This window comes from Chitinophaga nivalis (assembly GCF_025989125.1).
Taxonomy (GTDB): domain Bacteria; phylum Bacteroidota; class Bacteroidia; order Chitinophagales; family Chitinophagaceae; genus Chitinophaga; species Chitinophaga nivalis.
This window is the reverse complement of the sequence record NZ_JAPDNR010000001.1, coordinates 8,448,735-8,564,077: the sequence shown is the minus strand read 5'-3', so window position 1 is coordinate 8,564,077 and position 115,343 is coordinate 8,448,735. Positions and strand designations below refer to the sequence as shown.

The window sequence follows — 115,343 nt, the reverse complement described above, 5'->3', positions numbered from 1 at the left end:
GTTTCTTCGGACCGAAAGGCTTGAAAAACCCAATAGCACCTTCTACTACGCCACCCCGGGTTTGGTTATCTACAAACAGGCCCTGTTCGTCTGACCGGTCGGAAAAATCGAAGCGGTATACATATTGTCCGTTGGCCATAATCGCCAGGTTATCTGTTAAGGCAAAAGCCGTTTGCAGATTAGTAGGAGAGATGCTGGCTTTGAATTCATGTTTCTCCTTTAATAGCGGAACATTAACGGTATTGGGCACATAAATATGTCTGTTACACGAGACAATACCGACCGCTATCAGCAACAGGATAAATTGGTAGCAGATTTTTTTCATAAAGTTGTAGGTTATGTATGATGATAATCGTGATGGTTGTATACTAAGAAGCAGTGGATTCACGACTGATCAGCTCAACGGGAAAAATATAGTTTTTGGTCACTTTCACGGTTTCATCATGATTGATAAGCTGTACCAGTGTTTCCACGGCTTTTTGTCCCATATTATATCCCGATTGTTCAATGGTGGTCAATGAAGGAGAGATAATACGGGAAGAAAGATCATTGGAATATCCCACTACTTTTATTTGTCCGGGGATATCAATGCCCCGTTTCCGGGCTTCCTGGATAAAGGCTACAGCAGAGCTGTCGTTGGCAGCAAACAGCCCATCCGGTTGTTTACGTTTATCCAGCATTTGCTGTGCAGCCTGAGTAGCGGCATCCATCGTCAGGTTATGTATATAAACCAGTTGTTCGTCGAAGGGAATTTTATGTTTGGCCAATGCTTCTTTATATCCTGCAAGTCTTTGCTGATAAAGGTTACAGGTAAGCGAGCCGGAAAAGTGAGCAATGCGTTTGCATCCTTGTTTGATGAGGTGTTCCGTTGCCAGAAATCCTCCTTTGAAATCATCCCCGGTGATGGTATAACCTGGGAAATCTGCAGGTACGCGATCATAAAAAACCAGTGGGATATTATTCTTTATAAACGGATTAAAATGGTCGAAGTTGGTGGTAAACATAGAAGCTACTGCCAGCAGACCATCCACGCGGAGTGAGTAAAAAGTATGTACCAGTTCCTTTTCCATCGCCACAGTTTCGTCCGACTGGCCAATGACAATACTGAACCCGTATTTATGGGCTTCGTGTTGTATGCCGCTGATCGCTGTACTTTGAAAGTACATAGAAGTACGCGGAACAATTAACCCCAGGATATTGGACCTCTTTTTACGCAGGCTGGAGGCCATCCAGTTGGCTACATAACCCATTTCGGCAGCTGTTTCCTGTACTTTCTCCCGTGTTTCCAGATTGATCAGCGGATTATTCTGTAATGCGCGGGAAACCGTGGAAGCAGACAAGTCCAGCTTTTGGGCAATATCATATATAGTTATTCTATTCGTGCGATCTTTCACTTTTTGAGGCTTCGTATGTAAATAATGCAGCTATATTAAGCATTTTCTGTAAGAAAAGAAACAGGAAGCCGGAAGGGGATAAAATGAAAAGATCCCTTTCCGCAACTGCGGGAAAGGGATCTTTATTTCGTTTATGCTTTTACGTTATTTAGGGTCCAGTGCCTTATTGATGCGGGCAATGAGATCCTGTAGATGATTGCGGGTCATGGCATCGGTGCTGATAGCTGCCCGTAACTCTGTTCTGAGCGCGGTCAGTTGCGCACGGCCGATGCTGGCGCCATCTGTTCTGGCAGCGAGGTTACCACCTCCACCTCCCATCGCCGGGTTGGCAGCAGGGGCAGGTGTTACCAGTTCAGACAGGTTGTCGACATAGGCACGTTGCAGATTCCTGCGATATACATCTATCGGCTGATGGGTAGTTAATTCCGTGAAGATGCCTTTTTTCAGATCCTGCAGCATTTCTGTAGCAGGATAAGCAGCGGTACCCAGGGCAGTTTCTCCATTAACCAGTTTATTCAGCGTCTGGGCGCTCATTAAACGGTCCAATATGGATTCCTGACGGGTGAGGATGATAGAAGGAGCATCTCCGCCAATACGGCTTAATATATCCTGGTTGATTAACCATTTAGGTGTAGTGAACAACTGCTGATTCAGGAACTGTATGGCTTCCTTCTGGGTAGCTTTTGGTACATATTCATATACACCGCCTTCCTGTTCAACTGTTTTAGGCGTTTCATAGATACCACCCACGTTTTTCACGACATGGCCCATGTAGCGGCTGAATTGGCCGGCTATTTCCTTATACAGTTCACCCAGGCTGGCATATCCTTCCTGTTCTACTTTGGTCCAGGTGAGGAGGTTAGGGAGAATGCGCTGCAGGTTTTTGATACCATAGCCACTGGCTTTCATGGCATTATCTCCCAGGTCTTCACTTTGTGACCGCGGATCATCCGGGTTGGATTCTGTTCCAAACCAATACTTTTTGTCTTTCAGTTTGTCTACCACCCATTTGTTGAGCGTACTTTTTTCAGCTTCAGCGCTTTTGGCTTCCGGTAATAATTTGTAACCCCATTCAATAGCCCATTTATCGTAGAAGTTGATACGTGGGTAGAGGTCTGCTCCGCTAATACCGTCGCCTGGCTGGGCTACATAGTTAAAGCGGGCATAGTCCATGATGGAGGCGGCGTGGCCATTGGCTTTCACCCATTCTTTATCCCGGAGTTTTTCTACCGGATAGGTGGAGCTGGAGCCGAAGTTATGGCGTAATCCCAGGGTATGACCTACCTCGTGGGAAGATACAAAACGGATCAGTTCTCCCATTAATTCGTCGCTGAACTGCATATTGCGTGCACGGGTATCGTTAGGTGCGGCCTGTACGAAATACCAGTTGCGTAATAACCGCATTACATTATGGTACCAGTTGATATGGCTTTCCAGGATTTCGCCGGAGCGGGGATCGTGTACGTGCGGGCCACTTGCATTAGGCACTTCTGAAGGTTTATACACGATAGCAGAAAATCTGGCATCGTCAATAGACCAGGTAGAGTCTTCAGCCGGAGTAGGCGCCATTTTGGCGACGATGGCATTTTTGAAACCAGCCTGTTCAAAGGCAGTTTGCCAGTCGTTAACACCCATAATCAGGTATTTACGCCATTTCGTAGGGGTAGCCGGATCAATATAGAATACGATCTGTTTTTTAGGTTCTACCAGTTCACCGCGTTTATATTTTTCCACGTCTTCCGCTTTGGGTTCCAGGCGCCAGCGGGTGATCATCTGGAGGCGCTTAACACCTTGTGGATCCGCATCGAAATCGGTCACACCAGCGGTAAAGAATCCTACACGGGGATCGAAGTAACGGGGTTGCATGGGTACAGCCGGCAGTAATACCATAGAACTGTTGAGTTCCACAGTAGCGTTTCCACCTGGTGCAGGCGGCATACCGGGCATGCCTGGTCCTCCGCTTCTGCTGTATGTTTTAACGGTTTTGATCTCCGTATTTACCGGATAAGACCTTACATCAGAGATGTAGGACTTGTCGGGTTGTAATCCGCCCAGTTTCAGCATGTTTTTAATCATACCGTCGAAGAACAGCACATCATTATCGCCACTGATGTATTCCGTCAGATCAATGATACTGCCTTTGTTTTCTTTCGAGAAGGCTTTGATATCAAAGGCAGCCGATATAGGTTGCAGGTTGGAATTCATGACAGCCGTAAACATGGGCTGGGTCGAATCTTTGGAGACATCTGAATAGGAGATGTTTTTCAGGAAGATGCGATTGTTCGGTCCTCTTTCGAAACGGATAACGTTTTCGCCGATAATGTCGCCGCTGAAGCCCATCATCTGTGCCCTTAAGCCGGCGGCAGATTTGGAGATGCGATTGACTACCAATACATCTCTTCCGAGGAGGCTGTCCGGGATTTCGAAGAAGAAGCGGTCATCCTGTTTGTAGATGTTGAACAGTCCGGAATCGGCTTTAGCCTTCTCGTTGATAACTTCGCCAAATGATTTTGGTCCGGCCTTAGGGCCAGGTTTGATCATCGGCGGTTTTCCTGTGGAATCCTTGGCGGCAGCGGTACTGGGAGCAGGCGTTCCGGCATTTTTTTTCCGTTGTGCGTTTGCCGGCATACCGATGGTAGTACCAAGGCACAGTGCGCCTGCCATGGCTATCATCAGCTTGTTGTGGAATGGTTTGCTCATTGCTTTTTAGTGGTTGGTTTTTAGAATATTACTATAGTTTTTTTCAAAACGCTTTGCAAGTAAGTATATAATGTATTAACTTATGAGGAAAATCCATAAGCGTGTTAATGGGAGTAGGAATGGAAAAAATGAAGGTTATGTTGTTCATGTAGGTTTAAACAGTAGTTGCGGTGGCAACTTTTTTTATGTAAGCATTTATTATTATAGCAGATAATAAGATGATATGGGGAAGGATAGGGTTGGCAGGATGGTATCCGCAACCGTATTGATTTTGATCTGTCAGGGCATGAAAATTATAGATGAAGCATTGCTAAAAGCAATTAGCTTAAGCGGAAACTCTTGACTGGCGCGGAAATAAATTAGTTCTCAGAATTGTAAGATTTCTGTTGGAACATTTGAAAATTTTCTTAAATTGTGCGTCCAACTTTGAAAAAAATCAAACCATTTCAAGAATTGGGACAGTAACAGTCAGTTATGAGAACTGCAATATTGGTTTATTTGCTAATGTAAGTGTTTGCTCAAGAAAAAACGCGAGGTGAAAAGCCCTGTGGTGGGGCTTTTACGTGTGAAGGTTAATTTTTGTGGGTTTTTTTGAGCTGCACTTGTTTTTTTAGACCAACCGTATAACTTTGCGAATCACTGGTTAAAACAGTAAATTGGGTGTCAAGAGAGGCATTCCAGGGGTAAAAAAGAGTAACTTCTAACAAACAATAGTTTAATTTTTAACACTAAAATTTCAATCAACATGGCTGAGACTAAAACAACTGTGACTGCAGCTACAGCTAAGGCTTCTTCTCATCAACCTAAAAAGTCATCCAACCTGTTTGCGGCTTTGGCGGTGCCTATCTGCTTAGTGATAGGATTTCTGTTTTTCTTTTTTGTATTAGGTAATCCAGCCAACTTCCAGGGTAACAATCCAGATGCTCATCCGATTGATACTGGTATTGGTAAATGGTTAGGTACCATTTACAAAGGTGGTTTGGTAGTACCTGTTCTGATTTCTGTTTTACTGATCTGTCTGACTTTCGTTATCGAGCGTTTCCTGTACCTGGCAAAAGCTAAAGGTAAATTCAGCGGTTCTGAGCTGGTACGTAAAGTACAGTACCACCTGGCTAACAAGAATGTAGATGCAGCTTTAGCTGAGTGCGACAAACAGAAAGGTTCTGTAGGTAACGTACTGAAAGCTGGTCTGAAAAAGTACAAAGAAATGGTTACTAACTCTGAACTGGATACAGAACAGAAGATCCTGACCATCAAAAATGAAATCGAAGAAACTACTGCATTGGAACTGCCAATGATGGAAAAGAACCTGGTATTCTTATCTACTATTGCTTCCGTAGCAACCCTGTTGGGTCTGTTCGGTACAGTATTGGGTATGATCAAGGCGTTCGCGGCGATGTCTTCCGGTGGTGCACCAGACTCTGCACAGCTGGCGTTAGGTATCTCTGAGGCTTTGATCAACACTGCACTGGGTATCGGTACTTCTGCTATCGCTATCATCATGTACAACTACTTTACTACTAATATCGATAGCATCACTTACGCTATTGACGAATCTGGCTTTACTTTAACACAGAGCTTCGCTGCTAACCACAAATAATCTTTGATTATTTTTTGTGGAAACACAGCAGTTTTGAATCTATTTAAAGTAAACCATAAAAAAGTGTAAAGATGCCTAAAGTTAAAATGCCAAGGAAAAGCACGCTTGTTGACATGACAGCAATGTGTGATGTGGCTTTTCTGCTATTAACTTTCTTTATGCTGGCAACTAAGTTTAAGCCGGATGAACCGGTAACGGTAGTTACCCCATCCTCTATAAACACTACCCTTTTACCTGATTCTGATGTGTTGTTATTCACAGTAGATAAGGACGGCAGAGTGTTTTTCAGCATGGATGGCCAGCCTAAAAGAAAAAAACTGATCGAAGATCTGAACACGCAGTTTAAACTGGGCCTGAGCGACAAGGAAATCAAAAACTTTGTAACCGGCGCCAGCGTGGGAACAGAAATCAAGGATCTGAAAACTTACCTCTCCATGAATGATGCAGAGCGTAAGAAATCAAATCTGGACAAAGGAATTCCTACTGATTCTGCGAATAACGAACTGGGTACCTGGATCGAGTATGGTAATGCTGCACAAGGTGGTAACTTCGCTAAACTGAAGTATTGCATCAAGGCGGACAACCAGACTCCTTATCCAAAAATCAAGGAAATTCTGGATACCTTCAAAAAGAAGAAGATCCAGAAGCTGAACCTGGTAACCAACCTGGAGGAAGCTCCAAAAGGTACAGCAGCCTATGATGAGGCATATGGTACTAAAAAGTAAACGGCGGTAATCACTTCCTGACCTGGAAGACTGCTATTCGAGAACTAAAAAAATTGGCTACTATGGCAGAAATGGATACCAGTAGTAGTGGTGGAAAAGGGAAGAAACACGGTGGGACGAAATCCAAGAAACAGTCAACCCGTGTAGATATGACGCCCATGGTGGATTTAGGTTTTCTGTTGATTACCTTCTTCATGCTTACCACTACCATGTCCAAGCCCAAAACAATGGACTTGATCATGCCAAAGGATACCGAGAACGAAAAGGATCAGAACAAAGTAAAAGAAAGTACTGCACTGACCATTTTACTCGGAAAAGATAATAGAGTTTATTATTACGAAGGTTTAGCACAGGACCCTAATGCTTCTGCTAATCCCGACTTCTTCAAAGCAACAACATTTGCCAACAAAGGAGGAATCCGGGAAGAAATTATCAGAAAGCGGGATGAAGTAGCTAGACTGAGAAATGCAAAAGGTGAACCAGAAGACGTGGTAGTGATTATAAAAGCGGACAACGACGCTAATTATAAGAACTTTGTGGATATCCTGGACGAAATGGCGATTAATCGCATTCAACGTTACGCAACAGTAGATATCAGCGACCAGGATAAAACATGGATTAAGCAAACAGAAGCTGCTAACTCCGGTAAATAGTCTTGTGGAATTAATCAAATTTTTGCATCCAGTATAAAACATTAACAATGGATTCTGCTAAAGTCTTAAAGTCCGATTTTCTTGATATCCTGTTTGATGGCAGGAATAAAGAATATGGGGCGTACGATCTGCGGAAGCAGTATGACAAACGTGTACGTAACGCCATCTTAGGCACCGTTTCCCTGTTTGTTGTATTCTTTGCATCGTACATGATATCAAAGTGGGTGAAGGCTTCAGAAGGAGAGAATCTCAAGAAGCCAGTAATCCAGGAAATTAAGATGGAGGATGTTAAGTTGCCGGATGATCCGAAAACACCACCTCCGCCACCTCCACCGCCTGCGCCACCGCCGCCGGTGAAACCATCAGTACAGTTCACGCCTCCGGTTATTAAAAAGGATAACGAAGTTCCACCGGATGAAGAACCACCGAAACATGAAGACATTAAAGATAAAGCCATCAGCACCAAAACGGTAGAAGGTGATCCAAACGGAGTTGATCCGGGATTACTGGAAGATAGTAAAGGTAGCGGTGTAGTTGGCCCGCCTCCTGCTCCTCCAAAAGAAGAGATCTTCACGTTCGTTGAGCAACCTCCAACCTTCCCAGGTGGTGAGGACGCACTGGCGAAATACCTGAGCAAAAACATTCGTTACCCACGTGTAGCTCAGGAAAATGGAATCTCCGGAACGGTATTCGTTCAGTTCGTGGTAGATTCTGAAGGTAACATCAAAGATGTAAAAACAGTAGGTGCCGCAAAAGGTGGTGGCCTGGAAGAAGAAGCTGTTCGCGTGGTGAGAACCATGCCAAGATGGAAAGCTGGTAAGCAAAATGGCCGCCAGGTTTCTGTACAGTTCAACCTCCCTATCCGCTTTACTTTGCAAGAGTAGTACTGTATTCAATACATTATTCCAAAAGCCCCGTTCCAGCTGTAGCCGGAACGGGGCTTTTGATTTACCGGATAATTGGTGATCGGCCCGATTGTGCGTAAATTTGTGCCCTTTAAAGAATATTGATCATAACCACTAATAAACAGGTATGCTGGGGAAATTAACAGGATTTGATGATACCATCGTTGCACTCGCCACCGCACCCGGTGTCGGAGCCATCGCAGTGATAAGATTGAGCGGCAGTGAAAGCTATGCCATCTGCAACAGCCTGTTCCCGGCAAAAGACCTCACCCGGCAAGCCAGTCATACCCTGCATTTTGGCAGTATCACAGCCAACAACCGGATCATCGACGAAGTAGTAGTGAGCCTCTATAAAGGTCCCCGGTCCTATACCGGTGAGGATGTGATAGAGATCTCCTGCCACGGCTCTCCCTATATCCAGCAACAAATTATTGACGCCACCGTACAGGCAGGCGCCCGCCTCGCCAAACCAGGCGAATTTACCCAACGCGCTTTCCTCAACGGAAAACTGGACCTCACCCAGGCCGAATCTGTTGCCGACCTGATTGCCAGCAACTCCGCCGCCTCTCACCAAACCGCTATGCAACAAATGCGGGGTGGATTCTCCCGGGAACTACATGTACTCCGTGAGCAATTAATCACCTTTTCTGCCCTTATTGAGCTGGAGCTGGACTTCAGCCAGGAAGATGTGGAATTCGCTGATAGAACCGGCTTATATAACCTGGTAACGAATGCGGCTACCACGTTGCAACACCTGATTGACTCCTTCCGCATGGGCAACGTGATCAAAAATGGCGTCAACACCGCTATTGTGGGTAAACCCAATGCTGGAAAATCTACCCTGCTTAATACCCTCCTCAACGAAAACAGGGCCATCGTCAGTGATATCGCCGGTACTACCCGCGATACCATCGAAGAAATCCTCAATATATCCGGTATTCTTTTCCGTCTCATCGACACTGCTGGTATCCGCGAAAGCAACGATACCATCGAAAGCATTGGCGTACAGAAAACCATGGAGAAAATAAAAGAAGCCGGCGTAGTGGTATATCTGTTTGACGTCAATGAACTAACTGCTACGGATATACGTAATCAGATAGCTGCATTTGAAGCAGATAATATCAACTACTTACTGGTAGGTAATAAAACAGATGTTACCGGTGAAGCGGCCATAAAAGCCAAATTTGCAGACATCCCGGGCATCCTCTTCATCTCCGCAAAAAATCATGCTCACATCCAGGACCTCAAAGATGCCCTGGTACAAAAAGTGATCGCCGGCGATATCAATACAGAAGATACCATCATCACCAATGCCCGCCACCATGCAGCCCTCCAGGAAATACTGAAATCTCTGCAGGATGTCAGACAAGGTATGGACAATGGCCTGCCAGGTGATTTACTCGCACTTGATATACGTCTTTGTCTGCATCACCTGGGAGAAATAACCGGTGAGGTAACGAATGAAGATAGACTGGATTATATTTTCAGTAAGTTTTGTATTGGGAAGTAAGATGCAATACGCAATACAAAGCATCATAACGTAATAAGATGAAAGCCCTGTCAACGGGGCTTTTTCTGTGTCTGGTATTTTATTTCCGGTAGCATTTCATTAACGTGTAATTCCCAGCTTTTGCAATAAGCGTTGTGGCAAACTGGATGCGAAAGGATATTGTGCAGGTGGTTGTCCTCCCTTAACAACTTTACATGATTAAACAATTACAACGCTGTTCCGATATAAAGCAGCGCTGTAATTATTTTCCTAAAATATCATTAGTTTAACTGGCCACATCTCCAGCATAATTCACCGCCACCGAAATCAGTCAGTATACAGATAAAGTTTACAGGACAATCTACATCGGTGATACATTGATTGTTACAAAAGAAGGAATTACTATTATCCCTGCCACCCGTTACTTTTTTCAATTGTTCTCTGGTGAGGGTTTTGTTGCCGCTAAGTTTGAGTTGTTTCATAACTATATATTTGATTTTTAAAAACAGGCCGAAACAGGATCGACATTAATATAACAATTGAGGCTGTTGCCGTGTCGCAGTGGGCTTTCTCGCTCACTTATGCCAACATACGCTGCTGGCTAATACCTTGACTACATTTTCCGTATCGCCGCTGAGCAGCATGATTGGCTTATATAGGGTTTTAACTGATCAGGTATTTTTGCCTGGTTCATCATCAAGGAAAACTTGTATACAGCTGTAAACAGCGCTTACAAACATGGCGATGTACCTGCATTGAGTCAAGGTATTAAAAACACCAGACGGCCCCCTTTCGGGTAGCCGCCTGGTTGTAGGGTTAACAGGAATGAGGCCATATTTATTTCTTGGTACGGGATTTTCCGTCGGTTTTCGGGCCGGGAACGGTTTGCAGCGCCGATAATGGGCCTGCATATATTTGTTCTCCAGCAATCGACAAAATGATATTACCTGAAAAAGCTCCTGAAATGCCTAGCTTATAATAACCATCTCCCGTGTCTTGCACGTAGGTTGCTCCGATGCCGGTGCTTTCGAGGGTAATGCTCTTGCCCCAACCCGGACCAATATATTTACCGTTAGTGGCAACTGGGCGGAAGATCAGCGCCCTATTGAAACCACCGGCCGGATTGTATTGATAGACTGGTCTGCTGGCAGCGACCGCAATACCTGGAAAGCGCACATAGAAGCTTTCACTGTGGTATCGTTGGAGCGTACCATAAGTGTTGTCCGTATTATCTGTGTTAGCTGTACCATTCACCAGAAAGACGCCCTGGTGTACGCCGGATACATTTAGCCCACTGATAGTGGCGGTGTAGCTTTTGGTAACGGTGTCGTACGGTAACGGATATACGGTGGACTGACTACGGATAGCATTCACGAAAGAGGTATCCCGCATCAGGTATTTCAGTTTGGAGATACCAGGAGAAACGGGGTCGGATGGCAATGTATCGTAGTAAGGTGCAGACCTTCGGGCAATCAGGTCATTGACGTCGGTACCCGGTTTGAATAGCACGAAGTTGACATTGGCATTCGTGATGGCATTGCCTTTATAGGTGAAGGTAGCAGATGGCTTGATAGACTGTCCTACCTTTAGCCCGGCGCCGGCAACAGTAAATCCAGACTTCAGTGCGTGATCGTCTACTACGACCATAAATGTGCAGGGTTGTACTACGCCGGGGTTTATATCAAGCTGGGTACGTATTTCCCAGCGTCCATCGCCAGTTACCCCTTGGAGGAAGTTGTTGGGAAATGAGATAGAGAAATTGAGATAGCTGGAATCAAAACGTTGTTTCACAAAGGGGAGCAGTTCGCGCCCGTCCTTTTTGATAGAAATGAACCTGGGTTTAAAAGCACCGGCTACCATCATCGTACCTATGACTGAACTGGCGCCTTTATTGACGATAAAGGAGTCAACTCTTGCTGGCGGCTGTCCATTGGGGAATGTGGCATTCCGTAATACGATGACCTGAGGTGAGCTACCCTTAAATATGTTCGGTAGCTGCCTGGTAAAGGATGTGAGGAATACAGAATCTAGTTTACCTGATCCGGGTTCTACAGTAATGTTGACAGGTGTGCCGCCATTAGCACGTGCGATACTTTGCATTGTATTTGGAGCAGAGCCACTAACACCGAGATTGATGGTGTAGATCTTGATCTGTGGGTCTGTGGGCGCGCCTCTGAGCCACTGGCCATTAGTCGTTTTTTTCCATGCATCAGTACCGGTTTGCAATACCTCATAGGGCATGTTTTGTTCTCCATCGGAAAATACGAGCATCGCCTTTTTATGTCTATTGAGTTTTACGGCCGGTGCAAGCAGGATGTCTCTTCCTTGAAGTATACCATTGCCAAGGGGGGTACTACCGGCTGGAACAATTGCAGACAAGGCACCGTTTTGGGAGGAGAGGGAAGACAGATTAGAGGCATTCATGTCGATCAACGATAAGGTATTGTAGGGCGCTGCCGCAGGAATACTCCCGCTGTAGTCGGCAAACATGTTCAGGGAAATGAGCTCGTATTTCTTCTTTGAAAGCCCATTAAGATGATCTGCCATCATCGCTACTGCTGATTTTAAATAATCCCAACGGCTTTGGCCGGGAGGTGCAACGTACGCGGTACCATCCAGGTTTGATCCCATGCTGCCGGAGCGGTCTAATACAACGGCCAGATCAAGCGGGCTGTGAATGATCATTTCTACTTTAGCAGATCCAAAGATGTCGCCGTTAGCCACGTTAATGGCAAATACAGTAAAAGAGACGATGATATCATCGACTACGGTTTCCGGTATGCCATATATTCTGAGCTTTGCCGTTTCAGCTGCACCACTGGTAGTGGTAGCATTGGGAGGTAATTCTACCGTAATACCTTTTATAATACACTTAGACAACTCGCCCGTTACAGGGTCATTAAATCCAGTGTAGGTACCATCCGGGCTGAGTGTCCATCGGATGCCGGTATAACCACCTGGTACAATACCTATGTCAGCGGTTCCGGCTCTGATACTGTCTTCATGTGTAAAGAAATATTCCAGCGTGGTAAATGGATGCGTCGGTGAAATAGGGAAAGAAAGGGATTGAGCGAAGCTGTGCGAGCCTGTTAGTACTAAGGCTGCCAGCATAACAAAAAGCAGTTTTTTCATAAAAAATAATTAAGGGGTTAAAGGATTCCTGACAGCAAAAAGCCAGGCCGGAGGAGAACCGGCAGCCGTGCGGCATAGCGCTGACAGGCATGGCATAGTCAAAAGCGTCTTATTGTGAAAAGACGCAACGGGTTACAACAGTTTACTGGTTAGGGGTTGTGCTCTTTCTTTAACGATGATAAAATTCAGGATTACATAGTGTTGGTGTTGAATACGGTTTATCAGGGAGTTTCAGGCTAAATACAGGGCTATAAGTTTTAGGTTCTTGTTAAGTCAAATGTAAGATGATTCCCTGCTGTTGAACCGGCAGTGTTGAAAGAGAGACCCAGGAATGCATACCAGCTGATGCAAAAATCACGCGTCATCTTTTATTCGTGCTTGAGCAATAAATACTTTTGCCATAAAAAAAGTAAGAAAGTACTTTCCTTTAAAAGCGCACTAAGAACATTCAAATACGTTGCCAACACGTAATTAATTGTACAGTTTATTATTGTTGAGTAAAAAATATAAAAGTTGATATACAAAATAGCCTTTCATATATCCCCATGATTTTTCTTGGACATGTGCTTATACGGTATGGTTCACTTGCATATCCATATATTTTAAAAAACGTCTTTCCTTTCCGGTACGAGGTATGATAACGATACTAGCTCCATTATCGGCCGCATTCCTTTACATAACTCTTCTTATTTTATAAGCTATCAAGCAATGCATTTCAGAAGCATTATAATCAACTAGTTTTAACCTCAATAGCCTGGTTCTCTCTACTGCTGTAATATATCCTCCGCCTGGTAAATCTTTCAAGATTCTTCTTCTTTAAAATTAATCCTCATGAAATCTTGTTTACCTTTCTTTAAGTTAATGCTATTACTATCGCTCACATTTTTCTTATATAAACCCTGTTATGGACAAACAGTATATGCCAATAGTCAAACCAATGCTATTACTGGTGTATGTCTGTTGTGTAGTATTAATAATCCTGATTACGCTGTTGATAGTAATTTTACCAACTATTCAGAATTTATTGTACCTGTACAATTATTAGGAACCCAATTGTCACAAACGCTTATTTTTCCGGCTTCCAATGCGGCTGGTTGTGATTCGCTGATTATAAAAGTGGGTAGCAGTTACACATTAAATGCCGCTTCATTTGCCAATATTACTGTGAGAACCTATAATGGTAATATCGCTAATAGCGATTCGCTGTCACCTACTGCAGCTCAGATACGCTTCTCTCAGAATAATACACAGGCTGAACTCTTACTGCGTCCTAATCAAACATTTGATCGTGTGAAAATCACTTATAGCCTTGGATTAGCTGGTTTGTTAGGCAATTTCAGAATATACTATGCACTTCGCAAACAAGGGCTTCCTGCTCCGCAAACAATACCCGCAAAAGATACAACTATTTGTCAGGGAAGTACCGTAACCCTCTCTCCGCTGCAGCAACCTAACACTATTTATCGGTGGTACAATGCTGCTGTTGGTGGCAGTCTATTACCTGCCAATGCGAATGCAATTACCGTAAATCCGGCTGTTACAACCACCTATTATGTAGAGGCCGTGAAAGGAGGTTGTACCAGTCAGCGGGTACCTGTAACAGTAATCGTTAATCCTAAGCCTGCAGACCCTGTCTATACACTTCCTTCGGGAAATGTATGTGGTAATATTGTTATTCCGGTTTTCAATTATCTACCGGGTATTGATTACAATGTACGGGTGCAATATACCGTGCTTGGTTCGCTGGTATTTGATACTGCTTATGCGGTCAAAGGAGATAACAATGTTTTAATAAAGGACTACAATTATAACTTCAGTAAGCAGGCGGATATTTATATTCAAGCGGTAGATTCTCTGACAGGATGTGTATCAGATACTGTGCATGACACCTTCGTATTTGGGGGAACCGGATTTTATCCCAGTGTTGATGCCGATAGTGTGACCATCTGCAAATATGATAGCGTTACTTTACATGCTTTTGTTCCCAACTCTACTATTCCTCCTATTCTCTGGTATAGTGCGCCAACTGGCGGAACCCTGTTATTTACCGGACCTTATTACAAAGTAAGTCCGGCTGTTACGACTACTTATTATGTAACGAGTAAAACGCTTTGCGACTTTCCTGTCAGACGTCCTGTTAAGGTCACCGTGAAGAAACTACCGGATCCTGTTTACAATGTACCGCGCGGTATTGTTTGCGGACCTCAACGGATTCCTGTACTTAATCATCAATCCGGATTTAATTATAACGTACGTCTCATTTATGTACAATTAATTCCTGTTGGGCCCGTATTTGATACTTCCTTTACCGTACTAAATAATGCTACTATTACCACGCCACTATACTTATCGTACCCTCCTTCTACGGTTGATGTTTATATACAGGCGGCAGATCCTGTTTCCGGATGTAAATCGGATACCGTTCATAAGCTGTTTAATGCAGGAGGATATGCCAAATTACCGAATACAGATGCAGATAGTGTAAGGATCTGCCGGGGAGACAGTGCTACTTTGTACGCCTATATTCCGGGAACCAGTCTTCCTCCTATCAGGTGGTACAATGCGCCTACAGGAGGTAGTTTGTTGTATACAGGGAATTATTTCAAAGTACGTCCGGCGGTAACGACCACTTACTACGTCACTTCAGGATATGAATGTGAATACCCGCTGCGTAAGCCGGTTAAAGTAATCGTAAATAATTGCAGGCCTCCGCTGACAGCTGCAACAAATCATCCTGTTGACATTACAGTAAAACGTTTGAACTGTTTCCCTAATCCAACAACAGGAGAAGTGATGTTTAACGGAAATGTTGATTTTACCGGAAGTCGGGTTGCAGTTAAAGATATAAACGGGCATATATTACAAGAGGAAGTTTTAACCAGGAATGGACTAAATTTGAAACAAAAACAGGGAGGTGTATACATCCTGCAAATCATTACTGGTAAAAAAGAAATGTATACGGGTAAAATAGTGCTGCAACGTTAATGATACATACTATAACTCAAGAGGGCCGGTAAGTGATTGTCGGCCCTCTTGAATGATGAAAATTGTCGCTGTAGATAAATAGCCTTTCCTCCTGGTTGTAAAGGATAAGGTAGAAAAAGTGCTTTATAATAGTACAGGCGGGTTTTGAAGCCGCTTTGAACAAATTTTCAATGAGTGGGTCTGTATCAATCATCTATCGGTTTTTTACACCTGAATGTATTATAATTACTTTCGCATTTTCTGAAAAATAGAATATTATGTATGAGCAGTTACTAAACCTTATTTCACAAAAGATAACACTTGGCGAACACGATAAAGTATTATGCAGACAGTATTTCGAGCCGGTGCTTCTCCCTAAAAACCGGGTGGTTGAAGAAGAAGGCAAAGTGCCGAAGTGCCTTTATTTTGTAGTTTCGGGATTTGTAAGGTTATTTCACTACAATGATAAAGGGGATGAAGTGACAACGCATATCAATTGTCCGCCTGGTTTTATTACTTCGTACGTTAATTTTATCAATCAGACGATATCCGATGAAAACCTGGAATGTATAACAGACTGTGCACTATTACGCATTACAAAAGCTGATCTGGAAACCCTTACGCAAGAGAGTGCCCCATTTAAAGATTTTAGTATTTGGGTTTTTCAACAGTCCTTAGCGTACAACGAGAATCGTTCAAAAGAACTGGCTACACTTACTGCAGAACAACGGTATAAAAAACTGATGGATGAACATCCTGAATTTTTGCATCATGTGCCGGTACAATACATTGCCTCTTTTCTGGGAATGAACCCTAAAAGTTTGAGCCGTATCCGTAAACAAATCATTAGGTAACATTTGTGAAGTGGTTTTGAATAGGCAAGACAGACCTTTGTCTGGTCATTTAAAACTATAGCAGATGGAACAAACAAATTTAGCACTCGTTTCAGGCGCAAACGGGCATCTTGGAAATAACCTGGTGAGATTACTGCTCAGTAAAGGTATTCCTGTAAGAGCTTCGGTACGTAACATAAAAAACAAACTACCTTTTGCCGGATTAAACTGCGAAGTGGTACAAGCCGATATTACAGACAAAGCATCGTTTGTAAAGGCATTGCAGGGTGTGGATACCTTTTATGCGGTAGGCGCGTCTTTCAAATTATGGGCGAAAGATCCCCGGAAAGAGATTTACGAGGTAAATATGGATGGTACCCGTAATACTATAGAAGCCGCCGTGGAAGCAGGCGTGAGAAAGATTGTTTATGTAAGTTCAATAGCCGCCTTAGACTATACGAAGCTTCCTGCAAAAGAGAGTAATGGTTATAATCCTGATCGTAGAGATATGTACTACAATTCAAAAAATGATGGAGAAAAACTGGCTTTTGAATTGGCTGAAAAATATGCTATTGAATTAGTGGCCGTATTACCCGCCGCAATGATAGGTAGTACTGCATTTGCACCACTGAATGTATCGTACAACATTATCCGTTTGATTTTACAAAAGCAGATTCCTGTGGAAACAAATATCACCTTAAATTGGATTGACGTAAAAGATGTAGCTGAAGGATGCTACCTGGCAGCTACCAAAGGGAAAAACGGTGAGCGATATATTCTGGCAAATGAAAAATGTACCTCCATCAAAGAAACAACGAGGATAGCACAGGAACTATTTCCGGCATTGAAATTAAAACTACCGGTAGCAGTTTCCAAACCAATATTATATGCCGTGGCATGGCTGATGGAAACGGGAAGCAAAATAAGTGAGAAAGCTCCTGTACTCACTACCAAAGATATCGCCCTGTTTTCGGGATTGCAACAAAACTTCGATATCTCAAAAGCAAGGACAGAACTGGGGTTTCATCCGAAAAATACTGTGGAAGCAGTTAAAGAAGCGATGCACTATTTACAGGAGAATGAATATCTCCTAAATTAAAGGAAAGTCATTGGCTGTTACAGAAAAGGATAAAACATTTTCAAAAAATGTTTTATCCTTTTCTGTGAAAATATGATTGGGTGCTGCCTGGTGATAGCACTAATAGTAGACACTGTATTATGTGCAATAGTTCCGGTTTGAACAGACAAGCGAACGATCACCGGCCCACAATATGCCCTGTCGTGCTATTTCAACAGGCTGATTAATGCAGTATCCTCTTCGTCAAGAAACTCGAATGGTGTGATATCTTCCACGTTAGGAACCGTTTTGTCGGCGCCTGCCTCGAGCAATAGCCGGACGCATTCAATCTGGTTATACCTGTTTTCCTGACCGCCATATTTGAATCCATGGACAGCCCACAAAAGCGGAGTGCCTTTAAAATCAATACATCGCTTATGAATGTCTGCTTTTTCCCGGAGCAGCCGTGCTAACAGCTTATCTCTTCCCACCCAGGCTGCCCAGTGTAAAGCAGTGCCCCCATGACATCCTGCATGGTGAATCGCTGCGCCGTTTTCTATATATAAAATACCTACTTCCTCCGCATGCAGGCTGGCTGCCGCAGTAAGGGGAGTATCCTGTTCTTCGGTTAATCCATAACCATTAATATTTGCGCCATATGCTAAAAATATCCGGGCCATTTCAACGGCTTCCTGATCCGTATAGGTATTGGCAAATACACCATCACAGATCCTATGGAGTGGATGAGCTTTGGCAGTATTCGTTTCGTCAAAAGGTATCCCTTCATTGGCTAATGAAGGATTTTGAGAAAGCGCCTTTTGAATCCCTTCATAATCTTTATTATTGATCAGTGTTTGCATCGGATATTTATTTTTAATAAAAAATCAATTTATCTTTTTCTGATAAGTATAAGCTCGTTTCCGGGGTAAAAAATAATAATTTTCTAGTCAAATGATACCTGTTTCATTTGAGGGCATGCTATCCGAAAAATACAATATCCAGCTTACATTGCTGTATAAAACTACGGATGAAATATTTATTATTTACCCGTATGCTCCTGATGATCGCTGACAGGTGATCCTACTGTATACATTTTCTATCCGGACAATCGCGCAGATCTTACCTATTCCCTTCCTCAATCCCTGCTTTTCTTTATATTTGACACTTCTTGACAAGTCAAAAATTTGGTAATTGAAAAATTTTGGTGAAACCATTCGGGAAATCCGCGAAAACAAAGGATTGCTGTTACGCCAGGTAGCGGCGGCTATCGAGGTGGATACGGCCTTGGTCAGTAAACTGGAGAGGGGCGAACGAAAAGCCCAGCGCGAACAGGTCAGTAAGCTGGCCCGGTTCCTGGAAATGCCGGAAGATACCTTGCTGGTGGTATGGTTGTCTGATAAAGTATTGGAAATACTGGAAGAAGAACCACTGGCTGGCGAGGCATTAAAACAAACAGCAAAACGCATTAATCGCAGTTAATTATGGAAGGTACGTCTTTGAATATAGCAGCGGATATCAGGCAGCGGTTAAAAGAAATGATACCGGGGGCTTTCACGGAAAATAAAATCGACATCGTACAGCTGAAACAATTGCTGGGAGAGATGGAAGATGAGGACGCAACAGGAGAACGGTATCAGCTGGATTGGGCAGGTAAAACAGCCGCCTATAAGACATTACAGACACCGGTAACCGATACCCTCATCCCCGATATAGCGGATTCCGTTAACTGGGATACGGCCAATAATGTATTGATAGAAGGAGATAACCTGGACGTGCTGAAAGTCATTCAGAAATCCTACTATGGTAAAGTAAAGGCGATCATTATTGATCCACCCTATAATACCGGGTCAGATAGTTTTATCTATCCGGATCGGTTTGGCGAAACAAAAGCAGCTTACCTGCAACGACTGGGAGAAAAAGATGATGCCGGGTTTATGCAGAAAGAAGGCTTGTTCAGGCCCAACAGGAAAGAGAACGGGCAGTTCCACTCCAACTGGCTTTCCATGATGTTGCCGCGGTTGTTCCTGGCCCGGAATGTATTGAAAGAAGAAGGCGCTATCGTCATTCATATTGATGAACATGAACAGGCTAACCTGACGTTGTTGTTAAATGAAGTATTCGGAGAAGAGAATCAGGTGGGTAATATGGTATGGGATAAGGGAAATCCCAAAGGAGATGCAGGTGGGATTGCCTATCAGCATGAATCGATATTGGTATATGCTAAAAACAAGGAAAAGTTTTTATCGGCTACAGCATTAACCCGTAAAAAGAAGAATGCAGAGCGGATGCTGAAAAAAGCAGCGGAGCTATATAAACAACTGAATCAGGAAGAAGTACCGGAAGAGGTGCGGCAGCTGCATAAAATCTATGGTTTACCGGATGAAGTGCTGGCACGGTGTCGCCGCAAAAATACGCTGGAGGAAATCAACCGGCAGTTCAATGGCTGGCTGAAAAAGCAACCGGTAACAGGTGGCGAGCTGGCTTATAATAAAATCGATGAAGCCGGCCAGGTATACAGGCTGGTATCTATGGCATGGCCTAATAAGAAGAAGGCACCGGATGATTATTTTGTACCATTGATACATCCGGTTACACAGAAGCCTTGTCCGGTACCCCAACGGGGATGGCGTTTCCCGACGACAACTATTAAAGAGTTGCTGGATAGGGGCGAGATTATTTTTGGTGCTGATGAAAGTGTACAGCCACAGCGAAAATATCTGCTTAAAAATAATTTATCTGAAAACCTGCCGTCGATTTTATTTTATGGCGGGAGTGACGATGATTTGCTGCGAAAGCTGGGTTTGGAATTTGAAAACCCCAAGCCGGTAGACTTTACCAGATCATTGGTACAGGCTTTTACGCAACCGGATCAGGAAGATATTGTCCTCGATTTTTTTGCCGGTTCTGGTACAACGGCACATGCGGTAATGGCTGCGAATCAGCAGGATGGCGGTAACCGGCGATTTCTTTGTATTCAGCTGCCGGAGCAACTGGACGAGAAATCGGAGATGTACAAAAAAAGTTTCCGCACCATCGCAGACCTGACCAGAAACCGGATCAAATCAGTGATAGCAGGAGAGCAAGATACGGTAACGGGCATACGATTTTATAAGCTGGCGCCTTCTAACTTTAATATCTGGCGAAGTGATCTTATCGAAAACGAAGCCGACCTGGTGGCGCAGTTGCAGTTGTTTTCCCGGCAGGAAAAACAAGCGGCGCCGATAGAAAATATGTTGTGGGAGCTGTTGATCAAACAGGGTTGTCTGCTGACAGAAAGAATAGTCAAGGAAAAGGTAGCGGATACCGCTACGTTTTATGTAACAGCAGATAACAAAACGGCTTTCTGTCTGGATACTTATAATGAAGCAGTACAACAGGCATTATTGCAGCGACAGCCGGCTACCGTCATCTGTCTGGATACGCTTTTTAATCAGGACGACTGCTATAAAACCAATAGTCAGTTAAGCTTTCGTGATCATAAAATCGGATTTAAAACCGTATAACGTCATGACGTATTACAATGGAAATGCACTTTATGATTATCTGTCTGCCGGACAGTTGCCGCAGTTTCGGTTTGTAACAGGTAATGCCTGGCAGCTGGTGTATGGCGATCATAATTGTCACCCATTGGCGTTGATATTCGCGGCCGGCGTACCGGCGCAGCAACTCGATAGTCCGCCTGCCAGCCAGGAAAAAGCAGATTATGCGCTGCTACAGACTGTAGGTGATCGTGCTGGTTTACCGGTACGTTATATCCGGTTTGCCTGTGATATAGCACAGGTGGAAACAGTAAAGGTGTCAGATCATTCCTTTGTATACGAAACGCGTACGATGCCACAATTGTCTGCCTTATTCGGGGCCTGGGGGCTGCCGGTATCCGGTACGCCCACCGCCAAGTACCTGAACGATCAAACGTCGAGTGCCTATCATAACTGGCAAAGGAGCAGTCTGGGTGGAAATCTGACTGTTTCAGACATTGATTTGTGGAAACTGGATACAACGGGTCAACCCAGGGTGATCTTTGAATTAAAGCGGTCCTATTATGAGCTGGAGCGATGGCAACCTTTTACAGATGACTACCGGAATTTTACTTTGTTATCCAACCTGTGTAATCAGGCCGGGTTACAGTTTAAGATCATCTATAATCAACGGACCAAAGCGCCTTTTGCGGATAAGATAGACCGGTTGAAAATATTTGCGGTCAACTTTGCGGTGAATCCGCCGGTAGTAGAGAAAGGTATTATTGCGTTGAATGAATTAGAAAATATATAATTGTGAAATTACAATTCGAGAAAGAACAACGTCATCAGCTGGAGGCCATCCGGTCGGTGGTAGACTTACTGGAAGGGCAGCAGCTGAATCGTACGGATTTTGAATATGCAGCAACACCTGCAGATAGCTTGCTGCTAACAACCACCTGTGTGGGAAATAACCTGACGGTATCTGAAGAAACGTTATTATCGAATTTAATAAGGGTACAAACAACCAACCAGCTCAGGGAAGACGAACTGTCTGCGGTGCTGGAAAAGCTGTGGTATAATGAAGAGGGCGATGCCAAAGAGGTGGTGGCAGATAAAACTGTTGTAACGGACTTCCCGAACTATTCCCTGGAAATGGAAACCGGTACCGGAAAAACATATGTTTATCTGCGTACGATATATGAGCTGAACAAAGTGTACGGCTTAAAGAAATTTGTGATTGTGGTACCTTCTGTTGCTATCCGCGAAGGCGTATTGAATAGCCTGCAGGCCACCCATGAACATTTTCAGGAAATATACGATAATGAACCCACTACTTACCGGGTATACGATGCCGCACGGCTGGCAGAACTGGGGGATTTTTCGCGCAGCAATACCATTCAGATACTGGTGATAAATATCGATGCATTTACGAAAGATGTGAATGTAATTAACCAGGTACGGGAAACCGGTATCAGGCCAATAGAATTTATCCGGCAATCCAGGCCGGTGGTGATCATGGATGAACCGCAGAATATGGAAACAGATATCCGGAAAAAAGCAATTGCAGGTCTCCGCCCACTGTTTACCCTGCGTTATTCCGCTACCCATAAAAATCCGTATAACCTGGTATATAAGCTGGACCCGGTCAGGGCCTATGACCTGGGACTGGTAAAACAGATAGAAGTAGACGCGGTAGTGGCAAAAAACGACCAGTCCGGCACCTACATCAGCCTGGATGCTTTTAAGGTCGCGAAAGAGGCGGTAACTGCAAAAATCACGTTGTTGGTGCAGGCGCGTAATGGTGTACAGAAAAAACAGGTGACCGTAAAAGCAGGGAGTGATCTGTTTGCACTCTCTAAAGGCGTGGCTGCTTACCAGGATGGTTTCGTTGTCAACGAGCTGGATGCGGCGAATGGTTGTATCACGTTCTCCGGTGGAAAGCAGCTGTATAAAGGTGAAGCAACCGGTGGGCTTACCGCGGATATCCTGAAAGAAATGATTGATGCGACAGTAGAAAATCATTTCAAAAAAGAAAAAGCATTACGGGCAAAAGGTATTAAGGTGTTGTCTGTTTTCTTTATTGATAAAGTGGCGAACTACCGGTCCTATACCGCGCAGGGCCAGATCGTTAAAGGGAAATTTGCCTTGTGGTTTGAAGAGAGTTTTACCCGCTGGCAGCAAATGCCGGAATACCGGGATTTATTTTCGTGCAGTGCGGAAGCCGTACATAACGGGTATTTCAGCCAGGATAAGGGAAAACTGAAAGACAGTAAAGAAGGGAAACTCACCAAAGCCGATGATGAGGTATTCCGGCTCATCATGCAGGAAAAGGAACAGTTGCTGGACATGTCCGTACCGTTGCGGTTTATCTTTAGCCACTCTGCGTTGCGGGAAGGTTGGGATAATCCGAATGTATTCCAGATCTGTACCCTCAATGAAACGCGCTCCGATATTAAAAAGAGGCAGGAGATAGGACGGGGACTACGTTTATGTGTAGATCAATCCGGCTTACGTAATAGTGATCGGGAGGTGAACCGTCTCACGGTGATAGCTAATGAATCCTATGATAGTTTTTCCCGTTCCCTGCAGCAGGAGATTGAAACAGATTGTGGGGTGAAGTTTGAGGGGCGTATTAAAAATGTCAGAGAAAGAGTCGCCGTAAAACTGAAAAATAAATGGCAGGAAGATGCCGGATTGCTGGCATTATGGGAGAAAATAAAATACCAGGCTACCTATACTGTGAATTTCAGTACCCCGGCACTCATAGCTGCATGTGTAAAGGAGATACAGGCGATGCCGGTAATTGAAAAACCGGTCATCTCCCGGGTAAAACATACCGCTCAGTTCATCCGGGATCAAAAAAATAACCTGGTAGAATTGGGAGGTGTACAGGAATCTGCCGGGGAAAAGAGCATGGCCGGGATACCCGTAACGATTCCCGATATAGTAGGATATATTCAATCGAAAACAGCGCTTACGCGGCATACCGCAACTGAGATCATGCTGCAGTCGGGTCGGTTGGGAGAAATTTTTAATAATCCGCAACTATTCATGGATACGGTAACGGCTATTATGCGGCGGGTACTGGAAGAGATGAAGGTGAAGGGGGTACGCTATGAGCGGATAGCCGGGCAGGTATATGAAATGAAGTTATTCGAAGCCGGTGAAACAGAACAATATACCACTCAGCTAGTGGCCGTAAACCACCCGGAGAAAACGCTGTATAATTACATTACAACAAATGCGCTGAGTACTGCGGAAAAACAGTTTGCCATGGACTGCGATAACCGGGATGATATTCTTTTTTATACGAGACTACCGCCGGGATTCAGGATTAAAACACCGGTGGGCGACTATACGCCGGGCTGGGCGTTGATCAAAAGAGAGGAAACCGGTGCCCCGCTGCTTTTTTTCGTGACAGCAACTGTCGCCGATCGGGATGCGCCCGGTAGTCAGACAAAGCTAAAGATGAGTTGTGCCAAACAACATTTTGAAGCAATGGATCAGGTACATTACAAAGTAGTGAAAACTGTGACAGCACTGCATCAACACTAACTGAAAATATACTGCAATCATGATATAAGGCCGGGTACTGTACAGTGCCCGGCCTTTTGTATAACGACGGTGGCAGTAAGAATAAAAATAGATTTCAGGGAGTGAGAAATAGATAATTTATTTATCTTGGACATTAGCAGCATATTGAGACCTTATTTTTATTTTTTTGAAGGATAGCGTAACCATAAATGTCATTCAATCAACCAAATCAGTCTGATCAGCATGAATAATTCCTCGAGTATTGAAAGCTATGTAAACTATTATAACGCTCATAAAATAACATATATTGGACAACCGGTGGTAACCTGGCAGCCGGAAAAACAACGGTTGATTTCATCTAAAGGCAATACTTCAAATAAGGTCGCAGGGGCAGTGGCGCTGGTAGCGCTGAGTATTGGTGCTTATATGTTTTACATCGTATATGCTAATGATGTCAGGGGAGTGCGGTGGATTTCCTATACCGTAATGGCCTCTTCCCCCGTATTATATTGGATAATACGGAAAGGTATCGGACAGGCGGATTTTATGGTCGACTTTAAAACCCGGCAGATTATTGCAGGCAAAAAGACATTTTCTTTTTCGGAAGCCAAGGAAGTTCGGAAGGAATATATTGATCTCCCGGGCGACAGGCATGTACAGACACGTATTCGCATCAATAAAAGCCGCAGTATTCTGCTGGGAGGCTTCCCCACTGAGGAAGAGGCCGATGAAACCGGCCGCCTGTTTTTGCAGCTGGTAAAAGCTTAACTTCATCATACCGCACTATTTTAATTTTTCAGATAAATTTTAACCATATGGATATACAGGATCAACACATCGCAGCCAAAATAGAATCTATCTGGGAAGAAGCAGAACGATTGTTTGCGCAGGAAGACTTTGTACAATATGGATTGAAACTAAATGCAGCCTGGGACTTACTGCCGTCACCCAAGGAAACGTACTACGAGAGTTATGATATTGCCCGTTTCATAACAGAAAATTACCTGCTGCAACAGGACTACAGCAATGCACATAAGTGGGCGGAAGTCTTACAGCAGTGTGATATGGAGCGAACGCATGATGGAGAACGGGAATTTGTGTTGGGAAAAGTATTATATGAACTGGGGGAAACAGAAAATGCCGCCACTCGCTTTATGGTAGCCATGCAGAAATCCGGTGGGCGCGTTTTTGTAGGCGCAGATGAGAAATACCTGCATGCCCTGAATACGATGATCGCAACGGTAGAAGAAGAATTGCCGGATGAAGTATACCAGCAGATAGAATTATTGTCGGAAGAAGGAAATGAGCTGGCGGATGATGATAATTACGACGGCGCCATTGAAAAATTCAATACTGCACTGCAGTTGGTGCCGGAGCCTAAACATCAGTGGGAAGCCAGTACCTGGCTATATGCCAGCCTGGGAGATATGTATTTTTTTAAAGGCGATTTTAAAACAGCAGCAACTCATTTTTTTGATGCATTAAATTGTCCGGATGCGCTGGGCAATGGGTTTATTCATTTACGTCTCGGAGAAGCATTATATGAATTAAAACAGGAAGAGAAATCCCTGGAGCATTTGTTGCGGGCATATATGCTGGAAGGAGAAGAAATTTTTGGGGATGAAAATGATAAGTATTTTGATTTCCTGCAGGATCGGGTAGAATTGTGAGCTGCCTGATTAAGCCGTATTTTTAATCCCTGGCGGGAGATGACCGCCTGGTAGCAGGAAATATTTTTATAACAATACAGTGAACAATATGAAAAAATTGAATGCGCGTAAAGCGTTGCTAACCTTCTTTTCTCTTTTGTTGGCGACCGGCCTTTTTGCAGCCACACCATTGAAAGTATTACAGTTTAATATCTGGCAGGAAGGCACTGTGGTGCCGGGTGGTTTTGATGCCATCGTAGCGGAGATTATCCGTACAGATGCGGATATTGTTACCTTCAGCGAAGTCCGGAATTATCAGCAGACAAAATTCAACGAACGGGTGGTCGCGGCATTAAAAGCCAAAGGAAAAATATTTTATGCGGCCTATAGTTATGACTCCGGCATTTTATCCCGGTTTCCATTGCTGGACTTTGTAACCATAAGTCCGGAGAAAGAAGATCATGGCTCCGTATATAAAGCTGTTGTGAAAGTGGGCAAACATAGACTGGCAGTGTATACAGCCCATCTGGATTATTTACATGCAGCCAATTATCTGCCCAGAGGCTATCACAGCAGCACCTGGAAAAAGTTGCCGGCGCCGGTAACCATGGCCGACAGTGTATTGGCAGATAACCATGCTTCACAGCGGGATGAGGAAATTCGGCTTTTTCTGACGGATGCTGCGCAGGAAATAAAGCGGGGTAGCCTGGTGGTACTGGGCGGTGATTTTAATGAGCCTTCACACCGCGATTGGAACGTGGCTACTGCGCAACTGTTTGATCACAATGGCGCCGTTATTCCGTGGGAAAATACCTTATTGCTGGAGCAACACGGCTATACAGACAGCTACCGCGAAAAGTATCCGGATCCGGTGACGCATCCGGGCTTCACCTTCCCGGCGGATAATAAAGCGGTAGATATCGCAAAGCTGGCGTGGGCGCCTGATGCAGATGACCGCGACCGGATCGATTTTATTTTTTACCGCCGCGATAAAAGATGGCAGTTACAGAATGCCACGTTGGTAGGGCCTTCCGGTTCAGTGGTGTATGGACAGCGGAAAGAAGAGCAGACAAAAGATCCCTTTATGAAGCCGCAGGGAATATGGCCTACCGATCATAAAGCGTTGCTGGTAACGTTCACGATCAGGTAGTAGTATTTTGTGTAGCGAATTCTGTAATTAACCGCAGATGATCACCATAGCTGTAGCCGGCATCTATCAAGGGGGCATATTTGAATTGAAATTTCTTTAGCAGGATGTGGGCTGCAGCAGCGGGAGAGGTAGGATTAAAAACACTGTCGGCTTCATCAAAAAGAAACCAGTCGCCCTGAATACTTTGGCAGGACACGCAATGATTACACCAATAGGACGTCTGCGTGGTATGCGAATAGCCATACCGGTAATGGGGATAATGATCTTTCAGAAAATGCTGCAGGTTATCAGAAAGTGCGGATACCTGCTGGAATAAGGTAAAAAAGCTTTGTTCCAGCCATACGGTTTCATCCCGTTCATTAATATCTTTCTCATAAAAATAATAGCTGCCTACTGCAATCACCTGGTTGGGATGCTGGCATTTCCAGCAGGGCCGGTCTGCCTGTGCCACCGTGAGTTCAGTAGGAAGTATGATCGGTGTGTTGGGGGCCGGTATCCATTGCTCTACTTCCGGTAGCCGTTCGTAGCGGTCTTCCGGTAAATACCATATTTTGGTAGCCGGGTCCCACATGGCGCCTTTGGATTTGGCCGCATCTTTTTCAGCAAAAGGAACATTCAGTTGTAATGACATATCGCAAGTATGAAGATGAACACTGCTACCTGAATGTAAGGAAAAATCGGGGATTCTCCTATTCCTGCCGGCGTAGTTTTAGTAAGTGTCATCGTTGATTTCCAGCCAGTACCCATCCGGATCTTTCAGGTAAATCTGTTGTACGCCATCTACTCTTTTGGTGATGGCATTGGGTTTACCGGGCCAGTCTTCGTAGGAGATCCGGTGCTGTTGCAACATCGCAACGAAGGCAGTCATATCCGGTATGCTGAAACACAGGTGGGTGTTTTTGTCGTGGCTACCTGCCGCCTGAGCGCCGGAGATCAGATGTACCTGGCTGTGTGCACCTACTTTAAACCAACTGTGGCGGCCATCTTTGAATGGCTCCGGAATAGGCTCCAGCTGAATAATATCGCGATAAAAGGCGGTACTACGTTCCAGATTCACAACATACAGTGCTATGTGGTTCAGTGATGCGTACGCTTTTTTCGTTTGTCCGTTCATGTTAGTGGAAATGCCGGTCAGTGCTATTATCAGGAAGCAACCGGATAATAAAAAGTTTTTCATGCAACAATATAGTCAACCGCCAGGATAAGCGCAATAGGTATGGGGCAATGGTTTGAATATAAATAATTATAATGTCAGTAAAAAGAAACAGCCCCCATCCCGTAGAAAAAGGATGGGGGCTGTTGAAAAAAATAGCTTAGTTGCTTTTGAAAGCAACAGACTGTATGATAACATCCAGCTTTTTCAAAGCGGGGAGGTCTGAGCGTACTGTTTTATCGCCGGTTACCTGGTCATAAAGTTTAGGATCGCCGGTATTATTGGCTTTCAGCATAATCACCACACCTTTGCCTTCGAGTGCGCCTCCTTGCCAGTTGCTCACAATACCACCATTGGTCCATTCAAAACCATTGATTTTAAAAGGGCGGCCGTTTACCTTGATGAGTTTTTCCAGGGGATCACCGGCTTTAATGCCATAGGGTGATTTCCATTTGGATGGAAAGTGGGAGAAGGTCAGCACATTACCATTTTCGCCATCGAACTGCACTTCCAGTTCATCGTCTGTATCGGGGTAGATAACATAGGCTTCTCCATCTTTGTTACCGGCCAGGTTGGTCGCATCCCGCTGGGTAATATTGTTGGCGCCGTACAGTTCTACCAGTTGTTCTGGCGTACGTAACTGAAACAGCGGTTTTACTTCCCAATTACGTGTGTCCGTTACCGTAGCGGCTGCCGGAGTGTTAGTTGTATTGCTGGCCGTTTCGCTGGTAGTAGCAGTAGTCTCCTGGTTGTCAGCGGTCGCGGCAGTTGCAGTATTGGCAGCAGTGGTGCCGGCAGAAGGGGCTGCGGCAGCTACCGTGGCGGGTGGTGTTTTTCCGGTTACCGGTCCGGTATAGGTGGCCAGAAAATCTGTTTTATCTTCCAGCAGGGCTTTTACCTCACCTTTATATTTGTTGGCAGTATAGGTGGCAATGGGAAATACACTGTTGGTTTGTAAGGCCAGGCTGCGCAGGTTACTGATAAAACGCTGCCGGTTACAGTCACTGTATTGGTAAAGATATTTCAGTGCTGCATCCAGGGTGGCCGGATCTTTTTTCAGGTTAAAAACCGTCTCGTCTATATCAAGACCGCCGGCGCCGCTGCGCGTTAGCTGTTCCGCTATATAGCCGGTAATCGAATCATTTTTAAGCTGGTAATGATGGGCTACCCTGGCCGAAAAGTCGTCTATGACCGGCTGGGCAAGCTTGGTTTGTGCGCTGAGCGTCAGCGGAAAGAGAAAGGCAAGCAATATGAAAAAACGTTTCATGTGTGCGGTATTGGTGAAATTGAATACTAACAATGGTAATTGCTTTGAGAATCACTAATTTATATAATATTTATCATTACAGATACAAACCTGTCAATATTTGCAGGAATAAGTAAAACGTATAGATCTGGAAATATAGTATTTTTAACCGCGTCCGTTATAAAAAGTAAATCTGTCACACGGGAATGTAGTAAAAGACCGAAAATACCAGTAGTGAAAAACAAATTTGAGTGAAAAATGAAATGGGCATCTTCAGAAATGCTGGCCCATCGGCCGTTATATAAACCATGCTAGACAACAAGAGTAACTACGTATAGCCTTGAGGGGTAACTTAAGATCCCCTGCCGGCCGGGACTGACATCGGTTATATACATTTTCTCCTCTAATGAAGAATTAAATAAATATATCTTAGTGAGTAGAATAGTACACATGAAACATCAATGGTCATTATGGAGAGGAGGGTTATGGTTGATGCTGACAGTATTTCTGCTGTCCTGTCATCAGCAAAAGCACAAGTTTACGGTAACAGATGTACCGGACCCCAAACAATCCGGTGGTGGTTATGTCAGCAACCCTGATCACCTGATTACGGAGAATACCGTCAATGAATTGAATACCCGGCTGACGGCATTGGATAATTCCGGCAAAGCGCAGGTGGCAGTTGTATTGGTGCATAGTATCGGAGAGAATGAACCCCGGGAGTTTGCCCATCAGTTGTTTAAACACTGGAAAATCGGAAAGAAGGATACGAACAATGGGTTGTTGGTATTGATGGTGGAAGATGCCCGCCGGTTGGTATTTGAAACCGGATTGGGACTGGAAGGAGATTTGCCGGATATCATCTGTTTCCGGATTCAGCAGGATTACATGATTCCGCATATCAAGGCAGGCAACAACGATCGTGCTTTCCTGGACGGCATACAGTCGGTGGCTGCATTGTTCTATCACGGTAACTATGCTTTCGATAAGGTCAATAACGCTACACTGCCTCCGGAAGACAGCTCGCTGATGATCACCACTGAGCGGGAAGAGGTAGCATTAGCGCCGGAAAACGAACCAGGTCTCATCAGCAATGCGCCGCAGGGATTTACGAATAATGTGGATAACAATACAGTCCAGGATATAGCCATCGACAAGCGTAACTACATCTGGGAGATATTTGAGGGTGTATCTTTCTGGGCCATTTTTGTATGTCTGATCCTTTCCCGCATTATGATGGTTGCTTTTTTCGGAGGGCGATTGAGATCAAGCCGCACAGCAGATGCAGAACCCACTGCCAGCAATGGTGCTTTTACGAATGAGTTTTTCAGAGCGCGGTGGTGGCATCAGGTAATGATTCACCTGGCAGCATTTGGTATCATTGGCTACCTGGTGCTGGAAAAGCACGAAGTAGCAGGATTCGCCAGAATATCCCTGATCTATTATGTGGTATGGATGGTATTTATACACCTGACTGCATTATGGGTCATGTTACGTTCCCGTACAGGATTGTATGATAAAGACCGCCACGAACAATGGCTGCGGCTGGAGACAGTCAGGAGTGGCTTTAAGATAGCCGGCTATATGTTTCCCTTGCCATTTCTCGCATTATACCTGTACTTATTAAGAAAACGACTGGCTGTACTAAGGGATACGCCTTATGAATGCCAGCAGTGTGCCCGGCCAATGCATCGGCTGAGTGAGACAGAAGATGATTTGTTCCTGGATCATGCACAGGTAATAGAAGAAAAACTGCAGTCCGTGGATTATGATGTATGGAAGTGTGATGACTGCAATACGCAGATGGTCTTGAACTACACCAACATGCGTTCTGCTATCGCCGATTGTCCTTCCTGCGCCTATAAAACATATCAGTATAAGAAGACGGTGACGAAACGGAGAGCGACCACCCGGTCAGAAGGATGGGGCGTTAAAACGTATGCCTGCGTTGCTTGTGGATATACACATGATTACAAGTTTATCATTCCGCGGGTGTCTGAATCATCCTCATCTTCCTCTTCCTCCTCATCCTCATCTTCCTCCTCCGGATCGAGCTGGGGAGGTGGATCTTCGGGCGGTGGTGGCGCCAGCAGCAGCTGGTAAAAAACGAAATAACACACAAGGGGTTGTAAAGCTTTATTACGGCTTTACAACCCCTTGTGTTGTGTGGATATCGGTTTAGAAATTAGTATTGATGATCAGTGTGTTTCTTTCTGCTACTGCGAAATCCATCGGTATAATACCAAAACGTCCCTGGATGTTGGTGGTAAAATAGCTTTTCAGATTCGGGTTGATGGCATTCGAAACCGTAGTGATGCTGGGAATACCGAATATCAGGGGTTTGTAACCACTGGCGTAGTTGATGTACAATACTTGTTGATTACCGCTTTTAGCTTCCGAAAACAGATTGGTCAGATTGTTCCATTTGGCATTATTGTCCGGTACCTGGTATTGATCCTGTATACGCAGGCTGGCAGCAGGGTTGTTGATAGAGAAAGTCGTGTTGTCTGCCCAGTTGGTAGCATCAATACCTTTAGGCGTATTACCGGCGCCGAATCTTCTTAACAAAACAATTTTTCCTCTCACCTGACCCAGGTTGGGAATGCCTGCCTGGAGGTACCATTTAGCAGTTTGTTGTTGTACATAACTGTCAAAAGTCTGTTCAAAAGAACGGGTGTTGTTGGTAGCGGTGTGTTCTTCCTTTACACTCATTACAATGGTTTCGGTAGGATGCTCATTCAGAAAACTGTAGCAGGCGTTCAGTACATCCGTAAAGTTCATGTTCTGATAAACAGCACCATGATGAATCGCAAATGCGTCTCCGATGTGCCGGCAGCGGATATCCAGGAAACGGGTGCCTGCATTCAGCTGTTCTGCAATGGTCAGTTCCTGGCATTTTGCAGTGCCGCCTATCGGTTCAAACCGTGCGCCGGAGTCGTGGGTGCCGGGAATAGATAAACGGGAAATCTGGGTGTTGTCTGCCAGTTGTCCCATCCATCCGGTAAGGGAAACAGCGGCTTTGCTAGCGGAAGATGAGGCCTCTGCGGAAAGTAAATGAGTCGCAGTATCATCTGTAGGAGAAATCAGTTCTTTTTTGCAGCCAAAAAGGGAAACAGCTGCGAGGGCAATGGAAACGGGCAAAACGAAGGTGTTTCTTTTCATAGTAGTGAATTTATAAACAGAGAACACCGCCGGATAAACCTTTAACTATTCCTGCAAGGGAATTAATACAGCCATAACATTAAAAAAGCCGGTTGCTGAGAACCGGCTTGCTGATGTGGTGTATAGCGACATTATTTATTGGTCTGCATTCATTTTGCCTACTATTTTATAACCGGTTGTATTACCGGATTTTACCTCCTGATAATACATGCCATCCGGAGATAGGAAATAGGATACCCCGTTAATGCTGACAGAACGACAGCCGTCTGGTAACTGGGAAATCAGGTTATCAGCAGAAAAGCCATTATTAACGTCATTGTTATTATTGGCTGGCGCGATTGCCTGATCCCCTATTTTTCCGTTTTTTCCGATGACTTTATATCGTCTGCCGTTATCCGTCATTAGTTCCTGATAATAGGTACCATTCACTTCATAATAGGTATTACCATTGTAGCTTACTTCCTGTGCCCCATCCGGCAGGTCCGGCACGGTTGCATTCAAAGGAGGATCTACTACCTTGTATCCTCTGTTGCTGTTGGTGGATTCATAATACGTGCCACCGTAATAATAAACCGGACCAAAAGCTGCACCCAGGGTAAAATAACCAAAGGGGAGTGCTGATACGTAAACACCTATCGGAGGAAAGAAGGGATTGTAGTTATACCGGGGTCTGTACCAGGGACGACTGTAATAGAAACCTCCATGGTAAACCGGCCCGCGGTAACCATGATAATAATATCCCCCTCCGCCTCTGGGGCCTTGCCATCCTCCGTGAGGAGGAGGTACACGGGTGATGCCGCCGCGGTTGCCACCACCGTGTATCCGTTGGGCATAAGTTGATGCTGCTGTACAGGTACTTAACAGGGCTACCAGCACAAACAGTATATGGAACCTGTTTTTCATGATTTAAACTTTAAGCGTAGTCGTCACCTCATATGTTTGGCATTAATCACCTTATTTGACTGTTGTCACAGACAAAAGTTTAACTATGATTTACCGGTAGCAGGCTTGTTGATGGCTGTCATGAAATGATGCGCCAGTGCTGCAATGTCTTTGGATCGGGCTACCTGTTGTATCCAGGTGGCAGGAATACCGGATTGTCCATAACAAACGCCTGCCAGTGCGCCGGCTACAGCACCGGTGGTATCTGTATCACCGCCGAGGTTTACGGCTTTTAGCACACACTCGGAGTAGGATGTAGTGGTCAGCAGGCACCAGATAGCACTTTCAAGGGTATGTATCACATAGCCGGAGCTGTTGATCTGTGAACGATCTGTAGTTGCAACAGACTGCAAAAGCAGGCGGTCGAAATACTTTACTTCTGCCGGATTAAAAGATTGTGTAGCAAGAAAATGATTGATGGTAGTCTGCAGCTGCAGGTAGGCCGTTTGCGGATCGGGTGTTGTCAGCAATAGCCGCAGGTATTCCACGTATATGAAACAGGCCAGCACACTACGAAAATGCAGGTGGGTGATGCCGGATATTTCTTTCACTATCCGGTAGCGTTGATGTATATCCGGTTCATGGGCCAGGTAAAGCGCCACTGGCATCATACGCATGAGGGAGCCGTTACCGTTTTCAAATTCTTCCATGCCGCCACTCAGCAGCGGAGAGGTACCGGTAGCTACTCTTTGCAGTGATAGCCGGGTGGTTTGGCCAATGTCAAACACCACATGATGTGCCCCCCAGTAACCGTGTTGGTACCATTGAACAAAACGTTCCGCCATGTCAGACAAATGATAGCCTGTCAGCAGGCTTTCAGCCGTACAAAAAGTAAGAGAACTGTCGTCGGAGAAAGTGCCGGGTGGCTGGTTCCAGCTGCCATATCCGGTAAAGTCTGTAATCGGGTAGGAAGAAAGGTAATCCCGGGTTTTAAATTCTACCGGAACGCCCAGTGCGTCGCCGATCGCAACACCATAAAAAGCGCCTGTTATTTGTTGTGTGTGCATAATGCAAAACTATCCTTGTGAAGAACGAGCGGGAATATTACCCGGATGGTTAAATACAAAAGCTATTCCACTTTGATGATTTCGCCTTACAATTTATTTTTCGGATTCCTTATATCCATTTTGTTCAAGAAAAACTTGATCTATTCATTCTCATTCAGTAGTGTCGTCGTGTCAAAATGTGATTTTGGGATAATCGGACTTGCTATCTTTGCATTATAACACTTGATCATTGTTAGTGTTACCACCAAAGTCTTATATGCTGCCTGTTGTGAATTTAGTCTTTTTCTTGATCTTAATTTTTTATTAAAAATAATTTTTAGAAAAGATGAATCAGTTAACCAACTATTGATGAGTAAATAAAATAGCTGTCACTATTTTGAATGAATTAATCGAAGAGCAAAAAAAATCTAACGAAGAGCAAAAAACAATCTAAATGCAAGCCTTTCTGTTTAACAGACAGTTTCAAACTTGTACTTTTTTAGGAAACTATCATTACCGGTATTTCATTTTTGTACTGAATTAGTACCAGAAATGCATGCGTAACTGATTAGCTTTTTAAACAAAGCTACATGCCTTGTCAGTACTGTCTTTGCTGATCAATACAACCTTTCCCGGTACTTCAATGACAGGTAACCATATCTGCCATCAGAAAGGAAGTATGATTCAAAACAATTTATTAATGCAAATTCTCCGTCATGCAGCAGGTATGGCTGTGGGGATGATTTACAACTATCTGATTATGATCCATTGTTTGTTACTGCCCCGGAATGCTATAGTGCATTGCCGGGGAGGGGGAAGCCATTCGCTGCGGGAATGTGAAAACAGGAAGTACCTCCCGGGAAAGACGAAAGAAAAACAGCGGGATAACCGGCTGCGCCTATAAGTATAAGATCAACAAAAAAAAGCGAAGGTCCGTGCATTAAGTCTGGATGGAGTAGGCGATTCGTTGGTTGCGGCGATATACCATCATCGCAAATGTTATAGGTGCTAAGGATCAGAAAAACAGGATTAGAAAAACGATATCGCCAAATAGACAGTAGGAAGTAGGGGGTGGCCTTATCTGTGGCATCAGGTAAAAAGAGAAAGTATCCATTGTTGGTAACCTGTGTACCGGAGAGAGAGCATGATCGCAACAGACAACCGTTACCGGGAAATCCCGTAATTGAAAAAATGCCGGCAGAAAAACGGCATTGCCCGCCGATGATACAACAGCCATTGGATAACAGGGCAGCCAATTACCCACATGTGCAGTAGGTTGGATACAGGTTGGAGAGATAGGAGATGGGCTGTCATCCTGCAGCCGGTGAACACCCGTGCAAATCGGAAGGAGAATAGGGAATGAAGGGAAAGTACCTGAATCCTTTAATGCAGCGACAGTTGAAGGGGTAATAGTAAGACGAAGGACTGTTTTTCCAGGCGGTCCGTTTTAAAGAAACTAACAAGACTCTAGTTACATGGATTTACAAAGTTAGCTGAAGGAACTGCCTTTCCAGGCAGTTCCACTTTAAAACAGCTACCGTAATCCGGTAATATATATTCTTTGGAATGCAACATAGCAAAGTGAAGGTCCAGGACCGCCTTTCCAGGCGGTCTGTTATCGGAAAATATCCAATATGCAGGAGCAATCATGCCTATTGTCTACATAAAAGAAATTGATTCGTGCCATATGTTAAAACCTCACAGTGCCTGGTATTCCTCAGTCAGGCGCGTACTGTGTAAGATGCAGGTATAAAGGGACCGTTTTTCCAGACAGTCCCGGTTTATAAAAAGATACCGGCTGTTTAGGCAGCTTCATCATAAAAGAGCGGCTTTTTCATAAGTGCAACTATAGACTGGTAACACGCGGGACTATTTGTCTAGATGGTCCCTTTTTTTATAAATAGGTCAGATAGGATATCGGGGGGAAGCGTAGCAGACCAGCGCCGGAAAAAAAGCCGCCTCGCAGGAAAGCAAATAGATAACATGATACCGGAAACCAGGATTATGTTTTTGTAAAATATACGATTTAGGGTGAAAACGGACAATCTACAGGGCTGTTTATCCAGACGGCCCTATTATTTAAATCTCCCCGTTTTTCTCCCTGTTGAATAATACCATACGGAAAACCGGATACCATCGGATGAAAAATGTATGTATATTCAACCTGCGAAAAAAGTAGTCGGTAACGGAATCATACGCTAGGCTGCCTGTCACTATATCGCCTTAATGTATAAACCCGTTTGTTATTTATGCAATATCATTTATTGGGTAATTCTACCCTGCCAGTCAGTGAAATCGCCTTTGGTTGTATGTCGCTGGGAAAAGAAGATGACGCCAATGAACGCCTGATCGCGCAGGCGATCGCCCACGGTATCAATTTTTTTGATACGGCAGATCTGTATGAACACGGACAGAATGAAACAACTTTAGGCAAGGCCCTCCTGGGAAAAAGACAATCTGTAATTATTGCCACCAAAGTGGGTAATCAGTGGAAAAAAGATGGTAGTGGCTGGGATTGGAATCCTGGCAAAAAATATATACTTTCAGCAGTGGAAGAAAGCCTGAAACGGTTACAGACAGATTATATAGACCTGTACCAACTGCATGGAGGCACAATAGATGACCCCATAGATGAAACAATTGCCGCTTTTGAAACATTGAAACAGCAAGGGAAAATCAGGTATTATGGTATTTCCTCCATACGTCCCAATGTGATCCGTGCGTATATTGAACGGTCCAATATTGTAAGTGTAATGATGCAGTACAGTCTGTTGGACCGCCGGCCGGAAGAGGCCTGTCTGGCTATGTTGCAGCGGAACAATATCGGTGTGCTGACGAGAGGTAGTCTGGCTAGCGGACTACTGGTCAACAAACCGGCAGCACCGTATCTGAGCTATAGCCAGGAAGCAGTAGCCGCTGCCGCCGCTGCCGTTGCAAAATTATCAAGTGTAGAGCGGGAGCGGGCCCAGACCGCCCTGCGCTATGTACTGCAGCATCAGGCAGTGACCGCTGCCGTGGTAGGTATACGTACGCCCGCCCAGCTGGAAGATATTATGCAAACCGTGCAGTCCCCGGCCTTGCAACCGGAAGAAAGACAGTTATTACAACAGGTGTTACCTCCCAACAAATATGAGCAGCATCGGTAGATTACCTGCAGCCAATTTGATTATTTTTATACCGTGTTAAAACCCAGTTTATGCGTAAGCTCAAAGTAGGTATGTTCCTATTCCCCGAATTAACTATCCTCGATTTTACCGGCCCCTATGAATGTTTCGTCAAAGCTTCCTGTTTTGAAGTACTGGTGATTGGTGAAACCACAGACCCCATTAAAGCCGAAGGTGGTCTCACTGTGCAGCCCAACATTGCTATGGCGGATTGTCCGCAGCTGGATATCCTGTTTGTGCCAGGTGGCAGAGGAATCAATACCTTACTTACTAATCAGGCGGTACTTGGATTTCTGCGCAACCAGGCAGCCGGTGCCCGTTATATCACCGCCGTTTGTACCGGCTCGCTGGTATTGGCAGCGGCAGGTCTGCTGCAGGGCTACAAAGCCACTACACATTGGCGTTCCCTCGACCTGTTGGAAATGTTTGGCGTAGAAACAGTGACAGAAAGAATTGTCCGGGATCGTAACCGGATCACAGGCGGCGGCATTACCGCCGGCATTGATTTCGGATTATCCCTGATAGCCCTCATCGGAGGAGCAGAAATGGCTAAAACCATTCAGCTGCAGCTGGAATATGCACCAGCGCCACCATTTAACGCAGGTTCTCCCAAAACAGCCGGTATTCCGGTGTTGCAAAAAGTAAAAGAAGATACCCGGTTTATGAAGGAAACAAGAACGAAGATTATCCGGCAGCTATTGCAGGATCAGGCTTCATCTTTACCGTTGTCGTAATATTAAGGGAACGGATTTCTTTCAGACTGATCATCCTGTTCAGCTCAGGATCCCATACTTTCAGGCGGAAGCAGGCGCAGATATCCCGAAAACGTAGAGAGGTGACTTTGGCGTCCTGCAGCCGCGGAATCTCCTGCATTACTTCCGGCAGGCGATAGAAAGGAATACGCGCATTCAGGTGGTGAATATGATGGTAGCCGATATTGCCGGTAAACCACTGCATAACCGGATTCATTTGCATGAAGCTGGAAGAAAGCAGTGCTGCTTTATCGTAGCACCATTCTTCATTGACATTGAACGTCACACCGGGAAAATTGTGCTGGGCATAAAAAAGGTAAGCTCCCAGGCCACAGGCAATCGTGAAGGGAATCAGAATCAGGAGCAACCAGCTTTCCCAACCCAGGAAATACCAGATGGCAGCACTGCCGCCAAGGTGTATGATCAGGGCCAGCAGGGAATCCAGGTGTTTACGGGGACTGCTCAGAAAGGATTGCACGCACATACCAATCATAAACATCGACAAATAACCGGCGGCAATTGTCACCGGATGCCGGCTGAAAAGGTAGGTACGCCGTTCTGCGGGAGTGATACTATTGAATTTCTTACGGGTGAGAATCGGATAGGAGCCAATACTGGCACTGAAAAGCTTGGAATTATGTTTATGATGATAGTCATGGGAACGTTTCCAGATGCTGCTTGGTGCCAGTACATAAATGCCAAAGGCAGTCATGATCGCATCGGCCAGCCGGGAACGGTGTAAAATAGCATGGTGTTGATGATCGTGATATATAACGAACATCCGTACAATTAACAGACCGGTTAACATACTGAAAAATAGCCGTAGCGCCAGATAAGGCGCCAGCAGGGCCGCACAGGATGATAAAATCAGCAGTAATAATGTTGATAAAGCATACAGCCAGCTTTTAAATCTCTTCTCGCAGGCATAGGGCTTGGTAGCAAGTATCAGTTCTTTACCTTCCAGCATAGTTGTAGGATCTGTTCTTTTTTTTATTATTGATGAATCGGAATTAAATATGGGTCGCCCGTTTGTGCTTCCATCTTTTGTGCGACCAAAGCCAGGTCGCCGGTTGTGCCAGAATATCTTCCTCAAGTTTACGGGTATGCGCTGCAGTGATATCTCCGTCTTTTTCACCGGCAGGTGTAGCGGTTAATATTTCTGCTGATACGGCATAGTATCCACGTTTTTCCCGTTGTACCGTCACATATACCACGGGGTAATTCATTTTCTGGGCTATTTTTTCTGTTCCTTTAAAAACAGGGGTGTCCTGGTGTAAAAAAGTAAGCCACTGGGCCGTTTTCGGCTGTGGCGCCTGGTCTGCAATAAAAGCAGTGGCATTTACCTCTCCCCGGTTTTGTACCATGTCGCGGAAAGTATCCTGCATGGCAATCAGTTTGGTGCCAAAGCGGGTACGCATACGGTACATAAATCCATTGAAGTGCTTATTGGCCAGCGGATGATAAATAACATACAACTGCTGTTTACACAGAATACTGAAAGTGTTGCCGGCCCATTCCCAGTTACCTTTGTGGCCCATGACCAATACCACGCTTTTTTTGTCGGCGGCCAGCCGGTCAAATAAGGCAACGGTATCGGGCGTAAAACGGCAATGTTTTACCATGGCATCCCTGCTGATGGTAAGCGTCTTAAAAGTTTCCAGAAAGAGATCGCAGAGATAATGATAAAAATCTTTACAGATACGGTTAATTTCTTTTTCACTTTTTTCGGGAAAGGAGCGACGGAGATTGTCCAGTACCACTTTTTTACGATAGCCTAATACGTAATATAAAAAAACATAAACAGCATCAGACAGAAAGTATAAAACACGAAAAGGTAATAGCGAAACCGCATATATAACAGGCAGCAACAGGTAGTAGGCAATTGAAGACAATGTTGTACACGTTTTTTAAAAACCCCGAAAAAGCATTAATGAAAATGTAAATATAAGATTTAGTAAACATTTCTCATAGTATCAGTTAAAAAACGAAGGAGCCCGACATTTAGTATCTTTATAAATAGTGTTTTGTAAACTTTAACAGATATAAATGAAAGCAATACAACACCTTGTAAAATCCGCCGGGTTGCTGGCCCTGATTTGTTTGTGCTCCTATTGTGCCCGGAACCCTTATGCATCCTCGAATAAAGTATACCGCCAACAGGCAAAAGCTTATGCAAAAACGTTGCAGCAGCAACCCGGTAATATTGCAGGCACAGGCGGTGTACTGCCGCCCTGGTGGGTCGGTACCGTTAATTTCAATATGCGTAAACCCAATATGGTGATTATCCACCATACTGCGCAGGACTCCTGCGCACAAACGCTGAAAACGTTTACCATGCAACCTACGCAGGTGAGTGCACATTATGTCATCTGTCGCGATGGAATGATCCACCACATGCTGAATGATTACCTGCGTGCCTGGCATGGCGGCGTAGCCAAATGGGGCGGCGTAACCGATATTAATTCTTCTTCCATCGGCATCGAGTTGGACAATAATGGTTTGGAACCCTTCGCACCCGCCCAGATCAATAGCCTCCTTATTTTGCTGGATACCCTGAAACTCCGGTATAATATTCCCGCCGCTAATTTCGTCGGACATGGCGACATTGCACCAGGCCGGAAGGTAGACCCCAGTGCGTGGTTTCCCTGGCAACAGCTGGCTGGAAAAGGTTTTGGGCTATGGTATACCGATACCACAAATACCGTAGTGCCGTCTCCGTTTAACCAGCTACAGGCACTCCGTATTATCGGCTATGATATCAAAGACAGCACCGCTGCTTTAAAAGCCTTCAAACGCCACTTTATGCCGCAGGATTCCCTGCCGGGTATGACGGAAAGTGGCCGCAAAATATTATTCAATGTAATGCAGCGGTACCAATAGTACCCCTGCATTTCCCCCACAGCTTAACCCCGCGTTCGTATACCCCGGTAGTTTATTTTGTAGTATGAGATAAATAGAGTATTTTAATAATAAGTTGCAGATACCAATACCAAAATCAAAGAACCAGCATCGACCAGACAACCCTTATATAGTTGTAATTCCTATTCACCCGTTTATAACAATTTATCAGTACTATGAATAGAGCATACAAATCCCCTTTCCTGCTATTGGCAGCCGGTTGCATGTACCTGTGTATATCACAGTACAAGGCTGTCGCCAACACCCCGGTATCCCTTCCTGTAAAAGACAGCACCTGCCTGGTAAAAACAGACGACAGTTACGACTTCCCGGAGAATATGCGCAAAAAGGTTTTCGGCCTGATTGAAGACAAACTCGCCGGAGGAATAGATGAAAATGGGAAAGTAACCTGGGAAAACTCTCCCGAAGCACCGGAATATTACCAGGTGGTGTTACGTAAAAACAAAGTAGCTTTTAAATACAAAGGGACGGTTTGCCAGGATCGCCTCATCTGGGAAAACTTTGAAGCCTGCAGGCAGGAAGTAAAAAAGCTACTGAATAAATAATCAGCACCTGACTATCCGCTGTCATTACCATCAGCCCAACCAGGACGTATTTCGCCGGAGCGGGAAAACAATCTTCCTTTGCGCCGTTCCAGGGGAAATACGTCCTGCCTGAAGTATTATTTTTTATTCCACAATCATTAGTCTATTAATTTTGTAGATTAATCTTTCTGTATTATTTTTACCCCCGCAACGTTAGTCGTCATACACCTGAATATGTAAAGCCAGAATCAATTGTAAAGGAAAAATTAGTCTCCGCAACAATCAACATCAATCAATAAATTAACAACGTAGCATGAACCATGTTAAAAGGCGCTTATGCCTGTTGACCGCATTACTGTGGGCACAACAGGGCATTGCTCAGGAAATTCGTGTGAGTGGGGTAATTACTTCCCGTACAGATGCACAGCGTATACCCGGTGCCGTTATACAGGTGAAGGGTAGCACCAGGGGTACCCAATCAGATGCGGATGGTAAATATGTGATTACAGCACAGGTGAAAGATACCCTGCAGGTATCCTTCCTGGGCTTCGAATCCGTACTGGTACCGGTGACCGGCAGTCATACCATCAACATTGCGCTCAACAACAGTAACAGCAAACTCCAGGAAGTAGTGGTGACCGCGTTAGGCATCTCCCGTGAAAAAAAATCCCTGGGCTATGCTGTACAGGAGTTAAAATCAAAAGACATTTCCGAAGCAAAGGAAACCAACCTCGTTAATGCGCTGTCCGGAAAGATAGCCGGCGTGCAGGTAACCAACAGCCAGGGTAATATGGGATCTTCCCGTATTGTGATACGGGGCGAAACCTCCATTGCGGGCAACAACCAGCCCTTGTTTGTACTGGATGGGGTGCCGGTCGATAACAGCCAGTTAGGTATTGGTACCGGTCGTGATTTTGCCAATGCGATCTCAGATATTAATCCGGATGATATAGCGGCCATCAGTGTCCTGAAAGGACCCAATGCCGCAGCGCTCTATGGTTCCCGTGCCTCCAGCGGTGTAATTCTCATTAAAACAAAAACAGGTAAGGATACCAAAGGCGGTTTAGGCGTTACCGTTACCTCCGGCGCTACCTGGGAAAAAGTACTGATATTGCCCGATTTCCAGAATGTATACGGACAGGGTAGCGGTGGCCAGTTTTCCTATAAAGACGGAAAAGGCGGCGGCATCAACGATGGCGTCGATGAAAGCTGGGGCCCTAAGATGGATGGGCGCCTGATTCCACAGTTTTTTTCCAATGGTGAACCAGTCCCGTTTGTACCACATCCCGATAATGTTAAAAACTTTTATGTCACCGGACGTACGCTCAACAACGGCATCTCGGTAGGTGGTACCAGCGAAAAAATAGATTACCGCTTTTCTTACAACAATACCCGGCAAACCGGTATTCTGCCCAACACCGGCATTTCCCGCAATACCTTTACAGCCAGCAATACTTTCCGGATTGCACCAAAGCTCACACTGAGCACCTATGCCAGCTATGTACGCAGCGAGGCAGATAATCTGCCCGGTGTAGACGGCAAACGGGGGAACAGTGTTACCCTGCAGTTTATCTGGTTTGGCCGGCAGGTAGATGTAAGCCGCCTGAAAGATTATAAAAATGCGGATGGTACAGATTACAACTGGAACCACAGTTATTATAGCAATCCTTACTGGATTCAACATGAAAATACGGTAGGGCTGTTGCGTAACCGGTTGCTGGGCAATGCCCGGCTGTCTTATGAAATTACCGATTGGCTGACCGCCGGCGTGCGTGTGGGTACCGACTACTACCAGGATCGCCGTAAATATAAAGTGGCCTATTATACCAATGGTACACCATTCGGATCTTATACGGAAGATGCCTACGGCATAAGTGAAACCAACGGCGAACTAACGCTGAATGCTAAACGAAAATTAGGAAATGGGTTTGACCTGGAAGTGCTGGCGGGCGGAAACGTACGTACCAATCAGTACGAACAGAATTATCAGCAGGCAACCCGGCTGGCGGTAAAGGATGTGTATACCTTAAACAACTACCGCGATCCGGCCGTTTCCTACAATGTATTCACCAAACAAAAAGTATACAGTGCCTTCGGGTCCGCCCAGCTGGCTTACCGGAATTTTGCGTTTATCAACGCTACGGCGCGTAACGATTGGTCGTCTACTTTGCCGCCGGAAAACAATTCCTATTTCTATCCTTCTGTGAATGCCAGCCTCGTGTTATCAGAAGCGCTGCACCTGCAAAGCAACGTGCTGACTATGCTGAAACTCCGGGGAGGATGGGCACAGGTGGGTAAAGACACGGATCCTTATCAACTGATCAATACCTATCCGTTTAATCAGCCGTTTGGCGCATTGCCCCAGTTAACCGTCTCGGATAAATACCTGAAAAAAGACCTGAAACCGGAAATCACTACGGCTACAGAGGTAGGGGTGGAAGCCGGATTCTTTGATAACCGTGCCCGGCTGGATGTAACCTATTATAACTCCAACAGCCGTAACCAGATCTTGTTGGCCGATGTAAGTCCTACAACCGGTTACCTGAAAAAACTGCTCAATGCAGGTGAAATCAATAACCACGGCGTGGAGGTGATGCTGGGTGTAACACCGGTATCCACGCGTTCCGGTTTTCGCTGGGATGTAAATGTGAATTATGCAAAGAATGTCAGTAAAGTTGTGGAATTGGATAAAGAAGGGTTCCTGAATAACTATGTACTGGGTAGTTCCGGTAACATACAGGTGATTGCCGGAAAAGGGATGCAGTACGGCGCGTTGTACGGACAGGCCTACCTGCGGGATGATCAGAACCGTATACTGGTGAACGCGAATGGTACGCCGGCTATTGATCCCAATAAAAAAGTACTGGGCTACTACACACCTAAATGGACAGGAAGCATTAATAACAGCTTTGCGTTCAAAGGTTTTAACCTCAGTGTACTGATAGATACCCGGCAGGGTGGATCCATGTGGTCTGGTACCAATGCAACCGGTAATTCTACCGGGGTGTTGGCAACTTCACTGCCCGGGCGGGATGCCGAAAATGGCGGATTACCTTATTACAAAAGCGGCGGGCAGCATATTCAGCTGCCGGATCATAGTGCAGCCGCACCGGATGGATCTGCGGTCTATCACGATGGGATCATCTTTGATGGCTATACAGCAGACGGTAAAAAGAATACCGCTATTCTGCCGGCAGCCACCTATTATAAAAGTGTATACAACAGCAACCTGAATGAAAGCAGTGTGTTCGATGCCTCTTATATCAAACTGCGGGAAATCAGGCTGGGTTATACCTTACCGGCTTCCCTGGTAAACAGATGGCGGTTGCAATCCGTGAATATCACACTGGTGGCCAGAAACCTGGGATACCTGCAACGCAATACGCCCAATATTGATCCGGAAACGGCTTTCAATACCGGTAATGGTCAGGGATTGGAAACCTTGCAAATCCCGACCACACGTAGCTTTGGCTTTAACCTGAATGTTTCATTTTAACTTTTGAAGAGATATGAGAAAGATATTATTAGCAGGTTTGATAGTGGGGATAGGCATCGTGTTAACCGGCTGTAAGAAAGAGCTGGAGCGGATCAATAAAAATCCGAATGAGCCGGTCACCGCACAACCTGATTACTTATTGAGCAATGGTATTAAAGCCAATGTAGATACTTACTGGGGTGAGAATGCAGCGATGGAAACCTCTTTACTGTATATCCAGTACTGGGCGAAGATTCAGTATCCGGATCCCGATCGTTATATTCCTGCTTCTTCCGCTATTCAAAGTATCTGGAGTAACTTTTATGCACAGGGAGTGCAGGATTTTACAACGCTCGCACAGCTGGGCGATAGCCTGCACCATCCTAATTACAAGGCGGTGGGCAACATCATGCGCTCCTGGATTTTTCAGGTATTAACCGATCTGTATGGCGACATTCCCTATACACAGGCTGCCAATATTGATCAATACCTGACACCGGTGTATGATCCGCAACAGGTAGTATATACAGGTATATTAACGGCATTGAAGGGCGCCTCCAAAGACATCACCTTAACGGGCAATCCTATTCTGGGAGATTCTTTGCTGAGAAGTAATATGCTGCGATGGAAAAAGTTTGCAAACGGATTACGGCTGCGGGTGGCCTTACGGATAGCTGACCGTGATTTTGCTACGGCCAAAGCTGTTTTTGAAGAGGTGGCCGCAGAAGGCAATGTATTACTGGAATCCGGCGACGAAGATGTGAAGCTGAATTACCTGACTTCACCCAATCAGAACCCGGTGGGCCGGAACCGGGAAACACGCAATGACTACCGGATCAGTAAAGCAGTGGTGGATAAACTGAAATCCCTGAACGACCCACGGTTAAGCATATACGCAGCATTGCCCCGGGATACCAATGTGATTATTGGTGTAACGAATGGGCTGACCGCCGATTCTGCTTCGCGCCTGGGTTTCTACAGAACATCGGATATTGGCGCCGCGTTTACCGCGAGCCAGTCACCCGCCTATCTGTTTACCTATGCAGAGCAACTGTTTATCCTGGCAGAAGCCGCGCAGCGGAATCTGATCAGCGGCAATGCCGCTGCGTTGTATGAAAATGCCGTGCGTGCAGCCTTTAAACAGTATGGTATCACCGGTCCGGCAGTAGATGCTTACCTCACGCAGCCGGCCGTGGTCTATGATGCGGCAGCATATAAACGGGTGATCGGTGAGCAGAAATGGCTGGCACTTTTCGGCGAAGGACTGGAGGCATTTGCAGAGTGGCGCCGGTTGGATTATCCACAGCTGAAACCTGCCTACACAGGCGTATTAAGCGGTGCGGTGAAGATACCCGTGCGGTTGTCGTATCCATCCAGCGAGCAGGCATTGAACGGGGCGAATTATAAAGCAGCAGTTTCCCGGCAGGGGCCGGACCTGCTCACAACAAAGCTTTGGTTTGATATCTATTAGTAATGGTTAATATCCTTACCGGGATTGCCCGGTAAGGATATTTGTTTAGGATTTTTTCCGGTATCGCATGATTTCTATACCGGCTTCAATGACCGGTCCCAATCCATGAAAATCGTTCAGCTCCGTAGGACGGTTATAATAAAAGGCAATATCTGCAGAGATGTTGGTGCCAATACATACATCTTTTAATTGCCCGTCTGCCTGTATTTTTTCTTTTACAATACCATCCCAGCCTCTTTCCGCAATCGTGATATAACGTTTATCGAGCCAGCCTTCGTTGACAGCGCGGGCAATGGCGTATACAAACATGGCCGTGCAGGAGGTTTCCGTATAGGAGTCGGTGCGGTCGAGTACCTGGTGAAACAGGCCGCTGGCAGATTGATAGGGAGCTACACCCAGGATTTGCCGGGTTAGTTCGGCGATGATTTCTTTTTTACCGGGATGATTATCCGGCAGGTTATTCAGCAGTTGTACCTTGGCCATCATGATCCAGCCATTGGCGCGGCCCCAGTGGGCTGGCCCCTGTCTTTTCAGGTCTTCATAATAATAGTGGGCATACAAGCCGGCTTTTTCATCCCACAGGTATTTGGTAAAATGATGTACCTGCGCAACGGCATCGTCGAAGAGGGCGGTGTTGCCCGTCAGCTTGCCGGCACGTGCAAGAAAGGGAATGCTCATATAGAGATCATCTCCCCAAATGGTCCACCGGAAAGGATTCGGCCGGCATAGGGTGCCATCCGGCAGGCGTTCCTGTACCTGGCTGATGTGGCGGATCACTTTATCGATATAGGTTTTATACACCGGGCGTTGAACGGTTTGGTATACATCGATCACGCTGGCGCCCATTGCACCGCAGTCGTCGAGTACCCGGGTGTGGATCAGTTGATTAAAAGGAAAGCCTTTGTATTTGATCCCCTTTTTACTGCGTGCTTCAAATACCTGGTAATTGTCGAAGGCAAAGGCAATATGTTGTTGGGCAAACTGGCTGTACTTCGCTTCATTCAGATAGCGGCCCAGGTCTGTCATGGCGATGTTCAGTACTCCGTTGGGATAATGCCAGCTGCTGAGTTGATCCGATATGCGGGCCTGCACATTGTCCGGGATGTCGGTGCTTTTACGGTAGGTTTGCTGGTTATCTCCTGTAAACGTAAACGCCGTGTGGGCGATCACATAATCCGCTACTTTTTTCACGATGGCGGCATCGTCGGGCGCTGGCTGTGCTATGGCGCCGGCGGCAAGGGTAAGGCCCAGGCATAGTGAGGTGAGTTTTTTCATATAGTAACCGTGGATTTATATAACAATATACCCTGTTTTTTCATTTGATGCAAACGATTGCATAAAAATTTACTTGGCTATTTATATAAAATATTTTAACTATGTATATAATTAAAAAGGAAACTTTTTAACTTAGTGGAGCCTTATTTCATTACTTACCTGCTACAGGTAACAGCAAAATAACTATGCAAAGGATATTACTATTGTTAGGCATGGCAGCCCTCACTGCCTGTCACGATAACAGCGTATCGTCGGATGAAAGGGATAACGTGGCCGTTGCAGCCCCCTCAGAAAATGTAAAACCGTTGATACCGGAAGAAGATTCTGTACAGGAACCACAACATGATGTCTCCTGGGAAAAGATCGAAGTCTTTCATTTTGCACAGGCGCTGATGAATAATAAAGTACCGTTGTTTACCAACCGGCAGCGGTTCCTGAAAGCTATCGGAGAGCCGGATAGCGTGGTGACGCCTGATTTTGACCACCTGTGTGCTACCCAGTTTGAAGAAGAGTTCCGTTATTTTTATAAGAACGGTTCCTGTTTCGAGTGGCATAAAGATTCTCTGGCATGCGAAGAGTTTGTGCTGACGCCGGGTAGTTTTATTACCTGTGATAAAAGAACTTTTACCAGTGAAACAACCTGGGAAGAGATCCGGAAGATATATCCGCAGGCCGTAAAACAGGCGGAAAATGAAGGCAGCGCACAAATGATTACCCTGCGGGATTCAGATGATCTGAGAAGTGATAGTGCTGTGCGTTTATTTTTTGAAGGAGGGAAACTGGTACGTATTGTCAATTTTATTCCCTGCTGAGGATACATACACCAGCTAAGAACGGGCTGGCCTATACGTTGTTATGATCGCCGGCGCCTTATTGCAGTCAATAAGGCGCCGGGAACCTTTATTTACATGACGGGCGTTTTGCCACCGTCTACAGCGGTGCTGGTGCCGGTAATATAAGCAGCAGCCGGACTGGCCAGAAATGCCGCCAGGGCTGCAATTTCACGTGCTTCTCCGAAGCGTTTCATCGGAATATCCTGCAACCATTCTTTTTCTACTTCCGCCGGACTCACATTCCGTGCGGCTGCGCTGCTGTTAAACAGGCTTTCCAATCTTGCCGTAGCAGTAGATCCGGGTAACACGTTATTCACCGTAATGCCATGTGGCGCCAGTTCAGTAGCCAGGGTTTTAGACCAGGCAGCTACGGCCCAGCGGGTGGTATTGGATACGCCCAGATTTTTCAGGGGAGCTTTTACAGAGGTAGACAGAATATTGATAATCCGGCCATAGCCGGTTTGTATCATGCCAGGGATGAGCGCCTGTGCCAGCAGCTGATTACATAGCAGGTGCTGGGAGAAGGCCGCGGTAAAAGCAGCGGTGGAGGCCTCCAGGATAGGACCTGCCGCCGGACCGCCGGTATTGTTGATCAGAATATGAACAGGAGTGGAAGCGGCTATTTGTGTGGCAATTTCCCCTACACGGGCCGCATCTGAAAAATCGGCCACTTCAAAACGGTGTTGTTGCCCGGTAGCCGTACTTAACTGCGCTACAGCGGCTTTCAGCCGGTCTGCATTCCGGGCAAGTAAGATACAATCGGCCCCTAATAAAGCCAGTTCAATTGCGATAGCCAGGCCAATTCCCTGTGAGCTGCCACACACCAGGGCTGTTTTTCCTTTCAATGATAGGTCCATAGTGATCTTTTTTGTCGTTACAATTTAAGGAATTGTACTTACGTCGTTGGGGAATGCCTGTTAATTTTCTGCACGGTCTATCCACAACAAAGTCCGGACAACCTGCCCGGACTTTGTCCTATTTTAATCACAGATGAAGGTGCGGGAATACTATACCCGGACGTATATTTTTTTCCTGTCCAGCACCAGACCTACTGTCCAGCAAAGGAGCATAAAGGCCAGGGAGAAGAGGAGAGACCCCAGTTTTCCGGGCGACAGTGGCTGGAAAATAGTATCGTTGATCCATTGATACAGCGAATCACCGTGTACCTGTATAAAATAAAACAGGATGGCCAGTACTTCTGACAGGAGATAAAGAAACAGGGGATTTTTGCCAAATATGGTGAAAAAACCCGTTCCTTTGGTGATGCCGGCAACATCTATAACCAGGATGAGCAATGCCAGTAACAGCAAATCGATGCCTACTGTCAGCAGCACATAGGAGCTGGTCCACAGTTTTTTATTGATCGGGAAAACAGTATTCCATGCATAGGCGAGTACTATCAGCACTACGCCGGCCAGGAGGAGGCGTTGCAGGCCCGCTGTTTTACGTCCTTGCTGCTGAATGAACAGTCCGGCGTAATAACCAGCTACCACGTTTACAACGGCAGGGAAAGTGCTTAGTATGCCTTCCGGGTCAAAGGGAAAACCTTCGCCACGATACAGGTGATTGTCTCCCAGGAGCAATTTATCAAGGGCGAGACCAGCATTACCATGAATACCATATTGATCGCCAGGCGTACCGGCATACCAGAGAATGGCCCAGTAACCCAGCAGGAATAAGGCGCTCACAGCTGCCACCCATTTGGTAGACAGGTAGCGGATCAGCAGCGACGCAATGCAATAACAGAGTGCAATACGCTGCAAGACTCCCGGTATACGGGTATGGCTGAAAGGCTTAAAAGAAAGGCCACCAGTTTCCGAATGCGCAACAAATGGAAACCAATACATCAGGTAGCCCAGTAAAAAGATAATCAGGGTACGTTTAAAAATTTTGGTCAGTGCGGCAGCATTACCCTGTTGTGCATATTTCTTCATGCTGAAGCTCATGGCATTGCCGACGGCAAAAAGAAAGGAGGGGAATACCAGGTCGGTGGGTGTCCAGCCATGCCATGCTGCGTGGTCCAGCGGCCAGTAAGTGCCACCCGTGCCGCCCGTGTTTACAATGATCATGAAACAAACAGTCATCCCCCGGAATACGTCCAGCGGCAGAAAACGTTGGGAGCTTTGTGTCATTTCCCTTAGATTATTGGTTGATAAAGATGGTAAGGAATGAAAATTGGCGTTTGAGTTGTCTACAATATAAACATCTATATTGCAAAATCCAAATACCTTTTTCAGAAAGGGTTATTTGGAGAAGCCTCTGCCCAGTACTTCATGTACTTCGTGGATCACTACGAAAGCTTCGGGATCTGCTTCCTGGACCAGTGATTTTAAGCGCATTAATTCCTGTTTGCCGATCACAACATACAATACTTCTTTCCGGGTGCCGGTATAGGCGCCATGTCCATGTAATACGGTAGCACCGCGTTTCATGTCGCCGGTAATTTTGGCGGCAATGTCGCTGGTATGTGCAGAGATAATAGTAATGGCTCTTTTGGTATTCAGACCATCTACGATATAGTCAACCGTTCTGGCGCCGATGTAAACCGCAATAAAGGTATACATGGTTTTCTCTATACCTATAATAAAAGAAGAGGCAGCAATCACCACAATATCAAAAATGAGCATGGCATTCCCCAGGCTCCAGCCGAAGTATTTGTTGAACAGCCGGGCTACAATAGCCGAACCGCCCGTTGTACCGCCGGAAAGAAATACCAGTCCAATGCCAATACCTACCAGCAGACCGGCAAAAATAGCAGCCAGTAAAGGGTTATTGGTGATAGGTACTAACGTATGTTCCGTGAGGTATAGAAACAGGGAACAAAAGATAATGCCCAGAACGGTATAGAACATCCCCCTTTTGTCCAGCAATTTATAACCGGTCACAATCAGGATCGCATTAATAATAAGGTTCGTGATGCCCGGCGACCAGCCCCAGTAGTAATAGGTCACAATGGTGATACCAATCACCCCGCCTTCAGATAATTTGTTGGGAATAGCCAGGTAGTTGATACCCACGGCAAAGATTAGTGCGCCAACAATGATGAGTAATATATTTTTCACATGCTCTTTCATGGCGCAAAAATAAGCAATATGAATAAGCTTCACGCGGAAAGGAATAGCTTTTACGTTAAGCTTTCGCAGTGGCGCTTCGGAAAGATTAAATTTTTTTTTAGTAATTGTTTGGAATTATTAAAAGTCGATGTATATTTGTCTACCAAATCAGTAGACTAATAACGTTTACCACCACCAAGGGAGTATATGGCAAAAGCTCCCGGCATCCTTTGAACCACCAGCAAGGTGCTGCTGCCAACATTCAAAAATTGTGTAAATAAAATACACTATGAAACGGCACACTCCAATATGTGGAATGCGTTCCCACACGCAACATTCAGTGGTGAAAACTACCTGTTCCCGTTACATATATACAGTGCACTACTGTTGTAGCTGCTGCTGTTAATGAAAGATCTTGCGTTCTGTAAGCTGTAAATAGAATGCCTGGTATGGCTTGCGGGGATGGTATGCTGCAAATTTATTGGTGGTAAATTTTTCAGTATCGTACCTACCCGCATCCTCCTGGCATCCCCGAAAACTCTTTTTTTGCTTTCCTCTGCCAAAAATCTAATCATGAAATTATTCATCCGATATATAACCATTACCATACTGCTGGCTGTTCCGGTTCTCCGATTGCAGGCCACAACCACTGTCAAGGACTCTATAACGGTGACGGGTACACGTTTTACGTTTCCCCTCGTGCAGCAGTGGATTACCCTGTTCCGGCAGGACAACCCGGGTATCGCCATCCGGCTGGTGGCCCCCCATGATGCCGCCGCCGCTCATGCCGATATCCATATTACCGCACAGCGCATTACCCCGGAAAACCGCCGCCAGCAGGATGTTTATATAGAGGTGGCCAGGTATGCGCTGCTGCCGGTAGCCAACAGTAAAAATGTATATGCCGGTCAGCCCCTGAAAGTGAAAACCCTGCGTTCCCTCTATTTTGAAGACCAGGAAACAGCGAAGAAAAATACGGCTGCCACAGCATCGGTAACGGTATACAACAGGCTGGAAAAATCCTGTGCACCGGTAACATTTGCTTCCTTCTATGGTGCCACTTTTGAATCCATCAAAGGAAAAAGTGTAGTGGGAGATGACCTGCATCTGCTGCATGCCGTACAGGAAGATCCCCAGGCTATCTCTTTTAATAATCCTGGTTTTATATACGACCTGCGCAGCCGCAAACCAGTCAGCAACATTGCCATCATTCCACTGGACCTGAATGACAACGGAAAACTGGATGCGGAAGAAAATTTCTATGATAACCTGGATGTGCTCATCCAGCGGCTGGAAACGGCTCCCCCGTCAGCTATTCCGGTAGAAGGCATCACCTTCATCTATGACCGGCAGCTGGAAAAAAACAAACCGGCGGCGAAAGCCTGGATACAATATGTGGTGGAGCAAGGGCAGCAGCAATTGCATGCCTATGGCTTCCTCAGACAAGACCAATCATTGGCCAGAGACACGAAGAAATAATCCGGAACCCGACGGAGCGTATTGTATTGTAACCACAAAAAATAACTGCGCCTTAGCGTAAACCCCTATGGCTGCCGGTAACGGCAATGCCTTTACGCCTGAAAACGCAAGTACCATGAATCTATCGTTTACACATATACGAAATATTATTACGCTGTTGTGCCTTTTGCCTTTGCTACTGGTCAGCCATAGCTTGTATGCACAGGTATTACTGAAAGGAAAGATCATTGATCTGCAAACACATCAGCCGCTGATTGGCGCCACCATCCGCTTCAAAAACGGTAGTGGAGGTACAATTACCGATGAAAACGGGAACTATAAACTCCAGTTCAAAGGCGCGTTGCCTCAAACAATACTGGTGGGTTTTGTTGGTTACCAACCCCGCGAACTGGAGATTTATGAAACACAGGTACAGGCTGAAATTGCACTGCGCACCCGGCAGTTACTGTCAGAAGTAGTAGTAACCGCAGTAGGTATCAAAAGTACTACCCGCTCTTTAGGATATAGTGTAGGGGAAGTAAAGGGCCAAACCCTTACAGACTCCCGCGAACCTAATGTGGTGGCAGCCCTCAGCGGCAAAGTGCCAGGCGTACAAATCAGTAACAGCGGCGGATCTCCCGGTGGCTCTGCTTCCGTACGTATCCGCGGCAACAGCTCCCTGCTGGGCAACAATGCCCCTTTATTCATCCTGGATGGCGTACCGGTAGATAACTCAGTACAGGACATCCTCGGTAACATTACCAACGCTTTATCCCTGGCTACTCCTTCCAACAGGGCCATCGATATCAACAGTGAAGATGTAGCCAGCCTGACTGTATTAAAAGGCCCTGCTGCGGCTGCACTGTATGGCATCCGCGCTGCCAACGGAGCCGTGATTATCAGTACCAAAAGAGGCAGCCAGCTTACCCACGATAAATGGCAGGTGAGTTATACCGGCAGCATCACCATGGATGAACGCAACAGACGGGTACAACCCCGGCAGCAAACCTTTACCAATGGATTGAACGGAACCTACATATTACCGGGCCTGCCTGGTTCTGATGAGAACTGGGGGGCCCTTATTGATACCCTTACCTATAGCAATATTCCCAGCCGGTTCGACAAAAACGGACAGATTGTCGGAAAAAGCCATCCGGCTTCCAATGGCCAGCCATTGAACCGGTACAACAATATTGATAACTTCTTTGTGAAAGGCTGGACACGCGACCATAACATCAGCGCGTACGGCCACACCGGCAACGCCGGATATTATTTATCCTACGGAAATCTCTATCAGACTGGTATCATACCCACCACCGATTTCTACCGGCAAACGGTGCGGTTGAATGTGGATTATGCAGTAACTGACCGGCTGAAGATAACAGGAGGTATCAACTACGTACAATCCGGAGCCAATAACCGTGCACTCATGGGCGGCTTCAATACCAACGTGGTACGTTCCCTGATTAACTCACCGGCGAACTTCGACATCACGAACGGGCATAGCGATGCCTGGCGGCAGGAAGATGCGTACAAACTGCCGCCTACTACTGCCAAACCCTGGGGTGATTCCCGCTCCTATGCCAACGGCAGGGGGTGGGATAACCCTTACTGGTCGCTCAACATGAATCCGCAAAAAGACCAGACCAACCGCTTTATCGGTTTCGCAGAAGCCAGTTATGAACTACGCAGCTGGCTGAGAGCTACTTTCCGTGCCGGTATAGATAATTATACGGATGTCCGTAAAGGCGGCTTCAGCAGAGGTTCCTCCGGCGTAGCTACCGGTACTATCAACGATGTGAATTACGGAAGAAGAGATATTAATACCGACTTTATCCTGTCTGCCCAACGGCAGCTCGGAAAAAATATAGGCCTCACCGTTATACTGGGACACAATTTCTACAACTCCTGGCGCAACCAGGTAAATACCCGCGGCGATGGATTGAATGTGCCCGGCAATTTTAATATTGCCAATGCGGCCACTTCTCTTACCTTTAATCAGACCATCCGGCGAAAGCTGGTAGCCGGTTACGGGGATATTAAACTGGATTATAAACAGTGGTTATTCCTGGAGCTGACAGGCCGCAACGAATGGACTTCCACCTTACCGCAGGGCCGTAATGCCTTCTTTTATCCTTCTGTAGGCAGCAGCCTGGTGTTTACGGAAGCGCTCCCGCTGAACTGGGGCGTGCTCAACTTCGGGAAGGTACGCGCTACCTTCGCAGAAGTAGGTAATGATGCAGATCCCTATGCTTTACAAACCTACTATAACCCTACCCGTTTATCCGGCTGGATACAAAGTAGTATCAGCTTCCCGTTCAATAATCAACCGGGTTTATCTTTAGGGAATCAGATAGGGGAGCTATCCGGTGTACTGGGTAATCCGGCATTGAAGCCGGAACGTATCCAGACCTGGGAAGTAGGCACGGAGCTGCATTTCTTCAAAAATAAAACCATCCTGGATGCGGTGTATTACCACAATACGAGCCGCGACCAGATCATTCCGGTATCCCTGCCAGCCAGTACGGGCGCGCTATATGATCTCCGCAATGCGGGCGTCATTGTCAACCGCGGTATTGAAGCCAGTCTGCAGCAGGAGGTGATTCGCCGCAAATACTTTGAATGGAATACGACCTTATTCTTTGCTAAAAATATCAGCAACATCGCCGCACTCGCAGAAGGCTTAAACAGTGTAAGTCTGGGAGGCGTATGGATGGAAGCCCGCGCCATGGTAGGACAGCCTTACGGCGTATTCTACGGGCTGGATGTGAAACGAAATGAACAAGGAGAAGTGCTGATCGATGATAACCCCACCGCAGGTGGTAAAGCCAACCCCAATTATGGTTATCCGATCGTGAATACGGCGTTTACCCGTATCGGTGACCCCAATCCTAAATTCAATGCCGGCTGGCGGAATGAGTTCAAGCTGGGCAATGTACAGCTGTCTTTCCTGCTGGATACCCGCTACGGATTCGATATTTTCAATGCCCCCCGGCTGCAGATGGTATTTAACGGCGTAGACCTGTCTACCGAAAACCGGGGCAGTACCACAGTGTTTGAAGGCATCACTGCCAGCAAGGGTACCCCCAATACTATTCCGGCTATATTAAGCCAGGACTGGTACCGCCGTACGTTCGATATACCCGGGCTGTATGTGGAAAAGAATCTCTACTGGATAAAACTGAAAGATATCAACCTGACTTACCGGTTGCCGGAACGGTGGACCCGCCCGGCACATATACAAAAAGCCAGTCTTACGCTTACCGGCCGCAATTTCCTGCTGGCTACCAACTATTCCGGCAGCGATCCGGACCTGGGTATGCGTAACGGGCTGTCTAATTTTTCGGGGATAGACTTCTGGACGACCCCCAACACACGCAGCTACGGCGCTGCAGTAAATATTGTTTTCTGATGATAACGGTAACGGATATATGAGATATTGCCAATATAAAATATGGTTACTAACGATGCTGTTGATTTCCGGTTGCAGGCTGGCGGATACTAATATCAATCCAAACGCTTCATCTGACGCACCAGTCAGCTCTTTACTGAGTGGAGCTGAAGTGGCGCTGTCATTTAGTTTGGGAGTTGATGCCGGCCTGATAACCAGTACAGTGATACAGCAGGCGAGTGGCGCGAATGGTGATGCCACTGCCAATGATAACTATACGGCCGGTCCCGGCAGATTTAATGCCGTATGGACTAATTTTTATTACAACTCCCTGGAAAATTTATACCTGTTAAAGCAGAAGGCACAACAACAAAATCTACCCTATTACACCGGCATCTCCCGGATCCTGCTGACGTACGGATTTGGGACACTGACGGATCTCTTCGGAGATATTCCCTACGCTCAGGCTTTGCAGCTGAGAGCACAAACGGCTCCTGTATATGACCCGCAGGAGCAGATCTATCAGGCCTTGCAGCTGCAGCTGGATACAGCTATACAGGAGTTATCACAGCCTGCCGCCAGCAATCAGGGGGCGCTGCCTGCCAGCGATGACCTCATCTTCAGCGGCGACCCCAAAAAATGGGTGGCGGCTGCCTGGACCTTAAAAGCCCGGTATGCCATACACCTCAGCAAACAGGATAAAATAAAAGCAGCCGGTAATGTATTGGCTGCGCTATATAACAACGGCAGCTGGCGCGGTATTGCTACCACCCGGCAGGATGCAGTACTGAATTTCGGTTCCGCTGCCACCAATGCCAATCCATTTTATCAACAGAATACGACCCGGCCGGGGTGGATAGGGCTGGGAGCCGCTTTCGTCAACCTGCTGAATGGTAACGGGGTGAAAGACACAGCTACGCAACCGGCAGCTGCATTGCCCGACCCGCGTCGCGCTTATTTTGCCACACCGTTTCCGGCAGGTTCGCCTGCCTATAGAGGAGGCATAGCAGGGGTGCCGGGCGCCTATTCCCTGATCGGATCTTATTTCGGCACAGCTACTTCGCCGGTGATTCTGCTCAGTTTTGCAGAGGCAAAGTTCCTGGAAGCGGAAGCCCGGTTGTTGATCAATCCGGCAGATCCTTTGGCGCAATCAGCGTTGAAAGAGGCGATCCGCGCTTCTTTTGAAAAGGTCATCACCAATGCGGAAGATACTTTCGCCACACCTGCCCGGCAACAGGCTTATATCCAGGCAAAAGCTACGCTTACCGGTACGCTGGCAACAGACCTGCAAACTGTGATCACGCAGAAATATATCGCCTTGTTTCTGCAGCCGGAAGCATGGACGGATTACAGAAGAACAGGTTATCCGGATATCCCGGCGGCACGTAATGCGACCCATGGATTTAATCCGAATGGCGCTATTCCGCGGCGGTTTCCATATCCGCAATCGGAGCAGTCGCTGAACAATCATACACCGGCCGGTTCCAATTACCAAACTCCCCGCCTGTGGTGGGATCAATAAAATCAAGGACGATGGTTTCATTTGCTACCTTTAAAACACCTTTATTGTTGCTGACGATGGCCACTGGTTTCATCACGGCAGCGGCTACACGGAGTAATCCGGCGGAGCATAAAAAAACACCTCCGAAAAGACGCCCCAATGTAATTGTGATACTGGCTGATGACCTGGGATACAGTGACTTGCATGCTTACGGCAATGAGGTTATTAAAACCCCGAATATAGACGCGTTGGGTAAAGCAGGCACCCGTTTTACCCATGCCTTCAGTACGGCTGCCATCTGCTCGCCTTCCCGGGCAGGATTGATGACAGGCCGTTACCAGCAGCGTTTCGGCTTTGAATACCTGGTGCCGCAGAATGGCGGACAGACAACCGCCGCGCAGCAACGGGCGTTGGCTGCCCGCCTGCAGAACAGGAATGGTACCATCGAAAAACTGGATATCAGTGAAGCGGAATTTGAGAAACTGCCGAAAGGACTGCCCGCTACAGAAATATCACTTGGTCAGCTGTTTCACGATCAGGGCTACAAAACCGCCATTATCGGTAAATGGCACCTGGGGGAAAAAGAAGGCTATTATCCACGGCAACGTGGCTTCGATTATCACTATGGTTTCTACAGTGGTTTAACCATGTATGCGCCTGAAAAAACACCGGGTGTGGTAGACTGGCACCTGCCCTGGGCAATGAGTGAAGTGGCCGCCTGGCATCGTAACGGGTCTAACCGCCTGGTGAGAAATAATGAAGATGTAAATGAACAGCAATACCTGACCGATAAACTGGCGGATGAAGCCATCCAATATATTACGGCCAATAAAGACCAGCCGTTTTTATTATACCTGCCTTTTAATGCACCGCATGATCCGTTCCAGGCAAAGCAGGAAGATTTTGACTTGTATCCGCAGGTGAAGGATACGACCAAAAGGGTGTACTACGGCATGATTACAGCGCTCGACAGAGCAGTAGGCCGTATCCGGCAACAGTTGAAAGCGTTGCACCTGGAAGACGAAACCATCCTGTTTTTTACCAGCGATAATGGGGGTGCTACCTACACCCGTGCTACCGATAATAAACCATTGAAAGGTGGAAAACTCTCCGATTTTGATGGCGGAATCCGTATCCCGTTTTATGTGGTGTATCCGGGTAAAGTGCCTGGTGGAAAAGAGTTCCGGCAGCCTGTGAGCAACCTGGACATCTACACCACTGCCGCCGCCGCCGCAGGCATTGCGTTGCCTAAAGAACGGGTGTACGATGGCGTAAACCTGCTGCCTTTTGTAGGCGCCCGGCAAACAGCTGCGCCTCATGAAGTATTATACTGGCGTAGCGGTTATTCAAAAGCCATACTGAAAGGAGATTATAAATTATATGTCAATGAAAGAAGTCGTCAGACCTTTCTGTACAATGTAAAAGAAGATATCGCAGAACAAAAAGATTTGTCTGCAACGTATCCGGATAAGCTGGCTGCACTGAAAGCTGACCTGGCGAAATGGGAAAGCCAGGTCAAACAGCCAGTCTGGCCCAACAGATATAGTTATGCATTGGAAGTGGATGGGGCACTTTATCCTTTCCCGATCTGATCACGCTTAAAAAAAATATATGACACGCCAGGATCTGTGGTTACTTATCAGGAAGTTTTTTGTCAGCGTGGGACTCTATCTGTTACCATTGCTGTTTGTGTGGGTGGCATTGCAGCTGTTGAAAGTATTTTATCATGCATAAACAAGACCGTGAAAATATATAAATAATCATTTTTATGGAGACGATTAAACTTGTTTTTACACATCTGAATGGCTGGGGATTAACGGCTATCCTGTTATTGACAGGGATACTGGAATTTTCCTTCGGGTTATACCGGAACTGGAAAGCAACAGATAAAGCAGTGGACCTGGCATCGATATTACTGGGGCGTTTAGTCATGCCCGCTATAGTGTCGTGGTTTGCGCTGACGTTGTTGCCGAATGTAATACCGCAGTTGCGGAATGTATTCAGCTGGGTGCCGTTGGGATGGGGTATACTGCTGCTGGCAGTATCAGATGACCTCACCCAATATTGGTATCATCGTTTGCATCATGAAGTGCCCTGGTTATGGAAGTTTCACCGTACCCATCATTCTGCGCCGTATATGGGAATGGCCATGGCCAGCCGCCAGAATTTTATATATACCGTATTGTTTCCGCAGATTTATGCCACCATCACCTTAACCTACCTGGGCCTGGGATTGCCGGCGCTGGTAGTAAGAGGTATCAAAGGTCTGATTACCACCATGGCGCATTCCAGTATCCGTTGGGATAAGCCATTGTATGAGCATAAATGGTTACATCTGGTAGCATGGGTATTGGAACGTACGATTTCTTTGCCGGCTACCCATCATGCACATCATGCGGCACACGACCGCGATGGAGTAGGACATTATCAGGGTAACTATGGCAATATGTTTTTCTTGTGGGATGTGATTTTCGGTACTGCTAAAATCACCCGGAAATATCCGGAGCAATATGGCCTGGAACATTACCAGGAAGAGGAGTGGTATGCACAGCTATTTTACCCGGTGTTTAAATCACGGAAGGAAGGCAGCGAACTGGCGGAAACGCCGGCGAAGCCTGTGGCGGTGACCCGCATACTGACAGAAGATATTACTCCGGAAGGAGTAGCCGTATAAATATACGTATCAACATTTTTCGGAAAGCCTAATCTATATTGAAGGAACCACTTGTTTTCAAGTAAGGTCCCCAGTGCCAGCAAGTCCCGACCCAGGTGTCGGGACTTCTTTTTTATATACGGTTGATTTCATATACCCATGATCGTTAGTTAACCATAGCCCGGAAAAAAAAGAAGAGAAATGTTTATGGAAAATATTTTCCATAAACATCTAATTAAAAAACAAATTGCTATGGACTCAACTACTCTCCGGAGGAATGATTTCCTCGATATTCTCTTTGAAGGAAGGAATAAAGATTATGGGGCCTATGAACTACGCAGCCGTTATGATAAACGGGTTCGGAATGCAATAATGGGCACCGCTTCCATCGTATTGGTCATCATAGGTGGCTATGTGCTGAATAATAAACTGATGGCTGCAGAAAATACCATGCGGCCTGTATTCATCGTCGACAAAATCATTCAGCTGGATGATATAAAAACGCCGGAACCAGAGCCGGTATTACCACCTCCGCCACAAACTGCTGCGTTACCGCCGGTGCAGGCGCCTACCATTGATTTTGCTAAACCGGTAGTAACGGCAGACGAAAACGTGTCGCCGGACGAGGAACCACCCAAGATGAAAGATGTAGTGGGTAAAGCCATTGGTTTTGAAAATACAGAGGGAGATATAAACGGGGTGGAAAATGGTGACCTGGCCGTGCATGGCGGCCATGATGTGGTGACTGCGCCGGTAACAAAAGTAGATGATACCAGGCCCGTAACCTTTGTGGAAATAATGCCGGAGTTTCCCGGTGGTGAATTGGAGTTAGGCAAATATTTGGGACGTAACACCCGGTATCCGGGCATGGCACAGGAAAACGGTATTGGTGGTACTGTATTCGTACAGTTTGTTGTGAACCGGGATGGTAGTATTACGGATGTGAAAACAACGGGACAGGTAAAGGGTGGTGGCCTGGAAGAAGAAGCGATCAGAGTGGTGCGCAGTATGCCGAAATGGAGACCCGGCCGCCAGAATGGACAAAATGTGGCTGTGTTTTTTAATCTCCCGATAAGATTTAATCTGCAGGGAGAATAATCTCCCTATACCTATCCCCTAAAGTTTCGCCGTTTAATCCTGATGCAGGTCCCGGTTCGCTTCGGCAACCGGGACTATTTTTTATAGTAATTGTTTTAGATATTATTCAAAGATTTCATGTTTGTGTAAAAAAATAATCAAAAAATAAAGCGATTAATATATAAACAACTAATCGGAATAATTATTAATTTAACGGCCGCTTAGTTCTCTTCTTCAGCACTATAAATGGATATTTTAGTATGGAAGCGCCGGTTAATAATTCATTGCAACAGTTTAAAAACCTTGTTGGTACAAAGTTTCAGCTGTATAATAGCCTCTTTACCTCATTGCCTTTTCACAGGGTAGAAAAAACAGGTATCTTTCTTTCCCTCTTTCTCCTGCATTGTGAAGAAGGTTATGCCAAAGGTGGCAGTCCCCAGGAAATTACAGATGCTTTTTTTGAACAGTATACGACGATTCGCGATGAACAACAGCGGACAGACCTGTTATTCCGCTTTGTACAGTATGCAGAAAGACAGGTAGTCCTGTTTGATGCCCTGGAAGATGCGGCGTTCCGCCACATCCGCGATTTACAGGGTACCGGTACCTTACGGCACCTGCAGTCAGAGGTAGTACAGGAACAGGTACAGGACAAATTAAAGCAGAAGCTGGAAGACTTTTCCGTAAGGCTGGTGCTGACCGCGCATCCTACGCAGTTTTATCCGGGAGAAGTACTGGGTATTATCAATGATCTCTCCAAAGCCCTGATTGAAGACAACACCGCGGAGGTGAATATGTACCTGCAACAGCTGGGCAAAACACCTTTCTTCAAAAAAGAAAAACCTACGCCATACGATGAAGCGATTAGCCTGGTATGGTTCCTGGAAAATATTTTCTATCAGGCCGCCGGCCGTATCCTCAGCTTTATCCGGGCACAGTTCCCGGGGGCTATCGGCAGCGATAATGCCGTGATCCGCATGGGATTCTGGCCTGGTGGAGACCGCGACGGTAACCCGTTCGTAACAGCGCCTACCACCATCGCGGTAGCTGCTGCGCTACGATCGGCCGTCATGAAATGTTATTTCCGGGAAGTCCGGAACCTGCGCCGCCGCCTTACTTTCAAAGGTGTGGCCAACGAAGTGGCCGGCCTGGAAGCGAAGTTGTCACGGAACCTTTTCGTACCGGGGCATACCGCTGATATCAGCCGACAGGAAATACTGGATACGCTGTCGGCTATACGAAATACAATAATTACAGAACACAACGGCCTATTTGTACACCTGGTAGATAACCTGATCAGCAAAGTAGAAGTGTTCGGCTTATTCTTTGCCTCCCTGGATATCCGCCAGGATAGCTCCATACATGCGGCCGTACTGGAAAACGTGGCAGCAAAAACCAATGCATTGCCCAAAGACTATGCATCGCTGAACGATGAGGCGAAGATCGAAGCCCTGCTGCAGATAAAGGCCGCGATAGATCCGGCGCTGCTGGAGAACCCATTGCATGAAGACACCCTGCAGACGGTAAGCGCTATCCGGCAGATACAGGCCGAGAACGGAGAGGAGGGGTGTAGCCGGTATATCATCAGCCACAGCACCAGCGTGCTGAATGTGCTGGAAGTATATGGCATCTTCCTGCTGGGCGGCTGGAAAAAAGAAGACATCTCTGTGGATATTGTACCGCTCTTTGAAACCATCGATGACTTACGGCATGCTGGCCGGGTAATGGAAGCATTGTACCGCCATCCGGAGTATCATGCGCACCTGCGTCGCCGGCAGTTTAAACAAACCATCATGCTGGGTTTCTCCGACGGTACCAAAGACGGTGGTTACCTGATGGCCAACTGGAGTATCTACAAAGCCAAAGAAGAACTGACGGCCATCTCCAAAAAATACGATATCAAAGTAGTGTTTTTTGATGGCCGGGGTGGCCCTCCGGCCCGTGGCGGTGGAAAAACACACCAGTTCTATGCTTCCATGGGCAGAAACATTGCCAATAAAGAAATACAGCAAACCATTCAGGGTCAAACCATCAGCTCTAACTTTGGGACCGTGGATGCGGCGCAGTTCAATATGGAACAGCTGATACATGCGGGTATCAGCAACGAATTGTTTTCCTCCAGGGAGGTCACCCTGTCCGCAGAAGAGGAGAATCTGCTGGAGTCATTGGCAGATGCGGGCTATCAGGCTTATAATAAGTTGAAGAATCATCCTTATTTTCTGGCCTACCTGGATCATGCCAGCCCGCTGCGCTACTATGCGGAAGCCAATATCGGCAGCCGCCCGAGCAAGCGGAATGCATCTGCCAAACTGAATCTCAACGATCTCCGGGCAGTACCTTATGTAGGCGCCTGGAGTCAGCTGAAACAGAATGTACCCGGCTATTATGGGGTAGGCAGTGCCTTACAGCAGCTGGAAACCCAGGGTAAATGGAGTGCTTTGCAGCATTTGTACCAGCATTCCCTGTTTTTCCGCACGCTCCTGGACAACTGTGAAATGGCGATGAAAAAAAGTTATTTCCCGCTGACAGCCTACCTGGCCAAACATCCGCAGTACGGAGAAGTATGGCAGATGATTTATGCGGAGTTTGAACTGACCAGAAAATACCTGCTCCGCCTGAGCGGAGAATCGGAACTGATGGCCGCCAGCCCGATAGACCAGCTGTCTATCCAGATGCGGGAGCGTATTGTACTGCCGCTGTTAACCGTACAGCAATATGCACTGACTAAAATCCGGGAACTGGATGCACAACCCGGAAACGGGCATGGCAGAGAAACCTATGAGAAGCTGATCATGCGGTGTTCTTTCGGTATTATCAATGCCGGCCGTAATTCTGCGTAACATACCGGTGCCGGCCCGATAGCCGGCGATAACAGATAAGGGCATACTGCCATGAAGCCGACGAAGTGACATACACTGCTGGCCTTCATGGCAGTAGCTGCTTGCTTTCTGCTTTTTGAAACCTGGATTTCCAAATTCTTCCCTACTTTTACATCTCCTTAAGTAATTACACTTCAATATGGCAAACAGCTTATATGATTTTGGAATGATTGGCCTGGGCGTAATGGGTAGAAACCTGTTACTCAACATGGCGGATCATGGCTTTTCCGTTATTGGCTTTGATAAAGACGCAGCCAAGACCGGCGCATTGGAAACAGCCGCTACAGCGGGTACTACTGTTAAAGGCGTAGCAGAGCTGGCCGCTATGGTACAGTTACTGGAACGTCCGCGCAAACTGATGATGCTGGTGCCGGCAGGACAACCGGTGGATGACGTAATTGCTTCCCTGTTGCCGCTGCTGGAGCAGGGCGATGTGGTAATTGATGGAGGCAACTCCCACTACACCGACACCTTACGCCGGGTAAAACAACTCCGCGAAAGTGGTATCCACTTTATGGGTATTGGTGTTTCCGGTGGTGAACAGGGTGCCCGTACCGGCCCGAGTATTATGCCGGGTGGCGACGAAGCCGCTTATGCAAAGGTGCGTCCGATGCTGGAAGCCATTGCTGCCAAAGTGAAAGAAACTCCCTGTGTAGCTTACCTGGGTAAGGAAGGCGCCGGGCACTATGTGAAAATGGTGCATAACGGGATTGAATATGCGATTATGCAACTGATCAGTGAAAGCTATACCCTGTTGCAGAAAGGTGCCGGACTGAATAACGATCAGCTGCACGAAATATTCAAAAACTGGAATCAGGGCGCTTTACAATCCTTCCTGGTAGAAATTACCGCAGATATATTCCTGCAACAGGACGATAAATCAGACAAACGACTGGTAGATGTGATTTCCGATAAGGCCGGTTCCAAAGGTACCGGTAAATGGACTTCCCAGGATGCCATGGAACTGCCGGTAGCCGTACCCGTTATAGATACCGCCGTAGCCATGCGTACCCTGTCCGGATACAAAGAGCAGCGCGAAAAAGCCGCTACGTTGTATACTGCACCGGAAACCACGATACATACGGAAACCGAACAGTGGACCAAACAGGTACACGACGCGTTGTATTTTGCTACCATCCTGAGCTATGCACAGGGCCTGGCCATGTTGCACGAAGCTTCCCGCGATCTGCAGATGGATATTCCGTTACCGGAAGTGGTGAAGGTATGGAGAGGCGGATGTATTATCCGTTCTACCCTGCTGGAAGTATTCACACAGGCGTATCAGCAGGATGCAGGGTTGCCTAATATCCTGCTGGATAAAGGCGTAGCTTACCTCGTACAATCCGTAGTGGACAATACCCGCAGCGTTATTGCGCAGGCAGCACAGGCAGGTTTGCCCGTAGCCGGCTTTATGTCAGCATTATCTTATTTTGATGCTTTCCGTACCGGTCGTATGGCAACGAACCTGATCCAGGCACAGCGTGATTATTTTGGCGCACATACTTACCAACGTATCGATATGCCCGGCACATTCCACACAGAATGGCAGCAACATTAAAATAGTGAATGTTCATCTTCAATTAAATATATGCAGATCCATAAACGCCCACCTGCTTCCATCCTCTTTATTTTCGGAGGTAGCGGCGATTTAAACTACCGGAAACTAACGCCTGCGTTATACAATCTTTTTTTAGATGAGTGGATGCCTGAGCAGTTTGCTATTGCAGGTTTAGGCAGAAGCCCGTACACCGACGAAGATTACCATAAGCACCTGCTGGAAGGTATCAGTAAATTTTCCCGTCGGAAAGGAGAGCAAAATGGTCACTGGAAGGATTTTAGTCAGCATGTATCCTATCTGCAGCTGGATGCGGAAGATGCAGCTGCCTACAGCAAAATAACCGACCTGGTAAAACAGAAAGAAGAAGAGTGGGGCGTACATCCCAATGTGATTTTTTACCTGGCGGTAGCGCCGCAGCTGGTGCCTAACATTGCTACCAGACTGGGTGCGCTGAACCTGTGCAGCGACAAGCATTGCACCCGCATCGTGATCGAAAAACCATTCGGCCATGACCTGAAAAGTGCACATGACCTGAATGAACTGCTGGCACAACGGTTTACCGAAGAACAAATTTACCGGATAGACCACTATCTGGGTAAGGAAACCATCCAGAACATCCTGGCTTTCCGTTTCGCGAATGCCCTGTTTGAACCGGTATGGAACCGTAACTTCATCGATAATATCCAGATTACAGCCGCAGAAAGTGTGGGCCTGGAAGGCCGGGGTGGCTACTACGAAAGAGCCGGCGCCCTGCGCGATATGGTGCAGAACCACATTCTCCAGATCCTGTGCATGATAGGTATGGAAGCTCCGGTATCTTTTGATGCCAATGAGATCCGCAATAAAAAAGTGGATGTGCTCAATGCTATCCGCCGTATTACGCCTGAAAACGTACATGAATATGCCGTACGCGGACAATATTCTTCCGGCTGGATGAAGGGCGATAAAGTACCTGGCTACCGCGAGGAAAAAGGAATAGATCCGAAATCCAACATCGAGACCTACGCCGCCGTAAAATTCTTCATCGACAACTGGCGCTGGCAGGGCGTACCTTTCTATGTACGTACCGGTAAATACCTGCACCAGAAAGCGACCAACATCATCATCACCTTTAAAGAAGCGCCTCCTTATGCGTTCCCGATGGAATCCGCACAGACATGGCGTCCTAACAGGCTTACGATCAGCATACAGCCGGAAATGGATATCCGTATCCGCTTCCAGGCCAAACGTCCCGGACAAACCATGACACTGGATCCGGTAGACATGACCTTTAACTACGATGCCGCCAATGGCGAACACGCACCGGAAGCATACGAAACCTTACTGCTCGATGTAATGGAAGGTGATGCTACCTTGTTCATGCGTGGCGACCAGGTAGATGCTGCGTGGAAAGTGATCATGCCGATCCTGGATACCTGGGAATCCCGTACACCGCAGGATTTCCCGAACTATGCACCGGATTCCTGGGGCCCCGATGATGCAGATGCACTCGTAGCCCGTGATGGTCATACCTGGATTAATTTACCATCTAAATAAAAACGATGGCGTCTGAAACAATATGACGGAGTTTGTAGGGAAAACCGGCAAATTCCGTCATGTTGTTTTAGGCCGCTGTTATGTTATTCATTTTCTATGGAACTACATATCGCAAAAGACCCCGCACAACTGAGTGAAAATGTGGCCGCCTGGATCAGTAATTATATACTGGAAGTATTACAGGATCAGGAGCGTTTTACTTTTGTATTGTCCGGTGGCAGTACCCCAAAACAATTATATGCCCTGTTGGCAAAAGCGCCCTATAATCAGATGATTCCATGGGAAAAATTACATTTTTTCTGGGGAGATGAAAGAGCAGTGCCCTTTACCGATGAGCGCAACAATGCCCGGATGGCTTTTGATGAGTTACTGAATAAGGTAAATGTAAATCCGGAGCATATTCACGTGATGCGTACAGATATTGAGCCGGAAGCCTCCGCTGCGGAGTATGCGCAATTATTGCAATCCTACTTCAGCGAAGAAGAAAATACCTTCGACCTGGTATTGCTGGGTATGGGAGATGATGGACATACCCTGTCCCTATTCCCCGGTACAGCCGTGGTACATGAAAAAAAGGACTGGGTAAAAGCATTTTTCCTGCCTGCGCAGGATATGTACCGCATTACACTCACCGCACCCGTGGTAAATAATGCCGCCTGTGTAGTTTTCCTGACTACCGGCGCCGCCAAGGCCATGACGCTGAAAAATGTGATAGAAGGTACTTTTGACGCAGAGAAATACCCTTCCCAGCTCATCCGCCCGGAAGACGGAGAGCTGCACTGGTTTGTGGATGAAGCTGCCGCAGCTGCGATGGAATTGTAAAATACCAAACGGTCATCAAGGATGACGAATGTATCGGTGAGGAGCCATTACTATTATCTTCCCGTAAACATTCGTCATTCTTAGTTCTTATTTCATAATTATTTCTGTAGTTTGTGAACTGTAACAACGAGGAGATTTTATGTTTGAACAGCCCGTATTTGATGCACACCTACACATTATCGATCACCGGTATCCCCTGCAACCCAATCAGGGATATCTACCCCAGCCTTTTTCTGTATCAGACTACTGCCAACAGACTGCTTCACTGAATATTACCGGAGGCGCCATCGTATCCGGATCTTTCCAGGGATTTGATCAGCAATACCTGCTCGCCGCTTTAAAAGAGCTGGGTCCCCGTTACGTAGGCGTAACCCAGATCCCTGCCACTGCCACAGATGAGGAAATCATTGCCTTACATGCAGCGGGTGTCCGCGCAGTACGGTTTAATGTACAACGTGGCGGTTCCGAAAGTATACAGTACCTGGAACAACTGAGTTTACGCGTATATGAACTGGTAAAATGGCATGTGGAATTGTATGTGGATTCCCGGCAGTTGCCCGGATTATCTACTACCCTGCATAAATTGCCGAAAGTGGTGATCGACCACCTGGGATTATCCAAAGCAGGTCTGAAGTATTTGTTGCCATTAATAGAGAAAGGAGTGAAAGTAAAAGCAACGGGTTTCAGCCGCTGTGATTTTGATGTGCTGACTACGATGCGACAGATTACCGCCATCAACCCGGCCGCCCTGCTGTTTGGTACAGATTTGCCATCTACCCGTGCTCCGCGCCCGTTTGAGCCCAAAGACCTGCTGCTGATACAACAGTCATTCCCCGCTGCCATTGCTGCAAAAATATGCCGGGAAAATGCCCTGGAGCTATATCGCCCGGCTGTGGTATAAATGGCACCATTACGAAACAGCACGCAGTATACTGCTTACCCTTTCGTAATGGTGAGGAATACATCAGCTCCAGCTGTCAATGGCCACCTGTTTCAGGTGCTCCGGCATTTGTCCGTTGAGTAGCCCTCCGGGAGTGGTGCTGGGATATATTTCTTCAAAACTTTTTACCTGATTCATAAATACCCGGCGGAAAATATGCTGCCGGGTAATCTGGTGCGGGTCTCCCAGACCTGCTGCACCAGCCAGTTCTATCGCACTCTCGATGGTATCGCGGTGATAGTTGGCTACCCTGTGTTTTTTATCGTCTACCACCAGGCCGGCTGCCAGCCATTTGTTTTGCGTAGCTACACCGGTTGGGCATTTATTGGTATTGCATACCAGTGCCTGAATGCATCCCAGCGCCATCATCATGGCACGGGCGCTGTTGCAGGTGTCGGCCCCTAATGCCATGGCACGCAGGATATGATAGCCGGTGAGGATTTTGCCGGAAGCAATCAGCTTCACCTGCTGACGTATATTGAAGCCCGTTAGGGTATCGTGTACGAAGGAGAGGGCGTCCATGAGCGGCATCCCTACGGAGTTGGAGAATTCCGGTGGGGCTGCACCCGTACCACCTTCACCGCCATCTATGGTAATGAAATCAGGGTAGATATTGGTATCCATCATGGCTTTACAGATGGCATAAAACTCCCGTTGCTGCCCGATGCATAATTTGAAACCGATAGGCTTGCCTTTGCTCAGTTGCCGCATACGTGCAATGAACTGCATCATTTCCCGCGGGCTGCCAAATGCTTTATGGTAAGGAGGCGAAAAAACCGTGGTATGCGGTGTGACATGCCGGATCGCTGCAATTTCCGGCGTGTTCTTGGCTGCCGGTAAAATACCACCGTGGCCGGGTTTGGCGCCCTGTGATAGTTTCAGTTCAATCATCTTGACCTGCGGCAACGCACTTTTTTCGGCAAACAGGGAGTCTGAAAAATTCCCCGATTCATCGCGGCAGCCGAAGTAACCCGTTCCGATCTGCCAGATAATATCACCGCCTTGTTTCAGGTGGAAATCGCTGATGCCGCCTTCGCCGGTGTTGTGGGCGAAGCCGCCGATCTTAGCGCCGCCGTTCAGTGCCTCTACCGCATTGGAGCTGAGAGAGCCATAACTCATGGCGCTTACATTCAGGATGCTGGCAGCGTAGGGTTGCAGACAGTCTTTGCCGCCAAAAGTGACCCGCGGGTCTTTTTCCATTTTGTCAAAATCATGCGGCTGAATGGAGTGGGCCATCCATTCATATCCTTCCGCATATACGTTGAACTGGGTGCCGAAGGGCTGAGAGTCCAGTTCCCGCTTGGCCCGCTGGTAGATGGTAGAGCGGTCTACCCGGTTTACCGGGCTGCCATCGATATCACTTTCTACAAAATATTGGTAGATCTTGGGACGCAATGCTTCCATCCAGTAACGCATTCGTCCTACTACCGGGTAATTGCGGATGATGGCGTGTTTGGTCTGGGCCATGTCCAGCAGACCCATAATGATAATAGGTAGTACTGGTACCAACAACCAGTATACCCAGGGGAAAAATAAACCAACGCCAATAATGAACAGTAGACTTACACATGAGAATCCGATAAACGCTTTTGCCATATAGTTGATCGTTATTTCTTTAAAGTTAAAGAATTATCAGCATGGCCGATCTTCCTATATTTGCTCCTTTTTCGCAGGAAAGTGCGTAGGAAAAGAGCGGTAGATCCGGCGGAAAATAGTTGCGGAGAAGTGCAGCGGGAAGGAAGTGTGTTTGCAAATTTTGCAAATTTTTATGCAGTATTTGCAATTTCGTGTATTAGTTTTTATATTACACAGCATCCCTCAAAAACAAGAGATGCTTACAACCAGCATATGATGCCATGTAAATATCCCTCAACACTTATTCTTGACTATAGCATTTTATTACACCGTGATTCTCAAACTTATTTAAAACATGACCAGTCGTAAGTATTTAGGTAAACTGGTAACCGCCGCGTTACTTTTCGGCACAGCTGCCGGGAGCAAGGCCCAGCAGGTTCCCACGTATGATGTAGCCCGATTGAAATCCACCTGGGAAGTAGTGGAAAACAACTATCAGGGTAAGAATAATTTTTTATCCGCGTTTACATTTGTGAATACTGGTAACAAACCTTTTCCTGCCAAAGGATGGCAGCTGTATTTCAACTTCGTCCGCAAGGTGAAAGCAGAAGTGTTGCCCGCCAATATTAAAGTAGAACATATCAACGGAGACTTATACCGTTTTACACCTACGCCGGAGTTTAAAGGTATTGTACCGGGCGACTCCCTGAAGCTGGGTATTACCGGCGACGCCTGGGCGGTGAACTTCACCGATGCACCGGCAGGTCTTTACCTGGTATGGGATCACCAGCCGGAGAAAGGCGTATCTATCAAAGATTATACGATTCGTCCTTCTACCTCTGCCAGACAACTCATGCGCTATCCGGGCGATAAAACAGCTGTTGTAACGCCAACGGATATATTTAAACAGAATGCCCAGATCAAAGATATTCCAGCTGCGCAGTTACCGCTGATATTCCCGACACCGGCTTCCTATGAAGCTACGGGCGGCAGTCTGCTGCTGGATGCGCCCCCTGTGGTGACGGCCGATCCGCAACTGGCACCAAGTGCCCGGTTCCTGGAAAAAGAGCTGGCGCCCCTGTTGGGTAAACGTGCTGCGGGTAAGGCTACCATTGCCTTTAAACTGGACGCTTCCCTGGCTGCCAACGCCTATACCCTGGAGGTAACACCACAGGGCATTGTGATTGGTGCCGCCAGCAATGAAGGCGCTTTTTATGGTATACAGTCCCTGAAATCCCTAATAACACCTGCAGCATGGGCCGGAGTGCAGAAATCTCTCAGCATTCCCGCCGTGCGGGTGAAAGATTACCCACGCTTTGGGTATCGTGCCTTCATGCTGGATGTGGCCCGTAACTTCCACGACAAACGCGATGTATTGCGGGTGCTGGATGTAATGGCGCTGTATAAGCTGAATGTACTGCACTTTCACTTTAGTGATGATGAGGGCTGGCGCCTGGAAATACCTTCCCTACCGGAACTGACTACAGTAGGCGCCAAACGTGGACACAGCCCCGACTGGAAAAATATGTTGCCACCGTCTTACGGATCAGGCCCGGATACCGCCAATGCTGCCGGTACCGGCTATTTTACCCGCAACGACTTCCTGGAAATCCTCCGTTATGCAACGGAAAGACATATCCAGGTATTGCCTGAAATTGAAACACCCGGACACGCAAGAGCGGCGGTAAAAGCCATGGAGGCCCGCTACCATCGCCTGAAAGCAGCCGGTCAGGATAAAGCGGCAGAAGAATACCTGATGACAGACTTCGCGGATAAATCTACTTACCGCTCCGTACAATACTGGAATGACAACGTTATGAACGTTGCTTTGCCAGGTACTTACCGTTTCCTGGACAAGGTAGTGGAAGAACTGGTAAGCATGTATAAAGAAGCCGGCGCGCCATTCACGGCGGTACATATGGGTGGTGATGAAGTGCCTAATGGTGTGTTTGAACAATCACCTGCCTGTCTGGCATTAATGAAACAAGACAGTACCCTGAAAGATGTGAATGACCTTTGGTATTACTACTACCGCAAGGTAAATAACCTGGTAAAGGCCCGCGGCCTGGAACTGGCAGCATGGGAAGAAGCAGGTATGCGTAAAACCACCACACTCGATGGCGCCGTACATAGCATTGCCAACCCCGACTTCGTCAATGATAATTTCCAGCTGAACGTTTGGAACAATACCATCGGCGGCGGACAGGAAGATTTATCCTATCGCCTGGCCAATGCCGGTTACAAGGTGATCCTGTCTGGTGTAAGCAATTTTTATTTCGACATGGCTGCCATGAAATCATTTGATGAACCCGGCTTTTACTGGGGTGGTTTCGTGGATGTGGATAAACCTTTCTACTTCATTCCGCTGGACTATTACAAGAACTCCAAAGTGGATGGCAGGGGTAATCCGGTTACACCGGAAACCTTCCAGGGTAAAGACCGTTTAACCGGCTTCGGCGTTTCCAATATCCGTGGTATCCAGGGATTACTCTGGAGCGAAACCATTAAAAGTTCCGACCGGATGGAATACATGTTGTTACCAAAACTCCTGGGACTGGCAGAAAGAGCATGGGCACAGGATCCTGAATGGGCAAAAGAAAAAGATCCGCAGAAGGCAGATGCTATGTATGCGGAAGCCTGGAGCGTATTTACCAACGTATTATCCAAACGGGAAATGCCTCGCCTGGATAACTACAACGGCGGCTATAACTGGCGTATTCCGGGAGTAGGTACTTCCGTGGAAGACGGCGTGTTAAAAGCCAATGTACAGCTGCCTGGACTGGTGATCCGTTACACGACTAACGGTGACGAGCCTACGCTGAAAAGTGCTACCTACACCGGCCCGATACAGGCAGGTGGTAAAACGGTAAAACTGAAAGTGTTTAACACCCGTGGTCGTGGTAGTAAAACCACTACTATCAAAGTACCACAACCTGAAGTACAGATGAAGAACAACCGGAACTAACAGTAGTTCCCCGAATTTATATTACGCGATTACAAAAGATGAGCGGAGATTAAAGTGGTCAGTTGGTATCCCTTTAATTTTCGCTCATTTTGTTTGATACAAACCCATCCCGTTGAGGCCATCATTCACTGTCAGCTTTGCTTCATCCGGGAATGTTTAATTGATCAGTTTATTTTATCTATCGACCACTAATCTGTTTGTTGTGCATATTCTTCCACGTTTACTATGCTGTTGCTTACTTTCTATGCCTGTGCTGGCCCAGAAAAAGAACGACGCCTTCCGGCTTCAGATCCGCAAAGCCATTTCTCCGGTAAAAATAGATGGGGTGATTGACGAAGCTGCCTGGAAGGTGGCTGATGTGACCACCGGCTTTCATATGGTATTACCGATGGATACCAGTGCGGCCCGGTTGCGGACGGATGTGCGGATGACCTATGACGATAAAAACCTGTACCTGGTAGTGGAAAATTATACGCCGGACGAAGGTCCCTATATGGTGGAGTCGTTGCGCCGGGATTTTTCTTTTCTGAAAAATGATAATTTCCTCTTGTTCATGGACCCTTTCGATGACCAGACCAATGGTTTCTCCTTTGGCGCCAATGCAGCTGGTGCGCAGTGGGATGGTCTCATGTACGACGGCGGAAAAGTGGACCTGAGCTGGGATAATAAATGGGTATCTGTAGTAAAGAACTACCCGGATAAATGGGTGTTTGAAGCTGCCATTCCTTTTAAAACCATCCGCTATAAAAAAGGCATTACCAAATGGGGCATCAACTTTAGCCGGAATGACCTGAAAACAACGGAGAAGTCGGCCTGGGCGCCGGTGCCCAGGCAGTTTGCCACGGCTTCCCTGGCTTATACCGGTAGCCTGGAATGGGACGCGGCGCCTCCTGCTGCCGGCGCCAATATCTCCTTGATTCCGTACCTGCTGGGCGGTATTTCCAAAGACTATGAAAAAGGAACTGCTACTAAGTTCCGGCGCGATGCCGGTCTGGATGCCAAGGTAGCCATCACCTCTTCCCTGAACCTGGACCTGACGGTGAATCCTGATTTCTCACAGGTAGATGTGGATAAGCAGGTGACCAACCTGGATCGGTTTGAATTGTTCTTTCCGGAGCGGCGACAATTTTTCCTGGAAAACGGAGACCAGTTTTCCAATTTCGGGTATGCGACTATCCGGCCTTTTTTCTCCCGGCGTATAGGCCTGGGCGTGCCCATTCATTTTGGCGCCCGGCTCAGTGGCAAGCTCAATAAAGACTGGCGGCTGGGTGTTATGAATATGCAGACGGGCAAGCAGGAAGCAACCGGTTTGCCGGCGCAGAATTTCACAGTCGCGGCCTTACAACGGCGGGTATTTTCCCGGTCTAACGTGGGGTTTATTTTTATCAATAAGGAGTCGCTGCATTACAACCCCGCGGAGGCGGAAGGGAAGCCGGTATATAGTGCATATAACCGCAATATGGGGCTGGAGTATAACCTGGCTTCTTCCAATAATTTCTGGACCGGAAAGGCCATGTTGCTGAAGTCTTTTAGTCCGGGTAAAAGCGGGTATGATATGGTGCATGCGGCTAATTTGCAGTATACCAGCAAACAGTGGAATATTGGCTGGCAGCATGAGTATGTAGGGCGGAACTACACGGCGGAAGCGGGCTATGTGCCACGGCAGGGATATATTAAACTGGCGCCGCAGGTAACCCGGTTGTTTTTTCCGTTGTCGGGGCCGGTGCTGAGTCATGGCCCGTTGGTGGCTACCACCTGGTTCTTTGATGAAAAACTCCATCGTACCGATAATGAAACCCTGATCAATTATGGCATTGTGTTCCGGAAGCGGAACACGTTGAATATATGGGCTGCCAATACCTTTGCGCAGCTATTGCAACCGTTTGATCCTACCAATACAGGTAAAGACAGCCTGCTTACCGGAAGCCGGCATAGCTGGAGTTCTATGGGGATGGATTATGTGTCCCAACCGCAGCAGTTGTTTACCTATGCTTTTTCGGCCCGTTATGGGGGCTATTATGCCAACGGTACCCGGTTTATGGCCAATACGGAATTGGGCTACCGTTTCCAGCCTTATGTGAGTATTGCGTTGAATGTCAACTTCAATAAGATCGATCTGCCTGCTCCCTGGCATGCCAATACTTTCTGGCTGGTGGGACCCCGCCTGGATGTTACCATGACCAATACCCTGTTCTTTACCGGTTTTATGCAGTATAACGGGCAACAAAAGAATATGAACGTGAATACCCGTTTCCAGTGGCGTTACCGGCCTGCTTCCGATTTGTTTATTGTGTATACGGATAATTATTTGCCGGAACCTTTTTTTGTGCGGAACCGGGCTTTGGTGGTGAAGTTGGTGTATTGGCTCAATATTTAATCCCGTTAAATTTTAACTGTTAAGAAAGCATTAACTAATGACTGTGATATTCCAGCTATCATTGCACCACAAAATCAGATTTATACGCAGTTAAATAGATGCCTTATTTAAATTTTCATTTACTATCGTTGTGAATACTATCTCCCTGTGGTCTTTACCATGGGGATTTTTATAAAGGATGCGCGCGGATAGAATAAAAATATGAGGAATGCAAAGGTTATGATAGCCAACCGGAAAATGTATTGAGAGACCAAATTAATCAGCCATTATGAGAGTGTATGCCGATAATATAGGGTCTGATATGCCAGAATATCTAATGGTGGGGGCAAACAGGACGGAGGGCTGGATGATGACCACGGTCAGCTGCCATCCGGAATCAGTTGCAGGCGAGGAAAACAGCCGTCATGTGCATAAACGGAACAGGCGTTTCGTTATTACCCGGTTATGGATATTGCCACCGGTTACTTTTCGTCATGCTGTACAGGAGGAGATATCCACACGTAAATTTAATTTTCATATACTCATCCGAATAGGGGGGAATCTTCGTTTATATGGGAATGTTAACTATCGGATGCTGAAAAATGACGGCATCGAAAAAGGTAAGGTACCCTACCTGATAAAAGATGACCGGCAGGTGATGCCACTGCGGCAGTCTGTGTTTTTGTCGCTGTATACCTGTTTGTGGAAACCCGAAAATGTTGATATACAGGCCGTTTGGGAACATATTGCGATGCCGGAAAAAAGAATATTTTCCGGATCAGGGAAGCTATTGCCTGGTATAACGGTAAAGGATATACGTAATATGAATTTATTTTTTTATCGGCAATATACAGGTAAACGTGTCATCGGTACGCTTTATGAAAAAATAGGGAGAATGTCCCGTAAAGTCAATGCTGTAAAAGGTTTTATGGGATCCGGATAAGAGCATGGTTACATTTTTCCGGTCTGCCGGTATAAGGTGCATTTGTATGTATGTATCGGCATGTGGAAAAAAAAAATTTCACTGCAATTATATTGCAGTGAAAAATCTGGAGAAATAAATGCAACAGTATCTATTGGCAGATCATTGCAGCAGTAGCCGGTGTAAGTCGCTGCAGTAGCGGGTGCAGCAGAAATACAGTCAATGTTAAAAAACGATATACAACCAAATTCTACAGAACTTTTAATCACATTTTTATGCAGTACACTTACAAGAAAATTATTTTTTTTAGGTATTCAAAAAATAAAACAAGATATTGTGACGTTAATTTTAAGTCCGCAATTAAGCCGCATCAGCGCCATTGTCCTGCAGCTAATTTTTTGGAAAACCCGTTTAAATCAAGTTGTTAATATTTACATTTAAAGATATATATGACAATCTTGTTTTAATCAGATACATAATCGTATATTCAGTTACATAACCGTTAAGCCCCTCTATGCCACATGCCAAAGCGTTATTTTGAAAGACTTCAGACTATTGATTACCTAATCAGGATTAAAGGGACCGGTAAACCCGCTCAATTAGCCAAACGCCTTCGGATTTCCGAAAGAACACTCTATGAATTCCTTAAAATGATGAAGGAGTTAGGTGCTCCAATTGAGTACGACCGGTACAAAGAAAGCTATTACTACTCTGAAAAAGGCGGATTCAATATCCGGTTCTCCAAGAACCTGATTACCGTTAGCGCAGTAATGCTTTTATTCCTGGTAAACTTTTGGTAACAGAGTCCGTATATGGACTGGCAACAGGCTTGCCTGTTTCTGCTCCATATGCTACAGCGCTGCCCGTTCTGCGGGCCTAAGATGTACTGTAGCTGCGAATACAGCTCACAGTTGATCTTTTTGTAAATCCTCCTGCGAAGGTGGACAGAGCGACGATTGCCCGCTGGGCAAAAGGTGCTTTGTCCACCTTCCTTATCTTTAATACTTAACATTGTATTAACGGATCTCCCCCTTATTAGCCTGAAATTTAATTATGAATGCTGCTGGCACTTGCTGTAAACATATTTTTTGCCCAAAGATTTTTTCATAACGCGGTTTAGATTAGATTTAGATAATCCGCAGGTCTCTCTCCAGTCACCTGCTATATATTATGCTTTCCGGTTGACAATAGCGGATGTCGGCAGGTTCAGACTTACGTATAACCCAAAATCCAAAATCGAAGACCCTATGATTCTTAATTGTATAATATTGGGAGATGAACCCGACGGCTTTGAGAAACTCGAAAATTATATCGCTAACATTCCATTTGTATATCTGGTCCGGCGTTGCAGTACCATGCAACAAGCTGCCAGTTTATTGCAAACAGGCAAAATCCATTTACTGATAGTTGGGAATAAAGTAGGAGAAATGGCTAATCCGTTATATGCTTCACTGGAACCTAAAAACAGATTACCCATACTAATGATGGCCTATCCCCGTGATACATCGGACGCCTATGAAATACTCCTCGTGAAATGGCTGGAACTGCCATTTACTTTTACCCACTTTTTTCAGGTTATGACTGAACTACATAATATCATAGATATGAACGGGAGTATTACCCCAGGCAGACACCAGAACGATCATTTTGTGCTGAGATGTGAACACCGGCATGAGAAAATATACTACAAAGACCTGCAGTATGTAGAAGTGATGAATGATTGTATCATGCTACATCTGGCAGATCAGAAAGTAGTCACCACCGAAAAACTGGATTGGATTATCTCCCAGTTGCCGGTACATGCTTTTATGCGCGTACACCGCTGGTTTGTAGTAGGTTTTGAACACATTACTGCCCTGGAAGATAATCATGTACAGGTAGGCGTGGCCCGAATACCCCTTACGACCCAGATGAAAGAAGAGGTAGCCAAACGCTATAAACTAAGGGGATAATATATTACCGGGATAAAGCGGCCAGTATCTTCTCCGTTACACCAGCAGCATCTTCTTCATAGGTATGCCCGCCAGGCAGTACCAGGTGCTTGTAGTGCCCGATCGTAATATCTGATAGTTTAAAATCTTTTTCATCTGCCCCAAAAACAAACAACAAAGGTTTGTCACCAATCCGGTTGATCTCCGCAGGTACACTCTTGCCTTTGCTATTGGATTTACCCAGCATATCGGATACATGTACCTCCATATCCGTAAACCGGGAAGGCGATAGCAATACAATTTGTTGTACCTGCTGGATTATCTCTGCAGGCAGACTGTTATAAATAAACGGCATTACATCGGCGCCCAGTGAATAACCAACCAGTATCACTCCGTGGTTACTGTTCCATTGCTGCTGATAGTATTTAATCAGGTTGCCGGCATCAGTGGCCGCTTGTTGGGGCGTCTTCTTATTCCAGAAATATTTAAGTGCATTTAAAGCTACCACCGGATAGCCCTTCTGCTGAAAAGCGGAGATCACATTTACAGAAAACTTCTTCATCCCGCCATCGCCGGTAATATATAGGATCAGGGGTCCGCTGCTGCCGGTCAGCGGTGGCTTTACCTGTACCGGTAAGTTGCCGGGATTATTTTGCGCCGGCAACGTTACCGTTACGAATAACAATATTGCCAGTAACTTCCCGGCCTTCCATATTTTTTCGGATAACAACATATGCAATATTAACACCTCTCTTTAATATAAAATATAGCGGACTATATTTTACGTTATCAGGGCTGCATCACTTTACTCAAGGCGCCTGGCAGCTGTATCAGATCGAAGTCGTGCTCATATACCAGGTATTTATTGGTCCAGGTAGTAGCATATTTGGCCTTGAACTCACGCAGTCCCTGATAGTGCCGGAAGAAACGTAGTTTTTCATAGGCATATTTCACCATCTTTTCCGCCGTGTTTTGTGGCTGGCTGATACCAGACATGGGTACCATGCCCAGGTTCAGGTATTGTAGTTCTTTGGCCTGTGCATGCTGAATCAGGTGGATGATCAGCGCATCCATGACACCACCCGGTGCATCGGATCGCTTGCGGATCAGGTCATAGGTACACTCGCCTGGTGCATAATCCGGAATGATATTCAGAAATGCAGCTACTTTACCTTCCGCATCCGTGACGGTAATCATATCCTGTTGCTGCATGGCTACCGCATCAAATAAACCCTGCGAAAAAGTCAGCTCCTTCACTTCATATTGCTGCAACCACTCATCGCTGACGGCACGCAACTCCGCTATCATATCCGGCGTTTGCGGGGCCGGATGGAAAGTAGTCACATAGCCTTTGTTGGCCAGGCTGTTTAACCCGTTCCGCAACGATTTTTTATCTTTCCCGCTCAGGGTGAAATCACGTATATCCATGATCGCTTCCTGCCCGATCAGCATTTTTTTCTTTTTCAGCCGGCTGAAATAATAAGTACTGTCTTCATCTACCCGATAGAAGGCCGGCCGCAATCCCATCTTTTTACATTGCGCTTCAAACTCTTCCAGCAACAGCATTTTATGATCTTCACTACATACCGGTTCTTCCAGTACAATGGCAAAACTGCTGGCTACCCGGTAAGCAATAAATCCTTCGTACTGGGAGGATACAAATAATAATTTATCCTGCCCGACCTTGAAATAATCCATCGGTGAATCGCCATACTGACTCAGATAAAAATGTGCTTTTTCCAGCGCTACGTTGCTATGACGGGCCACCTGCAGGTAAGGACGAATGATCGTATAAAAAAGGAAAGCCCAGGCGCCTACACCCAATGCCCGGATGGCGGACATAAACTCACGTGCAAACCGGGTAACGGGTCGCAGACCGTCATCTTCCAATAACATAAAACAATGAAACGCATGACGTAAAGATTGCAGCCAGGTAAAATCAAGTCCGAAATGCCGCACATTCAGGAAATAAAACCCAATGGCGCCAAATATCAGCACTACTACGAAAGTGGCCATGGCAGTGACAACACCAATGTTCACCAATTGCGGATTGCTTTTAACCCGGTATTGCCTGGCGGTGATCAGCAGTATCACACTGGTGATAACGGCGAGCGTCGCCTCTTCATAGTCCAGGGCTTTGCTGATATGGCCGATGGCCGACAGCCCCGATACCGTCAGGGCAACGATCCAGGCACTGCGTAAACCCTTGAACAAAAACGTAGCGGTAACCAGCAGGATCAGGCCCAGGAAAACCACGAGCAGGTTCGTTGCATGAATAGACGTGCCAGGGATATAGGCACGCAACAGGTGTACCCGGTTGGCCAGCGGAGGTGTTAATACCGAAAAGATATTCACCATGCCCAACAGGAAAATCAGGATGGGAGGCAATAACCGTAATACCAGTTCTTTGCCTTTTAAAGCAAAGGCGATCATACCCGCTACCAGTGGCAACCAGAATTCAAACAGGCGGAAAAGCAATGTGATTTCCAGTGCTTCCAAGGTAGAATAACCATAGTTACTGAGCAGGTAGGCCAATGATAATTCGATGGCGCCAAGCCCGCGTAAAAACGGAGAAATGATGAGAAAAATAGTGGCTACAATATACCCTACACAAGCCGCTTCGAGCGAAGGGGCCACCCCTGCAGCCAGCATACTGAGATAAAGATGGGCTACTCCCGCTACTTCTATCAATACGGAAGCGACGACGGTATTCATAAAGGCAGGAACAGACAGGTGAAAAGCAAAAATTTCATCTGCCTGGGCAGCAGCAGCCGGAAAGTATTTTGCCAGCAGCTGATAGGCTTTGCCTTTGGATTGCATAGAACGCACCAGCCATACCACGCCCAGCAACAATAAGCAGATAGCGGTCAGGCCCCAGATGGCATCTTTCATGGAACCGGTATGCAGCATGGCATATAATACCACAGGGATGCCCGCCAGAAAAACGGATAAAATGCCAGTGAAACCATAAATACCGGAAGCCTGGTGAATTTGTTGTTTATGCAGGGAAGTGCGGCGCAGGCTTTGTGGCAGATAAGCCAGTGAGCTGATGCCGCCTGCTGGCAGGAATACAGACAACAGGTTGCGTTTCAGAAACAGCTCTGTACTTTTTAACGTATCCAGCCGGGCGCCCACCGACCGGAAACTGAATACATACATGAGTGCCTGTAATAAGATGTAGGCAAACGTAATAACAATCCCGGATAACACCCAGCCACGGTCTGCTTTTTTAATAGCTGGTATCAGGGCATATAATTCATGACGTTGTGAGCGAAAAAAATAGATGGCCAGCAGAATAAACAGGACAGCCAGTAATTCCTTTAAATGAAGTTTACGTAGAAATGCGACAGTTAAAAATTTCTTTCCCAAAGGTTTATTGGTTTTTGATAGCAATAACCCGCAAAGCTACATTAACTTTCCTAGTATATCCTTTGTTGGTAAAGAGTTTAAGCTGATTTTAAGGTCAGTCGGTCAGGATAATTTTCTCGGTATGAATGGTCTGATCGGTTTCATCGAGGAATTGCAGGAAGTAGATACCCTTAGCCAGGTTATCCGGTATCTTCATTTCGTAGTAGTTGCGGTTTAGCAACGGTTGCCGGAACTGCTGCCAGGTAATTCTCCGGCCAGGCACATCTATCAGCGCAATGGCTTTCACGTGCTGACTGGCGCCATAATAGATATGCAGGATACCACCTCGTTGTATCGGATTCGGGAACACCACAATATCTCCCCGGGTGTTTTTGCCTTTCACGATCCGTATCGGTCCGTAAAAGAAAGTGCCGTCTGTCATGCTTACTTTCAGGCGATAGAAAATAAAGCCGTCGTTATGTACCAGATCGGCGGCATGGTATCCACGTGGATAAAAGCTGATGCCACCGGGGGCGCTGCTGCGTACATAGCCGATGGAGTCGAATGTGGCACCGCCGGCAAATTTACGTTCAATGGTAAAGCCGGCGCAGAAATATTCCCGGCCGGTAATCCAGTGCAGCAGGATGCTGTCTGCCCACGTAGCGCTGCGTACTGCCTGGAAGTAGTCCAGGATGGTACCTGGTGGCCGTTTAGACGTGTCTGCCACCAGGCTGGTAAAATAGTTGGTAGCGCCCAGGTGGGAGAAGGTGCGTTGTACCATGGCGGCTTCGCCGTCGGACGACCCGATCGGAAAATCGGGTGTTACCGGTGTGCTGCGTTCGGTGGCTACATCCCAACCACTGCCGGTAAATCTTGCCAGGTAAGCCGCCGCCCGATTCGCTTCATATACAGGGCCTTCATCGGATAAGCGATGAACAAGTTTTAAGGTAACATCCGCATCTGCCCGCGAAAAATCTACCTGCCAGGTTTTGTTGTTGCTGGTAAGGAAAAGATTTCTGCCGGATGTAAGGAATTGCCGCACACTATCAGCAACGCCTACACGAATATTTACAGGGTCACCGTTGTTGATGACAGCTGCTGGTGTATAGCTTTCAATGCGGGTACCTACGGGGAATACCACGGTTTTATCTGCCGCTGCAATATTGTTCCGGTAAACGAAACCGCCGCCGGTGACGATGAAATTACTGCCGGAATAATTACGTATAGCCCCGGGCGTATGATGTCCGATGATGAGGTTCCAGCCATTCAGAAACAGGTGGCCGGCGCTGAAACTTAATGCCTGGGAAACTTTCAGGTCGCTCAGGTCATCGAGGTAAATACCGGATTTGTTTTCCAGACTCAGATTGGGGAAACCCGGACCGCTGTTCATCGCCGCACTGTAGCCGCCGCTGATATACTGGGGACGTGCCGGTTTATTGGACATAAATCGAAACAGGCCGCCGTTGGCACTGTAGCCGTCGGTGCTTTCATCGCGGATAGTGGCTTCGTTGCCGTTGCGCCATCGTAAGCCGTAGAAGTTGACCACACTGCCGCTGCGGGAGAGCATGTTGCCTTCATTCACCATATCGCCGAATATACTGATGGTATCGGCGCTGAAGATGCCAATACTGCTATTGGGGTGCAGCCACGTAGCCGACTGGGCCCGTATGGCTGTTCCCGCGAGGATCAACAGTAACGTTAATATGGTGTGTTTGCGTCTGATATGTCGTGCATTAATAACCAATAACGGTAACGAATATTCTGGATGCGGCCGTGCTTAATTCCAATCCATCTACCGTACCTAATAATACCACCGGTGAGTTTTTACTTTCTACCAGGATGAGATAAAGCCGCGACAGCGTATAGTTCAGGACCGCTGCCAATGGAGCAGTGGTGGCATCGGCGCCGCCCCGTGCCGTGACTTGTACGCTGAGTATTTTGGTAAATCCTGCATTGGAAATATCTACCTGCGGCAGCCCTGCCGGGGTGTTGGGGACAGAGTCTGCCCATATTTTCAAATTATTGGATACCACGCCGGCGGCGCTGTAAAGTACCGGCGCCGTAGCCGTTCTGACGAGGTTGCCGCTGGCATCCACGCCCACACTGCCGGCGCCGGCGGTAACGCCGGAGGCGCTGGTGAGATTTTCCAGGCGAACGCCGGAAACATTGGCTACCCCACTTTTTACCTGCAACAGCGAAGTGGGTTGGGTCGTACCAATGCCCACATTGCCGGTGCTGGAAATAATCATCCGGTTGGTGTTGGCGGTACGGAAGTTCACGGGATTGGCGGTAGCGGTGCCCAGGAAGCGGGTAGCGCTGTCCACGGCGGTATTGCCGCTCAGCAACCATTGGTTGCCGGTAACGGCTGTACTATCCGCCAGTCTGGACCAATAGCCGTTGCGCCTTACCAGTAAACTTTTCAACGGAGTATAATAAACGATCATCCCATCCGGTGCCGTATTGAGCGGGGTGAGCGTCGTATCTGCAATTCGGGGTAACAGTAATCCCTGTGCTGTGGCTTTTAGTTCCAGCAGTGCTGATTTGGTGGTGCTGGCCGGGGCATCACTCAACAGCAGCTGTTGGGCCGGCAGTGTATTGCATAGCAATAGCAACAGGCATACCAGCGCAGGATGTTTCATCATCGCTTTTAGCATGTATAACAATTTTACGGGTAACAATAAGCCGGTTTATTTCCTGATCACATACCAGTTGGAGCCGTCTGTTTGAATGGTTACGTACGTATAGTTGTTATAGATGACATAACTGCTGCCGCCTTCTATCTGGCCGCCGGTGGGCTGTATGGTAACACTGTTGTCGATGGTGCCGCCCACTTTTTTGATGGTGTATATACGGCCGGCAATATTGGTAGCTGGTGGCAGCGTGATATTAACAGCTCCGCCGGAAGCATCTACCAGTACCGTGTTGTCTGTTTCCGTCAGGGAACCGGTACTGTTGACTGTGCGGATGTTCAGCGACATGGAGCCACTTACCTGCAGGGTGGAATTGGGTTTGGTGGCAGCGCCCACAATGGCGTTTTTACCAACGGCAAACGTATCTCTCACTGTTTTATAACCGGCAAATGTTTGTGCCGAATCATTGACCACACCGCGGGCGGTTACACTGGCGTCGGGAATATTCAGGGTGAGTTTATTGGCGGTAGTGGTACTGTCGAGGGCAACATCATTGCCGGCTTTACCGGTAGCAATATAGATGGCCGGACCAGTTTGTCCGTTGATGCGACGGATACCTGATGTAAAGGCGGCAGAATCGACCGCTCTGTTTTCGATGGCGCCGGTTACCGGATTGCGGAATAATACACTGGTGGTAGCGGTACTCACCTGAGGCGGAGCCGTTGCCAGGGTTACATTACCGGTGATGTTGGCGCCGCCGGCATTGATTTTTAATCCGTTGCTGCCGGTTACCTGACCGGTTACACTGAGGCCGCCGCCGATATGCGCGCTGTCTACAAAATTTTTCACGCCGGCAATGCTTTGGTTACCTGTGGATAGGGCGCCCGGGTTGGTGGCATCAGCAGCGGTGAGTTGCAGTATGCCGGTGGCAGGGTCCAGTACCAGGCCGTTTGCATTAGGCGTGGTGAGGAAGGTACCGATGGTGATGGCTTTTTGTTTGTTGCTGAAGGCTGCCCAGTCTGCGTAGGTAAGCAAACCTGTTTTCTGCGAGGTGCCGTTCACGACAGGTACATTCATGGTAATGGTACTATCTGCCGCTGTAGTGGTGACGCCATAGGCCGCGTTGAGGGTGTCTGCGCGGATGGTGAAGCCTTGTTTGGCTACGTTGTTGAGGGTGCGTATGGCGTCGCCGAATGCGGCGGCGGAGAGGTCGCGTTTATTGATTGTTCCCGTAGTTGGGTCAATCACCAGTACGCTGATGAGGGAAGTACTGGCGGGTACCTGTTTCAGGGCCACGGTTTGCGTGGTACTGATGTTGATGGCTTCAGTACCGTTGGTACGGAGCGATAGGGGCTGTCCGTCGGAGGTACCGAGATAGTTAGCGGCTGTAGTACCGGCGTTGCCTTTTAGTTGCCAGCTGTTGACAGAAGCAGAGAGGCTGTCTGCCAGTTTAGACCAGTAGCCGCCACGACGTACGAGCAGGCTTTGGGTACCGGTAAAATAGATGATCATCCCGTCCGGGGCGCTTGTTAAGGGCGCGAGTGTGGTATCGGGAATACGGGGTAATAACAAACCTTGCCTGACACTTTCCAATTCCAGAATAGACGCCTTGTTAATGGTGGCAGGGTTGTCTCCGACTTTCAGCTGCGCCATGGCAGCCGGTGCTGCGAGCAGGAATAGCAAAATCAGCCATACACTGCTAATAGGGTAGTGCTTTTTCATACGTGCGTTTTAGTTAGAAATAAGTGTGCAATAAAATGTTGAAACCAGCAATGGGACTGGAATAGAAGGGGGAGAGGAGTATGGGGTATTTTAATTATTCTATATAAATATAGGTATTTGCCTTTTACAAACCATGAAAAAGTGCGACAGGAAAACAGAAAAAAATTATACACAGCAGCAAAGCAGCCGGGGAAGATAATAGCGGATAGCCTTCACCGTGTGCTTTGCTGTTGTGGATAAAGGTTGTTAATGAGCAGCCTGGTTATAAGGCACTACCAATACAGGGATACGTGCGTGACGAACAATGTATTCCGCATTGCTGCCTACGAGCATGTGGTCCAGACCGGTGCGGCCATGTGTGCCTACTACCAGTATGGAAGTGGTACCATTATGTGCCTGTTCCAATATTTCGTTGGCGGGGCTGCTGGTACTTACTTCGGTTTGTATCCGGATCTGGGTATCGGGGTACCGGGTTTTGTATACTTCCAGCCGTGCGGTTACTTCCTCGGTGCGGGCGGGAATATCATCTACTACGATGGGACCTGCTTCCGGTAATCCGAGGCCAATTCCCAATTCCAGAACCGTCAGGAGGGTAACAGGCACCTGTAGTTTGTTGGCCAGCTCAACGCCGGTGCTGATCACGCTTTCTGAAAAGCTGCTCAGATCTACTGCGATCATGATTTCTGACATATGCATGGTATATTAAAAGGTGAATAATTATTCGTTTATGATGGGTGGAAATTACGCTTTGATGGCATCCCAGCAAAGGTCGAAAGTGGTATTGATTTTCGATCGGGTAAGTGGCACACCACTGTAGTGGGTTTGTTTCACCAGCTCATTCATGGCGCCCATGATAAAGGCCAGGAGGAGGTTGGTGTCGGTTTTTTTGAGCAGTTGTTCTGATTTCCCTCTTTCTATCATTTCATAGAACGGAGCGGCCAGCTGACGGGCTTTTTCGCGGGTCGTTGCCGTAATAAAAGGGGAGTGATAACATTGTTCGGTGAAAACAGATTCTTCAAAGTGCTGCAGCCGGTACCGGAGTATGTTCATCCATACACTTCTGAACCCGGGTTTAAACGGGGCCAGGGGATTATATCCTTTGAAAGATACCTGTACGGAGTTGGCGCGGCAGGAAGCAAACAGGGCGTTGATCAGTTCGTCTTTACCGGTGAAGTAAACGTATAAGGTGCCGGTAGCGATGCCGGCTTCCTTGGAGATGTCGCTCATCGTGATACCTGCCAGCCCTTTCTTGCCTACCAGCCGGAGAGACGCCTGAAAAATCTGCGCTATCTTTTTATCATCTTTCGGTTTCACCCTACAAATATAAGCGAATAATTATTCACTCATAAAAATGTGTTAAGCATCTCCCTAAAATAAAAAAGCCTGAGCAGTGGAAACTGCCAAGGCGCTATTAGCTAGATGATGATTAAATCAAAAACCCTTTTATTCTGAAATCAAAGGGTGAATGTTTAACCCGCTTTTTTCATCAAATCCGATTATATATGTAAAGGAAGTAAGTCCATCATAAAATCCCGTCGGCCTGGACAAGCCGACAGGATATAGCTGAGATATTTGTTAGTTGTATGCATTTCCAGTTACCATGAAATTTTGCCGAACATGGTGTATGAGAACGCAATATTATTGGTTATACTATCTTAATTCGTTAATTGATTCTTAACAAGAAATGAAATAACAAGTGAGGTAGGGGCAAAAAATTAGCCCTTGCTGATGACAAGTCAACAAGGGCTGTAAAACATTCACACGCCATCTGCAGTAATAAAAGAGGGATTGACTGCCAGATGTGATATTTGAAATGTAGCCTACTATTAAGCTAAATAAGATGTTCGTTGTTATGGATCATCAGAGACCGGCAACCCTTTGCTGCCATCAAACCCTGTTGACACATCTAAATTAGTATATCCCCCCGGGATAATTGGTTAATCATTGGTTAATGCATAAAGTGTAAGGTTTTAATGCGCCGCACTTATACCATTTTCCCTTTCCCTGATACCATTTTTCCAGGCATTTGCAGATGCCAACGGTTATGCCTACTTTTTATGGACTGCTTTAAAAACCACCCTATGGTCCGCAAAATTCCACTATTACTCTTCGTCCTCTGTAGCTGTATGGCCATGGCGGTGCAATCGCAGGATATGCCCGATATGTGGACCCGCAACAGCAGTAATCACACCCATCCCGGGCTGAAATGGTTCTCCGAAGCTAAATTTGGTCTCTTCATACACTGGGGCCTTTATGCACAACTGGCCGGTAAATGGAACGACAGCAGCTATTACGGTAGCGGTGAATGGATCATGCAACGGGCCAAAGCCCCTGCAGCCGCCTATGCACAGGTGGCGTCTTCCTTTAATCCCGTAAAATTTGATGCGGAAGCATGGGTGAAGACCGCCAAAGCGTCCGGCTTTAAATACATCGTCATCACCGCCAAACACCACGAAGGCTTCAGCATGTACGATTCCAAAGTCACAGAATTCGATATCATGGATGCCACCCCCTATAAAAAAGATCCCATGAAAGCCTTGTCTGTAGCCTGCCGGCAACAAGGTATCCCATTCGGGTTCTATTATTCCCAGTTTCTCGACTGGCATGAACCCAATGGCGGTGGCAATAACTGGGATTTCGACCCGCAACAAAAAGACTATCTGGCCTACTACCGCAGCAAATCTATTCCACAATTGAAAGAACTCCTTACTAATTACGGCCCGCTCGGATTAGTATGGTTTGATATGCCCGGTGGACTGACCAAAGCACAGACACAACAACTGACAGATACCCTGCGCCGCTTACAACCCGGTTGCCTGTTCAGCAGCCGTATCGGACATGAACTGGGCGATTACCGCGACTTCGGCGATTCGGAAGTACCACCCGTACCGATTCCCGGCGCCTGGGAATCTATTTATACCCATAACGATTCCTGGGGCTATATCCGGCATGATCTCAACTTTAAATCTCCGGCATCTCTTATCCGGCTCTTATCCAACGTGGCATCCAAAGGCGGCAACCTGTTGCTGAATGTAGGTCCGGATGGTGATGGCGCATGGCCGGCTGCTTCCATTCAGTACCTGCAGGCAGTAGGGAAGTGGTTGCTGGTATACGGTGAAAGTATTTACGGCACCACCTGGGGGCTTATTCCGGCCCAGCCCTGGGGAGTAACCACCAGCAAGCCAGGGAAACTGTTCCTGCATGTCTGGCAGGCGCCGGATAGCCGTCGTTTGCGCGTGCCGGGACTGACCGCAAAAATCCGTTCCGTGAAAATAGCCGGTAACAATACCCCCCTGACCTGGCAGCAATTGCCGGAAGAAACCATCATCCGGCTGCCGGTAACGTTGCCGGATACACGTAACACGGTATTGATCGTGGAATATAAGGGAATACAGCCCGATTTGTCGCAGTTGCGTACACAAACCATCAGCAGCGACTATCCCTCCGCAGAAATCCCCGCAGTATGGGCCATATTCAACGGACGGGCTACGCCTAAACTGTTTACCTACTCCCATTACTTCGGCGACTGGAAACATGAAAATTGTGCGACCGGTCTGCGGCAACCGGAAGATGCGCTGGTATTTCCCCTGGAAGTACAAAACGCCGGCGACTACCGGGTCATACTGGATTATGCCTGCGAGCCGGATAGCGCCGGACAACAAGGCGTGGTGACGGTAGGCGGGCAGCAGCTACCTTTTCTGTCGCTGGCCACCGGTAAATATAACAGTCACGCGCCGATGCAGTTTATACAGCATGCGGTGGGTATTATACACCTGGATCAGACAGGGAAACATAACCTGACGGTAAAACCGGTGGCAGGTAATAACAAGGAATTATGCCGGTTGCGGAAGATCATCCTGCAACCCGTGAAATAAAAATAACAGTAACAAGCGAACATGAAAAAGATAAGCACGTTGGGGCTGATACTCAGCCTGTATACCATCTGCAGTACCGCTCAGGTAATGCCTGCCAGAGACTGGCTGATAGATCCGAAAGGGTATAAGGCCATTGTAACGGAGCAGGGTAAAGACATTACCATCAGTAACGGATTGCTGAGCAGAAGTTTTCGTATAACCCCCAACGTGATCTGCAGTGATTACCGCAACCTGGTCAACGGCGAACAGCTCCTGCGGGCCGTAAAGCCAGAAGCGCGATTAACCATCAATGGCAAGGATTATGCGGTGGGCGGCGCCATGGGGCAACCGCAACAGGCTTATCTGTTACCGGCCTGGCTGTCCGGTCTGCAGGCCATTCCATCCGGTTTCCGGTATACCGGCCACCGGGTCACGGATCTCCGGCCTTATCTGCCCTGGCGTGCCCGTCGCTGGTGCAGTAATCCTGCACTGCCCGCCGGTAAAACGCTTACCTTCTCCTATGTTGCTACAGCATCCGCCCTGAAAGGTATCACCGTAGCCGTACACTATGATGTATTGGATGGTATGCCGCTGCTGGCCAAGTGGCTGGAGATTACTAACGGCAGCGGACAAACGATAAAACTGAATCAGGTCGTACATGAAATACTGGCCACGCCGGAAGAAGAATCGGCCGTAGTGGGCAGTGTACATCAGATGCGGCCGCCGCATGGCTTGTATATCGAAAGCAATTATGCCTTCAATAACGCCATGAAAGCCAGCCTGAGTGATCAGACGACTCACTGGAAAGCGGATACGGCCTACACGTCTCAGGTCAATTACAACCTGCAAACGCCCTGTTTGCTGGAAGTATATCCGAAAGTACCGGTAGGCATAAAGCTGGCGCCGGGAGCAGTATACCAGTCTATCCGCACCTATGAATTGTTGCTGGATGGTTATGACCGGGAGCGAAACGGATTGGCGCAACGCCGGATGTACCGCACCATAGCACCCTGGACAACGGAAAATCCGTTGTTTATGCATCTCATCAGCACGGATCCGAAAAAGGTAAAAGCCATCATTGACCAATGTGCGCAGACCGGTTACGAAGGCGTGATACCAGCTTTGGCAGCGGATTGAATATGGAAGATACTTCAGCGGCCAACATCGCTTTATTCCGTTCCCTGGCAGATTATGCCCATCAGAAGAAGATTATGCTGGGCGGCTATTCGCTGTTCTCCAGCCGGCGTATCAACGACGAAGAAGATGTGATTAATCCCGCTACCGGAAAAACCGGCGGCGCATTCTTTGAAAATGCGCCTTGTCTGGGAAGTCGCTGGGGGCTGGCTTATCTGGAGAAGATAAAATATTTTATCACGGCCACAGGTTTCGACCTGTTTGAAAATGATGGTCCCTATCCCGGAGATGTATGTGCTTCCGTAAAACATCCGGGACATGAAGGGCTGGAAGATTCCCAGTGGAAACAAATGGAACTGCAGAAAGGATTATATCACTGGCTGAATGAAAAAGGGGTGTATGTAAATGCGCCCGACTGGTATTTCCTGGATGGTACCCATAAGATCGGATTAGGATATAGGGAAACTAATTTTTCATTGCCCCGGGCAGAGCAGCTATTGCTGAACCGGCAGAATATTTTTGATGGTACCTGGGAAAAAACACCTGGCATGAGCTGGGGATTTGTGCCCCTGAGTCAATACCAGGGCGGCGGTGCCGCCGCTACGCTGGAGCCGCTCAAAGATCACCTGGATGCCTACGAACAGTTGATGGTACAATACTACGGTGCTGGTATCCAGGCCTGTTACCGGGGCCCTCGTTTATACGATACCGATAGTACGCGGCAGCTGGTACAACGGATGACCGGCTGGTATAAAAAATACCGCCATATCCTCAATGCGGATATCATTCACCTGCGCCGTGCCGATGGCCGCGACTGGGATGGTATCCTGCATGTAGATGCTACACTGCCGCAAAAGGCGCTGGTCATGTTGTACAACCCAACCAGTCAGGCTATTACGCGGGAGCTCTTGTTGCCGCTATATTATACAGGATTGGAGCAAACCGTGCGTATCCGGGAAAAAGAAGGGCTGGCAAAAACGTATACACTAGACCGTAAATACCAGGCACGTGTATCAGTAACCATTCCGGCGGCCGGTTATACCTGGCTGGTAGCGGAATAATGCGGGCGATATCAAAAATACATCAACATAAATCACAGTTATGAAAAAATGCAGATTGTTAGTTATGGCCTGTTTGTTATGCTTGTCGCAGGTGCAGGCGCAGGAAAAAAAGATCTTTAATGAAACCGATCAGCAGAAAGAACAGCGGTTAAGCTGGTGGACGCATGATCGTTTCGGGATGTTTATCCACTGGGGATTATATTCGCTGCCAGCCCGGCATGAGTGGGTGAAAAACCGGGAACGCCTTACAGACAGTGCTTACCAACCTTACTTCGACCGGTTCAATCCGGATCTGTACAATCCCCGGGAATGGGCGCGTATGGCGCGGGAAGCGGGAATGAAATATGCAGTGATCACCACCAAACACCACGAAGGATTTTGTTTATTTGATTCTAAATTTACTACTTACAAGGCCACCAATACCGCCGCCGGAAAAGACCTGATTAAAGAATGGGTAGATGCTTTCCGGGCAGAAGGATTAAAGGTGGGATTTTACTATTCGCTGATCGACTGGCATCATCCGGATTTTACCATTGATGAGATGCATCCGCAACGGCCAACAGATCCGAAAAAATACGAACAGCTGAATAAAGGAAGGGATATGGCAAAGTACCGCACGTATCTCTACAACCAGGTAAAGGAACTGATGACCAACTACGGCAAAATAGATATGCTGTGGACCGATTTTTCCTATCCGGGCGAGCATGGAAAAGGGCATGAAGACTGGGGATCTATCGAATTGCTGAAAATGGTACGGAAGCTGCAACCGGGCATTATTGTGAATAACCGGCTGGACCTGGAGAGCTATGCAGATGGGGGTGATTTTGTGACGCCGGAGCAATATAAAGTAGCCAGCTGGCCTACTAAAAACGGCAAGCGTATTCCCTGGGAAACCTGTCAGACTTTTTCCGGTTCCTGGGGATATCACCGGGATGAAACTTCCTGGAAGGATAATAAACAATTACTGGTGTTGCTGATTGAATCTGTGAGCAAGGGTGGTAATCTGTTGCTGAATGTAGGCCCTACTGCCCGTGGTTTATTTGATACCCGTGCGCAGGATCGTTTGAAAGGAATGGGTGACTGGATGCTGGTCAACGGACGATCTGTTTATGGATGCACCCAGGCGCCGGATCATATCAAGCGGCCGGAGAACAGTTTACTGACCTATAATCCTGCTACCAAACGTTTATATGTGCACTTGCTGGACTATCCGCTGCAACGTTTTGAATTACCGGATATGAAGGGAAAAGTAAAGTATGCACAGTTCTTACATGATGGTTCTGAAATCAGGATGAGTAATACAGAGGGCGGTGCTGTGGCATTGGATTTACCGGTGCATAAACCCGGTGTGGAAATACCTGTGATAGAGCTGATACTGGAGTAATGATAACAGTGGTTTAAAGGCTGTTACTGCAAACAACATTACAGGTGGGGAATTTTCCCTGCTGCTGTAATGTTGTTTTTTTTGATGCCTGTGATACCGGCCCGGAGCAATAAAAAACATAGGACATATCACAGGAAATAGGTACCCCATCATAGCTGCCGTCTCCTAACACTACTGGTTAAACGCACGAGCGCAGCAATCACGCGAAATCCTTAACCATACCCGTTTTCAGGTAGGTCGCGCCAGCGGCAAACGATTTGTATTCCACCAAATGATCGGAAGAGTTGACTGCTTTTTTAATACTGCCAGGCGTTTGCTTTTTACCGGAAACAAAAATTTGCTTTATATCTTCCCGAAGATGTATAATTTTATGCTAACCTTTCTTTATTGTTAATTATCCGGGATGAAAAAAATTGTACGTTTTACGGGACTACTCTTATTAACTGCTGTTTCATTCAGTTTTGTAAAACCTTTGCCACCGGCAAAAAGGCCTAATGTGGTGATCATTTTTATGGATGATATGGGATATGGTGATCTGGAATGTTATGCAGGCACCCCATGGCATACCCCTCATATTAATCGCATGGCCGCACAGGGTATGCGCTTCACTTATTTTTATGTAGCCCAGGCTGTTTGTTCTGCTTCGCGGGCGGCTTTGCTGACGGGATGTTATCCCAACCGTATCGGTATTCACGGCGCGTTGTGGCCTACCGCTCCGATGGCGTTGGATACCGGCGAGCAAACCATTGCCGGTGTATTAAAACAACAGGGATATCATACCGGTATGGTGGGTAAATGGCATCTGGGTAGTAAAGTGCCCTGGCTGCCGTTGCAGCATGGATTTGATGAATACCTGGGTTTACCTTATTCCAATGATATGTGGCCGGTACATTACGATGGAAAGCCTTATGCTGATACTTCCACACATCCCCGTGCAAAATATCCGCCGTTGCCGCTGATAGCAGGAAATAACCCCGTGAAATATATCCGGACGCTGGAAGATCAGGCGCAGCTGACAACGATGTATACTGAGCGTGCCTGTCGTTTTATCCGTGAAAACCGGCGGCAACCTTTTTTCCTGTATCTCGCGCATAGTATGCCGCATGTGCCCATAGCCGTATCAGACAAACATAAAGGAAAGAGTAAGGATGGTTTGTTTGGAGATGTGATGACGGAGATCGACTGGTCTGTAGGGCAGGTGATGAAAACATTGGAAGATAATGGTCTGGCAGAGAATACCCTGGTTATTTTTACCAGTGACAACGGACCATGGCTGAATTATGGCAATCATGCCGGTAATACCGGTGGGTTGCGGGAAGGTAAAGGAACGTCGTGGGAAGGAGGGATACGGGTGCCCTGTATTATGCGGTGGCCCGGAAAAATTCCTGCCGGTACGGTATGTAATAAAATGGCTGCGACGATTGATTTGTTACCCACTATTGCGAACCTTTGCGGGGCTGCATTGCCAGTCAGAAAAATAGATGGTGTAAATGTATCTTCATTATTATTTAACAATCCTGATATAACCCCCAGGGATGAATTTGCTGTATATTATGAGGTCAATAGTTTGCAGGCGATCCGGAAGGGGCCCTGGAAACTGGTATTACCTCATCGCTCCCGCAGCTATAAGTTGAATGTACCCGGTTATGATGGATTTCCGGGGGCCCAGCCGGTGGTACCGGTTGTGCAGGCGTTGTATGATATGCGTCGTGATCCGGGAGAAACCTTGGATGTGCAGCAGCAATTTCCGGATGTTGTAAAGGAGCTGTTGGCGGTGGCAGAAAAGTATCGGAAAGACCTCGGAGATGACTTGACCGGAGAAAAGGGAAATGGACGTAGAAAAGCAGGGGAGGTGCAAAAATAATATATATATTTAAATATAATTTGTATTGGGTGTCACAAGTTTCAGCTTCTAAACACTTGATTTGTAGCTATTTGTATTCTATGAATTCTTCTAAACGTATAATGTCAACCATATTATAGTTATATTTTTATGCTAATATAAAACAAATTGTATATTAATATTTATTGAAAAACCATATACGTATCCGATTGACTGCTGCAGGTAATTGTTTCAAATTTGTTTCGGGTATGGGAGACCGTGTGACCTTTCCACTTTTATTAATTCAGCCATACCAGCTTCCAAAACTTGCAGTTAATGAGGGAGATTTCGGATGAAATATACATAACCCAAAAGGAATATTATGAAAAAAGTGTGGCCAATTAATCCAAATCATTTGGGAGAAGCAAAAGTTTTAGAAGTTGCGGGATTGCACAAAGAATCAACAGAAGTGTTACAACAATTAGCAAAAGATATCTGCAACCTGGTTATTATGGACATAGAGATACCTGGATTGACCGCTATAGAAGCTGCCAGCATAGTGAAAGCTGCTTATCCTGATATAAACGTGCTATTGCTTACCCTGAATGAAAAAGGACAATCAGTAACGCCGGTGCCAACGGTAAAAAGTGGTTTTAATGTGGATCATATTCCACCTGTTTCTTTATCTGAATTTATTGCTCAGGTATATGAAACGGCGCTGCAATCGAATTTGGTAGCAGTGAATAAAGTATTGGCTTTTTTCCGAAAAGAAAAGCATACTTATCAAGACCCCTATGGTTTGTCTCCGCGGGAAAAGGAAATACTACGTTGTCTGGTAAATGGCGACACTTACAAACAAGTCGCTGATGTTTGCCACATCAGTGTTGGCACCGTACGCTCCCATATAATGAATATCTACCGTAAACTGGATGTGAATTCCCGTTCAAATGCAATCGTAAAAGCGATGAAAGAGCAACTGGTATAACTATACAGTTAATCCCAGAAGCCCTGCGCTTTTACCTGTCCACCCTGTTGTCGTAATGATTTACGTATTTGTACTACCATCCGGCTGTTTCCTGCTACATAGTATGTGGTGTTATCAGCCGGAAAGTTGTAATGATACAGCCATTCATGCAGGTCTGTAGTGAAATAGCCGTTGTTGCTGAGCGGCTGTACAGGCATCTGCAACAGCTGGCGTATTGTGTGGTCTTCCAATTGCAGGAAGGTATGGAATTGCTGTTCGTGATTCCGTCGGATATACAGGGAGTGAAAATGCCCGGCAGCACTGGCGTCGCCAATGCATACGAGGCATGCGGCTTTGGTAGGTTGATGTAATCCGCCTCCCGGCCCGGCATAACTCACGGTTGTGCCGGAACGTAATTGCTGTGCCCATCTGCTGCCGGGACCATCGTGCCGGCAGTTGATGAGCAAGGTAGCCGTTTGCGTGACTGCATTCCAACTCGCTACAGTGTAGTCACGATAAGTATAAGGAGCTACTTCACATTTAAGATGTTGCGTGCTGCGATCCGGCAATGGTTGCGTTAATTGGAGGTCTGCCTGTAACAACTCGTTGTTGATAAATTGTACGCGGGTAACACTGGCAGTTTTTCCGATGGTCGACATCAGTAATGACGTAGCCCTGTCTTTAATAGAAGGCATATAAAGCAAATGATTTTCGGGTTAGTGTATGATCGTAGTGAGGGTAGGAAAAGCTGTGAGGATCAGTTGCCGGATTTTTTCGGAACGAAGTATGAAATGCTTGAAAACACCCAGTTCTACCAGTACCGGTACTAACTCCAGCATATCTGACAGCGACTCCGTATAGGCTTTACCGGTAGTATCCGTTTGTTGTTCCAATATGCTGACATTTGCCAGAAAAGCGGCAACAGAACCCTTTCTCATCGTGAGCCCGTTTACTTCCAGTGCATCCTGGTTATCGGGTAATATATGTACTGCTTTCATCTTGTATGATTTTAAAATGATACAGCAAAGCTAGGAGAGATAACAAGTGGGATTATTATACTATTCAGGGATATGATTATACATTCCCCGGCTGGAGATCCGGAATGCCGCCGGTGTTTGCCCGGTGTGTTGTTTGAAGAAGCGGTTGAAGTAGGTGACTTCATTGAACTGCAGGTACCAGGCAATTTCCTTGATGCCTTCATCGGAATGCAACAGCATCCGTTTGGCTTCCAGTATGCGGCGGGCGGCCAGCAAGGCCGTAGCCGTTTGCCCGGTATGTTGTTTTACCACATCATTCAAATGCCCCGGCGTTACATGCAATGCCCGGGCATAATCTCCGGAGCTGGTCCAGTTCCGTAAATTTATTTCGATCAGTTCCCGGAATTGCTGCAGCAGTTCGGGTTGTAAGGTATGGGTAGCCCGTTCTGGTAAACAACGGGTAAACAGCGTGAGTAACAACGCCAGATAATGTTGGAGTACCGGATGTTGCAATGCTTTGCGATAGAGGAATTCATTTTCCAGCTGCTGACTGATATGCCGGATTTCCTTATAATCGGCTGCATCCGGTATCACGGGTACATCCATAGAGATGGGCAATGGCGGTGCGGCAGCCGGCAAAAAATCGGGCGTAAAGGAAATCAGAAATATATCGGACGGAGATACGGCATCCGCCACCAGGTGTACCTGCCCCGGTGTCAATAAAAAAAGACTGTTCGGAGGCATCGTTATCACCCGGAAGTCAACCATGTGGGAGCTGGGGAATTGTCCGCTGATGCCCAGGGTATAAAACTCATGCCGGTGTGGTTTACTCACATCTGCATTGGTATGGTGTGCCGGATGCGATGCGCCGTCAGGGATGTAATGTACATCTATCTGCAGCCCCGGAATTCTTTGTAATTGCTCCAGCCGGTAGGAACGAATGGTATCTTGCCTGTATTTTTTCATATGAACCCACTATCAGGACGAATAACAAATGTAAATATTGCACACAGAAAACAACTCCTTTTAAAGCCACTGCGGTAACATTGCTTTAGTCGTACCCAAAATGATACAAGTAAAAGCTAAAATAACACGCATTTTTATGCAATCGATTGCTTATTTTCGGTAACACGTTAAACTGATCACAATCTGAACGCCTTGATTTTGGTACCGATAGCACTTGTATACCGCCAGCAGCCGGATACAACGCGTATCTTCCTCACCAGCTACCGGCTGTAAGGAGAAGCAACGCCGTAATATTCCGGAATAAAAAAACGATCATCTCATCACCTGTAAATCAAGCATATGATCTGACGACTACCCGGCTCTCCCCGTGATTGCAGATAACCTGAAAAATGCCTTCAGGGCGTACATATATCAGCCAGGATCTTTACCGCAGCAAACTACGGTCGGGCACCCGATTGCCCCGTATTTAAGTTCGTGTATACCTAAACGTTAGTATCTGCAACTATACCTGTTCCTTTATTATCTCACGTTATCAATTCCATCTTCCTATGTATGCACATTTACGATGTATCCTGCCGGTAGCACTGTTGTTACTTGGCTGCTGCAGTGGTACCAGCCGTTTGTATGCCCAGCTGCGGCCAGCAGCCGGACAGGTACTGACGGCTGACAACCAGCCATTCCCCGGTGTAACGGTGCGGGTGAAAGGCGCGTCTGCCGGCGCCACTACCGGCCCGGATGGCCGGTTTAGCATCGCCAATGCCCCGGCGGATGCCGTACTGGTATTTACGGCCATCGGCCACCTGCCGCTGGAACAAAAAATGACCGGTACCGGTAATATGCAGGTACAGCTGCACCCCGCCAGCAAACAGCTGGATGAAATTGTGAGCGTAGGATACGGCATTGCCCGCAAAAGAGACCTCACCGGTGCCATTACCTCCATTGGCCGCGATGCGATTGAGAAACGGCAACCCGTGAACCTGATAGATGCCCTGCAAAGTCAGGCAGCCGGCGTACTGGTGATGAACGATGCCGGTGAACCCGGCGCAGAAGGCAGCATCCGTATCCGCGGTTACTCTACCTTTTCTACCGCCGGCAACAACCCGCTGTTTGTGATTGATGGCGTATTGAGTGAAAGCGCCGGCAACATCAACCCAGGTGATATCCAGTCCATCGAAATCCTGAAAGATGCGGCATCCGCCGCTATCTATGGTTCCCGGTCGGCCAACGGGGTGATCATCATCACCACCAAACGGGGCGTGGCAGATAAACCCTCCCTGGATGTACGCTATTCCAGCGTATTTGGTAAACTCGCCCACAAGCTGCGGCAGGCCAACGCGGATGAAGTACGCCTGTACCGAAAACTCCAGGATACTACCAGCTCCGGCGTATCAGCAGATTCCCTGAACCCGGGATTTAATGCGGACAATGATTATCAGGATATCATCACCCAAACGGCTATACGACAGCAGGTAGATATGAGCATCAGCGGCGCGGGCAGGAATGCCAACTATTACTCCAGTATCCAATACCTCGATGATAAAGGTATTGTTGTCAATAGCTGGGCTAAAACCCTGAAATCACGCGTGAATACGGAATTCTCCCTGTCGGATAAAGTAAAAGCCGGCAACCGTTTTCAACTGGTATACCAGAAGCGAAACAATATCAATGAAGGTAGTACTTTGAACCAGACCTTTCAGCGCCCTACCAATTTTTATGTATGGCTGCCGGATGGCACGGTGGCCGGTTACCTGAGTGGGCGCCGCAATCCGCTGGCACACGCACTCTACGAAACCAACATCACGGAAGCATATGGAGGTAACGCCTATACGTTTTTAACCGTGAAGCTCGCCAAAGACCTGACCTTTAACACCAACTTTAACGTGGATCTGTTTGCCCCGCACAATATTACCTTCAGTTCCAAACTCACCAGTGCGGCCAATCCCACTGCCAGCTCCGGCGGTGAAAGTTTTGACCTGAATATCGGCTGGCAATACCAGGCTTATATGAACTACGCCCGTACCTTCCGGAAAGATCATCAGTTCACGGCTATGGCAGGTTTCAGCGCAGAGAAATATAAAGGCAACGGATTTGATATCGGCGGTACCAATTATGTAAGTGAACTGGTATATTATGCCAATGCCTATGGCAAACTGCTGAACAACAAAACCACTACCAAAGGTTTTGCCCACAGTATGGCTTCTTTCTTCGGGCGCGTCAGCTATAGCTATAAAAGCCGCTATATGCTGAATGCTACCTTACGGCACGATGGTTCTTCCCGCTTCGGTAAAAACAATGTATGGGGCGATTTTCCTTCGGTATCAGCCGCCTGGCGTTTCAGCGAAGAACCATTTATGGCATTTGCCCGCCGCTATCTGACAGACGCCAAGCTGCGCGTGAGTTACGGCCAGACCGGTAATGAACGTATAGGCGATTACGATGCCATGCAACGGCTTACTTTCGGTACCTATTATTACAATGATATTTCAGGCGTGGTGCCCACTTCCGATTTTGGCAACAATAACCTGAGCTGGGAAAGTACCCATCATACGGATATTGGCCTGGATTTATCATTGCTGAATGACCGGCTGACGTTTGTGGCAGACTACTACATCAAAACCACTAAAAAACTCCTGTATTCCCGCCCGCTGCCGGTAGAAACAGGTTATGATAATGCACGTATCAACCTGGGAAGTATTCAGAACAAAGGGCTGGAACTGGCGGTGAATGCACTGGCGATAAAGAAAAAGAATTTTCAGTGGAGCACCATTTTTAATATCAGTTTTGAAAGAGGAATCATTCAGCAATTGTATAACGGCGAACAGTTTATTGCCGGCGATAAGTGGCTGGTGCGGGAAGGCGGCCGCCTGGGCGACTTCTATGGCTTCCGTTACCAGGGCGTTTACCAATATGACCAGTCCAATGCCTACAATGACGATTGGGAGCAACTATCACCCGTATTTGACGGCAACCGTTTTACCGGCGAATATACCCTCAACGGACAAAAATATACCGGGCAGGTACACCGGATGTATGGCAATGGTAACCTGCTGAAAGGTGGCGATGTTATCTATGAAAACGCCAATAAAGACAGTGTGATTGATGATGCAGACCGTCGTATTATTGGTAACTCGCAACCCACTTTTTACGCAGGCTGGATTAATAATCTTACCTATAAAAACTTTACGCTCTCCTTTACTTTTAACCTGCAATGGGGCAATCAGGTATACAACAATGCGGCCGCCGGACTTAATAACTACACCACGACACACGTCATTCCGCAGCCTTATGTGATTTACAATGCATGGCGCAAGCAGGGCGATATCACCGACGTACCCCGTGTGGATAAAAGCACTGCGTGGAACCACCGGATCAGTACCCGTTACCTGGAAGATGCATCGTTTATTCGTTTAAGTTATGTAAAGCTGATGTACACCTTTCAGCAAAGATGGCTGCAGCGGGTGAAGATGAAAGGCGCCGGCGTATACCTCTATGGCAGCAACCTGATTACCTGGACGAATTACTCCTGGTATGATCCGGAGTTTTCGTCTGCCAATGCACTGCAGATGGGGCAGGATAATGGCCGGTATCCACGGCGGCGCGAATTGGGGTTAGGTATTAACATTCACTTTTAATTTTTCCTGAGATGAAGCAGCTATTTTTTTTAACCGGCATCGCCATCATCCTGCTGACCGGCGCCTGTGGCAAATTCCTGAATGAACAGCCGCAAAACCAGTTGTCGCCGGACCAGTACTGGAAAACAGAAGATGATATTGTGCACGCACTGGCAGGTGTGTACGATGGTATACAGGTGAGTCTGAGTAATAACTATGTGTATTGGGGAGATGCCCGCACGGATAATTTTAATGTGACGCAGTATGGCAATAAACAATTTGCGTTGAACGGGCTGAGTGCCACCATTCCGGGGTCTGACTGGGCGCCGCTGTACCTCACCATCGGCCGGGCCAATATGTTGCTGAAAAAGGCGCCGGGTGTTAAAAATGTACCCATTTCCGCCTTGTCGCAATACCAGGGCGAAACCCTGGCCATTCGGGCCTGGTGTTACTTTACGCTGGTTCGTTTATGGGGAGATGTGCCCGTTTGGCTGACACCCTATGAAGACCTGGCCCAAAGTCCGTATAAGACACGTACGGGTACAGACAGTATTTTTAATGGCGTGATCCTGCCCGACCTGCTAAAAGCCTACGACCTGTTGAATATGGATCACAACAACCTCTTTAACATCAATAAGGGCAGTATAGCGGCTATCCTGATTGACGCTTATATGTGGCGGCATGATTATACCAACGCGTTGAAGTGGATGGATAAACTGGCCGCTTTAAACTGGTATTCGCTGGAGCCTACGGCTACCTGGAAGAATATGTTTACCTATCCGGCCGGCTCTGTGGAAAACATCTGGAACCTGTCGTGGGACTACCTGGTAGACGGCGGCGCGGGGATAGCTTCTCTGGTAGGCTGCAATGATAACAACAGTGATTTTATGGCAGATGATTCTGTATGGAATCATTTTCTGGTGGATACCACGGATATACGCGGTAAACAAACGGTAGACCTGAAAGCCCGGGATAAGGTATTGAAATTTTATGCCGTAAAACTGGATAACAAAGGACGACAGTTATATCCCAAAAGCAGTGAAACCAACATTCAGTATCCGATGTACCGTTATGCAGATATCATCCTGCTGCGTGCGGAAGCCTTGCAGGCTACCGGTCAGCCGGCCGCTGCACTGGACCAGCTAAACCGGGTGCACACGCGTGCCGGCATGAAAGCCTATACCGCTGCTGATTTCCCGGCTCCCGGTGATTTGCTCAATGGTATTTTACGGGAAAGACAATGGGAGTTTTTCTGCGAATGTAAACGCTGGTTCGACCTGCGTCGCAACGGCAAAGTGAAGGAAGTTATGGACCCGGTGCTGAAAGCGCGGCAGGCGGATAATCCGGGCTACAGTCATCCCGGTTTGCTGTTGTGGCCTATCAACCGGGATAATCTCAATGCCAATCCCTATCTCAAACAAAATCCTCCTTATTCAGAATAATAAAAACCATTGTTATGAAAAGATTATGGTTGCTGGGTTGCACCTTACTGAGCGCCTGTTCACTGGGCGGACTGGATATGCAGGAATCCTGGAACTTTGAACCGCATGTACTGGACCCACATACATTTAAGAACACCTGGCAATATATGCAGGACCGGAACAGGCCCGGCCAGGATTCTGTATTTAATGATATGCTGCAGGCGATTGCCTATGCCGGTATTGATTCTTCTGTGTATACGCAACAAGGGCGTACCTATATCCTGCTGCACCGCGATGCGGTATTACGGCTGGATAAAAAGAAGGTAACGCCGGATTGTTACTGGGGTAAATACCTCGTACCAGACCGGGATGCCGCCGGCAATATTATACCCGGCAAATTCCGGGCGGCCCGCAGCTGGCAGGAGTATCGTCCGGAACAGGTGAAGGCATGGCTATTGTACCTGATTGTGCAGGGAGAATATACCTTTAGTAATATAGGTCCTGAAAATGAAACGGTGCAAACCTTGCTGCCGCCGCAGGCAGATACGGCCAATCCAACCAGTATCATGACGTTACGCCTCACCAATGACCGTAACTCTACCATTAAATTGAACGATTTCCTGAATTCTACTACGGTAACGAATGTACGTACAGGTGGTATTTTAAATACCAACGGCCCGGCGCATGTGGTAGACCGGGTGGTGGAATTCCGGACAAAACCTTGAGAAAAGCTACTTTTTTTCAGAAAAACCAAAATTAATGTGAAAAAATGCAAACGATTGCATAATTTTTAGTCGCTTATCGGCCAGGATCTGTAAACAAGGTAATACCCGTACCTTGTTTACCTCGTCAGACCACCTGTTATTCCACGACAGGCGGCAGTTGCCAGGTGAAGCTCCGGTAAGCAGCGTACAACAACAGGTATCTGATTAAAAGTAATGACAATGCATCTGAAAAGAATGGTTTACTGCTGCATATGGTTAGCAGGGATATTTACAGCAACAACAGCCAGGGCACAGCAGTCGGCACGGATTACACAATCCTGGGAGTTTCTGAAAGGGGACCTGGGCGGCATCTGGGAAGCCGTCAGGCCCGTCACGGAAGGTAGCCCGGAGTCTGTACCGCTGTGGGAAAAGGTAGTATTACCCCATTGTTTTAATGCGCGTGATGCGGTAGATCCGGATGTAAACTACTACCAGGGACCTGGCTGGTACAGAACGTTAATGGATATACGGAATCCTTATGATCAGGGGCGTACCCTGTTGCACTTTGAAGGCGCCGGACAAAAAACAACGGTATATGTATACACGACGAAAGTAGCCACCCATACCGGCGGATATGACGAATGGACCGCGGACATTACCGATGCCGTGCAGGCATTTCTGCAATCACCGGCAGCCAAACCTTTTTCGGGAAAAGTACCGGTATCCATACGTTGTGATAATAGCCGGGATCTGGAGATGATTCCTTCGAATATGTCTGACTTTAATGTATATGGCGGTTTATACCGGGACGTGAATATCGTATATACACCAGCGTTATCTTTTACCGATTTTCAGATACAGGCACAAACCGATGCTGCCGGTAAAACCGCTAACCTTACTATCTACAGTGGTTTCCTCAATCCGCAACATATCACGGCAGCTACCCTGGAACTGCGTATTACAGACCCACAGCATAAAGTAGTACAAACGCTGCAGGTACCCGTAAAACCGGCTGAAGGCATACAACAACTGGCCGGCATCTCCCTGACAAAACCGATGTTATGGTCGCCGGAACATCCTGCTTTATATACAATTGAAGCCACCTTATTATCTGCTGCCGGCAAAGCGGTATGGCGCGGCCAGACGGGATTCCGGCATGCTGCCTTTGTACCGCATGGCCCCTTTGTACTGAATGGAAAAAGACTGTTGCTGAAAGGCACACACCGGCATGAAGATCACGCCGGCGTAGCAGCAGCTATGACTACCGACATGATACGACAGGAAATGTTGTCGATAAAAGCAATGGGCGCCAACTTTATCCGCCTGGGGCATTATCAGCAATCACGTACCGTGCTGGAAATGTGCGATAGCCTGGGCATTCTGGTGTGGGAAGAAATTCCCTGGTGCAGAGGTGGACTGGGAGGTGAAGTATACCGGGAACAGGCCCGTCGTATGCTGACAAACATGATCTACCAGCATCGTCATCATCCCGCAGTGATACTATGGGGGCTGGGAAATGAAAATGACTGGCCTGGTGACTTTACCACATTTGATAAACAACAGATCCACGATTTTATGGTGGAATTGAATACGCTCGCACATCGCCTGGATAGTACGCGTAAAACGGCTATCCGCCGCTGTGATTTCTGTAAAGATGCTGTAGATGTATATTCTCCTTCTATCTGGGCCGGCTGGTACCGGGGGCGCTATACCGAATACAAACAGGAAAGTTTGCGCGAAATCGCCGCCGTACCTCATTTTTTTCATGCAGAATGGGGCGCCGATAGTCATCAGGGACGGTATGCAGAAAAACCGGAACAATTCATCCAACAAATAGCTACCGGCAAAGGGGCCGACGAACGTACCGGCGATTTTGCCCGTACCGGCGGTAATGCCCGTGCCTCCAAAGATGGCGACTGGTCAGAATCCTATGCGGTGAACCTGGTAGACTGGCACCTGAAAGAACAGGAAACCATGCCACAGCTGACCGGGTCGGCGTATTGGATATTCAAGGATTTTTCTACACCGCTGCGGCCGGATAATCCTGTGCCCTATGTGAACCAAAAAGGTATCGTAGCCCGCGATGGTACACCGAAAGAAATATATTATGTGTTTCAGTCCTATTGGGCAACCGCGCCGATGATCCATATCTATGGCCATGCCTGGCCTGTGCGATGGGGGAAGGCCGGTGAAGCAAAAGAGATACGCGTATATGCCAATTGTCCCACAGCGGAATTATTTGTAAATGGAAAAAGTGTGGGTATCCGGCAACGCAACCTCCAGGATTTTCCGGCTGCAGGCTTACGTTGGGAAGTGCCTTTGCAAACGGGAGAGAACCACATTAAAGTGGTGGGGCGTAATGGCAAACAAACTTACAGTGATGAAGTGACCTGGCATTATCAGACGGAGGAATGGACAAGGCCGGTGAAATTAGTGGTAGAAAAAGTAAGTGAGGGGAATGATACCGCGCTCGTGAAAGTAAAGGCGCTAGACGCGAAAGGGATATTGTGCCTGGATGCAGCGCAGCAAGTGGCTTTTACCATCGCCGGTAAAGGAATGCTGATCGATAATCAGGGTACGGCAGGGGGCTCCCGCAAAGTACAACTGGCCAATGGGCAGGCGAGTATCCGGGTAGTGCTGCACGGAGAGAAAAGTATGCTGGCAGTGACGGCTGCCCGCATGGCCACCGGATGGGTAGCGCTATAATACAATCACTATGTTAATAAAGTCCTGATGATAAAATATGTTTTAAGCCTGGCAGCGATACTTTATTCCTGGCAAAGCTATAGTGCCACGCCGGAAGATACGTTACTGAAACTATGGTACCGGCAGCCGGCAACCCAATGGGTAGAAGCCTTGCCGGTAGGTAATGGCCGGATGGGCGCTATGGTATTTGGCGGTGTGCAAAAAGAGGAACTGCAACTGAATGAAGGCTACCTCTGGTCCGGTACGCCCCGCGATGGAAATAATCCACAGGCGAAAATATTACTGCCACAGATGCGGCAGTTGCTGGCTGCAGAAAAATACGGAGAAGCAGATCTGCTGGCCAGAAAAATGATGGGCACTTACAGTGCGCGTTATCTGACGTTAGGTAGCTTGTTTATCACGCAGGATATACCGCAGCAGACTACCCGGTACCGGCGCGAACTGGACCTGAATAATGCTGTGGCCCGGGTTAATTATACGGCTAACGGTGTAGACTATACGCGGGAAGTATTTGCCAGTTATCCGGCGCAACTGCTGGTGGTTCGCTATACGGCCAATAAGCCCGGCGCCTTGCAGTTTCATACTACTTTTGCCAACCCCATGCCGCATGTGAATCAGGTGAGGGATAAGCGTTATCTGGTAATGACAGGCAAGTGCCCGGAATATGTAGCCAGCCGGCCTTATGAAACTAAACAGATCGTACAGGGAGAAAAAGGTATCCACTATGAAGTACACCTGCAGGTACATAAAACCGATGGGCAGGTAACAGCGGATACCAGCGGCCTGCAGGTATCCGGTGCTACGGAAGTGGTGTTGCTGGTGGCAATGGGTACCAGCTACCGGAGCCCGGATGACTGGTCTGGCGACCCGGGCGCACAAGCCCGCACGGCCTTACAGCAATATGCCAATGCCGGATATAATCAGCTTTTCAAAGCGCATGTAACAGACTATCAGCGTTTATTTAACCGCGTAGCCCTGCAGCTGGGCGATGATGGATCCGCTGCATCACCGACCGATGAGCGACTGAAAAAATATACACAACAGGGCGGTAACCGTGATCCGCAGCTGACAGCATTGCTGTACCAATACGGCCGTTACCTGATGATAGCCGGTTCCCGGAAAGGCGGACCAGCCATGAGTTTACAGGGACTTTGGAATAAAGAGATACAGCCACCATGGGGCTCCAACTATACCATCAATATCAATACAGAAATGAACTACTGGCCGGCAGAAACGGCCAACCTCACGGAATGTGCCACACCCCTGTTTACCTTTATCGACCGCCTGGCTAAAAAAGGCCGTACCACGGCAGCCGTGAATTATGGTGCCAAAGGATGGACGGCGCATCATAACGCCGACATCTGGGGCATGACACATCCGGCTGGCGGTATCGATTTTGCCGATCCCTCCGGCAATCCCAAATGGGCTATATGGCCAATGGGGGGCGCCTGGCTGAGTCGTCACCTATGGGAGCATTATCTCTTTACCGGCGACCGGAAAGCCTTACAGGAAGCATATCCTATCCTGAAAGGCGCGGTGGAATTTATGCTGGACTGGCTCATTAAAAACGATCAGGGGCAATGGGTAACCAGCCCTTCCACAACACCGGAAAATAACTTTATGCTCGATGGCCAGCGGAAAGGATCTGTGAGTATTGCCAGCACTATGGACCTTTCCATCATACACGATCTTTTCAACAATACGATACACGCCGCGCGTGTACTGCAGCAGGATACCGCCCTGGTAAGACGTATGGAACGTACCCTCACAGAGATGTATCCTTTTCATACCGGGCAATACGGACAACTGCAGGAATGGTACAAAGACTGGGACGATCCGGCAGATAATCACCGGCATCTTTCCCATTTATATGGCTTGTTCCCGGGCAACTTTATTGCCCCACGTCGTACGCCGGCACTCGCGGCAGCGGTTACACGTAGTTTACTGTTGCGGGGTGATGGCGGTACGGGCTGGTCAAAATCATGGAAGATCAACTGGTGGGCGCGCCTGGAAGATGGTAACCATGCCTATACGATGTTGAATAAACAGCTGTTCCTGGCCACTGTGCAAACCGTCAGCGTGGCCGATAACAGTGGTGGTTCCTATCCCAACCTGTTTGATGCGCATCCGCCTTTTCAGATAGATGGCAACTTTGGCGTGACCGCCGGCATCACGGAAATGCTGCTGCAAAGCCATGATGGCGTATTACATCTGTTGCCCGCTTTGCCGGATGCCTGGCCGTCGGGCAGTGTGCGTGGCTTAAAAGCAAGAGGTGGATTTGAAGTGGATATGACCTGGAAGGATGGCCAACTGACGCAGGCAGTGATCCGGTCTGCCCAGGGCGGCAACTGCCGTATCCGGGTAGCCCATGCTGTTACTGCGGATGGCCGTGACATGAAACCGGCAGCAGGAGAGAACCCGAATCCATTTTATCAACTACAGACAGCGGTAAATACCGTGATAAAAGATAAAGACAAACTACCCGCGTTACAGCTGAGGAAAGTGGTTACCTATGACCTGCCCACTGTAGCCGGTAAAACCTATCATATTCGATGAAGATACCTGCATTTGTTTTTAGTATAGGCCTCAGCGTTACATCCTTAGCGGGCTACGCCCAGGTGAAAGGAGATGATGATGGCATTTTGTTGCAACAGGCACGTAACAGAGACCAGGCAGCTGTACAAACAGCCGTGAATGGCTGGTGGACAGCCTCGCTGCAACAACAGGCATCCCGTATTGCCTGGTGGCGGGAGGCCCGGTTTGGCTGCTTTATTCACTGGGGTGTTTATTCCGTACCAGGGGGAGCCTGGAAAGGGAAAAAAGTAGAGGGATATGCCGAACACCTGATGCGGAAAGAAAAAATCAGCCGCGGAGAATATGCAGAAAAACTGATACAACCTTTTCATCCGGCTCATTTTGATGCAACGGCCTGGGTACAGCTGATAAAGGCTGCTGGTATGAAATACCTGATCATCACGGCTAAACACCATGATGGGGTAGCGATGTATCCAACTGCCATCGGCGATTACAGCATCAGGCAAAGCGGCTTTAAGACCGATCCTATGGCGGCATTATCCGCCGCCTGTAAAAAGGCCGGTATTCGTTTTGGATTTTATTATTCCCATGCCTTTGACTGGGAACATCCGGATGCACCAGGCAACGACTGGGATTATGATAATCCTGGCGGCGATAAATTGCTGCACGGCGGTGTTAACTGGTATGATATACATCCGGAACGGTTGCCGAAGGCGGTGAAGTATGTCAACGAAAAAGCGATTCCGCAGATACAGGAACTATTGCGCAAATACCATCCGGATATTTTGTGGTTTGATACCCCGAGTAAATTGCCGCTGAGTGAAAACCTTCGTATACTACAGGCGATCCGGGAAGTAGATCAACAGGTAGTGGTCAACGGTCGGCTGGCCCGCAGTGCCGCCATTTCTTTCGGCGACTATAAAAATACTGCCGACAGGCCTGCTGCATTTTACCCGGTCACCGGCGACTGGGAAGCGATTCCTACTACCAATGAATCCTACGGTTATTCACAATACGACAGCAGTCATAAACCTGCTGCATTCTTTATCCGTTTGCTGGCAAAAGCGGCGGCGAGAGGCGGCAACCTATTGATGAACATCGGACCGGAAGGAGATGGCAGTATTGACCCCCGCGATACGGTAATCCTGCATCGTATCGGTACCTGGATGCAGCGATATGGTGCGAGCATATATGGCACTACCACTACGCCCTTGCCGCTACAGCCATGGGGAGAAAGTACCCGTAAGGGCAATACCCTGTACCTGCATGTATTTGACTGGCGCAAAACCTTGTATGTAGGCGGTTTGATGGGTGATATACAAAAAGCTTATCTCGCCGGTAGCCGGCAGCAGCTCCCTTTCCGGCGCGCGGGAAAAAAGGATATGATCCTGGAATTACCAGCGGTAGCACCGGATAGCATGAACAGTGTGATTGTATTGGAGATGAAAACGTTACAGACAGATACCGTGCGTGTATTGGATACGAAAGATATCACCAACGTCCTGCATGCTTTTGATGGCACATTGCATGGCAATGGCTGGCAGTATGGAGATGGGAAAAGTCCTACGGCCTATGTGCATAACTGGCAATCTCCTGCACAGTATATCAGCTGGAAGATCCGTACGGTAAAAGATGCCACTTTCCGTGCCGGTATCCGCTATCTGACAGATGCGCCGGTAGCATCGTCGTATGTCGTACAAATCGGGCAGCAGGTAATCAAAGCCAATACAGTACCCGCTACGGGTAAACCGGCGCCGGTGACTGCTGCGCTGCAGGAGATTTTTTTACCGGCAGGTGAATATGAGGTAACCATAAAAGCAGATCAGCTGCAAGGCAAAGAGTTGATGAAATTATATGAGCTCACGCTGCAACCCAAATAATATACCCGATGAAAAATAGTGTTTTAATATTCCTGAGCTGTTTATTACTGCAGGCATATGCTACGCAGGCAGGTATTACAGATCGTTTTATACAATCCCTGCAATCCTCTCCTGCAAAGGTATTACAGGCAGATGGTACATTGGCGCCGGCTACCGTGAAAGTCATCCGGAGCTGGCAAGGTAATTTTTGTACTGTACGTATAGTCAATGCCGGTAGTGAACGGGTACGGCTGAAAGAAGTGATAACAGGAACCGTTGGCCGGGTATTACCACCAGCTACGCCTTTTTATGCAGAAGGTTTTCAGATGCTGACGCAAACCACCGGTACCCTGGAAAAACCCGTAGCGCTGGGCAATTACACCGATGCCGGCCACTATAAAATACCACAGCCGGAAGGGTATCTGGCAGTGTACAATCTATTGCGGCTATATCCTGCCGGTGAACAACAGTTATTGTTGGGATATACCTCTGCCAACCGGTTCGTAGGAAAATTCTATCTGTCTGCTGATACGATTAAAGTAGTAACAGACCTGGAGAACCTGGAGCTGTTACCGGGGCAGTCGTGGCAGCTGGAAGAGCTGATGGTGGTAAAGGGAACGGATGGCAACCAGTTGTTGCAACGTTTTGCCGACCGTATCCAGCATTTTCATCCCCGGTTGCCTTTTGCAGCGCCTCCTGCGGGTTGGTGTTCCTGGTATTGTTTTGGTCCGCGTGTCACGGCAAAAAATATTTATGATAACCTCGATTATATCAAAGAACATCTACCTGCCCTGAAATACATCCAGGTAGATGATGGCTATCAGCCGCACATGGGCGACTGGCTGGAGGCAGGCGGCTCTTTTGGCGGAAAGGTACAGGATGTGCTGGACACCATTCGTGATAAAGGTTTTGAGCCGGCTATCTGGGTAGCGCCGTTTATCTGCGATAGCAATTCTACTGTTTTTAAGCAGCATAAAGACTGGCTGGTGAAAGATGAAAACGGTGCACCGTTGCGCAGTGATGCGGTTACCTTTGGCGGCTGGCGCTGGAAACCCTGGTATGTGCTGGATGGTACCAATCCGGCAGTACAACAGCATTTCGAGCAGTTGTTCCGCACGATGCGGCAGGAGTGGGGCGTGACTTATTTTAAACTGGATGCCAATTTCTGGGGAGCTATTCACAAAGGTGTTTTTTATGATAAGCAGGCCACACGGGTAGAAGCCTATCGCCGGGGTATGGCGGCGATACTGAAAGGAACAGGTAATGCCTTTATACTGGGCTGTAATCATCCTTTGTGGCCTTCCTTAGGAATGGTGCATGGTTCCCGTAGTTCCATGGATATTAAACGTAATTGGCCTGTGTTTGAACGGTCTGGCCGCGAAAACCTGTACCGGGCGTGGCAGAATGGCCGTTTGTGGTGGAATGATCCGGATTGCCTGGTACTCACCGGAAAGATGCCGGATAACGAATTTAATTTTCATGCAGCCCTGGTATATGCTACCGGTGGTATGTTGCTGAGTGGAGATGACCTGACGGGTATCTCACAGGAACGGTTAAACGTTTTGCGGAAAGCGGCAACGCCAACAGGTAAGGCGGCCGCATTTGAAAATACCGCATTTGAAGTAGGACGGATGCAGGATGCCGGCGGTAGCCGGATTGTGGTACTCAACTGGGAATCATCTCCCCGTACCTTAAAAGTAAAACTGGATAAACCAGCTACCGTAGTGGATTACTGGACCGGTGAACCTATCGGAAAATATACCGGCTATATCACCATCACCCTGCAGGGACATGATGGAAAAGTACTGCAGTTAAAACCATAAATGATGCGTTACATCAGTCTGATAATATTAGCGATGTGGGTTTTACCCCTGCAGGCACAGAAGTCTTTCCGGGATAAACTGATACGGGATACCCGGCAGGCGGTGATTGCCAGGGCACAGCGGGTGATATCCGAACTACCGGTGACGATTACAGCGTATAGTAGTGCCCGTAGTGCCGGCGACAAACATGACTTTTATTCAGAGGGTGACTACTGGTGGCCTGATCCGGCCGATCCGAAAGCGCCCTATATACAGCGCGACGGGCAATCCAATCCGGATAATTTTACAGCGCACAGGGAGGCTATGATCCGGTTGAGTCGTATTATGGGCGCGCTGGCGGCCGGTTATGTAGCAGGAGGCGATAAAACATACCTGCAGCGGGCACTGGTACATGCACGGGCATGGTTCGTGGATACTGCTACGAGTATGCGACCTGCCTTGTTGTATGCACAGGCCATTAAGGGCCGGGTAACCGGCCGGGGCATCGGTATTATCGATACCATTCATCTGCTGGAAGTAGTAGAAGCACTGCGTATCATGGAAAAGGCGGGTATCATACCGCGGGACGACCTGGCGGCCATGAAAGCCTGGTTTACGGCTTACCTGCAATGGATGACCACTCATCCGTATGGAAAAGATGAGATGAATGCTACCAATAATCATGGCACCTGCTGGGTCATGCAGGTAGCATCTTTTGCGCGGTTTACCGGTAATAAAACCTGGACAGATTTCTGTATTCAGCGGTATGAAACCGTGTTGCTACCGGCGCAAATGGCGGCGGATGGCAGCTTTCCGCAGGAGCTGAAAAGAACTAAACCTTACGGCTACTCGTTGTTTAACCTGGATGCCATGAGTACGATCTGTCAGTTACTGAGTACGCCGGCACATAATCTGTGGCAGTATACCACCAATCAGCAGCAGAATATAGCCCTGGGTATGGCTTTCATGTATCCGTATGTACAGCAGAAAAACAGTTGGCCCTATGGTGCGGATGTGATGTATTGGAACCAGTGGCCGGTGGCACAGCCTTTTCTTGTTTTTGGTGCGGCAGCTTTGG

Annotated in this window: 83 protein-coding genes (2 of these 83 cut by a window edge); 54 read left to right on the top strand and 29 right to left on the bottom strand. The window is 47.2% G+C overall.

Annotated features, from left to right (window positions below; translation table 11 throughout):
• From OL444_RS31710 to OL444_RS31700, 3 genes are all read right to left on the bottom strand, one after another.
• Positions 1–325 carry the 5' end (the start) of a hypothetical protein gene (locus OL444_RS31710; RefSeq protein ID WP_264726486.1) on the bottom strand. It extends 485 nt beyond the left edge of the window, so 325 of the gene's 810 nt are visible here — the first part of the coding sequence; the start codon lies at positions 323–325; its stop codon lies off the left edge, out of view.
• A gap of 43 nt (positions 326–368) precedes the next feature.
• Positions 369–1,394: a LacI family DNA-binding transcriptional regulator gene (locus tag OL444_RS31705; protein ID WP_264726488.1), complete on the bottom strand. Its 1,026-nt coding sequence runs from the start codon at positions 1,392–1,394 to the stop codon at positions 369–371.
• Positions 1,395–1,538: 144 nt separating this feature from the next.
• Entirely contained in the window at positions 1,539–4,094 is a 2,556-nt protein-coding gene (locus OL444_RS31700) for a zinc-dependent metalloprotease (RefSeq protein WP_264726490.1), read from the bottom strand.
• A 745-nt stretch (positions 4,095–4,839) separates the two neighbouring features.
• On the opposite strand from OL444_RS31700, the gene OL444_RS31695 reads away from it, so the two are divergent.
• From OL444_RS31695 to mnmE, 5 genes are all read left to right on the top strand, one after another.
• Positions 4,840–5,694, top strand: coding sequence for a MotA/TolQ/ExbB proton channel family protein (locus OL444_RS31695; RefSeq protein WP_264726494.1), 855 nt, complete (start codon positions 4,840–4,842; stop codon positions 5,692–5,694).
• A 71-nt stretch (positions 5,695–5,765) separates the two neighbouring features.
• Complete coding sequence (locus OL444_RS31690; protein WP_264752053.1) at positions 5,766–6,419, top strand: ExbD/TolR family protein; 654 nt, start codon at positions 5,766–5,768, stop codon at positions 6,417–6,419.
• 62 nt (positions 6,420–6,481) lie between these two features.
• Positions 6,482–7,072, top strand: a complete 591-nt coding sequence (locus OL444_RS31685) for an ExbD/TolR family protein (protein WP_264726496.1) — start codon at positions 6,482–6,484, stop codon at positions 7,070–7,072.
• A gap of 47 nt (positions 7,073–7,119) precedes the next feature.
• The gene (locus OL444_RS31680; protein WP_264726498.1) at positions 7,120–7,956 is read left to right on the top strand and encodes an energy transducer TonB; all 837 of its coding nucleotides are present in this window, start codon (positions 7,120–7,122) and stop codon (positions 7,954–7,956) included.
• Positions 7,957–8,104: 148 nt separating this feature from the next.
• Positions 8,105–9,487, top strand: a complete 1,383-nt coding sequence (gene mnmE / locus OL444_RS31675; protein WP_264726501.1) for a tRNA uridine-5-carboxymethylaminomethyl(34) synthesis GTPase MnmE — start codon at positions 8,105–8,107, stop codon at positions 9,485–9,487.
• Positions 9,488–9,747: 260 nt separating this feature from the next.
• On the opposite strand, the gene OL444_RS31670 is transcribed toward mnmE, so the two are convergent.
• Together OL444_RS31670 and OL444_RS31665 are read right to left on the bottom strand one after the other, a co-directional pair.
• On the bottom strand, positions 9,748–9,948 hold the full coding sequence (locus tag OL444_RS31670; protein WP_264726503.1) for a hypothetical protein: 201 nt from the start codon (positions 9,946–9,948) through the stop codon (positions 9,748–9,750).
• A 355-nt stretch (positions 9,949–10,303) separates the two neighbouring features.
• Entirely contained in the window at positions 10,304–12,598 is a 2,295-nt protein-coding gene (locus OL444_RS31665) for a vWA domain-containing protein (RefSeq protein ID WP_264726505.1), read from the bottom strand.
• A gap of 831 nt (positions 12,599–13,429) precedes the next feature.
• Here OL444_RS31665 and OL444_RS31660 point away from each other — a divergent pair.
• From OL444_RS31660 to OL444_RS31650, 3 genes are all read left to right on the top strand, one after another.
• Entirely contained in the window at positions 13,430–15,583 is a 2,154-nt protein-coding gene (locus OL444_RS31660) for an Ig-like domain-containing protein (protein WP_264726507.1), read from the top strand.
• 257 nt (positions 15,584–15,840) lie between these two features.
• Positions 15,841–16,416: a Crp/Fnr family transcriptional regulator gene (locus OL444_RS31655; RefSeq protein ID WP_264726509.1), complete on the top strand. Its 576-nt coding sequence runs from the start codon at positions 15,841–15,843 to the stop codon at positions 16,414–16,416.
• A 64-nt stretch (positions 16,417–16,480) separates the two neighbouring features.
• The gene (locus tag OL444_RS31650) at positions 16,481–17,494 is read left to right on the top strand and encodes an NAD-dependent epimerase/dehydratase family protein (protein ID WP_264726511.1); all 1,014 of its coding nucleotides are present in this window, start codon (positions 16,481–16,483) and stop codon (positions 17,492–17,494) included.
• 185 nt (positions 17,495–17,679) lie between these two features.
• On the opposite strand, the gene OL444_RS31645 is transcribed toward OL444_RS31650, so the two are convergent.
• Entirely contained in the window at positions 17,680–18,312 is a 633-nt protein-coding gene (locus tag OL444_RS31645; protein ID WP_264726514.1) for an ankyrin repeat domain-containing protein, read from the bottom strand.
• Positions 18,313–18,643: 331 nt separating this feature from the next.
• Here OL444_RS31645 and OL444_RS31640 point away from each other — a divergent pair, with 331 nt between their 5' ends.
• The 7 genes from OL444_RS31640 to OL444_RS31610 all read left to right on the top strand — a co-directional run bounded on the left by OL444_RS31640 (position 18,644) and on the right by OL444_RS31610 (position 27,246).
• On the top strand, positions 18,644–18,931 hold the full coding sequence (locus OL444_RS31640) for a helix-turn-helix domain-containing protein (RefSeq protein WP_264726516.1): 288 nt from the start codon (positions 18,644–18,646) through the stop codon (positions 18,929–18,931).
• A gap of 2 nt (positions 18,932–18,933) precedes the next feature.
• The gene (locus OL444_RS31635) at positions 18,934–20,955 is read left to right on the top strand and encodes a site-specific DNA-methyltransferase (protein WP_264726517.1); all 2,022 of its coding nucleotides are present in this window, start codon (positions 18,934–18,936) and stop codon (positions 20,953–20,955) included.
• 4 nt (positions 20,956–20,959) lie between these two features.
• Positions 20,960–21,724, top strand: coding sequence for a hypothetical protein (locus tag OL444_RS31630; RefSeq protein WP_264726518.1), 765 nt, complete (start codon positions 20,960–20,962; stop codon positions 21,722–21,724).
• Between the two features lie 2 nt (positions 21,725–21,726).
• The gene (locus tag OL444_RS31625) at positions 21,727–24,468 is read left to right on the top strand and encodes a restriction endonuclease (protein WP_264726520.1); all 2,742 of its coding nucleotides are present in this window, start codon (positions 21,727–21,729) and stop codon (positions 24,466–24,468) included.
• 222 nt (positions 24,469–24,690) lie between these two features.
• Positions 24,691–25,215 (top strand): hypothetical protein, encoded by a 525-nt coding sequence (locus OL444_RS31620; protein ID WP_264726522.1) that lies wholly within the window; start codon positions 24,691–24,693, stop codon positions 25,213–25,215.
• Between the two features lie 47 nt (positions 25,216–25,262).
• Positions 25,263–26,117 carry a tetratricopeptide repeat protein gene (locus tag OL444_RS31615; protein WP_264726524.1) on the top strand — a complete coding sequence of 285 codons (855 nt, stop codon included), beginning with the start codon at positions 25,263–25,265 and terminating at the stop codon, positions 26,115–26,117.
• 88 nt (positions 26,118–26,205) lie between these two features.
• Complete coding sequence (locus OL444_RS31610) at positions 26,206–27,246, top strand: endonuclease/exonuclease/phosphatase family protein (RefSeq protein WP_264726525.1); 1,041 nt, start codon at positions 26,206–26,208, stop codon at positions 27,244–27,246.
• Here OL444_RS31610 and OL444_RS31605 read toward each other — a convergent pair.
• The 3 genes from OL444_RS31605 to OL444_RS31595 form a co-directional block, all read right to left on the bottom strand.
• Positions 27,239–27,877: a DUF5710 domain-containing protein gene (locus tag OL444_RS31605; protein WP_264726527.1), complete on the bottom strand. Its 639-nt coding sequence runs from the start codon at positions 27,875–27,877 to the stop codon at positions 27,239–27,241. The two genes, OL444_RS31610 and OL444_RS31605, sit on opposite strands and share 8 nt — an antisense overlap.
• 78 nt (positions 27,878–27,955) lie before the next feature.
• Positions 27,956–28,423, bottom strand: a complete 468-nt coding sequence (locus OL444_RS31600) for a VOC family protein (protein ID WP_264726530.1) — start codon at positions 28,421–28,423, stop codon at positions 27,956–27,958.
• A 136-nt stretch (positions 28,424–28,559) separates the two neighbouring features.
• Positions 28,560–29,666 (bottom strand): hypothetical protein, encoded by a 1,107-nt coding sequence (locus OL444_RS31595; RefSeq protein WP_264726534.1) that lies wholly within the window; start codon positions 29,664–29,666, stop codon positions 28,560–28,562.
• A gap of 411 nt (positions 29,667–30,077) precedes the next feature.
• On the opposite strand from OL444_RS31595, the gene OL444_RS31590 reads away from it, so the two are divergent.
• Positions 30,078–31,748, top strand: a complete 1,671-nt coding sequence (locus OL444_RS31590) for a TPM domain-containing protein (protein ID WP_264752052.1) — start codon at positions 30,078–30,080, stop codon at positions 31,746–31,748.
• A gap of 75 nt (positions 31,749–31,823) precedes the next feature.
• Here OL444_RS31590 and OL444_RS31585 read toward each other — a convergent pair whose 3' ends face one another.
• The 3 genes from OL444_RS31585 to OL444_RS31575 all read right to left on the bottom strand — a co-directional run bounded on the left by OL444_RS31585 (position 31,824) and on the right by OL444_RS31575 (position 34,756).
• A complete protein-coding gene (locus tag OL444_RS31585; RefSeq protein WP_264726538.1) occupies positions 31,824–32,807 on the bottom strand; it encodes a phosphatidylinositol-specific phospholipase C in 984 nt (327 codons plus the stop codon).
• 135 nt (positions 32,808–32,942) lie between these two features.
• Positions 32,943–33,710: a DUF6515 family protein gene (locus tag OL444_RS31580; RefSeq protein WP_264726539.1), complete on the bottom strand. Its 768-nt coding sequence runs from the start codon at positions 33,708–33,710 to the stop codon at positions 32,943–32,945.
• 83 nt (positions 33,711–33,793) lie between these two features.
• Positions 33,794–34,756, bottom strand: a complete 963-nt coding sequence (locus tag OL444_RS31575; RefSeq protein ID WP_264726541.1) for an ADP-ribosylglycohydrolase family protein — start codon at positions 34,754–34,756, stop codon at positions 33,794–33,796.
• 679 nt (positions 34,757–35,435) lie between these two features.
• Between OL444_RS31575 and OL444_RS31570 the strand changes: the two genes are divergently transcribed.
• From OL444_RS31570 to OL444_RS31560, 3 genes are all read left to right on the top strand, one after another.
• Positions 35,436–35,639, top strand: coding sequence for a hypothetical protein (locus OL444_RS31570; RefSeq protein ID WP_264726543.1), 204 nt, complete (start codon positions 35,436–35,438; stop codon positions 35,637–35,639).
• Positions 35,640–36,984: 1,345 nt separating this feature from the next.
• Positions 36,985–37,881 (top strand): aldo/keto reductase, encoded by an 897-nt coding sequence (locus OL444_RS31565; protein WP_264726546.1) that lies wholly within the window; start codon positions 36,985–36,987, stop codon positions 37,879–37,881.
• A gap of 50 nt (positions 37,882–37,931) precedes the next feature.
• A complete protein-coding gene (locus OL444_RS31560; protein ID WP_264726548.1) occupies positions 37,932–38,633 on the top strand; it encodes a DJ-1/PfpI family protein in 702 nt (233 codons plus the stop codon).
• Here the strand turns inward: OL444_RS31560 and OL444_RS31555 are convergent.
• Positions 38,584–39,618, bottom strand: coding sequence for a fatty acid desaturase family protein (locus OL444_RS31555; protein ID WP_264726550.1), 1,035 nt, complete (start codon positions 39,616–39,618; stop codon positions 38,584–38,586). The two genes, OL444_RS31560 and OL444_RS31555, sit on opposite strands and share 50 nt — an antisense overlap.
• A gap of 43 nt (positions 39,619–39,661) precedes the next feature.
• The gene (locus tag OL444_RS31550) at positions 39,662–40,543 is read right to left on the bottom strand and encodes a lysophospholipid acyltransferase family protein (protein ID WP_264726552.1); all 882 of its coding nucleotides are present in this window, start codon (positions 40,541–40,543) and stop codon (positions 39,662–39,664) included.
• Positions 40,544–40,697: 154 nt separating this feature from the next.
• Here OL444_RS31550 and OL444_RS31545 point away from each other — a divergent pair, with 154 nt between their 5' ends.
• The 4 genes from OL444_RS31545 (at position 40,698) to OL444_RS31530 (ending at position 47,040) form a co-directional block, all read left to right on the top strand.
• The gene (locus tag OL444_RS31545; protein ID WP_264726555.1) at positions 40,698–41,531 is read left to right on the top strand and encodes an N-acetylmuramoyl-L-alanine amidase; all 834 of its coding nucleotides are present in this window, start codon (positions 40,698–40,700) and stop codon (positions 41,529–41,531) included.
• Positions 41,532–41,725: 194 nt separating this feature from the next.
• On the top strand, positions 41,726–42,115 hold the full coding sequence (locus OL444_RS31540; protein ID WP_264726557.1) for a hypothetical protein: 390 nt from the start codon (positions 41,726–41,728) through the stop codon (positions 42,113–42,115).
• A gap of 292 nt (positions 42,116–42,407) precedes the next feature.
• Positions 42,408–45,590 (top strand): SusC/RagA family TonB-linked outer membrane protein, encoded by a 3,183-nt coding sequence (locus OL444_RS31535; protein ID WP_264726559.1) that lies wholly within the window; start codon positions 42,408–42,410, stop codon positions 45,588–45,590.
• Between the two features lie 13 nt (positions 45,591–45,603).
• Complete coding sequence (locus OL444_RS31530; protein ID WP_264726561.1) at positions 45,604–47,040, top strand: SusD/RagB family nutrient-binding outer membrane lipoprotein; 1,437 nt, start codon at positions 45,604–45,606, stop codon at positions 47,038–47,040.
• Positions 47,041–47,085: 45 nt separating this feature from the next.
• Here OL444_RS31530 and OL444_RS31525 read toward each other — a convergent pair whose 3' ends face one another.
• Positions 47,086–48,315, bottom strand: coding sequence for a glycoside hydrolase family 88/105 protein (locus OL444_RS31525; RefSeq protein ID WP_264726563.1), 1,230 nt, complete (start codon positions 48,313–48,315; stop codon positions 47,086–47,088).
• A gap of 185 nt (positions 48,316–48,500) precedes the next feature.
• Between OL444_RS31525 and OL444_RS31520 the strand changes: the two genes are divergently transcribed.
• Positions 48,501–49,127, top strand: a complete 627-nt coding sequence (locus tag OL444_RS31520) for a hypothetical protein (protein WP_264726565.1) — start codon at positions 48,501–48,503, stop codon at positions 49,125–49,127.
• Positions 49,128–49,219: 92 nt separating this feature from the next.
• Here OL444_RS31520 and OL444_RS31515 read toward each other — a convergent pair whose 3' ends face one another.
• The 3 genes from OL444_RS31515 to OL444_RS31505 form a co-directional block, all read right to left on the bottom strand.
• On the bottom strand, positions 49,220–50,005 hold the full coding sequence (locus OL444_RS31515; RefSeq protein WP_264726567.1) for an SDR family oxidoreductase: 786 nt from the start codon (positions 50,003–50,005) through the stop codon (positions 49,220–49,222).
• A gap of 150 nt (positions 50,006–50,155) precedes the next feature.
• Entirely contained in the window at positions 50,156–51,280 is a 1,125-nt protein-coding gene (locus OL444_RS31510) for an acyltransferase family protein (protein ID WP_264726569.1), read from the bottom strand.
• Between the two features lie 111 nt (positions 51,281–51,391).
• Positions 51,392–52,222, bottom strand: coding sequence for a YitT family protein (locus OL444_RS31505; RefSeq protein WP_264726572.1), 831 nt, complete (start codon positions 52,220–52,222; stop codon positions 51,392–51,394).
• A 552-nt stretch (positions 52,223–52,774) separates the two neighbouring features.
• On the opposite strand from OL444_RS31505, the gene OL444_RS31500 reads away from it, so the two are divergent.
• The 12 genes from OL444_RS31500 to OL444_RS31445 all read left to right on the top strand — a co-directional run bounded on the left by OL444_RS31500 (position 52,775) and on the right by OL444_RS31445 (position 69,977).
• Complete coding sequence (locus OL444_RS31500; RefSeq protein ID WP_264726575.1) at positions 52,775–53,680, top strand: hypothetical protein; 906 nt, start codon at positions 52,775–52,777, stop codon at positions 53,678–53,680.
• Positions 53,681–53,795: 115 nt separating this feature from the next.
• On the top strand, positions 53,796–57,071 hold the full coding sequence (locus tag OL444_RS31495; RefSeq protein WP_264726577.1) for a SusC/RagA family TonB-linked outer membrane protein: 3,276 nt from the start codon (positions 53,796–53,798) through the stop codon (positions 57,069–57,071).
• A gap of 19 nt (positions 57,072–57,090) precedes the next feature.
• Positions 57,091–58,572, top strand: coding sequence for a SusD/RagB family nutrient-binding outer membrane lipoprotein (locus OL444_RS31490; protein ID WP_264752051.1), 1,482 nt, complete (start codon positions 57,091–57,093; stop codon positions 58,570–58,572).
• A gap of 11 nt (positions 58,573–58,583) precedes the next feature.
• The gene (locus tag OL444_RS31485; protein WP_264726581.1) at positions 58,584–60,143 is read left to right on the top strand and encodes a sulfatase-like hydrolase/transferase; all 1,560 of its coding nucleotides are present in this window, start codon (positions 58,584–58,586) and stop codon (positions 60,141–60,143) included.
• Between the two features lie 19 nt (positions 60,144–60,162).
• Positions 60,163–60,285, top strand: a complete 123-nt coding sequence (locus tag OL444_RS31480) for a hypothetical protein (RefSeq protein WP_264726583.1) — start codon at positions 60,163–60,165, stop codon at positions 60,283–60,285.
• Between the two features lie 34 nt (positions 60,286–60,319).
• Positions 60,320–61,225, top strand: coding sequence for a sterol desaturase family protein (locus OL444_RS31475; RefSeq protein WP_264726585.1), 906 nt, complete (start codon positions 60,320–60,322; stop codon positions 61,223–61,225).
• Between the two features lie 231 nt (positions 61,226–61,456).
• Positions 61,457–62,302 (top strand): energy transducer TonB, encoded by an 846-nt coding sequence (locus tag OL444_RS31470; protein WP_264726587.1) that lies wholly within the window; start codon positions 61,457–61,459, stop codon positions 62,300–62,302.
• A 239-nt stretch (positions 62,303–62,541) separates the two neighbouring features.
• Positions 62,542–65,121, top strand: coding sequence for a phosphoenolpyruvate carboxylase (locus tag OL444_RS31465; protein ID WP_264726590.1), 2,580 nt, complete (start codon positions 62,542–62,544; stop codon positions 65,119–65,121).
• A 178-nt stretch (positions 65,122–65,299) separates the two neighbouring features.
• A complete protein-coding gene (gene gnd, locus OL444_RS31460; RefSeq protein ID WP_264726592.1) occupies positions 65,300–66,718 on the top strand; it encodes an NADP-dependent phosphogluconate dehydrogenase in 1,419 nt (472 codons plus the stop codon).
• A gap of 30 nt (positions 66,719–66,748) precedes the next feature.
• Positions 66,749–68,254 carry a glucose-6-phosphate dehydrogenase gene (gene zwf, locus OL444_RS31455; RefSeq protein WP_264726594.1) on the top strand — a complete coding sequence of 502 codons (1,506 nt, stop codon included), beginning with the start codon at positions 66,749–66,751 and terminating at the stop codon, positions 68,252–68,254.
• 96 nt (positions 68,255–68,350) lie between these two features.
• On the top strand, positions 68,351–69,076 hold the full coding sequence (gene pgl, locus OL444_RS31450; RefSeq protein ID WP_264726596.1) for a 6-phosphogluconolactonase: 726 nt from the start codon (positions 68,351–68,353) through the stop codon (positions 69,074–69,076).
• A 139-nt stretch (positions 69,077–69,215) separates the two neighbouring features.
• Complete coding sequence (locus OL444_RS31445) at positions 69,216–69,977, top strand: amidohydrolase family protein (RefSeq protein ID WP_264726598.1); 762 nt, start codon at positions 69,216–69,218, stop codon at positions 69,975–69,977.
• Between the two features lie 63 nt (positions 69,978–70,040).
• On the opposite strand, the gene OL444_RS31440 is transcribed toward OL444_RS31445, so the two are convergent.
• On the bottom strand, positions 70,041–71,612 hold the full coding sequence (locus OL444_RS31440; RefSeq protein ID WP_264726600.1) for an FMN-binding glutamate synthase family protein: 1,572 nt from the start codon (positions 71,610–71,612) through the stop codon (positions 70,041–70,043).
• Positions 71,613–71,946: 334 nt separating this feature from the next.
• Here OL444_RS31440 and OL444_RS31435 point away from each other — a divergent pair, with 334 nt between their 5' ends.
• The 4 genes from OL444_RS31435 to OL444_RS31415 all read left to right on the top strand — a co-directional run bounded on the left by OL444_RS31435 (position 71,947) and on the right by OL444_RS31415 (position 79,786).
• Positions 71,947–74,556 (top strand): family 20 glycosylhydrolase, encoded by a 2,610-nt coding sequence (locus OL444_RS31435; protein ID WP_264726601.1) that lies wholly within the window; start codon positions 71,947–71,949, stop codon positions 74,554–74,556.
• 202 nt (positions 74,557–74,758) lie between these two features.
• Positions 74,759–76,933: a DUF5916 domain-containing protein gene (locus OL444_RS31430; RefSeq protein WP_264726603.1), complete on the top strand. Its 2,175-nt coding sequence runs from the start codon at positions 74,759–74,761 to the stop codon at positions 76,931–76,933.
• 301 nt (positions 76,934–77,234) lie between these two features.
• Positions 77,235–77,855 (top strand): hypothetical protein, encoded by a 621-nt coding sequence (locus OL444_RS31425; RefSeq protein WP_264726605.1) that lies wholly within the window; start codon positions 77,235–77,237, stop codon positions 77,853–77,855.
• A 1,226-nt stretch (positions 77,856–79,081) separates the two neighbouring features.
• Entirely contained in the window at positions 79,082–79,786 is a 705-nt protein-coding gene (locus OL444_RS31415) for a LytR/AlgR family response regulator transcription factor (RefSeq protein ID WP_264726608.1), read from the top strand.
• Between the two features lie 4 nt (positions 79,787–79,790).
• Here OL444_RS31415 and OL444_RS31410 read toward each other — a convergent pair whose 3' ends face one another.
• The 7 genes from OL444_RS31410 to OL444_RS32075 all read right to left on the bottom strand — a co-directional run bounded on the left by OL444_RS31410 (position 79,791) and on the right by OL444_RS32075 (position 88,779).
• On the bottom strand, positions 79,791–80,498 hold the full coding sequence (locus OL444_RS31410; RefSeq protein WP_264726610.1) for an AcvB/VirJ family lysyl-phosphatidylglycerol hydrolase: 708 nt from the start codon (positions 80,496–80,498) through the stop codon (positions 79,791–79,793).
• Between the two features lie 56 nt (positions 80,499–80,554).
• The gene (locus tag OL444_RS31405) at positions 80,555–83,134 is read right to left on the bottom strand and encodes a phosphatidylglycerol lysyltransferase domain-containing protein (RefSeq protein ID WP_264726612.1); all 2,580 of its coding nucleotides are present in this window, start codon (positions 83,132–83,134) and stop codon (positions 80,555–80,557) included.
• Between the two features lie 94 nt (positions 83,135–83,228).
• Positions 83,229–84,803 carry a T9SS type A sorting domain-containing protein gene (locus OL444_RS31400; RefSeq protein ID WP_264726614.1) on the bottom strand — a complete coding sequence of 525 codons (1,575 nt, stop codon included), beginning with the start codon at positions 84,801–84,803 and terminating at the stop codon, positions 83,229–83,231.
• A 43-nt stretch (positions 84,804–84,846) separates the two neighbouring features.
• A complete protein-coding gene (locus OL444_RS31395; protein ID WP_264726615.1) occupies positions 84,847–85,767 on the bottom strand; it encodes a phage tail-like protein in 921 nt (306 codons plus the stop codon).
• Positions 85,768–85,800: 33 nt separating this feature from the next.
• Positions 85,801–87,465, bottom strand: coding sequence for a phage tail-like protein (locus OL444_RS31390; RefSeq protein WP_264726616.1), 1,665 nt, complete (start codon positions 87,463–87,465; stop codon positions 85,801–85,803).
• A 246-nt stretch (positions 87,466–87,711) separates the two neighbouring features.
• Positions 87,712–88,155 carry a universal stress protein gene (locus OL444_RS31385; RefSeq protein ID WP_264726617.1) on the bottom strand — a complete coding sequence of 148 codons (444 nt, stop codon included), beginning with the start codon at positions 88,153–88,155 and terminating at the stop codon, positions 87,712–87,714.
• 51 nt (positions 88,156–88,206) lie between these two features.
• The gene (locus OL444_RS32075) at positions 88,207–88,779 is read right to left on the bottom strand and encodes a TetR/AcrR family transcriptional regulator (protein ID WP_264726620.1); all 573 of its coding nucleotides are present in this window, start codon (positions 88,777–88,779) and stop codon (positions 88,207–88,209) included.
• Positions 88,780–89,546: 767 nt separating this feature from the next.
• Here OL444_RS32075 and OL444_RS31375 point away from each other — a divergent pair.
• From OL444_RS31375 to OL444_RS31350, 6 genes are all read left to right on the top strand, one after another.
• Positions 89,547–91,340: an alpha-L-fucosidase gene (locus tag OL444_RS31375; RefSeq protein WP_264726622.1), complete on the top strand. Its 1,794-nt coding sequence runs from the start codon at positions 89,547–89,549 to the stop codon at positions 91,338–91,340.
• A 21-nt stretch (positions 91,341–91,361) separates the two neighbouring features.
• Positions 91,362–92,456, top strand: a complete 1,095-nt coding sequence (locus tag OL444_RS31370; protein ID WP_264726625.1) for a hypothetical protein — start codon at positions 91,362–91,364, stop codon at positions 92,454–92,456.
• A gap of 2 nt (positions 92,457–92,458) precedes the next feature.
• Positions 92,459–93,514, top strand: a complete 1,056-nt coding sequence (locus OL444_RS31365; protein WP_264752050.1) for a hypothetical protein — start codon at positions 92,459–92,461, stop codon at positions 93,512–93,514.
• A gap of 40 nt (positions 93,515–93,554) precedes the next feature.
• On the top strand, positions 93,555–94,898 hold the full coding sequence (locus tag OL444_RS31360; RefSeq protein ID WP_264726628.1) for an alpha-L-fucosidase: 1,344 nt from the start codon (positions 93,555–93,557) through the stop codon (positions 94,896–94,898).
• 403 nt (positions 94,899–95,301) lie between these two features.
• Positions 95,302–96,762, top strand: coding sequence for a sulfatase family protein (locus OL444_RS31355; RefSeq protein WP_264726630.1), 1,461 nt, complete (start codon positions 95,302–95,304; stop codon positions 96,760–96,762).
• A gap of 340 nt (positions 96,763–97,102) precedes the next feature.
• Positions 97,103–97,705, top strand: a complete 603-nt coding sequence (locus tag OL444_RS31350) for a response regulator transcription factor (RefSeq protein ID WP_264726632.1) — start codon at positions 97,103–97,105, stop codon at positions 97,703–97,705.
• An 8-nt stretch (positions 97,706–97,713) separates the two neighbouring features.
• On the opposite strand, the gene OL444_RS31345 is transcribed toward OL444_RS31350, so the two are convergent.
• Genes OL444_RS31345 through OL444_RS31335 form a run of 3 tightly spaced genes read right to left on the bottom strand, consistent with a single transcriptional unit; the run spans position 97,714 to position 99,627 of the window.
• Entirely contained in the window at positions 97,714–98,379 is a 666-nt protein-coding gene (locus OL444_RS31345) for a siderophore-interacting protein (RefSeq protein WP_264726634.1), read from the bottom strand.
• Positions 98,380–98,400: 21 nt separating this feature from the next.
• Positions 98,401–98,682: a hypothetical protein gene (locus OL444_RS31340; RefSeq protein WP_264726636.1), complete on the bottom strand. Its 282-nt coding sequence runs from the start codon at positions 98,680–98,682 to the stop codon at positions 98,401–98,403.
• Positions 98,683–98,742: 60 nt separating this feature from the next.
• Positions 98,743–99,627, bottom strand: a complete 885-nt coding sequence (locus OL444_RS31335) for an AraC family transcriptional regulator (protein ID WP_264726638.1) — start codon at positions 99,625–99,627, stop codon at positions 98,743–98,745.
• A gap of 548 nt (positions 99,628–100,175) precedes the next feature.
• On the opposite strand from OL444_RS31335, the gene OL444_RS31330 reads away from it, so the two are divergent.
• The 8 genes from OL444_RS31330 to OL444_RS31295 form a co-directional block, all read left to right on the top strand.
• The gene (locus OL444_RS31330) at positions 100,176–103,259 is read left to right on the top strand and encodes a SusC/RagA family TonB-linked outer membrane protein (protein ID WP_264726641.1); all 3,084 of its coding nucleotides are present in this window, start codon (positions 100,176–100,178) and stop codon (positions 103,257–103,259) included.
• A gap of 11 nt (positions 103,260–103,270) precedes the next feature.
• Positions 103,271–104,680, top strand: a complete 1,410-nt coding sequence (locus tag OL444_RS31325; RefSeq protein WP_264726643.1) for a RagB/SusD family nutrient uptake outer membrane protein — start codon at positions 103,271–103,273, stop codon at positions 104,678–104,680.
• Between the two features lie 14 nt (positions 104,681–104,694).
• A complete protein-coding gene (locus tag OL444_RS31320) occupies positions 104,695–105,384 on the top strand; it encodes a fasciclin domain-containing protein (RefSeq protein WP_264726645.1) in 690 nt (229 codons plus the stop codon).
• A gap of 219 nt (positions 105,385–105,603) precedes the next feature.
• Positions 105,604–108,069, top strand: coding sequence for a glycoside hydrolase family 2 protein (locus tag OL444_RS31315; RefSeq protein WP_264726647.1), 2,466 nt, complete (start codon positions 105,604–105,606; stop codon positions 108,067–108,069).
• A gap of 27 nt (positions 108,070–108,096) precedes the next feature.
• A complete protein-coding gene (locus OL444_RS31310; protein ID WP_264726649.1) occupies positions 108,097–110,625 on the top strand; it encodes a glycoside hydrolase family 95 protein in 2,529 nt (842 codons plus the stop codon).
• A complete protein-coding gene (locus OL444_RS31305; protein ID WP_264726650.1) occupies positions 110,622–112,484 on the top strand; it encodes an alpha-L-fucosidase in 1,863 nt (620 codons plus the stop codon). Before OL444_RS31310 ends, OL444_RS31305 begins: the two co-directional genes overlap by 4 nt.
• Positions 112,485–112,492: 8 nt before the next feature.
• Positions 112,493–114,286, top strand: coding sequence for a glycoside hydrolase family 36 protein (locus tag OL444_RS31300; RefSeq protein ID WP_264726652.1), 1,794 nt, complete (start codon positions 112,493–112,495; stop codon positions 114,284–114,286).
• Positions 114,287–114,289: 3 nt separating this feature from the next.
• On the top strand, positions 114,290–115,343 hold the 5' portion of the coding sequence (locus OL444_RS31295; RefSeq protein ID WP_264726653.1) for an alginate lyase family protein. Its footprint extends 104 nt past the window's final position; the window shows 1,054 of its 1,158 coding nt (coding positions 1–1,054); the start codon lies at positions 114,290–114,292; its stop codon lies beyond the right edge, outside the window.

Coding starts and splice junctions, on each gene's coding strand:
- OL444_RS31700 (WP_264726490.1), bottom strand. CDS start 4,094: ATGAGCAAACCATTCCACAACAAGCTGATGATAGCCATGGCAGGCGCA.
- OL444_RS31695 (WP_264726494.1), top strand. CDS start 4,840: ATGGCTGAGACTAAAACAACTGTGACTGCAGCTACAGCTAAGGCTTCT.
- OL444_RS31690 (WP_264752053.1), top strand. CDS start 5,766: ATGCCTAAAGTTAAAATGCCAAGGAAAAGCACGCTTGTTGACATGACA.
- OL444_RS31685 (WP_264726496.1), top strand. CDS start 6,482: ATGGCAGAAATGGATACCAGTAGTAGTGGTGGAAAAGGGAAGAAACAC.
- OL444_RS31680 (WP_264726498.1), top strand. CDS start 7,120: ATGGATTCTGCTAAAGTCTTAAAGTCCGATTTTCTTGATATCCTGTTT.
- mnmE (WP_264726501.1), top strand. CDS start 8,105: ATGCTGGGGAAATTAACAGGATTTGATGATACCATCGTTGCACTCGCC.
- OL444_RS31670 (WP_264726503.1), bottom strand. CDS start 9,948: ATGAAACAACTCAAACTTAGCGGCAACAAAACCCTCACCAGAGAACAA.
- OL444_RS31665 (WP_264726505.1), bottom strand. CDS start 12,598: ATGAAAAAACTGCTTTTTGTTATGCTGGCAGCCTTAGTACTAACAGGC.
- OL444_RS31660 (WP_264726507.1), top strand. CDS start 13,430: ATGAAATCTTGTTTACCTTTCTTTAAGTTAATGCTATTACTATCGCTC.
- OL444_RS31655 (WP_264726509.1), top strand. CDS start 15,841: ATGTATGAGCAGTTACTAAACCTTATTTCACAAAAGATAACACTTGGC.
- OL444_RS31650 (WP_264726511.1), top strand. CDS start 16,481: ATGGAACAAACAAATTTAGCACTCGTTTCAGGCGCAAACGGGCATCTT.
- OL444_RS31645 (WP_264726514.1), bottom strand. CDS start 18,312: ATGCAAACACTGATCAATAATAAAGATTATGAAGGGATTCAAAAGGCG.
- OL444_RS31635 (WP_264726517.1), top strand. CDS start 18,934: ATGGAAGGTACGTCTTTGAATATAGCAGCGGATATCAGGCAGCGGTTA.
- OL444_RS31630 (WP_264726518.1), top strand. CDS start 20,960: ATGACGTATTACAATGGAAATGCACTTTATGATTATCTGTCTGCCGGA.
- OL444_RS31620 (WP_264726522.1), top strand. CDS start 24,691: ATGAATAATTCCTCGAGTATTGAAAGCTATGTAAACTATTATAACGCT.
- OL444_RS31615 (WP_264726524.1), top strand. CDS start 25,263: ATGGATATACAGGATCAACACATCGCAGCCAAAATAGAATCTATCTGG.
- OL444_RS31610 (WP_264726525.1), top strand. CDS start 26,206: ATGAAAAAATTGAATGCGCGTAAAGCGTTGCTAACCTTCTTTTCTCTT.
- OL444_RS31605 (WP_264726527.1), bottom strand. CDS start 27,877: ATGTCATTACAACTGAATGTTCCTTTTGCTGAAAAAGATGCGGCCAAA.
- OL444_RS31600 (WP_264726530.1), bottom strand. CDS start 28,423: ATGAAAAACTTTTTATTATCCGGTTGCTTCCTGATAATAGCACTGACC.
- OL444_RS31595 (WP_264726534.1), bottom strand. CDS start 29,666: ATGAAACGTTTTTTCATATTGCTTGCCTTTCTCTTTCCGCTGACGCTC.
- OL444_RS31585 (WP_264726538.1), bottom strand. CDS start 32,807: ATGAAAAGAAACACCTTCGTTTTGCCCGTTTCCATTGCCCTCGCAGCT.
- OL444_RS31580 (WP_264726539.1), bottom strand. CDS start 33,710: ATGAAAAACAGGTTCCATATACTGTTTGTGCTGGTAGCCCTGTTAAGT.
- OL444_RS31575 (WP_264726541.1), bottom strand. CDS start 34,756: ATGCACACACAACAAATAACAGGCGCTTTTTATGGTGTTGCGATCGGC.
- OL444_RS31570 (WP_264726543.1), top strand. CDS start 35,436: ATGCAAATTCTCCGTCATGCAGCAGGTATGGCTGTGGGGATGATTTAC.
- OL444_RS31565 (WP_264726546.1), top strand. CDS start 36,985: ATGCAATATCATTTATTGGGTAATTCTACCCTGCCAGTCAGTGAAATC.
- OL444_RS31560 (WP_264726548.1), top strand. CDS start 37,932: ATGCGTAAGCTCAAAGTAGGTATGTTCCTATTCCCCGAATTAACTATC.
- OL444_RS31555 (WP_264726550.1), bottom strand. CDS start 39,618: ATGCTGGAAGGTAAAGAACTGATACTTGCTACCAAGCCCTATGCCTGC.
- OL444_RS31545 (WP_264726555.1), top strand. CDS start 40,698: ATGAAAGCAATACAACACCTTGTAAAATCCGCCGGGTTGCTGGCCCTG.
- OL444_RS31540 (WP_264726557.1), top strand. CDS start 41,726: ATGAATAGAGCATACAAATCCCCTTTCCTGCTATTGGCAGCCGGTTGC.
- OL444_RS31535 (WP_264726559.1), top strand. CDS start 42,408: ATGAACCATGTTAAAAGGCGCTTATGCCTGTTGACCGCATTACTGTGG.
- OL444_RS31530 (WP_264726561.1), top strand. CDS start 45,604: ATGAGAAAGATATTATTAGCAGGTTTGATAGTGGGGATAGGCATCGTG.
- OL444_RS31525 (WP_264726563.1), bottom strand. CDS start 48,315: ATGAAAAAACTCACCTCACTATGCCTGGGCCTTACCCTTGCCGCCGGC.
- OL444_RS31520 (WP_264726565.1), top strand. CDS start 48,501: ATGCAAAGGATATTACTATTGTTAGGCATGGCAGCCCTCACTGCCTGT.
- OL444_RS31515 (WP_264726567.1), bottom strand. CDS start 50,005: ATGGACCTATCATTGAAAGGAAAAACAGCCCTGGTGTGTGGCAGCTCA.
- OL444_RS31510 (WP_264726569.1), bottom strand. CDS start 51,280: ATGACACAAAGCTCCCAACGTTTTCTGCCGCTGGACGTATTCCGGGGG.
- OL444_RS31505 (WP_264726572.1), bottom strand. CDS start 52,222: ATGAAAGAGCATGTGAAAAATATATTACTCATCATTGTTGGCGCACTA.
- OL444_RS31500 (WP_264726575.1), top strand. CDS start 52,775: ATGAAATTATTCATCCGATATATAACCATTACCATACTGCTGGCTGTT.
- OL444_RS31495 (WP_264726577.1), top strand. CDS start 53,796: ATGAATCTATCGTTTACACATATACGAAATATTATTACGCTGTTGTGC.
- OL444_RS31490 (WP_264752051.1), top strand. CDS start 57,091: ATGAGATATTGCCAATATAAAATATGGTTACTAACGATGCTGTTGATT.
- OL444_RS31485 (WP_264726581.1), top strand. CDS start 58,584: ATGGTTTCATTTGCTACCTTTAAAACACCTTTATTGTTGCTGACGATG.
- OL444_RS31480 (WP_264726583.1), top strand. CDS start 60,163: ATGACACGCCAGGATCTGTGGTTACTTATCAGGAAGTTTTTTGTCAGC.
- OL444_RS31475 (WP_264726585.1), top strand. CDS start 60,320: ATGGAGACGATTAAACTTGTTTTTACACATCTGAATGGCTGGGGATTA.
- OL444_RS31470 (WP_264726587.1), top strand. CDS start 61,457: ATGGACTCAACTACTCTCCGGAGGAATGATTTCCTCGATATTCTCTTT.
- OL444_RS31465 (WP_264726590.1), top strand. CDS start 62,542: ATGGAAGCGCCGGTTAATAATTCATTGCAACAGTTTAAAAACCTTGTT.
- gnd (WP_264726592.1), top strand. CDS start 65,300: ATGGCAAACAGCTTATATGATTTTGGAATGATTGGCCTGGGCGTAATG.
- zwf (WP_264726594.1), top strand. CDS start 66,749: ATGCAGATCCATAAACGCCCACCTGCTTCCATCCTCTTTATTTTCGGA.
- pgl (WP_264726596.1), top strand. CDS start 68,351: ATGGAACTACATATCGCAAAAGACCCCGCACAACTGAGTGAAAATGTG.
- OL444_RS31445 (WP_264726598.1), top strand. CDS start 69,216: ATGTTTGAACAGCCCGTATTTGATGCACACCTACACATTATCGATCAC.
- OL444_RS31440 (WP_264726600.1), bottom strand. CDS start 71,612: ATGGCAAAAGCGTTTATCGGATTCTCATGTGTAAGTCTACTGTTCATT.
- OL444_RS31435 (WP_264726601.1), top strand. CDS start 71,947: ATGACCAGTCGTAAGTATTTAGGTAAACTGGTAACCGCCGCGTTACTT.
- OL444_RS31425 (WP_264726605.1), top strand. CDS start 77,235: ATGCCAGAATATCTAATGGTGGGGGCAAACAGGACGGAGGGCTGGATG.
- OL444_RS31415 (WP_264726608.1), top strand. CDS start 79,082: ATGATTCTTAATTGTATAATATTGGGAGATGAACCCGACGGCTTTGAG.
- OL444_RS31410 (WP_264726610.1), bottom strand. CDS start 80,498: ATGTTGTTATCCGAAAAAATATGGAAGGCCGGGAAGTTACTGGCAATA.
- OL444_RS31395 (WP_264726615.1), bottom strand. CDS start 85,767: ATGCTAAAAGCGATGATGAAACATCCTGCGCTGGTATGCCTGTTGCTA.
- OL444_RS31390 (WP_264726616.1), bottom strand. CDS start 87,465: ATGAAAAAGCACTACCCTATTAGCAGTGTATGGCTGATTTTGCTATTC.
- OL444_RS31385 (WP_264726617.1), bottom strand. CDS start 88,155: ATGTCAGAAATCATGATCGCAGTAGATCTGAGCAGCTTTTCAGAAAGC.
- OL444_RS31375 (WP_264726622.1), top strand. CDS start 89,547: ATGGTCCGCAAAATTCCACTATTACTCTTCGTCCTCTGTAGCTGTATG.
- OL444_RS31370 (WP_264726625.1), top strand. CDS start 91,362: ATGAAAAAGATAAGCACGTTGGGGCTGATACTCAGCCTGTATACCATC.
- OL444_RS31365 (WP_264752050.1), top strand. CDS start 92,459: ATGGAAGATACTTCAGCGGCCAACATCGCTTTATTCCGTTCCCTGGCA.
- OL444_RS31360 (WP_264726628.1), top strand. CDS start 93,555: ATGAAAAAATGCAGATTGTTAGTTATGGCCTGTTTGTTATGCTTGTCG.
- OL444_RS31355 (WP_264726630.1), top strand. CDS start 95,302: ATGAAAAAAATTGTACGTTTTACGGGACTACTCTTATTAACTGCTGTT.
- OL444_RS31350 (WP_264726632.1), top strand. CDS start 97,103: ATGAAAAAAGTGTGGCCAATTAATCCAAATCATTTGGGAGAAGCAAAA.
- OL444_RS31345 (WP_264726634.1), bottom strand. CDS start 98,379: ATGCCTTCTATTAAAGACAGGGCTACGTCATTACTGATGTCGACCATC.
- OL444_RS31340 (WP_264726636.1), bottom strand. CDS start 98,682: ATGAAAGCAGTACATATATTACCCGATAACCAGGATGCACTGGAAGTA.
- OL444_RS31335 (WP_264726638.1), bottom strand. CDS start 99,627: ATGAAAAAATACAGGCAAGATACCATTCGTTCCTACCGGCTGGAGCAA.
- OL444_RS31330 (WP_264726641.1), top strand. CDS start 100,176: ATGTATGCACATTTACGATGTATCCTGCCGGTAGCACTGTTGTTACTT.
- OL444_RS31325 (WP_264726643.1), top strand. CDS start 103,271: ATGAAGCAGCTATTTTTTTTAACCGGCATCGCCATCATCCTGCTGACC.
- OL444_RS31320 (WP_264726645.1), top strand. CDS start 104,695: ATGAAAAGATTATGGTTGCTGGGTTGCACCTTACTGAGCGCCTGTTCA.
- OL444_RS31315 (WP_264726647.1), top strand. CDS start 105,604: ATGCATCTGAAAAGAATGGTTTACTGCTGCATATGGTTAGCAGGGATA.
- OL444_RS31310 (WP_264726649.1), top strand. CDS start 108,097: ATGATAAAATATGTTTTAAGCCTGGCAGCGATACTTTATTCCTGGCAA.
- OL444_RS31305 (WP_264726650.1), top strand. CDS start 110,622: ATGAAGATACCTGCATTTGTTTTTAGTATAGGCCTCAGCGTTACATCC.
- OL444_RS31300 (WP_264726652.1), top strand. CDS start 112,493: ATGAAAAATAGTGTTTTAATATTCCTGAGCTGTTTATTACTGCAGGCA.